Genomic DNA, 110,837 nt, shown 5'->3' with positions numbered 1-110,837 from the left:
CGTTCCTCGGCGCCCGCCGTCTGCGTTGCCAGCGCTGTCAAGCTGGCGACGGCCAGTGCTGCCGAAAGCAGCAGTGTTTTGCCGGGCAAGGCTCGCTTTAACGTCTTCCCCAAGCTGGACCCCTCCGCGATTTGAACCGCATCATACCACGCCCCGCGCAACGTATCGATCATGACCGTTTCATCGGGCTGCGCGCCTCGCCGTCGCGCCAGTCGCCGCTCGCCCACATGGCGTCGAGCGCCGAACGGTAGTCGGGGAAGCGAAACCCATAGCCGGCCGCCTTGATCGCCGCGTTGGCGACACGCTTGTTCTCGCCGTAGAAGGACCGCGCCATGGGCGAAAGTTGGGCGGTCTCGAACGGAATTTCGGGCGGCGGCTCGATGCCCATCAATCGGGCGGCATAGGCGACGACGTCCTGCGGCGGCGCCGGCAGGTCGTCGGTGACGTTGAAGATGCCGCCGCGATTGCCTTCGGCCAGATGCCAGAGCGCGCCGGCAATGTCGTCGCAATGGATGCGGTTGAACACCTGGCCCGGCTTGACCAGCCGCCGCGCAGTGCCGTTTTCCAGATTGACCAAGGCGTTGCGGCCTGGCCCATAAATGCCGGAAAGCCGCAGGATCGCCACCGGCCGGCCGGTGTCGTGGCCCAGTTTCAGCCAATCCTGCTCGGCGGCAACCCTCATCGCTGATCGCTTCGATACTGGCCGGCATTCGGCGGCCTCGTCCACCCAATTGCCGCCATGGTCGCCATAGACGCCGACGGTCGAGAGATAGGCGATCCATTCGAGCTCCGGCATGTTGGCCGTGATCACCTCGCGAGCCGCACCCAGCACCGGGTCGCCGGCCTCGTCCGGCGCGACCGAGACGACGAGATGGGTTGTCTTCCCAAGCGCATCGCCGATTTCGGAGGTCAGCGTGCCATCGAAACGCAGCGGCACGATACCGGCTTGCCGCAGCGCCGCGAATTTTTCCAGCGACCGTGTTGTACCGAAGATCGCTGTGTCGGCATCCTTGTTGGCGCGGGCAAAGGCCTTGCCCGAATAACCGGCGCCGAAGATGAAAATCTGCTGTTTGGTCATGTATGTGCCTCGATCGGCTTTGGCAGGGCCAGAAGCCATTCGCCTCTCACCGCCTCGTCATCTTCTGCTTGCAATGCGGCCGCTGCACGCTCGGCAAACTCCCGACTCGGCACCAGCCGCAACAGCGCCCATACCGCAGCTCCGCGAACCAGGGGCGAGGCGTCGTCGAGCAGCGCGCGGACGGCGCCGGCCAGCGAGAAGTCCTGGGAATTGCCGGCGGCGATCAGCACGTTGCGGATAAAACGGGCGCGGCCGATGCGCTTGACCGGCGAGCCCGAAAAAAGCACGCGGAAGGCAGCGTCGTCGAGGCGCAGCAGCTCGGCGATCGGCGGTTCGCGCAAGTCCGCGCGGGCGGCAAGCTTTGCCTCCGAAGCGGCTTGGGCGAACTTGTTCCACGGGCAGGCGGCCAGGCAGTCGTCGCAGCCATAGATGCGATTGCCGATCTTTTCCCGGAACTCATGCGGGATCGGTCCTTTGTTCTCGATGGTGAGGTATGAAATGCAGCGCCGCGCATCGAGCCGGTAAGGCGCCGGAAAGGCATCCGTCGGGCAAACGTCGAGGCAGGCCCGGCAGGAGCCGCAATGGTCGTCCTCAGGCGCGTCCGGCACCAGTTCGGCCGTCGTGAAGATGGTGCCGAGGAACAGCCAGGAGCCATGCGTTCGGCTGACCAGGTTGGTGTGCTTGCCTTGCCAGCCGAGGCCGGCCGCCTCGGCCAGCGGCTTTTCCATCACCGGCGCGGTGTCGACAAACACTTTCACGTCCCCGCCGGCGCGCGCCACGATCTTGCCGGCGATCTCCTTCAGCCGGCCTTTCATCACGTCATGATAGTCGCGGTTCTGCGCATAGGCCGAGATCGCGCCGCGGTCGCGCTTTGCCAGGATGTCGCGTGGGTCGTGGTCGGGGCCGTAATTCATCGCCAGCACGATGATCGAGCGGACCTCTGGCCAAAGCGTCGTCGGTTTGCCTCGCCGCTCGAGCGTTTCGGCAATCCAGCCCATCGAGCCGTGAAAGCCGTCGGCAACGAATTCGGCCAGCCGTTCCGGCGCCTGCGGAATCGCATCGGGCGTGGTGACGGCAACGGCGTCGAAGCCGGCATTCCGCGCCTCGCGGTCGATCAGCGCGCGCAGCTTTGCCGTATCAGAAATCGAGGTCCGCATAATGTGACACCGGCGACAGGCCACGCACCCGGTCGGACAGAAGCGGCCGGAACGAAGGCCGTGATTTCACCCTTGTATACCATTCGCGCGCGGCGCTGTGTTCGCGCCAGTCGATCTCGCCGAGATAGTCGAGCACCGACAGTGCTGCCGCCGCCGCGAGATCGGCATAGGTGACCTTGTTGCCGGCCAGCCAATGACGGGTGCCGGCCAGCCAGTTGGTGTATTTCATGTGCTGGCGGATATTGGCGCGGGCGGCGCGGATCGCCGCCGAATCGGGCGATCCGCCGCCTGCCGTTTCCGGCATGACCGGCTTCAGAACGCGTTCGCGCACCAGATGCCGGGTAACCTCGCTTTCCGCCTTGTTGAGGTACCAGTCGGTCAGCCGGCGGATTTCGGCGCGCTCCATCGGATCCTCGGCGAATAGCCGCTTGTCGCGCTTGAGTACGCCGCGCGTCTCGTCGAGATATTCGGCAATGACCATCGCGCCGACGATCGGCACGTCGCCTTCGGCGAGCAGGATCGGCAGCGTGCCGGCCGGGTTCAGCGCCAGGAACTCCTTGCGCCGCGTCCACGGCTTCTCCTCGATCAGCGCCAGTTCCTCGCCATACTCACCAAAGGCGAGGCGGACGAAGCGGCAGCTGGCGAACATCGGATGGTGGAAAAGCGTCAGCATGGTCCCGCGATAATAGAGCGCACTGGCAAATCGCCGGCTGCGCCGGTAAGTCTTGGCCGCCCGATTCAGCGGGCTGTCAGGGTGCTGCGACCTATAGGGGGAGTTCCGCGCCGTGACAAGCAAGCCCTTTTCTCAAGCCCTCACTCCAACGCCGAGGTTGCCATGGAAAGCCAGACCGTCGTCGAAGCGCTGCTGCTCGGCCTGCTCGAGGGCCTGACCGAGTTCATTCCGGTATCTTCGACCGGTCACATCCTTCTCGCCGGCCATTTCCTCGGCTTTCATTCGACCGGCAAGGCCTTCGAGATCCTGATCCAGCTCGGCGCCATATTGGCGATCCTCAGCGTCTACTTCCGCCGTCTCTGGAAGATGCTGCTCGAGCTACCCTACGATCGGCTGACGCGGCATTTCGTCCTTGGCATTCTCATCGCATTCCTGCCGGCGGCCATTATCGGCGCACTGGCGCATGACTTCATCAAGACGGTGCTGTTCGAATCGCCGCGGCTGATCTGCATCATGCTGATCATCGGCGGTGTCATCCTGCTGCTGGTCGATCGCATGAAGCCGAAGCCGTATTACCACGATGTCGAGCGGTTCCCGACCAGGCTTTATCTGCAGATCGGGCTGTTCCAGTGCTTGTCGCTGATCCCCGGCACGTCGCGCTCGGGTTCGACCATCGTCGGCGCGCTGCTGCTCGGGGTCGACAAACGGGCGGCGGCGGAATTCTCCTTCTTCCTCGCCATACCGACGATGGTCGGCGCCTTCGCCTTCGACCTGTTCAAGAATCGCAATGTGCTGAGCAGCGCCGACCTGCCCATCATCACCGTCGGTTTCGTCGCCGCCTTCGTCACGGCATTGATCGTCGTGCGCTTCCTGCTCGACTACGTCTCGCGCCACGGCTATGCGCTGTTCGGCTGGTGGCGGCTGGTCGTCGGCATCGTCGGGCTGGCGGGGCTGGCAATCTGGGGGTGAGCCGGCGCGGATAGCGCAATCCCAGCCGGAACTCTATTCTTGCCCGAAGCCGAGCCATACGATCTTGTGGACGTTTGGTTGGCAGGGGGAATGCATGAGCGAAGTTCTTGACGCCCTCGTTATTGGCGCCGGTCCGGCGGGACTCGGCGTCAGTTACTTCTTGAAACGGCAGGACCGCGACCACCGCGTGCTCGATCGAGGCCGGATCGGCGAGACGTGGCGAACGCAGCGGTGGAACTCGTTTCGACTGAATTCGCCGACCATTCGCTCCATCTTACCCGGTGATTCCTACGAGGGGCCCGAGCCGTGGGGCGCGATAAGCCACCACGAATTTGTCGCGTATCTCGAAGGCTATGCCGAGCGGCACCGCCTGCCGGTAAGCACCCAAACTCCGGTGCAAGAGCTGACGAGAGACGACGGGATCTTTCGCATCACCACGACGGACGGGGCATTTCTGGCGCGCAACGTGGTGATCGCCACCGGCGACCAGAATCGGCAGGTCCGGCCAGCAGGGTCGGCGGATTTGCCAACCGCAATTGGCCAAGTCGATTCCTCGGCTTATCGCAACCCGGCCGAGTTCGAGAGTGGCGCGGTGCTGGTGGTCGGCAGCGGCCAGTCGGGCGGCCAGATCGCCGAGGATCTGGCGTTGGCAGGACGTGTGGTCTTTTTGGCGACCAGCCGCAACGGCCGTTGGGTGCGGCGCTACCGCGGGGGCAACATACTTAAATGGCTGACGCTGTCCGGTTTTCTCGACGTTCCGCGCAAGGAACTCGTCCTCCCTTCCGGCAAGCTGCAGGCCCGCGCGCTGGTCGGCGCGACGCACACGATCAGTTTGCAATCGCTGAGTGCGCAAGGCGTGGTGCTGCTCGGCCGCTTCAGGGGAGTGGAGAATGGCAGCCTCGTCTTCGGCGACGAGCTCGACGACCACATGCGATTTGCCGACGAGGTCTCCGCGAATACCAAGCGCCTGGTCGACGGGTACATCGAGCGCGCCGGCCTCGATGCGCCACTGGCCGAGGATGATCCGGCCGAGACGGTTGACCCGCGCTTGCCCGATCCTCCGATCCGCTCCCTCGACTGGACGGCGAGCGGCATCAGATCAGTGATCTGGTGCACGGGCTTCACCGGCGATTTCTCATGGGTCCGGCTCCCCGGCGCCCTCGATGCAGCCGGCCAGCCCGTCCACGAGGATGGCGTCGGCGCTGTTCCAGGTCTCTTTTTCGCCGGCCTCGATTTCGGATCGACGCGGAAGTCGGGCACCATACCGGCCATTCCAGAGGAGGCGGCCGCCGTCGTGGAGCGACTTGTCCAAGCGGGAGCCGACTTGCCACGGAACGGCGTCTAAACGAACCGTCGAACGCGGGTTCTTGAACGTGCAAGAACATGACAGCTCTGGCGCGATCAAGACGACGCACGCTGCCTTTTGTCGAAGCGCACCGACAATTTTCCGTAGTCCATTGGTGCGACAGCCAGAAATCGCGGGCACCTTCGATACGGCGCTCCGATTCGCGGCCGACTGCATCCATTGCCTCCATCAGCGTGCGGCGGCCTTGACCTTGGCTGGTCGTCGTCGTGCTGAGAGCACTGGCCATATGGGACGAGCCGGCGCAGTCGTTCGGAATGGTCGACCTGGAGACGCCAAAGGAGGTGCGTCAAGGCGCACGATCGGTCAGCGCGCTCGCGCCTTCCTCCGCGGCGCAATGTGCGCAGCAGTAGATGATGTCATCCTGTTCGACGCCATGTCCGATGATCCGGCATCCGCAATGCGGACATATCGGAGCAAGTTTCTGGACCGCGCATTCGAAGCTGTCGAATGTGTAGGTCTCGTCGGCAATCGTCACGTTGAAAGCCTTGTCGTAGTCATTCCCGCATTGATCGCATCTGGCCATAGTTCTTCTCCTTCTTTCACTGGCTTCAAGCTCGACCAACCTGTCGCGCGGCGATAGGTTCCCGCCAGGATCAGGGGGCCGTCCTAAGCCGGAGACGAGAGCGAGCCTACGCGACGGCGCTGTTCGATCGCACGGATCACCTCGTCGATATCCCGCGGCTCGATGTCGAGTTCCTTCAGGCCAGGCGCGTCGATTGCTGCCACATTGTCCTGACGCATAAGATCGATCTGGTTGCGCGTTATGGGGGCAGCCGGGAGGAGTTCCGCGACGCCAGCCAAGGCGTTCCATACCGCAAACGGCACCGGCATCAGCTTGACGTGCGTATCGAGCTGTCGGGCGATCTCCCGAAGCAGTTCCTTATAGGTATAGATACGCGGGCCACCGAATTCGAATATGGATGAACCCTGGGTTCGCCCGTCGATCAGCCGGCTCACTGCTTCTGCGACGTCTGCCACATAGACCGGCTGAAGCCGTGTGCCACCATCGCCGAACAGCGGATAGACCAGCAGGAGGCGTATCATCCTCACAATGGTCGTGAGGAAAGCGTCGTCAGGTCCTGTCATGACGGCGGGACGCACAATGAAAGCGCCGGGAAATGCGCTTTCCACGGCACCTTCTCCGCGCCCACGCGCCCTTATGTAATTCGAATCCGATTGAGGATCGGAGCCGATCCCTGAAATCTGGACGAACTGGTCGATCTCGCGGTCGCGCGACGCGGCAGCGAGATCGGCCGCGGCTTTCACATGCACGCGTTCAAAGGTCTGGACGCCCTGCTCGACGTAAAGACTGACGGCATTCACGACCGCCTGTGATCCGGTAATGGCCGACCCGATCGAGGACGCATCCAATATATCCGCCTCGACTGCTTCGGGCATCCTTGTAACCGAGGAAAAGACCAGGGCCACGCGAGCCGGATGGCGAGATGCGGCGCGCACCGTGAAACCTCTTTCCAGGAGCCGCTTCACGATCCTGCGCCCGAGAAAGCCAGTTCCGCCGAACACGGTGACGATCCGTTCCGGGTTGAGATCGTCGGGATCCATTTGCCTCGCCATCCCTTTGTCCTCGCATAGCTGCCACGCGGACTGCCCTGGCCGGCATTTGAACCAGCCCGTCGAACATCAGGACGATTGGGGAACAACGCAGGAACGCTTTTGTTCCAGTCAGCGCTGGGCGGATGCTTGACAGATCGGCAAACCATGATCTGAACCGCAGGCGCAGCAAAACGGCCCCACGTCGAGAATGGCCTAGTTTCGCCCGTAAAACACATTCTCGACATGCACCGGCCAGCGCCACGGCAGCACCGCCACCATGTCGAAGCGCACCGATAATTTTCCGTAGTCGGATTGGCGCGACAGCCAGAAATCGGCGGCGCCTTCGATGCGGTGCTCCGATTCGCGACCGACGGCTTCCATTGCCTCCATCAGCGTGCGGCGCGCCTTGACCTCGACGATCAGCACCAGATCGCCACGCCGCGCGATCAGGTCGATCTCGCCGAACCTGGTGCGGTGGCGGCGGGCAAGAATTCGGTAGCCTTTCAGCATCAGCGCCGCCGCCGCCAGCCATTCGCCGTGATGGCCGCGCCGGTAGGCCTTTTGCCGGCTGGCGCTCGGCCGTTCAGCCATCGCCGTCTCCGCCGGTCCCGTCTCTTCCGGCATTCTTGAGGTCGAGCAGCCGACGATAGAGCGTCTGCTTCTGGCCACCCGTCATCTTGGCGGCTTCCGCCGCTGCCTTGGAGGCCGGCATCTCGGCGGCGAGCGAAAGCAGCAGCCGGTCGATGTCTTCAGGCTCATCAGCGACAACATCCGCCAAGCCGACGCAGATGACGATTTCGCCTTTCGGCGTATCAGCTGCGGCGTAATGGCTGGCGAGCGACTGCAGTGTGCCGGTCCGCATCTCCTCGAAGGTCTTGGTCAGCTCGCGGCCGATGGCCGCCTTGCGGGCACCGCCCAGCACCTCGACCATGGCACTGAGCGTCTCGGCCAGCCGGCGCGGCGATTCGAAGAAGATCAACGTTGCCGGCACCGCCTTCAGCGCTTCCAGCCGCGTCAGCCGCTGCCCGGTCTTCACCGGCAGGAAGCCGGCAAACAGAAACGCGTCCGAGGGCAGGCCGGATGCCGTCAAAGCGGCAAGTGCTGCTGATGGGCCGGGGATCGGCACGACACGAATGCCGCGTTCCAGCGCCTCACCGACCAGCCGGTAGCCGGGGTCGGAGATGAGCGGCGTGCAGGCATCCGAGATCAGCGCTACGCTTTGGCCGGCCAGCAGCGCCGCGATCAGCTTCGGTCCGGCCTCGCCGGCATTGTGCTCGTGGTAGGCGGTGGTGCGGCGGCGGATGCCGTAGCGGTCGAGCAGCACGCGGCTGACACGTGTGTCCTCGCAAGCGACGATATCGGCGGCGGCGAGCGTTTCCAGCGCGCGCAGCGTGATGTCGGCGAGATTGCCGATAGGCGTCGCCACCAGGTAGAGCGCCGGCTCGAGCGGCCGGGCGGCGATTTCGGTCTGCCCGACCACATAACTGCGTTTGGCCGATTCGCCGGTCACCTGCACAACTCCGTTCGACCCTGTTTGGCACGGCTCACGCTTGGTTGCAAAAGCCTGGGTTGCAAAGGCCCTGGTTCCAAAAGGGATGCCGACGTGAACCGGCCGCCATGCCTTCGCCACAGTAGGGAACGAAACCGTTGCCGGCGAATTTTACCCCTGATCTCGGGAGGAGCAGGATGAACAGCCTGACGATACAGGACGTCTTCGAACCCTACTATGCCGGCCGCAAACGCTTCGCCGCGCCATGCGACAAGAGCCTGCCTGCCGAAGCCGCAGATGGCAGAGCCAAGAAGCCGCTTGCACGCCAGCGATCGGCAGAGAGCAAGCCCGCAAACGAAACCGACCGCACGATGGAGCACTGACCGGACGATGCCCAATCGCTTCGACATTTTCATCACCCGCCTCGAAACAAAAAGCGCCCGCGATGGCGCAGCGTCACATTCCACAGACGACCAGCACCATGCCTCACGCGACAAAAGCGAGATCAAGCCGGCCCGTTCCGGAGAGACCAGCGAAAAAGATCGCGCCAAACACCGCCACAAGCACGAGGCTTGACCCCGCAAACCTTAGCGATCGGTCGAGACAGTTCTCGAAGCGCGGTTGCGAATGCTCCGCGATGTATCATTCAACCCAGATACTTCGAGACACGCGCCTCCAGCAGGCCCACCAGAGCCGGGTCCATGAATGCATAGTCGTCGGGAATATCGAGGCAGATTACTCGAGCCTTTTTCAGGCTTGTCTTGAATTTCTGCTGCAGTTTGGCGCGGTGCGTTTTTTCCATCACGAAGATGATGTCGGCCCAGGCGACGAGTTCATGCGTCAACGGTATGTCGGCATCGTGATTAGTGCCGGCCGAAGCGACCTCGATGTCCCGCCGCTTGGAAAACACCTGCTCCGCCGTCGGGCTGCGCAAGCGATTCTGGCTGCAGATGAAGAGAACGTTCTTCAACGTGCTATCTGGCCAAATCCGCCACGACCGCATCGAGCACGATCATGCCGGCCGGCGTGGCGCGCAGGCGGGCATTGCCGATCGGCGCCACCAGGCCTTCGTCCTGCAGCACCGACAGCCGTGCCGTCGACAGGCCGCGCCCTGAAAATGCCTCGTAGCGGGAAAGGTCGATGCCTTCCGCCAGCCTCAGCCCCATCAGCAGGAACTCGTCGGCCTCTTCCGACCGCGTCAGGACCTCGCCGCCGGTAACGCCATGACCCTTGGCCTCGACCAGATTGGCCCAGGTCTCCGGCATTTTCTCGGCGATCGTCACCACGCGGCGGCCATTTTCGACGAACCGGCCATGCGCGCCGGGACCGACGCCGACATATTCGCCATAACGCCAATAGGTGAGATTGTGCCGGCTTTCGGCGCCGGGCCTGGCGTGGTTGGAAATCTCGTAGGCCGGCAGTCCGCGCGCGGTGGTGATCTCCTGTGTCAACGCGTAGAGATCGGCGGCAAGCTCATTGTCTGGAATGATGAATTTCCTTGCCGCATGCAGTGCATGGAACGGCGTGCCTTCCTCGATGGTCAGCTGATAGAGCGACAGATGGTCTGCGGCGTGGCCGATCGCCTGCTCGAGCTCCGCCTGCCACGCTTCCGGCGTCTGACCGGGCCGCGCGTAGATCAGGTCGAACGACAGCCGTGGGAATATCTCGCGCGCCAGGCCGATCGCATGCAGGGCCTCATCGACATTGTGCAAACGGCCGAGGAAGCGCAGATCCTTGTCGTTCAGTGCCTGCACGCCAAGCGACACCCGGTTGACGCCGGCCGCGCGATAGCCGCGAAAGCGCTCGGCCTCGACCGAGGAGGGATTGGCCTCCAGCGTCACCTCGATGCCATCAGGCACCGTCCAGTTCTTCGCCACTGCATCCAGCACCGCCGCCACGGTCTGCGGTTTCATCAGCGATGGCGTGCCGCCGCCAAGAAAGATACTGGTCACCTCGCGCGGCCCGGTGCGGCCGCGCATCGTCGCCAGCTCGGTCTCGAAGGCGCGGGCAAAACGCTCCTGGTCGACCGGCTGGTGGCGGACATGGCTGTTGAAGTCGCAATAGGGGCATTTGGCCGCGCAGAATGGCCAGTGGACATAGACGCCGAAACCGGGGCTGCGGTCGAGCAGCATGGTCATGCGCCGGCCAATCGGGCTTGCGCGAATTTCTGGAAGGCGCGGGCACGGTGCGACAATGCGGTTGGCTGGCCGGGCTTCCAGCCATGCTTTTCCTCCGCGCTCATCTCGCCGAAGGTCTTTTCGAACCCGTAGGGCAAGAACACCGGATCGTAGCCGAAGCCTAGCTCGCCGCGCGGCGGCCATACCAGCGTGCCCTCGACCTCACCGCGAAAATATTCCGCCTGGCCATCGGGGAAGGCCAGGCAGATGACCGCGACAAAGCGGCCCTTGCGCTGGGCAGGCGTGATCGCGCCAACTTCTTGCAAGGCCACTTCCGTGCGCTGCATGGCCATGCCGAAGTCGCGGGAGCCGTCCGGCGTCTCGGCCCAGTTGGCGGTGTAGACGCCGGGTGCGCCGTCGAGCGCATCGACACACAGGCCGGAATCGTCCGACAGCGCCGGCAATCCAGTGGCCTTGGCGGCAGCCAAGGCTTTTATGAGGGCGTTCTCCTCGAAAGTGGTGCCGGTCTCGTCCGGTTCCGGCAGGCCGTATTCCTTTGCGGACTTCGCTTCAATGCCGAATGGCGCCATCAGATCGGCGAATTCCCGCAATTTACCGGCGTTATGGCTGGCGACGACGATCTTATGCCCGTCAAGCGAATGAACAGTTGGCGAATGCATCAGATGCCCCAGATTCTTGGCTCGGCGAATTCGATCGAATTGCCCGACGGGTCGCGAATATAGATCGAGCGGCCGCCCTGCGGCCATTCGAACTCGCTTTCGATGGCAATTTTCTTCGCCTCAAGATGCGCTTTCCAGCGTGGGATTTCATCCGCGCTTGCGGCGAAGCAAAGATGGCCCTGGCCGACCGCGCCATGCGGCGGTACTTTGAGCTTGGCGTCGGCCGGCGGCGGCACTTTGGTCGCCTCGGCATTGAACATAAGCAGCACGCTGTCGCCGCAGCGGAAGAAGAGATGCCTGCCATCGACCTTGCCGAGCAGATCGAGCCCGAGCACGCCCGAATAGAACCGTTCCGCGGCAGCAAGGTCCGTCACGTAGAGTGCTGATTCCAGGATTGCAGAAGGGGTCACAGGATCGCCAATCTCATCAATATTGACCGCAGCTAAGCCACCGCCATTTGCTGCAAGCTGACCAGGCGCTGAATACCTTTCTTGGCGAGCCCCATCAGCGCCGCGAACTGCTCTTCCGAGAACGGCTCGCCCTCGGCCGTGCCTTGGATCTCGACGATGCCGCCCTTGCCGGTCATGACGAAATTGGCGTCGGTACTGGCCGAGGAATCCTCGATATAGTCGAGGTCGATGACCGGCTGGCCATCATGGATGCCGCAGGAGATCGCCGCAACGTGATCCTTCAGCACCTTGCCCAGGCTCGCCATCTGGCGGGTTTCCATCCAGCGCAGGCAGTCGTAGAGCGCCACCCAGCCGCCGGTGATCGAAGCGGTGCGCGTGCCGCCGTCGGCCTGGATCACGTCGCAGTCGACGGTGATCTGCTGCTCGCCGAGCGCCTGCAGATCGACCACGGCGCGCAGGGAGCGGCCGATCAGCCGCTGGATTTCCAGCGTGCGGCCGCCTTGTTTGCCGGCCGAAGCCTCGCGGCGCATGCGCTCGCCGGTCGAACGCGGCAGCATGCCGTATTCCGCCGTCACCCAGCCCTTGCCGGAGTTGCGCATCCAGCCCGGCACCTTTTCCTCCAGGCTGGCCGTACACAGCACATGCGTGTCGCCGAACTTCACCAGGCACGAGCCTTCCGCATGCTTGGAGACGCCGCGCTCGAAGGAGATGGGGCGCATTTCGTCGAATTGGCGTTTGGAAGGGCGCATTCAGGCTTCTTTCTTTCTTCGGAATCTTGGCCGGGGAATCTTGGCCGGCTTGTAGCCGCACGGGGCGTGAGGCGCAAAGGAAAATGGACCGGTTGCGCCGACACCGCGGAAGTCTATATCTTCGGGGCGGAGGTTTTTGGCTCGAAATGACAAAGGCAGTCGATCCCGGTTTGCAGTCGCACGTGCTCCCGTCGCACGCGCTGCAATCGCCCGCGCTTCAATCGCTCGACATGCGTTCGCGCGACATCTTCCGGCGCATCGTCGATTCCTATTTGAGGGATGGCGAGCCGGTCGGTTCGCGCAGCCTGTCGCGCATCCTGCCGTCGTCGCTGTCGCCGGCCACCATCCGCAACGTGATGAGCGACCTTGAGCATCTCGGCCTGATCTATGCGCCGCACATTTCGGCTGGCCGGTTGCCGACCCAGGCAGGCCTGCGCTTCTTCGTCGATGCTTTCATGGAACTTGGTGACCTCTCCGACGAGGAGCGCCGTACCATCGAGGCCCAGGTGCGCGCCTCCGGCTCGGGCGCGACGCTGGAGCATATGCTGACCGAGGCCAGCCAGATGCTGTCCGGCATGTCGCGCGGCGCCGGCCTCGTGCTCGCCGCCAAGAATGAGGTGGCGCTTAAGCACATCGAATTCATCCAGCTCGAGCCGACCAAGGCGCTGGCCGTGCTGGTCTCGCAGAACGGCGACGTCGAAAATCGCGTCATCGATCTGCCCGCCGGCATCACCATCTCGCAATTGCACGAAGCCTCCAACTTCCTCAACGCCCATATCCGCGGCCGCACCCTGGCCGAGGCGCGGGTCGAGATCGCCCGCATCAAGGAAGAGACCAGGGCAGCCCTCGACACGCTGTCGCACGATCTGGTCGAGAAGGGCCTGGCGGTCTGGGCAGGCGCTGAAAGCGGCGTGCCTGGGCGGCTTATCGTGCGCGGCCGCGCCAATCTCCTGGAAAACGTCACTGCCCAGGCCGACATAGAATTGCTGCGGCATCTGTTTGAGGATCTGGAGACGCAGGATGGGCTGATCCAGCTTCTCGACCTCGCCGAGGCAGGCCCAGGCGTGCGCATATTCATCGGTTCGGAAAACAAGCTGTTTTCGCTGTCTGGCTCCTCGCTGGTGGTGGCACCCTATCGCGACAAGGACGCGCGCGTCGTCGGTGCGCTCGGCGTCATCGGGCCGACGCGGCTGAATTATGCGCGCATAGTACCGATGGTCGACTATACCGCGCAGCTGATTTCGCGCATGCTGAGCTAGGAGCCGCCGCGGGCCTGCCGCAAGGAGGAGAAAAGAATGGCGCTGGAATCGTTCAAGGCCCAGATCAGTCTGCTGCTCGAAGAAATGATCAACCAGCCAGAGGATCAGCACGAGGTGCAAGAGCAGTTGCGCGAGAAGCTGCAAGAGATGCGGGCGATGGGTCTGCCGCTGCCGGCCGATCTGGTCGCGCTGGAAAAGCGCCTCGACGACGACTTTTACGCCTCTGGCAACTGAACGGGTTCGGCTTCAAATCCTCGTGTGCTGGACGGCCGCTTGGAACGATCAATACCTGATGCCGTTTGCCCTGTTCGAGGCGAATCCCGGAGGACGTTGATGATCCGATCTGGCGGCTTTGCGGCCGTTGCCGCTGCCCTCCTTGTTGCGACACCGGCAGCCGCCCAGCAGGCGGACCAGAATGTGCTCAAAGGCGAAGCCGCGTTTGGCGATTGGCACGCCGACAGGCCTGGCGTCCGACGCCTGATTGGGCCGCGAGACATGCCGGCAGCCGACCCCGCCCAATCCGCTTCGAACGGCGCCGGCGTGGCGGAACGGCCCGAACGCGCCAAGCCAGAATTGCCGTCGGGCTTTTCGGCTGAAATGATCGCATCCGGCATCGTCAATCCACGTGTCGTGCGCGTCGCTCCGAATGGCGACCTGTTTGTTGCCAACAGCCATGCCGACCAAATACGCGTCTATCGTCTCGCCGAGGGCAGCGCCAAGCCCATCGAGAAAGCGATCTTCGCCAAGGGGCTCAATTATCCCTACGGCATCGCCTTCTATCCGCCAGGAGACAAACCGCAATGGGTTTATGTCGCGAACAGCGACAGCATCGTCCGCTTCCCCTATCGCGATGGCGACCTGAAGACATCCGGCAAACCAGAAACCATTGTCGCCCAAATCCCGTCGGGTGGTCACACGACCCGCGACATCGCCTTCTCGCAGGACGGCAAAACGCTTTATTTGTCGGTTGGCTCCGCCTCGAACGTCGCCGAGGATATAGGTAAGGAGCCGGATAGCGGCCTCGACGCCTGGGCCAAATCAAAGCCGCTCGGGGCGGCCTGGGGCTCCGAGGACGGCCGTGCCGATGTGCTCGCCTTTGACCCGGATGGGAAAAATCCCCGAACTGTCGCCACCGGCCTGCGCAACTGTACGGGCATGACCGTGCAGCCCGCCACCGGCGCATTGTGGTGCGTCGTCAATGAGCGCGACGAACTCGGCGACAATGTGCCGTTCGAATTTGCAACAGCGGTCAAGGACGGCGGATTCTATGGTTGGCCTTGGTACTACATCGGCAATAACGAGGATCCGCGCCATCAGGGCGAGCGGCCAGACCTCGCCGGCAAGGCCACTGTCCCCGATGTATTGATGCAGGCGCATTCGGCGCCGATGAATATAGCCTTCTACGACGGCAAGAACTTCCCGGCGGATTATCAGGGTGACGCCTTCGTCGCCATGCATGGTTCGTGGAACCGTGGCGCCAGGACCGGCTACAAGGTGGTGAGGCTCAAATTCAGGGATGGCAAGCCGACAGGCGAATATGAGGACTTCATGACCGGCTTCGTCATCTCGAACGACGCCGTCTGGGGCCGACCGGTCGGTGTCGCGATGGCCAAGGACGGCTCGCTGATCGTCACCGAGGACGGCAACGGCACCATCTGGCGCATTACCTACGAAGACGGCCGCTCCTGAACGGCGGTGTCGCCTGCTGCGCTGGCGCAATCGAATTCGGCCCGAGGGAATTCACCCAACTTCAACATTGTGCGACAAGCGCCAATCATGACACTCACCGGGTTCCTCGCCTATAGCGCCGCCCTCGGCATCGCCGCAGCCATCCCCGGCCCAGGCGTCACCGCGCTTGTCGCGCGTGCGCTGGGTTCCGGCTTCCGCTCGTCGCTGGCCATGTCGTTCGGGCTGATGCTCGGCGACCTGACCTATTTGACTGCCGTGGTGCTCGGCCTGGCTTTCGTCGCACAGACTTTCGGCATGGTCTTCCTGGCCATCAAATGGCTGGGCGTCGCCTACCTCGCCTTTCTTGGCTGGCGTTTCTGGACGAGCGGCATCACGCCCGAGACGGTGGAGGCCAAGAAAGGCAAGGGCGGCTTGACATCCAGCTTTATAGCCGGCCTCGCCGTCACGCTCGGCAATCCGAAGACGATGATCTTCTATCTTGCCATCACCCCGACCATCGTCGATCTGAAGACGATCACGCTGGCCGATTACGGCATTCTTGTCGCGCTCACCATCGTCGTCCTGCTCGTCGTGCTGGTGCCCTATCTGGCGCTGGCGGCCAAGGCGCGCTGGTTCCTGAAGTCGCCGCGGGCGCTGAGGGCACTCAACCGCACCGCCGCCGGCTTCATGGTCGGTGCGGCGGCGGCAATTGCTGCCCGCCAATAAATCTCTTTCGCCAATCCGCCCAAGGATTGCCACGCCTTGCAAGGGCGGGGGTACTCAGCACGAACTTCACTCGGATATTTTTCGATCGACAGCCTATCTTGCGCGGCGGATGGCTCTATCCTAGGCCCCGCCCGACTCTTGCCGCTTGACCTCTGGGAGGAAATCAATGAACAAGCCCGCCACCCCCGCACACGTGCCCGGCCGCGGCCGCATCTACAATTCGATCACCGAGACGATCGGCGACACGCCGCTGGTGCGGCTTGATAAATTCGCCAGGGAGAAGGGCGTCGTCGCCAATCTGCTGGCCAAGCTCGAATTCTTCAACCCGATCGCCTCGGTCAAGGACCGCATCGGCGTGTCGATGATCGAGGCATTGGAGGCTTCGGGCAGGATTACGCCCGGCAAGACCACCCTGATCGAGCCGACCTCGGGCAATACCGGCATCGCGCTCGCCTTTGCCGCCGCTGCCAAGGGCTACAAGCTGATCCTGACCATGCCGGAAACCATGTCGGTCGAACGCCGCAAGATGCTGGCTCTGCTCGGTGCCGAACTGGTGCTGACCGAAGGGCCGAAAGGCATGAAGGGCGCCATCGCCAAGGCGGACGAGCTGGCGGCAACGCTGCCCGACGCTGTCATTCCGCAGCAATTCGAAAACCCGGCCAATCCGGAAATCCATCGCCGCACCACGGCCGAGGAAATCTGGAACGACACCCATGGCGAAGTCGATATCTTCGTTGCCGGCATCGGGACCGGCGGCACCATCACCGGCGTCGGCCAGGTGCTGAAGAAGCGTAAGCCCTCGGTGCATGTCGTCGCCGTCGAACCGGAAGCCTCGCCGGTGCTGTCGGGCGGCCAGCCAGGCCCGCACAAGATCCAGGGCATTGGCGCCGGCTTCGCGCCAAAAATCCTCGACACGACGATCTATGACGAAATCGTCAAGGTCTCGAACGAGGATTCGGTTGCCAATGCACGGCTCGTCGCTCGGCTCGAAGGTGTGCCGGTCGGCATCTCGTCGGGTGCCGCCCTGCAAGCGGCGATCGTCGTCGGCTCGCGGGCCGAGAACAAGGGCAAGAACCTCGTCGTCGTCATCCCCTCTTTCGCCGAGCGCTATCTCTCGACGATCCTGTTCGAGGGATTGGGCGCTTAGACACGAGCGTTTTTGACCGGTCAGTAGCGATCCTTCGCGATGCCCTCCGACATCAAATACTCTGTATCACGCGTCGGCGTGGACCGCTGAAAAACCACCTGTGGCGGGCGTCGTTCGCTTGAGCGGCGGGTCCCTTCCGTATCAAATCGTCGCTGCCCGGCAGGTGGAGGACTTCATGTACAAGCTCTATACGCGTGCCAATACCGGCGGCTTTGTCATCGAGGCGGCGCTCGCTTTGGCGGGCGTGCCTTTCGACCAGATCGACGTTCCGAAGGGCCGACCCGACCAGGCCTTTTTAGATATCAGCCCCTTGAACCAGGTGCCGGTCCTGATCTTGCCGGACGGACGCTCGATGACCGAATCGGCGGCGATCTGCATCCTGCTGGCCGAGCGCCACCCGGAAGCAGGACTGGCGCCCGCAGCAAGTTCGGCTGACCGTGCCGACTTCCTGCGCTGGATGTTTTTCATGTCCTCCGTCATCTATTCGGCTGACCTGCGGTTCTTCTACGCTCATCGCTACACGACCGATCCCCGCGGCGTGGACGCTGTCAAACGGGCGGCGGTCTCGGAAATGGATCGCAGCTTCGCCATTCTCGATGCCGCCCTCGCAGGCCAGGACTGGCTGGCCGGCGACCAACTCTCGCTGGCCGACATCTATCTCGTCATGTTGGTGGCCTGGCATCCGGAGGTCGCGAAGGTTCCAACCGCTTGGCCGAATATCGGACGCCTGTGGGCCAATTTGCGGGAACATCGAGTGATAAAGAGGCTGAATGCTTCCCACGACATGTGGCCGGCCTAAGCACTCCGCCTTGTCTCAGTGTCTTTCCGCGTGGCCGAGCCATGCCCGTCGTTCCTGCAGGAACCGGCGCACGGCCGGATCGCGTTCGAGGCCGATAGCCCGGTCATAGGCCTCGCTCGCTTGCGGAACTTTGCCGAGTCTGGCCAGCAGGCCCGCGCGGGCGGCCCAGTAAGGTTGATAGTCATACAGGCGCTTGTCGCCGCTGAGTTGATCAAGCGCGCCCAATCCTTCTGAAGCACCTTCGGCCTCGGCAATCGCCACCGCACGGTTGATCGACACCACCGGCGAGCCGGCAATCACCGACAGCGCGTCGTAGAGCTCCTTGATCGCGACCCAGTCGGTACAACCGGTCAGCCGCCGTGTCGTATGGGCGGATTGCACGGCGGCCTCGAGCTGGTAGCGGCCGACAACACCCTCGGCGGCCGCGCGCCCGAGCAGCGCCTCCGCTTCATCGATCAGGGTGTCGTCCCACAATGCAAGATCCTGCTCGGCCAGCGGCACATAGTCACCCGCCGCATTGCGCCGGGCTGCACGCCGCGCCTCGGCGAACAGCATCAGCGCCAGCAGGCCGAGTGCTTCCGGCTCATCCGGCATCAGCGAGGCGATCAGACGGCCGAGCCAGATGCCTTCGGTCGCGAGATTGCGGCGCCGCGTTTCGGTGCCGGCCGGGTCGGACCAACCTTCGGCAAACGCCGCGTAGATCGCTTCCAGAACGGTGCCCAGCCGCTCGCCGAGCTCGGCCCGCTCCGGCACGCGGAACGGAATGCCTGTCTCGCGAATTCGCGTCTTGGCGCGCACCAGGCGCTGGCTCATCGTGGCTGGCGAGACAAGAAAAGCCGAGGCGATGGTCGCTGCGTCGAAGCCCAGGACCGTCTGCAGGATCAGCGGTGCTCGCACGCCGGCCTCAATCGCGGGATGGGCGCAGGCAAACATGAGCCTGAGCCGCTCGTCCGGCAGGTCTTCCTCGGCCATGCGCGCCTCCATCTCCTCGGCGATGAGTCTGAGGTGGTCGCGGCCCGCCTCGCGTGTCAGCCGCCGTCTGACCGCGTCGACGCGGCGCTTGCGTGCCACCGCCAGCAGCCAGGCTTCCGGCTTGTCGGGCACGCCCGCCTGTGGCCAACGCTCGAGCGCCGCTGCAAAGGCATCGGCCAATGCGTCCTCTGCAGCGGCCACGTCGCGCGTGCGTGCGGCGAGATAGGCGACCAGCTTGCCGTAGCTTTGCCGGGCGGCCGCTGCCGCCGCCGCCCGCGCAGTATCGGGCAATTCCGGCATCACATGGTGAGTTCCCAGATCGGCCGCACCTCTACCGTGCCGGTGCTGGCGCCCGGGCAGCGCGCCGCCCAGGCAATGGCGGCGTCGACGTCCTCCGCTTCGATCATATAGAAGCCGGCAAGCTGCTCCTTGGTGTCGGCATAGGGGCCGTCGAGCACGTTGGTCTTGCCATTGGCCATCCGCACCGAGGTAGCGGATTGCGTCGGCTTCAGCCGGTCGCCGGCGAGCCAGGCGCCGGATTTCTTCAACGCTTCGGTGTAGGCGACGTACGCGCTCGACATCTGTGTCACCGCATCTGCTGGCGCGGCTGCCATCCCCGCTTCGTTTCCATAGATCAAAAGCATGTATCGCATGGTCTTCTCCCGTTTCTCGAAGGCCGCATCGTTGCGAGCCGGACTTATGTCGCGCGGCCCTGCCGGATTTCGACAAGCGCTGGAAAAATCTTTCTGCCGCGATACGACCTCGCGCAAGCGCCAACGTGTTGCGGCACTGCTTAGCCGTTCGTCTAATCGCTGCTATTGCGGGTTGGCATTTCCCGCCCGCTGTCTAAACTCGCTTCGCTTCATGCCGCCGAGGAGGGAACGGCGACGAATTTTCAGGGAGGAAATCGCATGCTCAATTTCAGGACGAAATTTGTTGCAGCCGGCGTGCTGGCGCTGTCGCTTGGCCTTGGCGCGGTATCGGTCAAGGCACAGGAATTCATCAACGTGCTGACCGGCGGCACTTCCGGCGTCTACTATCCGCTCGGCGTCGCGCTGTCGGAAATCTACGGCAAGGGCATCGAAGGCGCGCGCACCCAGGTGCAGGCGACGAAAGCGTCGGTCGAAAACCTCAACCTGCTGCAGCAGGGCAAGGGCGAGATCGCCTTTGCGCTCGGCGATTCCGTGAAGCTGGCCGCCGAAGGCAATACCGAAGCAGGCTTCCCAGGCAAGCTCGACAAGCTGCGCGGCATTGCCGCCATCTATCCCAATTACATCCAGATCGTCGCCAGCAAGGAATCCGGCATCAAGACGCTCGCCGATCTCAAGGGCAAGAGCCTTTCGGTCGGCGCGCCGGCCTCAGGCACCGAGCTCAACGCCCGCACGATATTTGCCGCTGCCGGGCTGAAATACGAAGACCTCGGGCGGATCGAATATCTGCCCTTCGCCGAATCGGTGGAGCTGATCAAGAACCGCCAGCTCGACGCCACGCTGCAGTCGGCTGGCCTTGGGGTCGCGTCGATCCGTGACCTCGCCACCTCAGTGCCGGTAAACATCGTTGCCGTGCCGGCGGAGGACGTCGCCAAGATCGGCTCGCCCTACCTTTCCGTGGTCATCCCCAAGGGCACCTACGAGGGCCAGACCGAGGATGTTGCGACCGCCGCCGTCGGCAATTTCCTGATCACCAGCGCCGATGTCTCCGACGAGACCGCCTACCAGATGACGAAACTGCTGTTCGAGCATCTCGACCAGCTCACCGCTGCCCACGCCGCCGCCAAGGCGATCGACCCGGCCAAGGCGCTCGACGGCATGCCGGTGCCGCTGCATCCAGGCGCCGAGAGGTATTACAAGGAAAAGGGATTGGTGAAGTAAGGAGCCATCCCTCCCCCTTGAGGAGAAGGTGAACAGCTGCCGAAGGCGAATGGACGGGTGGGGTCGGTTGCGGCCGCGCACTGCCGCACCGACCCCACCCGCCTCGCTTCGCTCGGCACCCTCCCCTCGAGGAGGGGACCGCCCCGCCAGGAACCCCGCTAATGACCGTAACCCCGACCGTTCTTTCCCCCACAGCGGAAGCTCCTGTCGAAGGATTGCCGCCTGGCTTCGGCGAAGGCATCGCCGGCAAGGCGGTTTTTTTTATCGCCATCGCCTTCTCCATCTTCCAAATCTACATCGCCGCCTATGGCAGCCTGCCGAGCCAGGTCATACGCGCCATGCATGTCGGCTTCCTGCTGCTGCTCGGCTTTGCCCTAATCGCCAATCTGCGCGCCAAAAGCGTCCCGGCGAAAGCAGTGTTCTGGGCGCTCGGCCTGCTTGGTTTCGCTACCGGTCTGTACAATTGGGTGTTCTATGCCGACCTCATCCGCCGCTCCGGCTTTCTCACCACGCCTGACCTGATCGTCGGCGCGGTGCTGGTCGTGCTGGTCTTCGAGGCGGCGCGGCGGTTAATGGGGCTGCCGCTCGCCGTCATTGCCTTCATCTTTCTCGCCTACGCATTTGCCGGCAATCATCTGCCGCCGCCGTTCATCCATCGCGGTTATGATTTCGCCCAGCTCGTCGACACCTTCGCCTATGGCACCGAAGGCATCTACGGCACGCCGATCTATGTCTCGGCCGCCTACATCTTCATCTTCGTCGTTTTCGCCGCCTTTCTTGAGCGCGCCGGCATGATCGCGCTGTTCAACGATTTTGCGCTTGGCCTGGTCGGCTCATGGCGCGGCGGCCCGGCGCAAGTCTGCGTGCTGTCCTCGGCGCTGATGGGCACCATTTCCGGCTCCGGCGTCGCCAATGTGGTGGCCAGCGGCCAGTTCACCATCCCGCTGATGAAGCGCTTCGGTTTCCGCTCGGCTTTCGCCGGCGCCGTCGAGGCGACCTCGTCGATGGGCGGCCAGATCATGCCGCCGGTGATGGGAGCGGTTGCCTTTATCATGGCCGAGACCCTGAACATCCCCTATGCTGCGGTGGTCAAGGCGGCGATCATTCCGGCGCTGCTCTATTTCGGCGCCTGTTTCTGGCAGGTGCACCTGGAAGCCGGCAAGGCCGGCCTGCACGGCATGGCCAAGGCTGACCTGCCCAATCCGTGGGATGCGGTGAGACAACATTGGCCGCTGGTACTGCCTCTCGCAGCACTGATCTACCTGCTGTTTGCCGGCTACACACCGGTGTTCGCCGGCACCATGGGCCTGGCGTTGACCATTGTGCTTATCCTCGGCACGCCGCTGGCAGCATCGATCGGGCCGCTCGCCTTCCGCATCGTCTTCTGGCTGGCGCTCGGGCTTGCCGCGGCTTCCTTCATGAAATTCGGCGTCAACATCCTCAGCCTGGTCATCGCCGTGCTGGTCGCCGCCTGCCTCACCTTCAAGGGCGGGCGCGAGACGCTGCGCATATGCGTGGATTCCCTTGCCGAAGGAGCAAAGAACGCGCTGCCGGTCGGCATTGCCTGCGCCATTGTCGGCATCGTCATCGGCACGTTGACGCTTACCGGCATCGCCTCGACCTTCATCGGCTGGATCATCTCGATCGGCGAGAACAATCTGTTCCTGTCGCTGCTTTTGACCATGCTCACCTGCCTGGTGCTCGGCATGGGCATACCGACCATTCCCAACTACATCATCACTTCGTCGCTGGCCGGGCCAGCGCTGCTGTCGCTCGGCGTGCCGTTGGTGGTCAGCCATATGTTCGTCTTCTATTTCGGCATCATGGCCGATCTCACCCCGCCTGTGGCGCTGGCCGCCTTCGCCGCCGCGCCCATGGCCAAGGAAAGCGGCCTCAAGATCGGCATCCAGGCCACCAAGCTTGCCATTGCCGGCTTCGTTGTGCCGTTCATGGCGGTCTATACCCCGGCGCTGATGCTGCAGGACCCCGGCCCGATCGCCGCCCAGTTCGGCTATCCCGTCGAGGTCGCCTATATCGTCATCAAAGCCTGCATGGGTATCGTCCTGTGGGGCGCCGCGGCCGTCGGATTTCTCGCCCGGCGCATGGCCTGGTGGGAACGCCTCGTCGCCTTCGCCGCCGGCGTGCTGCTGGTTGCGGCGCTGCCGCTCACCGACGAGGCGGGCTGGGCGCTGTCCCTTGCCTGGATCGGCTGGCACTGCTGGCGCGCGCGGCAGGCTTCGCTGGCTAATTCAGCATGAGCCTCTGCATCGTCGCGGCCGGCAAGACGGTGACGCTCGCGGTTGCTGCCTTCACGCTCTCCTGGGTGCATTCGGTGGAGAAGACCCAGTGGCAGGAAGACTGGAAGGTGCTGCCGTCCGGCCTGCAGCTGGTCGAGGCCCGCATCAAGGGATCGGGCGCCGGGATGGAGCCGCCGCAAGGCTCGGTGCTGAGAAACGGCTGGTGGGTCTATGCGCCCAACGTCAGGCCACAGCGGCGCCTCGCGCTCGCCGCCTCGGGCGCCACGGGTCAGGGCTGGACGCTGTGCACGGCGCAGGACTGTCGCGAACTGGCCAAGCTGGCAGGCGGCACGATCTCGCTGGAGCCGTGCGGGCCGGAGGGCTCCAGCCAGCCGCGGTAGCGGGCGATCATGCCGGCAAGCGGATGCGAGATCTCGACATGGAAGCGGAAGCGGCCATCCTTCACCGTTTCGTAGGAAGTCGAGCGTGGACCGAGCCACATCGGAAGCGGCAGGCCAAAAAAACTCCAGCGGCGCAACACCAGCGCCAGCCGGCCGTCTTCGGCAACCAGCGCCATCGCGAAGGTCAGCGGGCCGAAGCGTTCGCACAGCAAGCGCTGCGATCGACCCCGGCCTGCGGACTGTAGGCTCGAAAAACTGTGCTTGCCGAATGTCCGGGTCCAGGTCTCGCTGTCCTTGTCGGTGTCGAAGCGGACATGAACCGGGATGTCCTCGCTTGCCCCGGGGAAGCCGACCGTCCAGGCCATTAGCCGGCCAAGAACATTGCGCCCGCGTTCGACGCGCGCGCGGCCTGCGGCCGTGATCGTACGGTCATGCATTGACCGAATTGCCTCGGGAAGGCCTTGCCAGGCGGCACCGAGCAGCTCGGCATAAAGCGGCTTGTCCTCGTCCGCCGCCCCGTTCCTGAAGCCGGTGTAGATTGTCCGCCCGGCGAACAGGGCTTCATAATCCCGGAGCTCCAAATCGCGCACCCCCGCCCGTGCGCCCGGCGCGGGCTGATGTCCGGCCAGCGCTTTGCGGGCCAGTGCTTCGACCGCCATCGACGGGATCAGCGGCCCGTCATTGCCCTCGGCCAAGAGATGCCACGAGCGCTTGACGATGGCGCCCGCCCGGTCCGATCCCTCCACCTCGACGAACATGCCGCCGCGATGCTCGCCCCAGCGCAGCCGGTTCGTTGCCTGATGCATCAGCGGCGCCAGTGACGAAAGCGAACCGATCAATCCGGCGCGCACCAGCCAGGCGAGGCCGATCAGGGCGCGGTGCAGCACCTCGGGTACCGGCCCGGCTCCCATCCAGATGGTCCTCGCCTCCGGCCAAAGCGCGGCCAAGGCGCGCAGGTCCGGAACGTCGACCAGAGAAAACAGCGCGTTTCGAAGCGGCAGCCGGCCCGGCGGCGCGATAGTGTAGCGCAGCTGCTCGGTAAACGGACGGCCTTGTTCGGGACGGCCATTGCGAACAAGCCGCACCGGCCGACCGGCATAACCGGCGATAGCCCGGATGACGTTCCCGCCGACGCCGGCAAAGGGCGAAGGCGCGATGCCGCCGCGAATGCCGTCGACCCGCGTCAGGTCCGAAGACAGGCGACGCACCACCGCCGCCGTCAGCACCGGAAAGCTCGAGACGCCGGACAGCACGAAGACGCCGGCGTTTCGCGCCGCCTCGTCGAACGCAGAGACACCGGCGACGAAATCCGAGCCGTCGGCTAGATCGAGATAGTTGATGCGCCGGGCGATGCAGGCCTCGATCAGGCGATAGCGTCCCTCGCCATAGGCCTGGAACGGACCGCTCGCGTCGACTACAATATCAGGCTCAAATGCAGCGAGTTGCGCGACGAGATCGCCGTCACAGTCGAACAGTGCCGGCACCAGCTGGGCTGCTGTCGGGGCGCTTCTTGCAATACGCGTCAGCCTTGGCGAGCGAGCGCCCGGCGACAAAGAGGATCAGATGCGGCTCGCCCTCCAAAAGCTCGACGGTGCGACCGCCAAAGGTGCCATAGCCGCCGACGACAAGAACCTTCATCCGCAGTTCCCCCAAAATGCCCCGCCCGCTCCCGGCCACGGCAACGAACCTAGCCGATCAATCTTGCCCTCACCTCGGCGGAAGGGATTTCGCAATTGTCCTTCTTGCCGAACAGGGCGTAGCGGTTCTTTGCGATGCGGTCGTAGAGCCAGTCGCGAAGCGGGCGCGGCAACAGCAGCAGGATCCGCGCCGCCCGCCACGGCCAGCCGAGTTCGGCCATGACGGCAACGAAACTGTCCAGGCGGGTGAAAGCCGCGCCGTCGACGATGACGAGATTGGTCTCGTAGCGATCCGTCCGCAGCCCGTATTTCTTGAACAGCATCTCGCCGAAGGGCGACTGCGCCGTTACGAAATGGAAGCGGCCCTTGCGGTCGAGCTTCACCACCATGCGCACAAAGCCCGAGCACAACACGCAAATACCGTCGAACACGATCAACGGGCGACTTGATTCGAATTCTGGCGGCTCAGGAGAATGGTTCGGCTTGACGATCACGTGACGCCCGGCAGCTGGTGTCAGGCGACACTAGGCCTGCCGGCGGCTGGATCAAAGCCCGGAATGCTAGAGGCCTGGTGTTGTCGCACGCCGTCTGTCGGTCAGCGCAGGGCGCTCGGCGCGATAGGTCGTTGACCGATTGTCGGCGTCGGGCCGGCAGATACGGCTGTCGTGACGGCTCTCCATGCTCATCATCAGCGCACGCTGATCCCAAGCGTGTTGCCACGGCGCGCGCAGGCGGGGCCTGGGCCGCGCATATAATAGCGCTCAGGCCGATAGGTCGGCGCGACGAATTCGCGGATGGCGGCGGCATAGCCGGCGATTTGATTCCAAAAGCTCATTTTACTCGGTCCCTGTCCCGTTTCGGATGTCCCTTCCGAATTGCGGGGATCATAGCGTCCAGGCGTGAATAGTCGGTGAACGCGATGTTAATCTCTGGTCGAAAATGCCTTTGTTCATGGCTGGAATGCGGCTGATTCGCGGTGTTTCCATGCAGTCCGTCGGCATTTCGTCCAGTGTGACTTTTGCATCACATATGTTTCGCCTGAATGTCGCAGAGGCGCGGTTTTGTTTCAGGTTTTGCCGGACCGCGAAATTTCCGTGCACGCGGCCGGAAAACCAGGAACCGGCCCGTCAGCCGCACGTTGATTTCCCAGTGCCGGGACGAACCGGCTCCGCAGGCTGTGGTGCTCGGGTGGGCCGCAGCCAAAAAATCCGAAACTGCAAGAGCAATGGAAAGGCAAAGGCCATGGGTTTCTTTTCGAAGGATATCAAAACCCTCGACGACCTCTTCGTGCACACGCTGCGCGACATCTATTACGCTGAAAAACAGATCGAGAAATCGCTGCCGAAGATGATCGACAAGGCGAGTGATCCGCAGCTGAAAGCGGGCTTTGAGAAACATCTCGCTCAGACCAAGGGTCATATCCAGCGTGTCGAGCAGGTGTTCGAACTGCACGGCGTGAAGGCCAAGCAGGTCGACTGCCCGGCCATCGACGGCATTCTCGAAGAAGCCGACGACGTCAGCGGCGACATCGCCGACAAGGAGGTCCTCGACGCTGCGCTGATCGCCTCCGCCCAGGCGGTCGAGCATTATGAGATGACCCGTTACGGCACCCTGATTGCTTGGGCCAAGCAACTGGGCCGCAGCGACTGCGCCAATGTGTTGGCCAACAACCTCAAGGAGGAGCAGGCAACCGACCGCAAGCTTACCGAAATAGCGGAAAGCAAGGTCAACCTGCAAGCCGCCGAGTAGGGCAGTGAGCGAGAACAAGGCAAGGCTGGGTTGAAAGCTCGGACTTGCCTTTTGCGCCGCCGGAACCGGAACGGACTTTGCCCGTTCTCGGTTGAACATTGTCGCGCAGGGAGTTTGTCATGGCGCCGCGCCCGGCCTGGAGAGGGTATCTCAAGCTTTCGCTGGTCACTTGCGCCGTCGAACTGACCAATGTCGTCACCCAGGCCGAGAAAGTCTCGTTCCGCGTGCTCAACCGCAAGACCGGCAATACCGTCAAGCGCGTCTATGTCGATTCGGCAAGCGGCAAGCCGCTCGATGAAGGCGACGAGATCAAGGGCTACGAGATCGGCGACGGCGACTTCGTCCAAATCGAGGAGGAGGAGATCGAAGCCGTGCAGATCGAATCCTCGCATACGATGAGCCTCGATGGTTTCATCGAAAAATCCTCGATCCAGCAGATCTATCTCGATGCGCCCTATTATGTGACGCCTGCGGACGAGGTCTCGGAAGAGGCCTTCGCCGTCATCCGCGACGCCATGGCCGCCAAGAAGACGGCGGGGCTAGCCCGCATTGTGCTCTATCGCCGCGAACGCCCGGTGGTCATTGAGCCGTTGGGCAAGGGTCTGCTGCTGACGACCCTGCGCTATGGCGATACGGTTCGCAGGCCCGAGATGGTGTTCGGCGACATCAAGCCGGTGAAGACCGACGCCGAGATGATCAGGCTGGCCGAACACATTGTCGATGAGAAACAGGCGAAGTTCGATCCTTCCGAATTCGAGGACAAATACGAAAACGCCCTGATCGAGCTGGTCCGCGCCAAGAAGGCCGGCAAGAAGGCACCGAAGACCAAGGCGGAACCACGGCCCTCCAACGTCGTCAACCTCTTCGATGCGCTGAAGAAGAGCCTTTCGTCGGAAGCCGGTGCGCCGGCAAAGACCGGACGCCCGGCAAAAGGCGCCAAGTCCAAAGCCGCCCGGCGCAAATCTGCTTAGGATCCGCCCATGGCCAGCCTCGAGCAGTATCACGCCAAGCGCAATTTCAAGAAGACGGCCGAACCAGCCGGCAAGGTTTCGCGCGGCAAGAAAGCCGTGCCGGGTGGCATCTTCGTTATCCACAAGCATGCCGCCACCAGGCTTCACTACGACCTTCGTCTCGAGCACGGCGGCGTGCTGTGGAGCTGGGCGGTGACGCGAGGCCCGAGCCTCGACCCGCACGAAAAGCGGCTCGCCGTGCATGTCGAGGACCACCCGATCGACTATGCGCCGTTTGAAGGCACCATCCCGAAGGACCAATATGGCGGCGGCTCGGTCATTGTCTGGGATGAGGGAACTTGGGTCCCCGATGGCGACCCGGCAAAGGCGATGAAGAAAGGCCATATCAGTTTCGAACTGCATGGCCACAAATTGCATGGCGCATGGCATCTGGTGCGGCTGAAGCCGCGTCCGGGCGAAAAGCGTGACAACTGGTTGCTGATCAAATCCGACGATGCCGCCGCGCGTCCGGGCGAGGACATTTTGCAGGAGGCGCCGCAATCGGTGAAATCCGGCCTGACCATTGAGGAGGTCGGCGAAGGCAAGACCGCCCACGGCAAGAAGCCAAGGGTCTGGCAGTCCGACAGGCCGGCTACCGGCAAGAAGGCAGTCGCGGCAAGGCGGCTCGAATTCATCGAACCGGCGCTCGCAACGCTGGAGCGGGACGCGCCGCCCGGCAAGGACTGGCTGCATGAGGTGAAGTTCGACGGCTATCGCATGCAGTCGCAGCTTGCCGGCACCGAGGTGCGGCTTTTGACACGCGCCGGCCTCGACTGGACCGACAAATTCGGTGGCGCAATTGTCGCGGCACTTGGCGGCCTGAAATGTACCGATGCGATCATCGACGGCGAAATCGTCGTGCTGGCGGATAACGGCGTCTCGTCATTCTCGCTGCTGCAGCAAGATCTGTCGGCGGGCCGCACGGATCGTTTCATCTACTACGTTTTCGACCTGTTGCGTCTCAACGGTGAGGATATCCGTTCCGAGCCGCTGGTCGAGCGCAAGGAAAGGCTGCGCACTTTGCTCGCCGGACAGGCCGAGGATCAGGCCGTGCGCTTCAGCGACCACTTTGCCGAGCCCGGCAAGATCATGCTGGAGCATGCTTGCCGGCTGGGGCTCGAAGGCGTCGTCTCCAAGCGTGCCGATGCGCCCTACCGCAGCGGTCGTGTTCCCTCGTGGGTGAAGTCGAAATGCACGGCGCGCCAGGAATTCGTCATCGGCGGCTATATGCCGTCGGACAAGACCGGGCGCGGCCTGCGCTCGCTGCTGGTCGGCTATCACGAGGGCGGCAAGCTGCGCTATGCCGGCCGCGTCGGCACCGGCTTCACGGCCAAAAGCACCAACGAGTTGAAGAAGAGGCTTGATGCGCTAAAGACGACGTCCTCGCCCTTCGACAGGGCGGTGCCAAGGGGCAAGGGGCTGGTCTGGGTCAAGCCCGAACTTGTCGGCGAGGTGGAGTTTCGCAGTTGGACGTCGGACCGTATAATACGCCACGCGTCGTTCCAGGGACTGCGCGAGGACAAGCCGGCGGAGGAAGTCGTGCAGGAGAAACCGAAAGCACACTCAGCGCCGGCAGAGCAGCCCAAGGCAAAGCCCGCCAAACCCGCCGGGACGGCGAAAACGTCGGTTACGCTGTCTCGCCCGGACAAGCTTCTGTGGCCGCAGGAGAAGGTATCGAAGCAGGATCTGGTCGATCATTATGCACTGGTCTGGCCGCGCATGAAGCAATTCATCATCAACCGGCCGCTCAGCCTTGTGCGGGCGCCGAACGGCGTCGGCGGCCCACGCTTTTTCCAGAAGCATGCCTCAGCGGGCATGAGTGAAAAAATAGCCGTGATGAAGGATCCGACGGACGGCGAGGAAATCCTGTTCGTCCGCGATTTCGACGGCGTCGCGGCGCTGGTGCAACTGGGCGTCGTCGAGATCCACATCTGGGGCTCGACCACCAACGAGCTGGAAAAACCCGACCAGATCATCTTCGATCTCGATCCGGACGAGGGCGTCGACGTGAAGGCGGTGCGTGCCGCGGCGCTCGATATCCGCGGCCGGCTCGACGAACTGTCCCTGCCGAATTTCGTCAAGACCTCGGGCGGCAAGGGCTATCATGTCGTCGTGCCGCTGAAGCCGTCGGCGGATTGGGACGAGGTCAAAGGCTTCGCCCATGAGTTCGCCCGAGCGCTCGAACAGGCCGCGCCCGACCGCTACACGGCGACGCTGTCGAAGAGGGCGCGCACCGGCAAGATTTTCGTCGATTATCTGCGCAACGGCCGCGGCGCCACCACGGTTGCGCCTTATTCGTCGCGCGCCAAAAAAGGCGCCACGATATCGATGCCAGTGACCTGGGCGGAAATCGAGGCCGGATTGCCGCCGAACGCCTTTCCGATCGGCGACAAGACGACGCTGAAGCGGCTCGGGCAAGCCGATCCCTGGGCGGATTTTTTCAAGCAGGCCAAGCCGCTCAAGCGCGGCTAATGCATGTCGCGCAAAAATGTGCAGCGGTTTGCGACAACGACATGCTTCAAAACAAAAAGATACAGCGGTTCGGCGTTTCCGTGAAACGACGAACCGCTCTAGCGCATTGAAGCGAGCCGTCAGGCGAGAAACGTCGTCTCGAAGGCCTGCTTGCCTACCGGTGAAAAGATCACGGCACGGCTGTCCTTCTCGCGCCGCGCCCATTTCTCGGCGAGGATCTTGTCGAGAATGGCGGCGCCCAGCGTGCCGGCGAGGTGCGAACGCCGCACGCTCCAGTCGAGGCAGGCGCGGCACACCGGTCGCCGCGCTTTGGTATGGATGTCGATGCCGATCGCGGCGAAATGCGAGGCGGCCGACGGCCCAAGCTGGATCACCTTGTCGTCGCGCAGGAGCACTTGTCGAGCCACAAGACGGTCCAGCATCGCCACCGCCCGCTCGCCGGCGAGGTGATCGTAGCAGACCCGCGCCACGCGCATGGCCGCGTCGCGAGGGCCGGGTCGCACCCTCTGCGGTCCGACCGCAGCGGCAACGCCGGTGATGGCTTCGATCATTCCCGCCACCTGCGGGCCTGCGAGGCCGTAATAGCGGTGCCGCCCCTGGCTCGCCAGTGTCAGCAGCCCGCCTTCCATCAGCTTCGACAGATGCGAGCTCGCTGTCGGAAGCGACACCCCGGCTTCGAGTGCCAGTTCGCTCGCCGTCAGTGCCGTGCCGCCCATCAGTGCGGACAGCATGTTTGCCCGCGCCGGATCGCCCACCAGGCTGGCAATTCGGGCTATGTCAGGTCCTTCGCGCATAGTTCGTTCCTCATCGAAGCATCCTCGTCAGATAAAGCATTAGTCTCGATGCAAATCAAGGAGACAACGATGCCTGCAAGGACCATTCTCAGCGCCGCGCCTGCTCGCCGGCCGTTCCCGTTCATTGTCTTGCGCCGCTTGCGGCTGCGGCTCCTGAAGCGGATGGTACGACCGTCATTTGCAGCGTCTCGACCTCGCCGAGATCGACGATCATCTGCTGCGTGACCTTGGCCTGACACCTGAAGACGTCCGCCGCGAATGCGCGAAATCGTTCTGGCAGGCATGATCAGCGAGGGATTTGCCTAGCATATCGACCTTCGGAACGTTTCGATCCGGCTCGAACTGTGACCGCAAGAAAACATCCACCGCCAAGGAGGCGAAAATGACCATCACCTGCTTCATCCGCTACGAGATCGATCCGTTCGGCAAGGCGGCGTTCGAGGAATATGCACGCAATTGGGGCCAGGCGATCCCGCGCTGCGGCGCCGATCTGATCGGCTATTTCGCGCCGCACGAAGGCTCGGCCAACACGGCTTATGCCGCCTACAACATCGACAGTCTTGCGGCCTACGAAGCCTACCGCGCCCGGCTCGCCGCCGATCCCGCCGGCAAGGCGAACTACGAGTTCGCCCGACGGGAAAAATTCATTCTGAAGGAGGACCGCATCTTCCTCAAGCTGGCCTCCGGGCCGCATGCTCCTTTGGTGAAGCCATGATCGCCGTCATCTTCGAGGTCGAGCCGGCGGCGGGCAAGCGCGATGCCTATCTCGGCATCGCCGCCGACCTGCGCCCACTGCTCGACGGCATCGACGGTTTCCTGTCGATCGAGCGCTTCCAGAGCCTTGCCGATCCGAACCGCATCCTGTCGCTGTCCTTCTGGCGCGACGAGGACGCGGTGAAGGCCTGGCGCAACACGCAGGAACATCGGCAGGCGCAGAAGGCCGGGCGCGGCGGTATCTTTGCGGACTATCGTTTGCGCATCGCCCATGTCGTGCGCGATTACGGCCTGACCGAACGCGCCGAGGCGCCTCAGGACAGCCAGGCGGTAAATGGTTAAGGACTGTTAGGCATTCCCGATCAGCACCCCTGCCGCAAACACCAGCGCGCCACCCAGCACCACCTGGAAGGCGGCGCGCCAGAATGGCGTCTGCATGTAGCGGTTCTGCACGAAGGCGATCGCCCACAGCTCGAAGAAAACCACCACGGCGGCGACAATGGTCGCCGTCCAAAAAAGCGGGATTAGATAGGGCAGCGCATGGCCGAGCCCGCCCAGCGTCGTCATGACGCCGACGGTCAGCCCGCGTTTTGCCGGCGAGCCGCGGCCCGATAATTTGCCGTCGTCGGAAGCCACCTCGGTGAAACCCATCGAGATGCCAGCGCCGATCGAGGCGGCAAGCCCGACCAGAAAGGTCTGGAACGTATCATGCGTGGCAAAGGCGGCGGCAAAGATCGGCGCCAGCGTCGACACCGAGCCATCCATCAGCCCGGCCAGCCCCGGTTGGACATAGGTCAGGATGAACTGGCGCTGCTCGGCTGCCGTTTCTTCGTCCTTGACCGCGCCCGGCACATGCTTTTGCTCCAGCCGCTGCGCCAGTGTCTCGTGGCCCTGTTCTGCGATCGCCAGGTCGTCGAGCAGCTTTCGCGTCGACGCATCGCCTGTGCGTTTGGCCGCCTCGATATAGAACAGGTAGGCCTGCCGCTCCATGGCCTCGGCTTGGCTGCGCACATGATCGATGCCGAGCGGCCTCACCAGCCAGTCCGGCTTGCGTTCGTAATAGCCCTTCACATGTTCGCGCCGGATCAGCGGTATGCGCTCGCCGAAACGCTTGCGGTAAAGCTCGATCAGCGAATCGCGATGGCCGTCCTCCTCCTCCGCCATCTCCTCGAACACCTTGGCCGATTGCGGAAAGCTCTCCGCCAGCCCGTCGGCATAGGCGCGATAGATGCGCCCGTCATCCTCCTCGGAGGAGATGGCGAGCGCCAGGATCTCCTGTTCCGAGAGCGATTCAAAGGGACGGCGGCCGAAGCCGAAAACGCGGGAAAGCATGAGAAATTCACCCTAGTTTAGAATAGTTCTAAACTATGACCTCGCACGTCGCCGGTCAATCGTGTGCGCTCCACTCATGCTCAAAAGGTACAGGCTTCAAAATCCCGAACACATCGCCGTTGCTATCGGCAAACGTTCACTTATATAACCGAATCTCAACTAAGAGAAAGGAACGCCGCAGATGCCGGAAAAACAGCAGCTGTTTGATCCCAAACCGGTTCTCGACCTTATCGCTAATATCGAGGCGGATCTGCAGCGCCTGAAAGGCCTGGTCGAGCAGCAGGTCGAAAAATTTGATCCCGCCAATCCGCACAACAAGGCTCCCGACGGCAAGTTGACCGAGGAGGGCGTCGAGTGCTGCTATCGGCTGTTCGACGAGGGCAAGTCGCGCTATTCGGTCGCCCAGCAGATGAAGATCTCCTTCGCCGCCGCCACCCACCGCTTCAACACCTGGCGCAAGATGGGCGGCCCCAAACGGCAAAAGACGCTGTTGGGGTGAGGAGCGGCAGGCTATGCCGCTCAATCGACAACGATTTGTCGACTGAAGCGACGAATGCATGGCAGAGGGCCGAGGAGGCGGTGGGGACAGTCACGCCCCACTCTCCTGCCTCCAAGGACGAATTGTAACGGTCACATTTTTTCATTGGTGCGCCGCCTCCCTTTCCGTGCAGCATAGGCGGTCTCATCTCTTGCAGGACCCTAGCCATGACCACCCCTCCCGGCATCGCCGATATTCACAGCGCAGCAGCGCGATTGTCCGGACTGATCGTCGAAACGCCGCTGATCGAATCGCCGGAGTTGAACAATCGCTTCGGCGCCAGGATACTGTTCAAGCCCGAGACGTTGCAGCGCACCGGCTCGTTCAAGTTCCGCGGTGCATACAACAAGCTCTCCTCGCTCTCGGCGGAAGAACGCGCCCGCGGCGTCGTCGCCTTCTCGTCGGGTAATCACGCGCAAGGCGTTGCCGCCGCAGCGGGGATGTTCGGCGTCAAGGCCGTCATCGCCATGCCCGCCGATGCGCCGGCGATGAAAGTCGGCAATGTCAGGAAGATGGGCGCGGAAGTGATCACCTTCGACCGGGTCCGCGACGATCGCACTGCCGTCGTCCGTTCTTACGTGGAAAAGGGCATGGTCCTGGTGCCGCCCTACGACGATCCGGCCATCATCGCCGGCCAGGGCACGATCGGCCTCGAATTGATGCGCCAAGCAAGAGCGCTTGGCGTCAGCCTCGATGCGGTAGTGGTTCCCTGCGGCGGCGGCGGGTTGAGCAGCGGCATTTCGATCGCGGTCAAGGACGCCTCGCCGGGCACCGCCGTCTGGGCCGTGGAACCCGAGCATTTCGACGACACACGCCGTTCGCTGATCAAAGGCGCCAGGGTGTCGAACGCGCCCGGCCACACCTCGATCTGCGATGCCCTTCTCGTCGCCGAGCCCGGCGCGATCACTTTCGAGATCAACCGCAGGAATCTCGCCGGCGCCATCGCCGTTTCCGACAGCGCGGTGACACAGGCGATGCGCGACGCTATGGCTTGTCTGAAGCTGGTGGTCGAACCTGGCGGTTGCGTCGGCTTGGCCGCGCTGTCGTCAGGCGAAATCGACCTTGCCGGCAAATGCATTGCCGTGGTGCTCTCCGGTGGCAATGTCGATCTCAGCACCTATGCCGAGATCATTGCTGCCGGCTAGGATAGCAACCAGTTCCAGCTCATGTGCCGATTCGAGGTGCTCAAGCGTCCCTTGCACCCGGTCGAACCGGTACCCTTCAAAGACTGAGATCAATGAAACTGTTCTTCAGCCGCAATACCAATCCTCGCCTCGCCGTCGCCGTGGCACGGTATCTCAACGCCAAGGTCGAGTTTGAATTCGCCTCTCCCTTCGCTCCGGGCCAGGCCGAGCGATTTCGGCCGCTCAATCCAAATCTTTCATTGCCCATCCTTATAGGTTCAGGAAAAAGCCTCTGGGAGGCCGACGCCATAGCCTGTCGGCTTTCGCGCGATATGCATTCGGATTTCTGGCGCGCTGGCGACGACGAGCCCGAGATGATCCGATGGCTGAGTTGGGGGAAAGAGAACTTCGCAAGAGCCTGCGATGTCGTGCATTTCGAACGCGGGACCAAACAGCGCTATGGGCTCGGCCCGATAGATCAGGCGCGGGTTGAGGAGGGCCTTAGCGACTTCCGGACGGCCGCTGCCATACTTGATGCCGAGCTTTCCCAGCGAGAATGGCTGGTCGGCGCTTCGGTTTCCTATGCCGACTTTCGAATGGCGACGTTTCTGCCCTTCAACGATGTCGCCCGATTGCCGCTCGATGACTATCCCTCTGTCAGTCGCTGGTATCTTCAACTCGAAGAAATCGACGCCTGGCGCGATCCCTTCGAAGGGCTCAATGCGCCTGAATTGACACCGGTCCCGGGCCAGGCCAAGTCCGTGTGAATCTCGATCATTTGCACAAGCGGATCGAGTTCGACCCTAATCCAGCGTCCGGCGGAACCGCACCAGCGCAATACCGGCGAACAGCGCCACGAACACCACCAGCCAGCCGATTTCCGTTGCCACCGCCGGCAGTTCGGCGCCCTTCAGCATCACCGCGCGGATGATGCGCAGGAAGTGCGTCAGCGGCAGCACCTCGCCAAAGACCTGCGCCCAGTCCGGCATGCCGCGATAGGGGAACATGAAGCCGGACAGCATGATCGACGGCAAGAAGAAGAAGAAAGTGAGCTGCAGGGCCTGCATTTGCGTGCGGGCGATCGTCGAGATCGTGTAGCCGAGCAGCACCAGCGCCAAGACGAAGATAAGGACCGCCGTCAACAGCAGCGACATCGATCCGGTGAAGGGGATGGCAAACAGAAGCTTCGAGGCTGCCAGCACCACCAGCACCTGCACGGCGCCGACCGCCAGATAGGGCAGCACCTTGCCCAGCATGATCTCGAGCGGGCTTGACGGCATCGCCAGAAGGTTCTCCATCGTGCCGCGCTCGGTCTCGCGCGTCAGCGCGATCGAGGTCATCATCACCATCGTCATCTGCAGGATGACGCCGAGCAGGCCGGGCACGATGTTGTATTGCGAGACGGCTTCCGGATTGTAGCGCCGGTGCACCACCACCTGGAGCTGGCCCCGGGCAGCCTCGGCCGCCGTTTCCTGCATGCCGCGTGCCCTGAGCAGCGCCTGGTTGGCGACGGTGCCGAGCGTCGAGATGGCGCCGCTGGCGACGGCCGGATCGGTCGCATCCGCCTCGATCAGAATCTGCGGGCTGTCGCCGCGCTCGACCCGCCGGGCAAAATCGGCGGGAATGGTGACGACGAAGGCGACGTCGCCGCGCGCCATCAGGAATTCGGCTTCGGCGGCACTTTGCGCGACGTGGTCGAAGCGGTAATAGCCGGTGGTCTGCAGCGCCGAAACCATGGCTCGTGTGTAAGGATCGCTGCTCATCGCCACCAGCGCTGCCGGCAGGCTCTTCGGATCGTTGTTGATGGCATAGCCGAACAGCACCAGCTGCATCAACGGCACGCCGAGCATCATGGCGAAGGTGATGCGGTCGCGCCGCATCTGGATGAACTCCTTGATCAGCAGCGCGCCTAGCCTGGCGAACGAAAAGATGCTGTTTGTCCCATTTTTCATCCCATGTTATCCTTCGAACCGGACATGAACTGGATGAACACATCCTCCAGGCTGGTCTCGCCGGGCGTCACCGTAACGCCCTCGTGCTCTTTCTCGACATCGGCGAGCGCTGCCTGAAGTGCCGTCCTGTCGGAGCCGACGACATGCAGCGTCGCGCCGAACGGCGCCACCTGGTCGACGCCGGGGCGGCCATGAAGTGCGGCAGCGACCTGATCGAGCCGCGGCCCTTGCAGGACGAAGGTGGTCAGCCCGGCATTCCTCACCACGTCCTCGACCGTGCCGGCGGCCAGCATCTTGCCGTAGGAGATGTAGCTGATGCGATGGCAGCGCTCGGCCTCATCCATGTAATGGGTGGAGACCAGCACGGTCAGGCCGCCGCTCGCCAGCCGGTGGATCTCGTCCCAGAATTCGCGTCGCGCTTTCGGGTCGACGCCCGCCGTCGGTTCATCGAGCAGCAGCAGTTTCGGCTTGTGCATGATGCAGGCGGCCAGCGCCAGCCGCTGCTTCCAGCCGCCGGACAGGGTACCGGCCAACTGGTTCCTGCGCGATGTCAGGCCGAGCGCCTCAAGCGTCTTAGCCACGTGCTCGTCGAGCGGCTTCAGCCGGTACAGCCGAGCCACGAATTCGAGATTCTCGCCGATCGTCAGATCTTCGTACAACGAGAATCTCTGCGTCATGTAGCCGACTTCGCGTTTGATCCGCAGGCTGTCGGTGCGGATGTCGAAGCCCAGAACCGTGCCTTCGCCCTCATCCGGCGTCAGCAAGCCGCACATGATGCGGATGGTCGTCGTCTTGCCCGAGCCGTTCGGCCCGAGGAAGCCGACGATCTCGCCCTCGGCCACAGCCATAGTCACATGGTCGACGACGGTCTTGTCGCCGAAGCGCTTGACCAGGCCGTGCACGTCGATGACGTTCATTTTCTGATGTCCGCCACATCGACGTCGACGATCTGCCCGGGCTGCAAGGCGCTGGCGTCGCCCTCCGGCCGCGCTTCGACCAGATAGACCAGCTTTTGCCGGGTCTCGAGCGAGTAGATCACCGGCGGCGTGAACTCCGGATCGGGCGACACATAGCTGACGCGTGCCTTCACGCCCGACCCGCAGCCGTCGCAATGGACGTTGAGCAGCGTGCCGACGTTGACCGACGAGAACGCGCTTTCCGGCACATAGACGCTGAGCTTCACCGCGCCGTCCGGCAGTATCGAGATAACCGGTGCCGTCGGCCCGGCCGTATCGCCGGGATTGCGGATGACGTCGTTGACCCGGCCGGGCGAAGGCGCCGTCAGCACGCGCTTCGACAGCCGCCACTGCGCTTGCTCCAGCGCCGATTGCGCCTGCCTGACCTGATTGTCGGCGGCCTTGATAGTCTCGGGCCGTGCCGGCAGCCCGCCGACCGCGAGATTGGCCTCCGCCTGGCCGACCTGCGCGTTGGCCGTCTCGAGAGCCGCGGAAGCCGTGTCGTAGTCGGCCTGCGTGCCGGTGCCGCGTTTGAACAAATCGCTGGCGCGGGTGTATCTGCGTTTGGAGTCGGCGGCTTGTGCTTTGGCCATGTCGACCTCGGCCTTGAGCACCGCGATCTCTTCCGGCCGCTTGCCGACCTGCAGGTCGGCAAGTTGCGCCTGGGCCTGCGCAAGCGCCGCCTCGGCTTGTGCGATGGCGATCTTGGCGTCGGCGTTTTCCAGCGTCACCACCGGCGTGCCGGGCGCGACGCGGTCGCCTCGCTTGACCGCAATCGTCTCGACCTGCGCCACCTCGATCGGCGCGAGCAGCACATAATCGCCCTCGACGTAGCCGACGGCGAGCGGTGCTGCCGGCGCGCAGGCGCTGAAAAGCTGGGCGGCAAGCGGCAAAGAACAGAGCAGGCTCATGATCCACGATCCTTCCGGACAGCCAAATCGCGCCGAGCTAAAATCGCGCTGAGATTGTCGGTTATTGTTGCCGCGATCTTGCCGGCCTCGTCGTCGCCGATCTCGCGCCAGCCCATCCGGCGCATAACTGCCTCGCGGCCGATGCGGAAATAGACGACCTGGCCGATCAGCGTGAATACGGTGAGTTTAGTGCGCTCGCTCTCGGCCGGCTCGCCCGTCGCCTGTTCCCAGATCAGGCAGAGTCGGTGATGCGCCGGTTCGAACACGCCATCATAGATACGGTCGAGCGCGGCGGTTGGATGAGACAGCTCACGCAGGACGAACTGTACAATCTCGCCGGCTTCCGGCCTTGCCGCGATGAAGGCGACCATCCGCTCCAGTGCGACGGCCAAATGTGCCCGCGCGGCCTCGTCGTCCGCCAATGCCGCGGCCGGCGCTTGCAGATTGCCGATCGCCTGGCCGGCAACGGTCTGGATGGCGTCGACGATGTAGTCGGCCGCCGCGTTGCGGAGCCCTTCCTTGCCGCCGAAATGATAGGCGATCGAGCCGATATTGGCCTTGGCCTCAGCCGCGATCTGGCGCGTTGACGTGCCGTCGAAACCCTGGCGTCCGAACAGCTTCAGCGCCGCGCGCACGAGTGCCGTCCGCGTCATATCCGCGGCGGTCTTGGGCGCCTCATGAGGAAGGCCGCTGGCGCTGGGCGATTTGATCATGGCCAACAATTTAATCAATCGAATGATTAAAGTCAAGTGCGGTCAAGCGGCTTGCCAACTCTGGCCGTGCGCGCTTTAGTGCCTGGCCATGGGCAAGGAAATCGAGCGTAAGTTCCTGGTCTCAGGTGAGGAATGGCGGGCAATGGTCGAGGCGGACATTCATATCCGTCAATTCTATCTAGTCGCCGAACCCAGCCGCACGGTGCGTGTGCGCATCAGCAACGATGCGGCCGCCAAGCTGACGCTCAAGTTCGGCAGCCAGGCACGCGAGCGCGATGAATTCGAATATCCGGTACCTTTGGCGGAGGCGCAGGAGATGCAGGCCTTTGCCATCGGACATGTCATCGAGAAGACACGCCACCATGTTAGACACCGCGGCTATCGCTACGAAGTCGATGTCTTCGGCGGGACGCTTGCGGGGTTGGTGATCGCCGAGCTCGAGACGCCGGATGATGTACAGGACGAAATGCTGCCACATTGGCTCGGCCGTGAAGTCACCGGCGAGCCGAGATTTTACAACGCGTCGCTCGCCCTTGGGGGGATTCCGGAGATCGTCGCATGAGCTTTCGTATCGATCCGCGCATGTCGCTGACCGGAGAGGTCAGGCGCATCTTCGCCGAGGAGATCGGCAAGGCGCTTGTCCATCTGGACGCCGCGCGTGACAGGCCCGAACAGGGGCTGCACAAATGCCGCAAACGGCTGAAGAACGTCCGCGCCTTGCTGCGCCTTGTCCGTTCCGGAGACGAAACATTCTGCGTGACGGAGAATCAGTGCTACCGCCAGGTGGCGGCCCTGCTTGCCGGCCCGCGCGAGGCGACCGCACTGGTGGAAACAATCGACCGGCTGGCGGCAAGCTTTCCCGAGCAAAGTGCCGGCGATGGCCTCGGTGCCGTGCGTGACAGGCTCGTCGCGCGCCAGCATGAACTGCATGGCGGAGCAGGCCTCGATGCTGCGATAGGCGCGGCGATTTCCGCTTGCGAGAAAGGTGTCGCCCGGATCGACAAGCTCGCTCTGCCCGACCAGCCGGAGCAGGCTGCCGACGTGCTCGCCGAAGGCGCGCGCACCACTTTGCGCCGCGCCAGGAAAGCGCTGGATAAGGCGGCTTCGCGCGGCCAAGCCGATGACTTTCACGATCTGCGCAAGGCGGCCAAGACGCATGGCATGCACCTGTCGCTGCTTGGCAGGCTGTGGCCGACGCCGATCAAGACGCGGCGCAAGGCCGTCGACGAATTGGGCGAGCGGCTTGGCGAGCTCCACGATGTGTTCGTCATGCGCGCGCTTATAGATGCCGAGGACCAACCGCTCGGCCCCCCTGAGGAGACGCGGTTGCTTGCCAAGCTGCTGAAGCGCTCGGAAAAGGGCCTGAAAAAGACCTGCCTCGCCGAGGCGGCCGAGCTTTTCGGCGACAGTCCGAAGCGCTCGACGAGGAAGCTCGCCCGCAAGGTGCGCGAAGATCTCACAGCGGCACCGCAGCACGAAGACGCCGGCGCGCCTGGCGTGGGCTGATCATGGTCTAATTTGCCGCCCTGTGGTAATCGCCGTCTGGCATGACCGAGCCCGGCGACACGCTTCTGACCGACTTGGCCGCTGGCTTGCAGGCCGGCTGCAGGAGGAATCGTCCGGCTACGAGCCTTACACGCCGTCGGATGCCGAAACGCTGCGCCGCACGCTTGAGCCCGGCGACATCCTGCTCATCGAAGGTAACCAGAAGATCTCGGCGGCGATCAAATACCTCACCCGGTCGACCTGGTCGCATGCCGCCTTCTATGTCGGCGATGCATTACCGGAGCCGGAGGACGGATCGGAGCGGCGGCGCCTGATCGAGGTCACGCTCGGCGATGGCTGCATCGCCGTGCCGCTGTCGCGCTATCGCAGCTACAACACCCGCATCTGCCGTGCGAGTGGCCTGGCTCCGGATGACCGCGAAGCGGTCGTCGCGTTCATGATCGGCAGGCTCGGTCTCAGATACGATCTCAAGAACATATTCGACATGCTGCGCTACTTCTTGCCGCCGGTGCCGGTGCGCTGGCGCCGCCGCATGCTGGCTTTCGGTTCCGGCGACCCGACGCGCGCCATCTGCTCGTCGCTGATGCCGAGGCCTATGGCCTGATCCGCTACCCGATCCTGCCGGAGATTACCCGGGCGCCTGGCCGTGCCTCGGCCCAGTCGAGCTATTCGCGCAGGGAAATCCTGCACATCCGCCATCACTCGCTCTACACGCCGCGCGATTTCGACCTGTCGCCCTATTTCCGTATCGTCAAGCCGACGCTGGAATACGGCTTCGACTACCGGCAGATGGTCTGGGATGACAAGCCCAGGATTGCCGATGCCGAGACAAGGGCTCAGGGTGGCGGCTAGGCCGGTAGCTTTGCGGCGGCCCGGCCGGGTGTCCGCGCGCCTGCGTCGCGCGGATGCGGCCCGATCGGCATGATCACCGGGAACGGCGTTGCGCCGAACGCGAACGTCCATTTGTAACCGACCAGCCCGTCTTCGGGCGTCGTGTGCTGATCGTGATGGGCAAGCAATTTGGCGCGCTCCGCCAATTCCTCAGCCTCGCGCTTGATCATTTCCGCCGTTTCCGGCCGCATCCGCCTGGAGAAGCTGACGAACGTCGCCTCGCGCTCAAGATGGGTAATGGCCCAGCCGATAAAAGTCTTGTTGGTCATCTCGAACAGCGGCCGCAATGGCCCGTCGAAATTCCACTGGATCGGCGCCTCGACCAGCAGCCTCGCCGACAGGCCGCGACCGAGCGCGATAAGGCCGAGTTCCTCGAGGTCGCGCAAATAGAGGAACATCGAAGCCTCGCTCAATCCTTGTGAGCGCATGATGCCTTCCGGCGTGAATTTCTCGGAAAGCATGACAAAGACGAACAGCAGTGCCGGCCGCCCGGCGAGCTTGCGCTCGATCTCCGGCGCGATCTGGTTGGCGGGTCCTGGTCCTCTGTTCATAGAGCCGAGCACGTTCTCCAACTCTACGCCGGCGGCAATGCAGATCTCCATCAGCCGGTCGAGCTTGCAGTTGCGCTCGTGGAAGATGCGCTTCACCGTAGGCTCGGAAACACCCATCCGCTCGGCAAGGACGCGATAGGTGATGCCCTTTGCCTTAAGCGTCCGCTTCAGCGCTTCGAAGATCAGGCCGTTCATGGGATGCACCTCTTTTGCACGATTTGGTATCAGCCTTCGGTACTAGTCCTGATAGATCTTCCCGAAAAGTATCGAAAGGCTTAGCTCTCCGCCAGTCCATTACAGGAGACTAGCCATGAAGAGCCTCTTCACCTCGATACTTCTCGCCTTGGTCGGCATCGCGGCCGCGCCGGCAGTTCAGGCCGCTGAACTCTGGCGCACCGGCGGCCTCGAGCAGCCTGAATCGGCGCTGTTCGACGCCGCCGGCCAGCGCGTTATCGTCTCGAACATCGTCGGCAATCCCGGCGAAGCCGACGGCAACGGCTATCTGTCGATCCTGTCGATGGACGGCAAGCTAGTCACGCAACGCTGGACCGACGGCATGGACGCGCCCAAGGGCATGGCGATTGTCGGCGGCAAACTCTACGTCGCCGACCTCACCCATGTGCGCGTCGTCGATCTCGCAAGCGGCAAGCTAACATCGACGATCGACGTGCCGAACGCGGTCTTCCTCAACGACGTGACCGCCGACGCGTCCGGCAAGATCTACGTCACGGATATGCTTGCCGATACGATCTATCGCATCGACGGCGACCGGCCCGAACTGTTCGTCAGGGATGCGGCGCTTGCTTCGCCGAATGGTATCTTCGCCGATGGCGGCCGGCTGATCGTCGCTTCGTGGGGCAAGGGCATCAAGCCCGACTTCAGCACCGCGGAGCCGGGCGGCCTGCTCTCGGTCGATCTTGCTACCAAGGCCGTTTCGCCACTGGCTGGCGCGGAAAAGTTTGCCAACCTCGATGGCGTCGTCGCCATCGGCGGCAGCATCTACGCCACTGCCTATATGACCGGCACGCTCTACCGCTACAAAGCCGGCGGTACGCCGCAAGTGGTTGCGACGTTCAAACCGGGCAGCGCCGACATCGGCACCGACGGCAGGTCGACAATCTTCGTGCCGCTGATGAACGAGGGCGAGGTCTCAGCGTTGGGCCTCGACTAAGCCGGCAGTTGCCGGCTCAGGCGGCGGGCGCGGCTTTCCTCAGCTGCGCCCGCGCATCCGTGATCGAGGCGGCATAAGTCACCAGCGGCCGCTTGACACCGTGGTTGATCAGCATGCGGCGTATCCTGCGGTGAAGCGCCTGATATAATGAAGCGAACGCCGGCGCGGCTCGCCTTGTGGGCCGCACCCTCGATGACATTGGCTGCCGTCGAATCGAAGAACGGCACCGCCGAACAGTCGAGGATGAAGTTCCGGCGCTGGCGCGGTCGGCGACGTCTTCCTGCACCAAGGATTGATGGTCTGCCTCCAAACATGCAGCACTCTTTGCCAGCCGATGCGCAGTCATGCTACAAACCTCGGCATCGTTTGGCGGGACATCCACTGCGATCCCGAATGCACAGGCACGACTTCAAAAGGATGAGCGGGTGAAGATATCCAAAGCGTTGGCGACCTCGACAGCCTTGCTGTCGATGGTTTTCCTGCTGGCAGGCTGCGGTCATGGCCTGATCAATAGGCTGATTTGAGTCAGGTGCCGTCGGCCCGCCCAAGCCATCGCTGCAGGAACCGTGCCGCAAGCCAGCACAGCATCGCCCAGGCAAAGCCGGCGCACCAGCCGGCCAATACGTCGGACGGCCAGTGGACGCCGAGATAGATGCGGCTGATGCCGACCACCACCGTCGTCAGCACCGCCAGCCCGAGTACATAGATCTTCGTTGTCCGCCCGGGCAAAAACCGCGCCGCCATGCTGCCCAGCGTCAAATATGTCACCGCCGACAGCATGGCGTGGCCGCTCGGAAACGAAAGCGATGCCACATCGGCGAGATGCGAGACCAGATCAGGGCGCGGTCGGTCGATATCGAATTTCAGCACGCTTGACAGGAGCTGGCCGCCCGCTACCGCGACGAACATGAGAAGCGCCGCGCCTGGCCTGCGGATAAGGAGCAGATAGACGATCATTGCTGCCGTGATCAGCACCAGTACGCTGGCGCTGCCGAGGCTGGTGATATCGCGCATCGCCCCTTCCAGCCACGCCGGTCCGATCGGATTGTCGGGCTGCCCGGCCTCGCGGAAGGCAAGCAGGATTTCGGTGTCGAAGGCATGCGGCGTGGTGGCCCGCGCCAGCTCCATCAGCTCCTCGAACCCCCACAGCCCGCCGGCAATGACCAGCCCGGCCAGCAGAACCGGGAACTCCAGCCAGTTGCGCAGTCTGCTTGCAATCTTCTTCATCGGCCCGATCGCAGTTACAGCCTTTGCAGATAGGGCCCGAGCGTGATCAGCGCCACAGCTGCGATGGCAAGCACGATGCCGGTTGCCTGTAAGGCATTGACGCGCTCGCCGAAGAAGACCAGCGCCACCACATTCACCGACACCAGCTGGATCACCGCCGACAGGCTGAACGACACCGACATGCCGAATTCACGGATCAGCCTCAGCATGATCAGATTGCCCAGCGAATAGAGCGCCAACGTCAGCACAATCTTGCCGAGGCTCGGCGCCAGCCCCCACTGTTTTGCGGCCATCGCCGCCAGCAGGAAGATCACCGTCGAAACGCAGAGCTGCCCAAGTCCCCAGAAACTCACTTTTGTTCCTCCCGATGCGGTCCCTACGCGCCTGCCGCAGCTCTTGTTTCCGAAGCGCCGGTCGCGGTCAAGCGGGGCCGATGTTGGATACGAAATCGCAGGCGGCAATTAGCCGGCATGTCATCAAACTGTGACCTGCCGGCGATACCGGATTGGCCAGGCAACACGCTCCAGCAATCCATCCAGCCAGAGGCAGGCCCAATGACCGAACATCGCTCCCCTGACGCCCATTTTCGCACCAGCCTGCTCGAGGAAAACGATGGGCCAGGAGCCAATCCCACCGACAACCGCACCATGGGTGAGATCATCGCCGCGCGGTTCTCGCGCCGCGGCTTCCTCAAGGGCTCGCTTGCCGTCTCGGCCATAGCCGCTACCGTCAGCCCGCTGGCGCTGATCACCGCCGACAATGCCCGCGCCGCCGAAGGCTCCGCCTTCGCTTTTGACGAGCTCGAGGCCGGCATCGACGACAAGCATCACATCGCACCCGGCTATGACGCCGATGTACTGCTGCGCTGGGGCGATCCGCTGTTCGCCGATTCGCCGGAATTCGATCCGACAAAACAGTCGGCGGAAGCCCAGGCCAGACAATTCGGCTACAACAACGACTATGTCGGTTATATCCCGATCGACGGCTCGGCCGAGCACGGCCTGCTGGTCGTCAATCACGAATACACCAATCCGCACCTGATGTTTCCGGGCCTCGTCACCATCATCGATGGCAAAGCCAAGCAAGCACCCCTCAGCAAGGAGCAAGTGGATGTCGAGATGGCCGCGCATGGCGGCACTATCGTCGAGATACGCAAGGTATCAGGCAAATGGCAGGTCGTTCGCGACGGCAAGCTCAACCGCCGCATCACCTCCAACACCGAGATCGCGCTCTCCGGCCCGGTCGCCGGCCACGACCGCGTCAAGACCAGCGCCGATCCGACCGGCACGAAGGTCATCGGCACCATCAACAATTGCGCCGGCGGCGTCACGCCGTGGGGCACCTATGTCATGGCCGAGGAGAACATCCACGGCTATTTCTCGGGCGAGCTGCCGCAGGGCCACAAGGAGGCGGCCAATTACAAGCGCCTCGGCATTCCCGAAGGTGCCTATGAATGGGCAGCGCATTACGGCCGTTTCGACATCGGCAAGGAGCCTAACGAGCCGAACCGCTTCGGCTGGATCGTCGAGGTCGACGTCCTGGATCCGACTTCGGTGCCGAGGAAGCGCACCGCGATGGGGCGCTTCAAGCATGAGGGCGCCGAATCGATCGTCGCCCAGGATGGCCGTGTCGTCTTCTATCTCGGCGACGACGAGCGCTTCGACTATGTCTATAAGTTCGTCACCACAGGCAAGTTCAATCCGGACAACCGCGCCGCGAACATGGATTTGCTCGACGACGGCACCTTGCATGTCGCCAAGTTTGCCGACGACGGTTCGGTCGAATGGCTGCCGATCGTCTTCGGCCAAGGGCCGCTGACGGCGGAGAACGGCTTTGCCAGCCAGGCCGACGTGCTGATCGAGACGCGCCGCGCCGCCGACCTGCTCGGCGCCACCAAGATGGACCGCCCGGAAGACATCCAGCCCAATGCCGCCAACGGCAAGGTCTATGTCATGCTGACCAACAATTCGAAGCGCGAGGCCGACCAGGTCGACGCTGCCAATCCGCGTGCCGAAAATGCCTTTGGCCACATCATCGAGATCGTCGAGGACGGCGGTGATTTCACCGCGACAAAGGGCAGGTGGGAAATCCTGCTGAAATGCGGCGATCCCGCTGTGACCGACGTCGGCGCCACCTTCTCGACCGCAACCACCGCCAATGGCTGGTTCGGCATGCCGGACAATTGCACGGTAGATTCGGCTGGTCGCCTCTGGGTCGCCACCGACGGCCAAGGCCCGAAAGCCACCGGCCGCACCGATGGTCTGTGGGCTGTCGATACGGAGGGGACGGCACGGGCGACATCAAAGCTGTTCTTCCGCGTGCCGATCGGCGCCGAAATGTGCGGTCCCCTGTTTGCGCCGGACGACCAGACCGCCTTCGTTGCCGTCCAGCATCCGGGCGACGGCGGCGAGGACTGGGAGGCTTTCGGCCGTCCGTCCTACTATGAGGATTTGTCGACGCGCTGGCCCGACTTCAAGCCGGACATGCCGGTGCGCCCGGCGGTCGTTGCCATCACCAGGCAAGGCGGCGGCAAGATCGCGGTCTGACACGCAGCAAGGTCTTGCAGTCTCAAGGAAGGATTTCGGCCATACGAAATCCTTCCTTCCGATACGGGATGCATCCATGCTGCGCATCATGCGCCGACTAATCATTCGGTGCGCTGAACCACGGCCACATTCATTGTGCTTCGCAACCTGAAGCCAATGGACTCGTATAACGCTATGGCCGCGGCGTTGCTGGCATAGGCGTGGAGATAGGGAACTTCGCCGCGCGCCACTATCCGGTTTGCCACGAATAGGGACAGCAGCTTTCCTAGGCCACCGCCGCGAAATTCCGGATGTGAGCACACCCCGCTGAGTTCGGTATAGCCAGGTTGCTTCATGCGCTCGCCGGCCATTGCCGCAAGCCTGCCCTCGATTTTCACACCCCAAAAATCGCCCAGGCTCAAGGCTTCGAGCGTGAATGGGCCAGGCTTGGTGAGCAATGCCAGGGCGAGCATCTCAGCAGCATCGTCTCGGGTCAGACGTTGCACGCGCGGGTCGGAGACGATCTGCAATGGCTGCTCGGCGATCATCTGAACCCCGGCTGCGGTCGAAGTCGCGAAAAGCCCCGTGGGCAGAGCAATCGCGTCCGCTTGAAGCAGGATCACACTCTCGCCCGGGGAGACAAGGTTTTCGAGCGCCCGCAGGCTTTCCGGGTCGTCCGCGCCAGTGGCGGCGAAAGGGACGATCGACGGCCGATATCGCATGGCGAGGTTGTCACCCTCCGCGAAGGCCCGATGTCGCGTCTGAAGCGCGCTCCAGATAGGGCGGTCGAGCAGATGTCTCATTGCGCGGCACCCTCAGGCTTATTTACACGACGGTCGGGAGGGGCAGCGGCGAGGCCGTCCTCGATGGCAGCCAGCTGCTCAAGAAGCGGCCCCGAAAAACCTGCGCACAAATCCGCGACCACGTTCTCGATGCAAGGCCAGACGTCGCGCTTTGCGACATCGACCAGCCGCCGGCCGTCCCGAGTAAGCGAGACGATCCTGCGCCGCTGGTCATCGGTCGACGGACTGACCTCGAGCAGTCCCAATCCGGCCAGAAGCGAGACGCTTCGCGTCACACCCGGCTGCGCGATGCCAAGGGATTGCGCCAGTTCCCCGACCGACAGCGGACCCAGCCTGTCGAGCGCGGCCAGCAGCGGGTATTGGCTCGCCTGAACCGGGACATCCAGCCTGTCGAGCAGGCGCTGCGCCTCCGCTTGCAGTTGCTCGCCTATACGCTTCAGCCTGCTGCCCAGGCACAGGAAGCCAAGCGATCGTATGACGTCTTCCATAGGTCGATTCATCCCATGAACATCGATAACATGATATATAACAATGCATGAAAAGCAAGATCGAGGCATTCAAGCGCGGGTTCCAGGCATCGGGCGTATGTCGCCTTCGGCAAGGAAAGGTCGATCGATAAGGCTGCTTCGCCTGGACGAGGCCCGTTCGATCAGTTGCGCAGCCGGTAGCCGGTCCTGAAGATCCAGGCGACGATCGCTATGCAGATGAGCAGGAAGACCACCGTCATGCCGAGGCTGACGCCGACCGAAACGTCGGACTTGCCGTAGAAGCTCCAGCGGAACCCACTGACCAGGTAGACCACCGGGTTGAACAGCGTCACCGTGCGCCAGATGCCGGGCAGCATGTTGATCGAATAGAAGCTGCCGCCGAGGAAGGTCAGCGGCGTGATGATCAGCAGCGGCACCAGCTGCAGCTGCTCGAAGCTCTTCGCCCAGATGCCGATGATAAAGCCGAACAGGCTGAAGGTCACCGCCGTCAGCACCAGGAAGGCGAGCATCCAGAACGGATGCTCGATCGTCAGCGGCACGAACAGCGCGGCCGTCGCCAGGATGATCAGGCCAAGCACGATCGACTTTGTCGCCGCGCCCCCGACATAGGCGATGACGATCTCCAGATAGGACACCGGCGCGGACAGCAATTCGTAGATCGAGCCGACGAATTTCGGAAAATAGATGGCGAAGGAGGCGTTGGAGATCGATTGCGTCAGCAGCGACAGCATGATCAGCCCCGGTACGATGAAGGCGCCGTAGCTGATGCCGTCGATCTCGGTGATGCGCGAGCCGATGGCCGAACCGAAGACGACGAAATAGAGCGACGTCGAAATGACCGGCGAAACGATGCTCTGCAGCACAGTGCGAAGGGCGCGCGCCATCTCCACCCGATAGATCGCCCATACCGCATGAAGATTCATGGCCGCGCGCGGGTTCATGCCGGTTTCCTCACCAGATTGACGAAGATCTCCTCGAGCGAGCTGTTTTCCGTATCGATGTCGCGGAACTGGATGCCGGCCGCCTCGAGCTCGCGGATCAGCGAGGCGACGCCCGGCCGTTCGCTCTGGTTGTCATAAGTATAGGTCAGCTGTCCGCCATCCCGCGAAAGCTCCAGCGCGTAGTGCGAAAAAGCATCGGGAACGGTGGCCAGGGGACTGCGCAGTTCCAGCACAAGCCGTTTGCGGCCAAGCTTGCGCATCAGCTCGGCCTTGTCCTCCACCAGCACGATCTCGCCGCGGTTGATGACGCCGACGCGGTCGGCCATCGCCTCGGCTTCTTCGATGTAATGCGTGGTCAGGATGATGGTGACGCCGTCTTCGCGCAGCCGGCGCACCATCGCCCACATGTCCTGGCGCAGCTCGACATCGACGCCTGCCGTCGGTTCGTCGAGGAACAGGATGCGCGGCTCGTGCGACAGCGCCTTGGCAATCATCAGCCGGCGCTTCATGCCGCCGGACAGCGTGATCGCCTTGGCGTCCTTCTTGTCCCAGAGCGACAGGTCGCGCAGCACCTTTTCGACGAACGCCCTGTCCGCCGGCTTGCCGAACAGGCCGCGGCTGTAGTTAACCGTCGCCCACACGCTCTCGAAGGCGTCGATGGTCAGTTCCTGCGGCACCAGCCCGATCAGACTGCGCGCGGCGCGGTAGTCGCGGTTGATGTCATGGCCGTCGACGGTGACGGAACCCGACGAGCGGTTGACGATGCCGCAGACGATCGAGATCAGCGTTGTCTTGCCGGCGCCATTCGGCCCGAGCAGCGCAAAGATCTCGCCGCGCACGATGTCGAGATTGATCTCCTTCAGCGCCTTGAAGCCGGTGGCGTAGGTCTTGGTGACGCCGGAAATCGAGATGATCGGCTGCATGGCTGAAAACGACTGCTTGAAACAGAGTTGTTGATTTAATCCGCTGAATGTCGGTTCGCAAATCCGGATGTCAATGGCGCTCCTGACAGTTCTGGACATCGAGGTTCGCCGGAATAGGCAACACCTGCCCGGTCGTCCAGCCAAATTCCACGCAAAAGCAGATTAACCGCACTGCGGCGTTCCGCCTCGCGGCGGGACGCCGCTTTGACCGTCCGGTGCATCAAGCCTATCCTTCAACAAACAAGCAGCAGCCGGAGCCGCCATGGACCCGCTCATTCTGTCGCGCATACAGTTCGGCGCGAACATCTCGTTCCACATCCTGTTCCCGGCGATCACCATCGCGCTCGGCTGGGTGCTGCTGTTCTTCAAGCTCCGCTACAACGCGACAAACGATTCCGCCTGGATGCGCGCTTATTTCACCTGGGTTAAGGTATTCGCGCTGTCCTTCGCCATGGGCGTGGTTTCCGGCGTCACCATGAGTTTTCAGTTCGGCACCAACTGGCCGGGCTATATGGAGACGGTCGGCAACATTGCCGGCCCGCTGCTGGCCTACGAAATCTTGACCGCCTTCTTCCTCGAGGCGGCGTTCCTCGGCATCATGCTGTTCGGCTTCCGCCGTGTCTCGAACCGCGTCCATACACTGGCGACGGTGCTGGTGGCCGGCGGCACCACCTTGTCCGCCTTCTGGATCATCGCACTCAATTCGTGGATGCAGACGCCGGCCGGTTTCGAGATGCGCGATGGTGTTGCGCACGCCACCGACTGGTGGGCCGTTGTCTTCAATCCGTCCATGCCCTACCGGCTCGTCCATATGATGCTTGCTTCGGGCCTGACCGTCTCGTTCCTGGTCGCCGGCCTGTCGGCGCTGCGCTATCTCTACGGCGATCGCTCGGAATCAATGTGGAAGGCGCTGCGCACCGGCGTCTTCACCGCCGCGATCCTGATCCCGATCCAGATCTTTGCCGGCGACCAGCACGGCCTCAACACGCTGGAACACCAGCCGCAGAAGATCGCCGCGATGGAGGCCAACTGGAACACCGGTCCCAACGTGCCGCTGGTGCTGTTTGCGCTTCCAGATGAAGCGGCCAAGGAGAACAGGTTCGAGCTCACCATTCCCGACGGCGCCAGCCTCATCCTCAGGCACAGCGCCGGCGGCATCGTACCGGGGCTGAACGATTATACCGGCAACCATCCCCCGGTATTTCCGGTGTTCTGGGGCTTTCGCATCATGGTCGGCACCGGCCTCCTGATGCTCGCCGTCTCCTGGTCGGCGGCCTTCTTCCTCAAGCGCCGCCACGGCCTGCCCAAGCCGCTGGCGCTTGTCATGGTGCCGATGGCGCTGTCCGGCTGGCTGGCGACGCTGGCCGGCTGGTACACCACCGAGATCGGCCGCCAGCCCTGGCTGGTCACCGGCGTGCTGCGTACCGCCGATGCTGTCGGGCCGGTCGCCGGCAGCCATGTCGCACTGTCGCTCGCGGTCTATCTCATCCTCTACGTGCTGCTCTTGATCGCCTATCTCGGCGTGTTGGTGCATCTGGCATTGAAGGCGGCGAAGGATGGTGACACCTCGCCGCTGCCGGGCGTCATGAACAGGCCGCTGTCGCAGCCGGTTGCGCAACCGGGAGAAACATCATGAGCTTCGACTGGCCGACCCTGCTGCCTCTGATCTTCGCCGGCCTGATGGGCCTCGCCATCCTGATCTACGTCATCCTCGACGGCTTCGATCTCGGCATCGGCATCCTGTTCGCCGCAGCCGAAGACACCGAGCAGGATACGATGATCGCCGCCATCGGCCCGTTCTGGGACGCCAACGAGACCTGGCTGGTGCTGGCGGTCGGCTTGCTGCTGGTCGCCTTCCCATTGGCGCACGGCACCATTCTGACGGCGCTCTACATTCCGGTCTTCGTGCTGCTGGTGGGCTTGATCCTGCGCGGCGTCGCATTTGATTTCCGCGCCAAGGTGCCTGCCGGCAGGAAGCACCGCTGGAACCGCATCTTTTTCCTCGGCTCGGTCATCGCGTCGCTGGCGCAAGGTTATATGCTCGGCGTCTATGTGCTTGGCCTCGACGTCGGCCCTGGCGGCGTCGCTTTCGGCGCGCTGGTGGCGCTCTGCCTTGCCGCGGCCTACGTGGCGATGGGAGCGGCCTGGGTCATCTACAAGACGGAAGGCGATCTGCAGAAGAAGGCGGTGCTGTGGCTGCGCACGGCGTTGGTGCTGACCGCGCTCGGCATGGTCGCGGTATCGCTGGCCACGCCCTTTGCCAGCGCGCGCATCTTCGACAAATGGTTCGTCTGGCCGGCCATGCTCTATTTGTCGCCGCTGCCGACCCTGTCGGCAGTGCTGTTCCTATGGCTGTGGCGCCAGACCTTCCATCTGCCGAAGCCCGACGACCGCCACGCGCTGCTCCCGTTCCTGACATTGGCCGCGATCTTCACGCTCGGCTTTGCCGGCCTCGCCTGGTCGTTCTACCCCTTCGTGGTGCCCGACCGGCTGACCATCTGGCAGGCTGCTTCGGCACCCGAAAGCCTGGCCGTCATCCTGGTCGGGACGGTCGTCGTGCTGCCGATCATCATCTTCTATTCGTTCTTTGCCTACCGGGTGTTCGCCGGCAAGGCGACGGATCTGACCTATGACTGACCGGCATCGCCGTCGCAGCCTGAAACAGAATATTCATCTTCAAGCGGAATAACCTTCTCTGGCCGGCCCAGCAGAATCGCCGGCAAGAAGAAGGGCAACAGAATGAACCCCTTTTCTGCGGCAGGACAGGATCGGCTGCTGCTTTTGCTGATCCGGACGGTCGCGCTGATCGGCGCACTCGCGCTTGCCGGCCTGCTGCCGGCCATGCCGCAGGCGCATGCCCAGGACGCGGCCAACTGGACGGGCGTGTGGGACACGAAGTGGCGCGGCGGCGGCGCCCAGATCAAGTTCGAGCAGACGGGCACTGACGTAAAGGGCGTGTACCCGCTTTATAACGGCCGTATCGAGGCCAAGGCCGAAGGCGACAAGCTTGTCGGCCACTGGTTCGAAGGCGACCGCCAGGGCGCCTTCACCTTCGTCCAATCGCCTGACGGCGGCAGCTTCATGGGCCGCTTCGATGCCGCCACCGCCGAATGGTGGACAGGTGTGCGCGTCAGCGCCGTCGAGGACGTCCGTGTCGACCAGTCGAGCCCGATGAGCACCATGCGCTCGTTCCTGCAGACGATGAACGAGAGCGGCGCCGACAATGTGCCGCGCGCCACCGGTGGCGGCATGGGTCTTGCCGGTCTGGCAGCGGGTCTCGTCGACGTCACCGAGGCCGACCGCGGCGGCCTCAACATGCCCGATTACACCAAGCTTCTGTTCACCGTCATCGACAACGCGACGTTCCGTCTGTGGAGCCTGCCGCATGATGCGATTTCCGGAGACGAGGTGACGGCGACGCTGCCGCAATACGGCACCAGGATCTCCTTCGACGTCACTTTTCGTCGCAAGAATGGCGACTGGTTCATCGTCGGGCCGCCACTTGCCCAGCTCCAGGCCAAGCTCGCCGAATTCCAGGAAGCGCGCGGGGAAGCCGTCGACATGGTCGATGATCCGAGCAGGCTCGCCTCGCCGCGCGACACGTTCAAGGTGCTGTTGAGCGGCCTCACCGAGGCCGGCGATCCGGCACAGGCGGCGCTCGACCTGCGCAACTACAGTCAGGCGGTGCGTGGCGACGAGGCGTTCCTGCTCGAGCGCTATCTCAAAAAGGTCATCGACCGCATCGGCTACGTCTATTGGCAGGAGATCCCCGACGATCCGAAGAGCAACACCCCCTTCGTCTATTTCGAGCATCCCGCCGGCAACATCGTCATCGGCCCGGTCGAGACTGAGAAGGGCAAGATCTGGCAGTTCACGCCCGAGACGCTCGCCCACATCCGCGCGCTCTACGCCGATGTCGAAGACGTGCCGGTGGCGCCGGAATTCGCCGCCTTCGCCAGCACCGACCCGTTCTTCATCGCCGTGGCCTCGCCCGCGAGATCAGCCCCGGCCTGCTCACCCGCGCCGGCCCGATGGAGCGCTGGCAATGGTCGATGCTCGGCCTTGCCGCACTGGCCGGCATCGTCTTCGGCTTCATCGCCAATGCGCTGATTTCCTTGTTTGTGCGAAGGACGGACAGCCCGGCCTTCTTCCGCATTGTCGAATGGGCGGTGCGCTCGATCGTGCTTGGCTTCTTCCTGCTGTTGACGCTGCGCCCGCTCGGTCTGCCGCAAGTGGTCGCCGCCCCGGTCAAGGCAATCGCCTGGAGCCTGGTCGTGATCGGCGCCGTGCCGGTGGTCTGGCACCTGATCGGCAAGGTCGCCGACCATTACCGTGGACTGTGGCAGGTGCCCGGCTATCACGACACGCTGATTTCGCTGTCCACCGGCGTGGCGCGCGTCGCCGTGCTGGTCGTCGCCTTCCTGCTGCTGGCCGAAGTGCTCGCCATCCCCTACGAAGGCGTCATTGCCGGTCTCGGCATCGGCGGTCTGGCGGTGGCGCTGGCGGCGCAGCCGACGCTGCAGAACTTCCTCTCCGGCCTGACGCTCTATGCCGACCGGCCGGTCAGCGTCGGCGACTTCTGCAAGTTCGGCGACCAGTCCGGCACGATCGAGCATATCGGCATGCGCTCCACCCGCATCCGGTCGCTCGACCGCACGATCATCTCGGTGCCAAACTCGGATTTCGCCGGCATGCAGATCGAGAACTACGCCCATCGCGACCGCACCAGGTTCGCGACGACGCTGCAGCTGCGCTACGAAACGACGCCCGATCAGCTACGTTACGTCCTGGCCGAGCTGCGCAAGCTGCTGATTGCCCATCCGCGCGTCATCGATGAGCCGTGCCGCGTGCGCTTTGCCGGCTTCGGCGCCTATTCGCTCGATATCGACGTGTTCACTTATATCAAAACCGCCGACGTGGCCGATTTTCAAGCCATCCGCGAGGACATCCTGTTGTCCATGATCAACATCATGGATGATGCCGGCGCGCAGTTCGCCTTCCCTTCGTCACTGGAATACAGAGCCACCGACCTTCCGGTCGACGACGAAAAACGCATCGCCGCGGAGAAAAGGGTCAGCGATTGGCGCGAGACGCAAAATCTGCCTTTCCCCGACTTCAGCCAGATCGACAAATTCGCGTTCAACAACACACTTGCCTACCCGCCTGAGGGCTCGGCGCATTATCGCGAGACGGAGCCCGACCCGGACTCGGCCGAGGCAAAGGCGACGCTGGAGAAGGTGCGCTGGAGCCTGCCCTGGAAAAAGGGGGAGTAGTGCGAAGCGCGGAAACTGCTGATCTCCCCCCTCGAGGGGGAGATGTCGCTGAAAGCGACAGAGGGGGTCGCCGCGCGTGGAGTGCCAACTTCGTCTTCCTCGATATGCCGGACCGCGTCGCGCAACCGAACCGACCCCCTCTGGCCTGCCGGCCATCTCCCCCTCAAGGGGGGAGATCAGCAGGCCCCCCGCAAAACTCAGCTCTTGTTGGCGGCCAGCACCAGCACCGGCTTTTCGCTGTAGAGGTTGGGGAACAGCCGCTTCAGATTCTCGACCTTGGGCAAATCGTTGTAGACGATATAGGGATAGGTCGGGTTGAGCGTCAGAAAGTCCTGGTGATAGTCCTCGGCCGGATAGAAGGATTTGCCGATCTCCAGCGTCGTCACGATCGGCTTGGGAAACACCTTGGCCTTGTCGAGCTGGGCGATGTAGCTTTCGGCGATCTTTTTCTGTGCGTCGTTTTCGGCAAAGATCGTCGAACGGTACTGGGTGCCGCTGTCCGGGCCCTGGTAGTTCAGTTGCGTCGGGTTGTGCGCCACCGAGAAATACACCTGCAGCAGCTGGCCGTAGGTCACCTCGGACGGCTCGTAGGTGATCTCGACGGATTCGGCATGGCCCGTCCGGCTGGTGCCGACCATTTCATAGATGGCCGTGTCCTTGTCGCCGCCGGTATAGCCGGAAACGGCGCTGGTGACGCCCTTGACGTGCTGGAACACGCCTTGCACACCCCAGAAGCAGCCGCCGGCGAAGACCGCCTTTTCGGTGCCGGCGGTGGCCTTCTCGTCCAATGCCGGCGGCGGGATCACCACCGCGTCTTCGGCCGAGACTGCCGGCGTCTGCCAGAGCACGGCCGCGGCGGCCGTGAGGATGAGCGCGGCAAGTGCTGCTTTTGCGAAAATCGACGATCGTTTCAGGGCTCCGGTCATGTCTGATCTCCCATGATGCTGGTGTGGATTATACGACGGATAGGTCCGCCGGGCTCTCACATTGCTGTGCGCATCGCCTATTTGGCCGGAGCCATGGCATCGCAGGCCTTGGTCGCTTCGGCTTTCTTCATGGCGTCCGTCTCGGCGGCGGCCTTGGCCATGCAGTCGGCCTTCATCGGATCTGTCGCCTTCATCGCGGTCGTGGCCATCGCGTCAGCCGCCATGGCGCCGGCCGGCTTCATTGCGTCCGTTGCCGGTTTCATGGCGTTTGTTGCCATGGCGTTCGCCGGCTTCATCGCATCTTCGGCCCGCGCCGCGCCTCCTGCGAACAGCGCCGTCGAGCAAAGTGCGAAGGCGAGTGCCGCCAGGGTCGGGCGATTGGTCAAATGATTGGTCATGATGATCTCCTAGGGTTTGGCAGGGGTTGACGGCATGCAGCGGCGCCGCTGCGGCGTTGCGCAAATTTCGGAACGGGTTCTAATTCGCTGCGGCAGCGAGGATCGGCCCGCCGCCCGGCACCTGCACCAGCACCGCTGTGCTGAGGCCGCCCGTCGCCGCCGGCAGCGGCAGTGCGGTGGCGTCGCCGGTCCAACTGCCCAGCCTGGTCAGCGAATGCACGACATTGGCGTGCGGCAGCGTGCGGCCGGTGTTTTCTCCGCGCGCCACCGGCACCTCGACGACGCCCTTGCCGTAACGCACCAGCCAGACATCGGCCCTGCCGCCGGGCACCGGACCGGCGCCGATGCTGACCTTTCCGCCGGCGAGCGACAACGAAGGTCCGTCAGCGTGGCCGCCGCTCGAAATCAGCTGCTCGATCTCGCCCGGCCTGGCGCCGACGGCATCGGCCCTGCCGTTGACCACCACTTGCGGCGTGAACGGGCCGGAACGGCCGAGCGACGGTTCATAGCGGACCTGGCGCTGCGTGAATTCTTCTTTGCCGAATGTGTCCTTCCAGCCGAGATAGTCCCAGTAGGTGACGTTGAAGGACAGCGCCAGCACGCCGGGCCGGTCCTTGACCTTGATCAGATTGGCGTTGGCCGGCGGACAGGACGAGCAGCCCTGGCTGGTGAACAGCTCTACGACGGTCAGCGTCTGGCCGGCGGCCGCGCTGGTTGCCGACAGCACAGTCGCGGAAAACAGTGCCGCGGCGAGCCCCATCAGGGCTGTGCTGCGTTTCGATCCGGTCATCGCTGTTCTCCTGTGCGGTTCCATGTCCACACTTCGCCGCCGACACACGGTTCGTTACAGCATCACCGCTTCGTGATCGTTCGCAGCTCTCCCTTCTCCCCTTGTGGGAGAAGGTGGATCGGCGCGAAGCGCCGAGACGGTTGAGGGGTGCTGCAAGAAATGAGGCGTTGGCGTTCCCTGGAACACCCCTCATCCGACCGAGCTTCGCTCGGCCACCTTCTCCCACAGTGGGCGAAGGGAAGACGGTCGCTCGCAACCAACACGCCACCTGGTGTGACCGGGCGGCGGTGTGATGGACGGGCAGCCTAAGCGGGCCGATATGCCCTCGCATTCAGCTGCGGCGGCCTATTGTGTCAACAGCGTTTCCAATGCCCGCTGATTGAAGGCGCACTTGCCGGTTACTGTGTAGAAAAAGTCCGCGTTGGAATCGGTGATGGTCGGAGATGTCGGCACCGACGATCCCCCGTCTTCCCACGCTTGTGTGCTGGTCTGGCCGCACGGCACCAGCATAAAGATATCGACCGTTTGGCCACTGGCGATCTCGACGCCGTTCGCGTAGAGGCGGTTCGATGTTGCCGGATCGTTCGATTTGAGCACCGTTGGATTGCCTGACGGGACATCCATCTGCAGATATAGCTGGTCCATCTGGCTGACGTCGATCACCGCGCCGGCACCGGTCGCGGGATACATTGTGTTGACACAGGTGGTCGCGTATTTCCTGCCGTATGAGTCGGTCTGGACGATCGTGGTGCTAGGCAAGCCGTAGAAGCTGAGCACCGTGGTGGTCGTACACACCTGCTGCTGGACCATAGTGATCGTCGCTCCGTTGATGGTGGAGACGGTCGCCGTGCCATAGCCTTTCGGATCGCCATAACCGTTGTATGTGTAGGTGATCTTCATCAGCTTGTTGGCCACCGTGTCCCCGAATTTGGTGCCGTAGAGCGTCATTGTCTTGCCCCACCAGCCCGAGACCTTGGTCACCTTGAACGTGGCTTGCACCAATGCCGGCCGCTTTGTCACTGCCGACGCAACGCCGACCTGCACGGTGTTGATCCTGGCGATCTGCATGAAATTCGTCGGCATGGCAAAGCCGGCCGAAGCCTTGATGCTGGCGGCGCCGTCGGTGGCGACGACGAAGCTGTCGAGCTTGACCGTGCCTTGCCCGCCATTGGCCAGGTATGCCTCCTGCAGTTTTACCTGGCGGTCCGCCAGTGAGGTGTCCGTCGAAAGCGTCGTGATCGACAGCGACGCTGCATCGAGGGCGTTCTGCATCGATGCCCTGGTTGAAACCGCAGAGGTATAGTCGATGGAAAAACCCAATGCGGCAACCATCGGGATAAGCAAGATGGCGAGCAATGGCGCGAACGAGCCGCTCACCGATTTGAGAAATTTGCGTGCTGACAACGGCATTCCGATCCCCCCGAAACGGCGATGGCCAGTGGCTATCACGCCGGGCGCGAACTATGCTCTAATCTCATGGATCAAAGTTTAACGACTTTGCCGCCCCGCCGCCGCACCCGCGCCCCGCCGCTTGCCGATGTAGCGTGCCCCTGCTAAAGCGCGCCGCATGACCACGCCGATCAAAAACATCCGCAACTTCTCCATCGTTGCCCATATCGACCATGGCAAATCCACGCTTGCCGACCGGCTGATCCAGTCGACCGGCGGGCTGGAGCTGCGCGACATGAAGGAGCAGGTGCTGGACTCGATGGACATCGAGCGCGAGCGCGGCATCACCATCAAGGCGCAGACGGTGCGGCTGAAATACCACGCCAACAATGGCGAGGACTATATCCTCAACCTGATCGACACGCCCGGCCATGTCGACTTCGCCTATGAAGTGTCGCGCTCGCTCGCCGCCTGCGAAGGTTCGCTGCTGGTCGTCGACGCCTCGCAAGGCGTCGAGGCGCAGACGCTGGCCAATGTCTACCAGGCGATCGACAACAACCACGAGATCGTCGTGGTGCTGAACAAGGTCGACCTGCCCGCCGCCGAGCCCGAGCGCATCCGCGAACAGGTCGAGGAGGTGATCGGCATCGACGCCTCCAACGCCGTGCTGATCTCGGCCAAGACCGGGCTCGGCATTCCCGATGTGCTGGAGGCGATCGTCAACGATTTGCCGCCGCCGCGCGAGGGCGACATCGCGGCCCCGCTGAAGGCGATGCTGGTCGACTCCTGGTACGATGCCTATCTCGGCGTCATCGTGCTGGTCCGCATCATCGACGGCGTGCTGAAGAAGGGCCAGACCATCCGCATGATGGGTACCGGCGCCAGGTACCTGGTCGAGCGCACCGGCGTCTTTACGCCCGCCCGCATCAATGTCGACGAGCTCGGCCCCGGCGAGTTCGGTTTCTTCACCGGCTCGATCAAGGAGGTTGCCGACACTCGCGTCGGCGACACCATCACCGAGGACAAGCGGCCGACGGCACAGGCCCTGCCCGGCTTCAAGCCGGCACAGCCGGTGGTGTTCTGCGGCCTGTTCCCGGTCGACGCCGCCGACTTCGAGGATCTGCGCGCCGCCGTCGGCAAGCTGCGCCTCAACGACGCCTCCTTCTCCTTTGAAATGGAAACCAGTGCCGCACTCGGCTTCGGCTATCGCTGCGGCTTCCTCGGCCTTTTGCATCTGGAGATCATCCAGGAGCGGCTGGAGCGCGAATTCAATCTCGACCTTATCGCCACCGCACCTAGCGTCGTCTACCGCCTGCTGTTGAACGACGGCACTGTCAAGGAACTGCACAACCCGGCCGACATGCCCGACGTGGTCAAGATCCAGGCCATCGAGGAGCCGTGGATCCGCGCCACCATCCTCACCCCGGACGACTATCTCGGCGGCATCCTGAAACTCTGCCAGGATAGACGCGGCATCCAGGCGGACCTGTCCTATGTCGGCAAGCGCGCCATGCTGATCTATGACCTACCGCTCAACGAAGTGGTCTTCGACTTCTACGACCGGCTGAAGTCGATCTCCAAGGGCTACGCCTCCTTCGACTATCACCTCACCAACTATCGCGAGGGCGACCTGGTCAAGATGTCGATCCTGGTCAACGAAGAGCCGGTCGATGCGCTGTCGATGCTGGTCCACCGTACGGCGGCGGAAAAGCGCGGCCGGCAGATGTGCGAGAAGCTGAAGGAGCTGATCCCGCATCATCTGTTCAAGATCCCGATCCAGGCGGCGATCGGCGGCAAGGTCATCGCCCGCGAGACCATCTCGGCGCTGCGCAAGGACGTCACCGCCAAATGCTACGGCGGCGACGTCTCACGCAAGCGCAAGCTGCTCGACAAGCAGAAAGAGGGCAAGAAGCGGATGCGGCAATTCGGCAAGGTGGATATTCCGCAGGAGGCTTTTATTCAGGCCTTGAAGATGGGCGATTGATCTATCTATTGTGATGACATCGGAGGGGGATGTCATGAAAATAGAAGAGCTTGTTGCAGCACTTGGGAATAATCGCTCGCTTTTTCACTTCACCGACGGGCGAAATCTGCCGTCGGTATCACAACACGGCCTCCTTTCTCTCCGGGAACTTCGCCGGCAGGGAATAAAAATCGAAGCTCCGGGAGGAAATGATTGGAGTCAGGATTCGGCTACGCGGAGAGGGCTCGACCAATACGTCAACCTAGGTCTACGCGATCGGCATCCAATGGAATACGTGGCGACCAAAGAAGGGCGTGTCAAAGATGCCAAATACCTTCAGGTTAAACTAGAAGTTTTGATGAGCCCAGGGATAAGATTTACGGCAGATGTTTCGAACAAGGCTGGCGTACCATTGCTCACCTGGGAGGAGGCCCAGAATGCCTTTGACTGGGAGATTTTGTATACGCACACTGACTGGAAGGACCCTGCAATTCAGCAGAGGCTACGCCAAGCTTCAAAGTATGAAGTCCTCGTGCCCGACAATGTACCTATCCACCTGTTAAAAAACATCTGATGGCCACGCGCCCCATATTTATTCCGACCACAAACGGCACTCAACTGTTTGAGACTAGAAATTTTGAATTTCAATGGCACCCTGGCTTTGCCGAAAGCCAGAAGCGGAAGAACATCCACGCCCTCCATGGGGCGGCAGCCACTGCGGGGCTTCGAAGGATCCTAGAGATCTCGACAAAATCTGAGGAGGAGGTAGGACGACGGCTAAGCGCGTTTAGCTTAAAGTACCAACTGGGTGAAAAGATCATCCCCATGGAGTCATTATATCAGGGGAGCAAGGTTTTTACCGGCGGCGGCCCCTATCATGACATCTATCTTAAAACGCCTATAGAGGCCAAACGCGATCCGCGACTGAGGACATCTGGCAGCATCGTGCGGTTTAAAATCGAGACAGAAGAATATCCTTCGTCACCATCGAACGCGTTCTACGATTGGATATATATCCGCTGCCTATATCAACATGAAGAATTCCTTTTGAGAAATCTTTCATCCGTCGACGGATTCTCAGATATAGAGTTCAATCCCGACCGGTCAATAAATTGCCAAGCCAGAGCGCTCGCGGTGCTAATGTCTTTGGCTACAAGAAATCGTCTAAAAGAGGCAGCAGGGGATTTCGAGTTTTTCCGATCGGAGATCATCCATACATTCTCTACACTGTGAACCGAGCCGATCTTAAGCACTACTCCGCAGCCTGTGGAATGAAGTCAGGATAAATTTCATTAAGATAATGGACAGCCTCGTCATCAGTAATGGCGATATTTAGCTTGTCTCGAACAAATTGATGCCGACCGATGCAATCGTGTAACAACTGGCGCCATGTCTTAATCCACACTTTGCCGTTGCCTTCTTTGAAAATGTGAGCGCATCCTGGTGCTCGGTCATTTGAATTGACAAGCGGATCGAGATCATCCGCAACATCAGTGCCGACTAACCAGAAGGACCATTCGACATTTGTCTTGCGATATCTCGTGTCCCTCATTATCGCGCCTGCGTACTTCAGCAATTGCCCAAAATCATTATAACCCAGGGATTTGCTTGCTCGCTTCAATTCGACAATAAGGTGATGGTCATCATCACGGCCGCTCCGCTTGTTTGACTGGCAAAGCAGCAGGTCAATCCGCGCGTTCTTTCCACCAGAAACCAATACGGGTTCCAGTATGCGGGTATCTATCTTTAGTTGCCTTAGATGCTCACGTAGTGCGTTCGTCAACGAAGATTCCGATTGACCTAACGTGAATTGTTCACCGAACAGCCAAGGGTTACGCTCTACGATCTGATGAATATGCTGGCGTTCCTTCATCGTCGATCTAGTCTCTTCAGAGCAGACAAGGGACCTCAGACCTATGGCGGTGCTAATGCGGTGTTCGACAAAAGAGACGGCGTCCAAAATATCCGATAGCTTGGTCTTGTCGAGCAGCATAGAAAACTGCTTCTGTTTTTCTTTAGAGAGATTGAGCACCTCTGACAGGAGCCGAGAAATCTCCTGCGGTCGTTCCTCAATCGCCTCCCGTAGCAGCCGAAAAGACAGGGCTTTGGTCATACGGCTTTGGTCGTCGAAGCCTTTCACATGATCGTTGATCGTTACAGCGCACATGTTGAATATTCGTTTAGCTTGTTTTGTAACTGGCGATATTTCGTTGTCTCTGAATGGATAGACGTCCTCGTTTTTCCATTTTTGAATTAAAGAGGAGGCTTTTTCTTTTTCCCGTTTTCGGAAATAAATCGAGAGATGCTCGCGAGCCTCCTTAACTAACTTGACTAGACCTTCTTCCATATCCATATCGGCCAAAGAGCCGGTCTGGAGTTCGCCAAAGTGAGGGCTTTTAAGATATGCACCGAAGTCGAACCCTGGAGCCCTGACCTCTGGCGCACGTTCCGATAATGTAAAGCCAGTTTCATCGCACAGATACAATGCCCGCCCCAAGGGCATGTTCCACTCGATGATCTCGAGCTCGGCGTAAACCTTCTTTCCACCTGAGAGCGTAAAGGGTCCTAAGTGGGTCTCACTCGATCTGTTGACAATTTTTGTTACATCTATTGACTGGTCGTCGTATACGACTGAAACAGCTCTATATTTATTTAGATATGGCGCGAACACCCGAGCAAGGTCGTCAGCCCGGCCTCTCGTAAAAAAACTCTCAACTCGTGAGAAAATATTATCGACGGAAACCGTTGTGCCGGTCGATTGTTGTGTCGATATGTCAACGTCGCTTACTTGAAATTGTCCAAGGGCATCATGGTTCGCTACGATGTTGTAGCTTTTATAGTCGTTTCCATCTTTATAAGTTGTGTTCTAACTGACAATCTCGCCCAAGGATAGGGCTCTAAAGCGACCTTCGCCATTCCTGCCTTGTAACAGCCGTTGCTTTTCGTGTGAGCGTGTAGCCTTAAGTTTCCAAGAGTTTCCGAGCTGGGAGAATAGGTGCTGAGTTGCTGTGTAGGGTATTCCAGATCCGTCATCGGTGAAGATCACACGCTGGACCGTTCCAAGCGCGTTTCGTTTGATAACAATTTTTATTGAGTTCGCATCCGCATCGAATGCGTTTGAGACGATTTCTGCAACAGCCCTTATCGGAGTGCCTGAGACCAGACGCTTCCAAAAATCTTGCTGAGCCTTGACCTCGATTGTTTCAGACACGGCGTTTATCCAAAGCGCGATACAAGTGTGCTTCAATCTTAGCTAGAATGGCAGGAAGTGCTATTCATTTCCTTATAGGCCTTGTACTTCTCAACGGCACTCGTGCCGGCCATTTCCCGTGCGGTTGGGTTGTGCGGAAAATTGACGGCGCGATACGTTCGCATCAAGGCGCGTGGCTTTATGAACTTCGAACGCCCTGAGCTTGCGAAGCGCCGGTCAACGCGCTCCCCTAGTTGCAGCGGCCGCCATTGGAGAACGCCCTATCCTGAAGTATCCTTAAGCTTGGAAAGGGAGGTCTAAATGCGTCCCGCCAATCCTGCTATCTTCGACACCATCGCCGCGATCGGCCTCGCCATCGGCGGCGCTCTGGGCCTCGCCGGCACCTTTGTCGGGAGCGCCGAACTTCGCGAAACGCTCTGGACGATCGACGGCGTGGCGCTCGTGGTGGCGACCGCGCTGTTGACGATGAAATATCAGCGCCAGGGCAATGACTGCGTGGCGGCTGGATTTTTGACCTTTCTCGCCGGCGAAAGCCTGCTGCTCTCCGGCGATGCGGCGGGGCTTGAGGCCAGCGTGCCCTCCTATGTCGGCGGTATCGCGCTTTGGGCGGCGGCGCTGGTCATGGTCAGCGCGCCGAAAACCTTCGCGCTGTGGATGCGGCTTACCGCTGTCGTGGCGGCTGTGCTGTTCGTCGTGTCGGCGGGCCTGATCCTGTGGGGCGCGCCTTTGCTGCCGACCTCGGCGCCGCTGCCCGCTGCCGGATATCCCTTCCTGGTGCTCACATTCATCGGCTGGATCTGGACGCTGCTGAAGCCCGATCGTTGAGCCCGGTCGGACCGCCCCTCTCCGGCCGCTTCGCGGCCACCTCTCTCCCACCTTGTGGGGGCGAGGAACCCAGGTCTTGTGAGGCTGCGGCGATTGGCATTTCCTCGCCCCACGGAGTGGGGAGAGGTGGTTTGCGAAGCAAATCGGAGAGGGGTCTTGCTTGGCAACGCTGCGCCTTTCGCGCTGCAAATACCGCAATCGCCTCTTCCACCCGTTTAGCCGCCATGCCATGTTCCCTTCGCGGCCGGGCAGGCCGTTTCATTCCGGGGGGAATTGCAATGTCATCCTATGCTTTCGCGCGCCGCGTTGCCGCTGCGCTCTTCTTCGCCGCGCTGTTTGCGCCCGTCGCGCATGCCGGCGATGTCACCTTCGAGATCAAGAACAGCCATCCGAACGCCATGCGCGTCGAGCTCTACAGCCAGGACCGCGATCATGTCTGGCCGGGCAACAATCAGGATTACTATCTCAACGATGGCGAGACCAAGTCGATCCCGCTGTCCTGCAGTGACGGCGAATCGATCTGCTACGGCGCCTGGGTCGACGGCGACGAGAATACCTATTGGGGCGTCGGCCCCGGCAATACGGAAAAGTGCGACGATTGCTGCTACACCTGCAGTGGCGGCGAGACCGAGGAAATCGATCTGGTTCCGTGAGTTGCCCGTCTCCCTCTTGTTGGGGGGCAATCGCGTATGGGCAAGTGCCCCCTCACCCGGATTGCCAACCGAATTGCGAAGGCGGGGCAATCCGACCTCTCCCCGAGGGGAGAGGAGGTCGCCTGCGCTGCGCCAGGCTCTTCTCCCCGGCGGGAAGACCGCCCACGAGTCTTGCCTCCGCAAGCCCGAGGGCAGGCTCCGCGGCCGGGGAACTTCATAGGCGATTGCTCCATCCTTACGGGGGAGAAGCCAGCGCAAAGCGGGCAGACAGGGAGCGGGCTGTCCCGCCAACGTCGGCCGGCAACACCGGAATTCAAAGCTGAAACAAAAAACCCGCCTCGGCAGGCGGGTCGTTGGAGCCAATTGGCACCATACCCAAATTAGTAGCATAGCTGCCGGCACAAAGCAAGAACAAAATGTGGCGCGGTGAGCAAAAAATGCGAATCCCTCCCCGCCGCACCCGAGGTCGGCCCTCACGATGGGGAGAATGCTACCTTGACGTCGTCCTGACCGTGGCCATAGCGTAGTCCGGCAGGAGACCCCATCCATGGCAGTGGTCGAAGGCGAAAAAATCGATATCGGCTTTTCCGGGCGCCGCTGCATCCATTCGCGCAATTGCGTGCTTGGCGATCCCCATGTCTTCGTGCCCAATGCCCCCGGCCAGTGGATCCACCCCGAGGCGGCCAGCGTCGAGAAGATCGTGGCGCTCGCCGAAGCCTGCCCGTCCGGCGCCATCACCTATGTCCGCAAGGATGGCGGGCCGCAGGAACAGCCGCCGGTGGTCAACACCGTGCGCATAAGGGAAAACGGTCCGCTTGCCGTCCATGCCGAGATCGTGTTGGGCGGCGAAACGTTTTACCGCGCCACGCTCTGCCGCTGCGGCGCCTCGGAAAACAAGCCGTTCTGCGATGGTAGCCACACCAAATCGGGCTTCACCGCCACCGGCGAGCCGGCGCTGAAGGACACGCCGGCGCTGGAGGTGCGGAATGGCCCGCTGACCGTCACACCGACGACCAACGGCCCGCTCAAGCTCGAAGGCAATATCGAAATCGTCACCGGCACCGGCCACACGGTCGACCGCACGCAACGCACCTTCCTCTGCCGCTGCGGCCACTCCGTCAACAAGCCGTTCTGCGATGGCTCGCACAAGCGCGTGGGGTTTGTGGGGTAGGCGGCGGCGCTATCTCCCTCCTTGAGGGGGAGATGTCGCCGAAGGCGACAGAGGGGGTCGGTACGTCCTGACGCCAACGCCATCGCGGCCAGAGAATGCCGGCGCTCCACGCGAGACGACCCCCTCTGGCCTGCCGGCCATCTCCCCCTCGAGGGGGGAGATTACGCTGCCTTGGCCCAGCGCTCGTGCCTTTATCGCCCGGCCCGTATCGGCTAAGGGGCGGGGCAAGAGAATTCTCCGGACCCGCCAATGACCGCCAAGACCAAATCGCCACCCCTGTTCCTCGGCATCGACACCGGCGGCACATATACCGACGCCGTGCTGTGGTCGGAAGCCGGCGGCCCTAACGGCAAAGTGCTGGCAAAGGCCAAGGCGCTGACGACACGGCACGACCTGGCGGTCGGCATCTCCGGCGCGGTCGATGCGGTGCTGCAAAAGGCCGGCACCGACCCGGCAGCGATCAAACTGGTGTCTATGTCGACGACGCTAGCCACCAATGCGCTGGTCGAGGGCCAGGGCGGCCGCGTGGCGCTGGTGATGATCGGCTTTGCCGAGGGCGACCTTGCCCGCGACGGGCTGAAGGCGGCGCTCGGCACCGACCCGGTGGTGTTCTGCCCCGGCGGCCACGATGTCCATGGCAATGCGGCAAAGCTCGATCTTTCCGGGCTGGAGGCAGCTTTGCCGGAACTGGAAAAGTCGGTGTCCGGCTTTGCCGTCTGCGCCTATTTCGCCACCCGCAACCCGGCGCATGAGCTAAGCGCGCGGAACCTGATCCGCGACAGGACCGGCCTGCCGGTCACCGCCAGCCACGAACTGTCGGCCAAGCTCGGCGGCCCGCGCCGGGCGCTGACGACATTGCTCAACGCCAGGCTGATCTCGATGATCGACCGGCTGGTCGCGGCAACCGAAGGTTTTTTGGCCGCGCGCAACATCGCCGCCCCGCTGATGGTGGTGCGCGGCGACGGCGCTTTGGTCTCGGCCGCCTTTGCCCGCCAGCGGCCGATCGAGACCATCCTGTCCGGCCCGGCTGCCAGCCTCGTCGGTGCCCGCCACATGACCGGCCTCGACGATGCCGTGGTCTCCGATATCGGCGGCACCACCACCGACGTCGCCGTGCTCGACAAGGGCCGGCCGCGGCTCGATCCGGAAGGCGCCACCGTCGGCGGTTTCCGCACCATGGTCGAGGCCGTCGCCATGCGCACTTTTGGGCTCGGCGGCGATTCCGAGGTGGCGCTGGAGGATGGCGCGCTCAGCCCGAAGATCCTGCTCGGCCCGCGCCGCCTGGTGCCGCTGGCGCTGGCCGGCTTGATGCATGGCGAGGCCGTCACATCAGAACTGGAACGCCAGCTGCGCGCGCCTAATCCCGGCCGCATGGATGGCCGCCTCGCGGTGCGCACCGGCGTGCCGGAGCGGCTTGCGGCCGGACTGACCGGCGCCGAAGCCAAGCTTTACGAGCTGATTGGTGCCGTGCCGCAGGCTCTCGACAGATTGCTGACCTCGAACGCCCAGAACGCCACCTTGAACCGGCTGGTGTCGCGCGGGCTGGTGCATGTCGCCGGCTTCACGCCGTCGGACGCCGCGCATGTGCTGGGCAGGCAGGCCAATTGGGATGCGGCCGCGGCGCGTCTGGGTGCCGAGCTGTTCGCGCGCAGGCGCGACGGCCGCGGCCAGTTCATCGCCGCCTCGCCGGAGGCGATCTCGGAACGGGTGCTGACCGCGCTGACCCGCCTGTCGGCCGAAGTCATCCTCGAGACCGCCTTCGCCGAGGACGGGCTGGATGGCGCGGCGACCGTCGCCCATGCCCTGGTCCAGCGCGCCGTCGACGCGCATCCCGGCATCGCCCGCTTGAGCGTCGCCCTCGACCGTCCGGTCATCGGCCTCGGCGCCTCGGCGCCGCTGCATTATGCCGGCCTGGCCGAGCTGGTCGGCAATGAATGCGTGGTGCCGCAGGATACCGACGTCGCCAACGCGCTTGGCGCCGTCGTCGGCCAGGTCCGGGTGTCGGCGGAGGCGCGGGTCAGCCAGCCCAAGGAAGGGCTGTTCCGCGTTGCCTCAGGTGAAAGCGTGCGCGATTTCAACGACGAAGCAGCGGCGATCGCCGCGGCGGAGAAAGATGTGCGCGCGATTGCCGCCGGGCGGGCTAAGGACGCCGGCACCGACAGCGCCGAGATCGAAATCGCCAGCGAGTTCCGCGTCTCCACCGTAGAGGGCCAGCGCATGTTCATCGAGGCGCATGTCGTGGCGGTGGCGTCGGGACGGCCAAGGATTGCGGTGTGAGCGCGTAATCTCCCCCCCTCGAGGGGGAAGCGCGACGCGATTTGGTGCAAAGAAGAGGTTGCACTCCACGCGAGGCGACCCCCTCTGGCCTGCCGGCCATCTCCCCCCACAAGGGGCCCTCAAGGGGGAGATCGGCAGCGAAAACGCCCTACCTTCACCCTAAGCTGAATTGACCCTGCCACCGTGACATGCCAAAGGCCCGGCCTAGCCGTTCGCCTTGGAGAAGCCCTGATGACCGATCGCGTCGAGATCGCCGGATTGCGGATTGCCCGCGAGCTTCATGATTTCGTCGTGAACGAAGCGCTGCCGGGCACCGGCATCGAGGCGGAGGCATTCTGGAACGGTTTTTCGGCCATCGTCCATGATCTCTCGCCAAAAAATCGGGCGCTGCTCGAAAAGCGCGATGCCATGCAGGACAAGCTCGACCGCTGGTATCGCGACAATGGCGCGCCCGTCGACATGGAGGCCTACACGAGCTTCCTCCGCGAGATCGGCTATCTGCTGCCCGAGGGGCCGGCCTTCAGCGTGACGACCGAAAATGTCGACCCGGAAATCGCTTCGGTCGCCGGGCCGCAGCTGGTGGTGCCGGTGATGAACGCGCGTTATGCGCTGAATGCCGCCAATGCGCGCTGGGGCTCGCTGTACGATGCGCTCTACGGAACCGACGCCATCCCGGAGACGGACGGCGCCGAGCGAGGCAACAAATTCAATCCGGCGCGCGGCGCCAAGGTCGTCGCCTGGGTGAAAAGCTTCTTCGACGAGGCGGTGCCGCTCACCACAGGCAAATGGGCCGGCGTCAACGGGCTTTCGGTCGCCAATGGCATGTTGCGGCTGGGCGAGGGTGCCGGCGCCACCACGCTTGCCGACCTCAGACAGTTTGCCGGCTATCGCGGCGATGCCGCCGACCCCGAAGCCGTGCTGCTCACCAAGAACGGCCTGCACATTGAAATCGTTGTCGACCACAACAACCAGATCGGCCGCACCGATCCGGCCGGCATTGCCGATGTCGTGCTGGAATCGGCACTGACCACCATCCAGGACTGTGAGGATTCGGTGGCGGCCGTCGATGCCGAAGATAAGGTGCTGGTCTACCGCAACTGGCTCGGCCTGATGAAGGGCGACTTGGCGGAGGAGATCACCAAGGCCGGCAAGAGCTTTGTCCGCAGGCTCAACCCAGACCGCGCCTATACCGCGCCCGATGGCGGCACGCTGACCTTGCCCGGCCGCTCGCTGATGCTGGTCAGGAATGTCGGCCACCTCATGACCAATCCGGCGATATCAGACCGCGACGGCAACGAGGTGCCGGAAGGCATCATGGATGCGGCGCTGACGGCGCTGATCGCGCTGCATGACATCGGCGTGAACGGGCGCCGCGCCAATTCTCGCGCCGGCTCGATGTACATCGTAAAACCCAAGATGCACGGGCCCGACGAAGTTGCCTTCGCCGTCGAGATTTTCGACCGCGTCGAAGCGCTGCTCGGTATGGCCAAAAACACCATCAAGATGGGCATCATGGACGAGGAGCGGCGCACCACCGTCAACCTCAAGCAGGCGATCCGCGCCGCGAAAGAACGCGTCGTCTTCATCAACACCGGCTTCCTCGATCGCACCGGCGACGAGATCCACACCTCGATGGAGGCCGGCCCGATGATCCGCAAGGGCGACATGAAGCAGGCCGCCTGGATTGCCGCCTACGAAGCCTGGAACGTCGACATCGGGCTGGAATGTGGGTTGGCCGGCCACGCCCAGATAGGCAAGGGCATGTGGGCGATGCCCGACCTGATGGCGGCGATGCTGGCCGAGAAAATCGTGCATCCCAAGGCCGGCGCCAATACCGCCTGGGTGCCGTCGCCGACGGCGGCGACACTGCACGCCACGCACTACCACAAGGTCGATGTCCATGCCGTCCAGGCGGCGCTGAAGAACCGGCCGAAGGCGAAGCTCGACGACATCCTGTCGGTGCCGGTAGCAAGGCGGCCGAACTGGTCGCCTGAAGACATCCAGAAGGAACTCGACAACAATGCGCAAGGCATTCTGGGTTATGTCGTGCGCTGGATCGACCAGGGCGTCGGCTGTTCGAAAGTGCCGGATATAAACGACGTCGGTCTGATGGAGGACCGCGCCACGCTGCGCATCTCCTCGCAGCACATCGCCAACTGGCTGCATCACGGCGTCTGCACGCCCGAGCAGGTCATGGAGACGATGAAACGCATGGCGGCGATCGTCGACCGCCAGAACCAAGGCGATCCGCTCTACCGGCCGATGGCGCCGGATTTCGACAAGTCCATCGCCTTCCTCGCCGCCTGCGACCTGGTCTTCAAAGGCCGCGTGCAACCCAACGGCTACACCGAGCCAGTGCTGCACGCGCGGCGGCTGGAGCTGAAGGCGCGGGATAACGGCTGAACCGAAAGCACGATGCACGCAGGCCAAGGGTAAGCGCCGGCGTCCCCCTCCCCCTTGAGGGGAGGGTGGCCCGAAGGGCCGGGTGGGGTCGCCAATGCAGTGCGCCAACCCAATTCTGACGGTGCGCCCTAGGAGGAGCATCGCAACGCTCCGCACCTCGGCCGGTTTCGAAATGCGACAGGCCGAGCGTCTCACCGGCGACCCCACCCGGCCGCTTCGCGGCCACCCTCCCCTCGAGGGGGAGGGAAAAACGCTACGCCGCTTGTGCCATCCGTTCCGAGCTCATGCGGTAGGAAATCGCTTCGGCCAGATGGATGCGGCCGACCGTCTCGCTGGCCTCGAGATCGGCCAGGGTCCGCGCCACCTTCAGGACGCGGTGATAGGCCCGCGCGGAAAAGCCAAGCTTTTCGCTGGCGTCCCTGAGCAGAGACAGGCCGGCGGCATCGGGCATGGCGATCTCCTCGATGACTGACGGCGAGCAATGGGCGTTGGTGGTGGCGGTCGCGCCGAGCCGCTCGAAGCGCTCGCGCTGGATCGTACGGGCGCGGGCAACACGTAGTGCGACGGCGGCACTTTTCTCCGCCCGGTCCGGCCGGATCAGATCGCTGGCCGAGACCGCCGGCACCTCGATCCTGAGATCGATGCGATCGAGCAGCGGGCCGGAAATGCGCGCCTGGTAGTCGGTGCGGCAGCGATCGCCGCGTAGACAGCGATAGCCCGGCTCGCCGGCCATGCCGCAACGGCACGGGTTCATCGCCGCGACCAGTTGGATACGCGCCGGATAGGTGACGCGATGATTGGCGCGCGCGATCATGCAGTCGCCGGTCTCGAGCGGCTGGCGCAGTGCATCGAGCGCCTGCGGCGAGAATTCGGGGAACTCGTCGAGGAACAGCACGCCGTGATGGGCAAGCGAGGCCTCGCCCGGCCGCACGCGCAGACCGCCGCCGACCATCGCCGCCATCGAGGCCGAATGATGTGGCGCGCGGAACGGCCGCCGGTCGGTGAGTTTTCCTTCGCCGAGTTCGCCGGCCACCGAGGCGATCATCGAGACTTCGAGCAATTCCCTGGGCGCCAGCGGCGGCAGGATCGACGGCAGCCGCTGCGCCAGCATCGACTTTCCCGACCCCGGCGGTCCGACCATCAGAAGATTGTGGCCGCCGGCCGCCGCCACCTCCAGCGCCCGCTTGGCGGTCTCCTGGCCCTTGATGTCGGCAAGATCGGGCAGGTCGCGCGCCGAGGCATGGATGCCGGCTTCCGGCCGCGACAGAACCTGCGTGCCGCGAAAATGATTGGCGATGGCGATCAGGCTGCGCGGCGCCAATATGTCGAAATCCTTGCCGGCCCAGGCCGCTTCCGGCCCGCAGGCGAACGGGCAGATCAAGCCCTTGCCTTCGGCATTGGCGCCGATCGCCGCCGGCAGCGCGCCGGCCACCGCCGCGATGGTGCCGTCGAGCGACAATTCGCCAAGCACGACATAGCCGGCCAGCATGTCGCCCGGAATGGCGCCGAGCGCCGCCATCAGCCCGAGCGCGATCGGCAGATCGTAATGGCTGCCTTCCTTGGGCAGGTCAGCGGGTGCCAGATTGACGGTGACCTTCTTCGACGGCATCGACAGGCCGGATGCATGCAGCGCTGCCTGCACCCGCTCGCGGCTTTCGGCTACAGCCTTGTCGGCCAGCCCGACGATGTGCATGTTGACCTTGCCCGGCGCGATCATCACCTGCACGTCGACCGGCACGGCCTCGATGCCCTGGAAAGCAACCGTGCGAACCCGCGCCACCATGTCTTCACCCCGGATGCAGGCTTTTGCCCCAAGCCTTTGCGATCATGCCGCGAACGGCGTCACCGGAGACAACCACAGATTTCCGGCGAAGGCAAGAACATTTGGGGAACAGCTGAGCGCCACGGCTGCAATGGTCCGGAACGCGGCCGCTTCCAGAAGCAATGTACGCTAGTTGCGCTTCTCCTCGACGGCATCCCAAAATAGGCTGGCGATGTCGGCGCCGCCGAAGCGCTGCACTTCGCGTATGCCGGTCGGTGAGGTCACGTTGATCTCGGTCATGTAGTCGCCGATGACGTCGATGCCGACAAGGATGAAGCCGCGCTCCTTCAGCGCGGGGCCGATGCGGGCACAGATCTCGCGTTCGCGCGCCGTCAGCTCGGTCTTTTCGGCGCGGCCGCCGACATGCATGTTGGAGCGGGAATCATGCTCGGCCGGTACCCGGTTGATGGCGCCGACAGGCTCGCCGTCAACCAGGATGATGCGCTTGTCGCCAGCCCGCACCTCCTTGAGGTAGCGCTGCACGATGTAGGGTTCGCGGAACAACTGGTCGAACATTTCGAGCAGCGAGGCGAGGTTGCGGTCGGCCTCGTGCAGGTGGAAGATGCCGGCGCCGCCATTGCCGTAGAGCGGTTTGACGATGATATCGCCGAACTCCTTGCGGAAGGCTGCGACCTCGAGAGGGTCCTTGGTGATCAGCGTGTCCGGCATCAGGTCGGGAAATTCGGTGACGAAGATCTTTTCCGGGCTGTTGCGCACCCAGGCCGGGTCGTTGACCACCAGCGTCTTCGGATGGATGCGCTCGAGAATATGCGTGGTGGTGATGTAGTTCATGTCGAAGGGCGGATCCTGCCGCAAAAGGATGACGTCCATCTCCGAAAGATCGGTGCGGACTTCTTCGCCCAGCGAATAATGATTGCCCTTCTCGTCGCGGACCTGCATCGCCTCGATACGGGCAAACACCTTGCCGTCGCGCAGCGACAGCCGGTCGGGCGTGTAGTGGAACAATTGGTGGCCGCGCCGCTGCGCCTCCAGCGACAGTGCAAACGACGTGTCGCCGGCTACCGACACGGTGGAGATGTGGTCCATCTGGACGGCGACTTTCAGGGGCATGGCAGCTCTCCGGCGCACTTGGAGCGATCCACTTGGACGCACAAAGTACGCTCCAACATTTCTTGAATCCATGCATCGTGCTTTCCGAAAATCGATTCCGATTTTCGGGCCGATGCATTGACGACAGCGATATAAGGAAATCGGCGGCTTCTGCCAATCGGCCAAGGTCACGATGAGGCTACGCTTCGCTTGGCGCAGATCCCAACGCGATGTGCGTTCAGCGGTCGAAGACCAGCTTGGAATAGCCGAGGAAGGACAGCGCCATGGCAACCAGCGAGGCGACCGCAAGGGCGACGAGCGGCGACACCATCGGCAGCGTGAACAGCATGGCGCAATAGACGAGATAATTGACGAGGCTGGTGGCAATGCCGACGCCGCCATAGCGTGCGCCCTCTTGCGCGACGCCGCGGCTGGAAGGCGAGAAGGTCAGATGGCGGTTGATCAGCCAGGTGACGGACAGGGCAAAACCGATCGAGATGATGCGAGCCGCCAAGGGGCCAAGCGGCGCTATCGCCAACACCAGCCAAAGCGCCGCCGCGTCGGCGACGAAGCCGATGCCGCCGGCGACAATGAAGCGGGCGAGGCGTCCCATTTAGGGCTCTAAGCCGCCCGCGGGGTCTTGCGCGGTCCGGTCTTCAAAGTCGCGAGCGCAATTGCGCGTTCGCGTTCGACGCGGCCGGAAGGCATCGACAGATAGAAGATGCGCTTCTGCTCGGCTCGGCCGCGCGACACCGAATCGAGGATCACCCCGGTCACCGCCGCCAGCATCGACAGCAGCAGCAGGCCGACCGACAGAACCCAGGTCGGCATGCGCGGCACAAGCCCGGTTTCGGCGAACTCGATCAGCACCGGCGCCATCAGAAACAGGCTTGATGCCAGGAAGAACACCGAAAAAGCGCCGAAGAAACGCAGCGGCTGCGTCTCCTTCATCAGCATGGCGAACATCCACAGGATCTTCGCGCCGTCGCGAAAGGTCGACAGCTTCGACGAGGAGCCTTCCGGCCGGCGGCCATAGTCGAGTCCGATCTCGCTGACCGGCAATTTGAGCTGCGAGGCGTGCACCGACATTTCGGTCTCGATCTCGAAACCGCCGGAAACGGCGGGAAAACTCTTGACGAAGCGCCTGGTGAAGGCGCGGTAACCCGAGAAGATATCGGTAAAGTCCGAACCGAACAAACGTTTGTAGAGGCTGTTGAAGATGCGGTTGCCGAAGGCGTGGCCTGTCCTGCCGGCGTCGTTGGCGACGCCGCGCCTGGTGCCCACCACCATGTCGGAGCGCTCGGTCAGCAGCGTGTTGATCAGTTGCGGCGCGTCCTCCGGCGCATAGGTGCCGTCGCCGTCGGCCATCAGGTAGATGTCGGCCTCGATGTCGGCGAACATGCGGCGCACGACATTGCCTTTGCCCTGGCGCGGCTCGCGCACCACGATGGCGCCGGCGGCGCGGGCTCGGAGCGCGGTCAGGTCGCGCGAATTGTTGTCGTAGACATAGATCGCGGCGGCAGGCAGCGTTTCGCGAAAGCGCCGCACCACTTCGCCGATCGTCAGCTCCTCATTGTAGCAAGGCAGGAGCACGGCGATGCTCGGCTCATGGCGCATTTCTTGTGGCATTTTCGTCTCCGGATGCCCTGTGAGGCCCCTGACCGCTCAAGCGCCGGCCTCGCTCGGGCGGCTTTACTATTTATTGAAGCTGTTAAGGCTAGGTTTAAACCGCCCCGTATTCCTTCCAAAGGTCCCGATATGAGCACAGCCGACGATGGCGCCTCCATTTGGAGGTCCGATATCGCGCTGGCGCTGCTTGCCACGGTGCTGGCGCTTGCCGTCAATGCCTTTGCCGGCTTCCCGGCACTGACCAATGCCGGCGGCGACAACGACAATCTGCTGCGCCTCGTCGAAGTTCGCGACATGCTGGCCAGCCAGGGCTGGTTCGATCTCCACCAGTACAGGATGGGCCTGGAAGGCGGTTTCGTCATGCATTGGTCGCGGCTGGTCGATGCGCCGATCGCCGCTATCATCATGGCCGTATCGGCCCTGACCGGCAGCGCGGCCTTTGCCGAGAATGTTGCGCAAGTGCTGTGGCCGGCGCTGCTCTTCTGCCTGACCGTATTTTTCACGGCTCGCGCCGCGCGCAGCTTTGCCGGTGACAGCGCCGTGCTGCCCGCTGTCGTGATCGGCGCTGCCGCACTGTATTTCCTCGGCATTTTTTCGCCTGGCGCGCTCGATCACCACAATGTCCAGCTGATGCTGAGCATGGCCAGCCTGAGCCTGTTGCTTGAAGCGCCAACGCGTAGGCCGGCGGCATTGCTCTCCGGCCTGTGCGCCGGATTGATGCTGGCCGTCGGCATGGAGACCGCGCCTTATGTGGCCACCATCGGCGCCTCTGTTGCCATGCTGTTCGCCCTCGGCGCCAATGGCGAGAGGCTGATCGCCAGGGATTTCGGCCTCGGCTTTGCCGGCGCGTCCGCTCTCGTCTTTGTCGCCACCATTGCGCCGTCCGCCTGGGGTCAGGCGCAATGCGACGCCTTCTCGACCGTGCAGTTCGTCGTCGCGGGGATTGCCGGAACCGGCCTTGCGGCGATAGCGTCGGTCGAGCCCGCCGGCCGCACGCGCCAACGGCGCATCGCCTCGCTTGGCCTGCTTGCCCTGCTATTGGCCTCTGTCATCGTCTTTTTGTTCCCACAATGCCTGGCAGCGCCCTATGCCAACCTCGATCCGCGCCTCAAGGAGCTATGGCTTGATCACATCGACGAGGCGCAGTCGCTGTTCAAGCTGCTCGCTGAAGATCCGGCCGGGGTGGTGGCGCGCTATGCCACGCCGCTCATCGCGCTCGCGCTGATGGCGCTTCGCCTTGGCCGTGGCGGCTGGCGGCGGCAGGACAGCCTTGTCGGCGCGCTGCTTGTCGTGGCCTTCATCGTCAGTGCCTGGCAGGTGCGCGGTTCGACATTCTCGATCGCCTTCGCTGTCATCCCGCTTGCCGCCTGGATTGCCAAATGGCGTCAACGGGCCGAGGCCAGCCCGTCGCGTGGCGTGGCGCTGCGCATGGCCGCCGTCTGGCTGGTTTCGGTGAATGCCGTCTGGACTGGGGCTGCCGCGGCAACCTCGGTCGCCTTCGAGGACAGCAATACCGCCGCCGATAATGGCGACGGCGCCGATGTCGCTTGCCAGCGCATGGCCTCCTTTGCGGCGCTTGGCCGCCTGCCAGGCACCACCGTACTGGCAATTTCCAATCTCGGATCGCCTATCCTGGCCTATTCCGGACATCACGTCTTCGCAGGGCCTTATCATCGCAACGTCGCCGGCAACCTGCTGGCGCTCGATGCCTTCCTTGGGTCCGATGCCGATGCCAGGACGGTCGTGGCGGATCATCAAGTCGGCCTCGTCGCGCTGTGCCCCGGCAGCGCCGAAAGCAAGCTCCTCGCAGCCAAGGCGCCGGCAGGCTTTCTTGCCGGGCTGATGCGCGGCAGCGTGCCGGAATGGCTTGAGCCGGTTGCCGGGACCAGCGGAGCCGCCGTCGAATTGTACCGCGTCCGGCCGGACAGCTGATCGATCGGCGGCCATGCGGCCTTTTGTCGGACATAAGTCCCGACAATCCACGCTTTCGCCCTTGCCCGCCCGACATGGCTGGATAGGATGCGCGCCGGCCAGACCGCGATCATTGGACCGGGAGAGAATTCATGATGCCATCGGCGCGCTTTGCCGATCTCGAAGGCGCTTCGGTGCTGATCACCGGCGGCGGCTCCGGCATTGGCGCTGCCTTGACAGAAGGCTTTGTCCGCCAGGGGGCAAACGTCGCCTTCATCGATATCGCCGACCGTCCGAGCCTGGCGCTGGCCGATCGGTTAGAGAAGGAGCTGGGCCGGCGGCCGCTCTATCTCAAGACCGACATACGCGACATCGAGGCGTTGCGGCTGTCGGCGGGCAAAGCTGCAGAGGCGCATGGCGACGTGACCGTGCTGGTCAACAATGCCGCGCAGGATGACCGTCATGCCGTGGAAGACGTCACGGTGGAGTTCTGGGACAACAATCATGCCATCAACCTGCGCCCGCATTTCTTCAGCGCACAGGCGGTGGCGCCGGGCATGAAGCGGGCCGGCGGCGGATCGATCATCAACTTCACCTCAACCTCGTTTCTCATCAACCATCCCGATATGCCGGCCTATACCGCCGCCAAGGCCGGCATCGTCGGCCTCACCAAGGGTCTTGCCGGCAAGCTCGGCATCGACGGCATCCGCGTCAACGCGATCGCGCCCGGCTGGGTGATCACCGAGCGGCAGAGAAAGCTCTGGGTCACCGAAGAAGCGCTCGCCGCTCATGTCGCCAAACAGTGCATCAAAGAGGTGATGCAGCCGGAAGACATTGTCGGCACTGTGCTGTTCCTGGCGTCGGATGCCTCACGCATGCTGACCGCGCAGATGCTGATCGTCGATGGGGGGTTCCTGTGATCTCATCGAGCAAGGCAGCTTCCGTCGCGGCCGTCGACTGGGGCACCACCCGTATGAGGGTCTGGCTGCTCGACGGCGCCGGCAAGGTTCTCGCCGAGCGGCGCGGCGATGACGGGCTGATCACCGCCCAGGCTAAAGGATTTTCGTCCATTCTCGAAGGGCATCTGGCTGCCCTGGGCGCAGCCGAGGCGCTGCCGGTCATCATTTGCGGCATGGCCGGTTCGCGCCAGGGCTGGCTGGAGGCGCCCTATGTCAGCGTGCCGGCGCCGATCGGCGCTATTCTCGCCGGCGCTGCCCGCATCCCCGGCCAGCGCCGCGACATCCGCATCGTGCCCGGCCTTGCCCAGCGTCTGGCCGACGCCCCGGACGTCATGCGCGGCGAGGAAACGCAGCTCGCCGGCGCCGGTTTGCCGGCAAAGGGGCGCCACCTCGTCTGCATGCCCGGCACGCATTCGAAATGGGTGCTGGTCGAGGACGGTGCCGTTGCCGGTTTCGGCACCTGGCCGACCGGCGAGCTGTTTTCGGTGCTGGCCGCGCACTCGATCCTGCGCCATTCGCTGGGCGAGCCGCCGAAGCCGGTTGCCGCCGAAAATCCATTTTTCCGGGAGTGGTGCCTGAAGGCGTTGGCCGAAGGCGGTGACATCGGTTCAGGACTGTTCTCGATCCGCGCCGCCAGCCTGCTGCAGGATCTGAAGCCCGAGGATGCCGCCGCGTGCCTGTCCGGCCTGCTGATCGGCGGCGAGATCGCTTCGGCAAATCGCCGTTATGGGGCGAGTGCCGTGCCCGTCGTGCTGATCGCGTCGGGCGCACTTGGCACGCTCTATGCCGACGCGCTCGGCCTTGCCGGGCTCGCGGTCAGGGTGGTCGACGCTGACGAGGCGGTGCGTGCCGGTCTTGCCGAAGCCGCGCGCGAAAATGGCATGATCGCCGGAAATGGAGTTGCCGCATGACAGAGACCGCACCTTTTCCAAAGCTCGAGCGGGGTCTGGTCGCCATCCTGCGTGGCCTCAAGCCAAGCGAGGCGGTGGCGATCGGCCAGGCGATCTTCGGCGCCGGTATCGAAGCGATCGAGGTGCCGCTCAACTCGCCCGATCCTTACGCCTCCATCGCCAGCATTGTCGGAGCGCTTCCTCCAACAGCCTTGGTCGGTGCCGGCACGGTGCTCAGCGCCGCCGATGTCGACGGCCTGCACAAGGCCGGCGGGCGGCTGCTGGTCAGCCCCAATATCGATGCCGAGGTCATGGGCCGTGCCATGCACTACGGCATGGTGACGATGCCCGGCGTGTTCACGCCGACCGAGGCATTTCAAGCAATCCGGCTCGGCGCCTCGGCACTGAAATTCTTCCCGGCGAGCGTGCTTGGCGCGGCAGGCATTTCGGCGATGCGCGCGGTGCTGCCGGCCAGTGTGCTGGTCGGCGCGGTCGGCGGCGTTTCGGATAAGGATTTTGCCGGCTACAAGGCAGCCGGCGTCAGCGTCTTCGGTCTTGGCTCCAGCCTGTTCAAGCCGGGCATGAGCGTCGACGAAGTGGCAGCGCGAGCGAAAGCCGCAGTTCAGGCCTGGGACGCGGCGTTTGGAGTGGCATGATGAGCGAGACCATTGTTTCGGTTTTTTCCGACCATGTCTGCCAACTCGGGGAGGGACCAAGCTATGACCCTGCCACCGACACGCTCTACTGGTTCGACATCGTCAATGGCCAGCTCCTGGAAAAGCTCCTGTCCGGCGGTGCAGTCAAGGTCCACGAGCTCGGCCAGATGGCCAGCGCCGTCGCCATCGTCGACGACCGGCGCCAGTTGATCGCCACCGAGACCGGCCTGCATGTCCGCGACGTCGCGACCGGCAAGCTGACGTTGCATACGCCGATCGAGGCCGACAATGCGGTCACCCGCTCGAACGATTCACGCGTTCACCCTTGCGGCGCGCTGTGGGTCGGCACAATGGGCAAGGGCGAGGAGAAGGGTGCCGGTTCGATCTACTGGTTCTTCAAGGGCGAGCTGCGCCGGCTTTATGCCGACATTACTGTGCCCAACTCGATCTGCTTTTCCGAGGATGGGACCATTGCCTATTACACCGACACCAGCACCGGCCTGTTGGTGCGCGTCGGCTGCGATCCGGCGACCGGACTGCCGGTTGGCGAACCGAAGGTCTTCGTCGACCACCGTTCGGCCAAGGGCTATATCGATGGTTCGGTGCTCGACCGTGACGGCATATTGTGGAACGCCTGCTGGGGCGGCAGCGTCGTCGAAGCCTATGGACCCGACGGCAAGCTCGTCCGTTCGGTGGCGATGCCGGCGACGCAGCCTTCCTGTCCGGCTTTCGTCGGCAGGAATGCCGACCGGCTGGCGGTCACCTCCGCCTGGTCGGGCAAGAGCGAGAAGCAGCGCCTGCTCGACCCGCAAGCCGGCATGACATTCATGCTCGACATTCCAGTCAATGGTCGCTTCGAGCCGCGTGTGCTGATTGGCTGACCATGATCCCGAAAAGTGGGAACCGGTTTTCGGAAAAGATCATGGTCAAACAGGAAGATGGCGCCGTTGCTGTCGTGCAGGCATTCGGCTGACGTCGGTTCCGCGAAAGCCGAATGCATTCGCCGTGCGATGCTAGAACGGTTCATCGTTTCGCGGGAACGCTGAACCGCTCTATCTCTTTGTTTTGACGCAATTCCGGACGGAAAACCGTTTCACACTTTTCCTGGAATTGCTCTAGCAATCGTGCTGCCCGGGAAATCGTTCGATCATGTCAAGCCGCAAGCCGAAGCTGATCCTTGTCTACGAGCCGGAAAAGGCCTGCTTCGATCGGCTGGTTGCCGATAACCACGTGCCGAAGCGTGCCGCCGAAATTGCCTCCTATCTGGCGCAATCGACCGACTTCGCTGCTGAATTCGACGCACTTGCCGCCGCTTGCCAAAAGCGCGGCCTGTCATTCGCACCGCTGGCGCTCGACGATGCCGCAAGCGTTCTCGGCGGCGAGGACCCGAAGACCACGCTTGTCTGGACGCTGACCGACGGCATTGCCTATTTCCGTGGCGGCGCCGCACCAGCTCTGGCACGGCTGAATGGCCTGAAGGCGATCGGCGCCGACGATGCGTCGTTCGCGCTCTGTCAGGACAAGTTCCGGTCCGGCGCCGTGCTCGGCGCGCTTGGCCTGCCGGTGCCGCGGGCTGGCCTTGCCCGTGACGGCGCCTGGCTGGTCGCGCCGCCGGCTTCGCCCGCCGGCTGGTTCGTCAAGCCGAACCGGCTCGGCGCCAAGATCGGCATCTGGCCGGATTCGCACTGCCACGATCTCGGCCACGCGCTGGAGCTTAGCCGGCGCGTCTTCGCCGCCTATCGCGACGATGTCATCGTCCAGCCCTATGTCGCCGGCCGCAACGCGCGCGCCAGTTTTCTCGGATTGAGGCCGGATACCGGCGTCGAGGCGCTGGGCATCGCCTTTGTCGATTCGGGCGGCGACTTCCAGACAATGCAGGACAGCCTGGCGCTTTACGGCGATGCCGGCGCAGCGGCGAAAGCTGCGGGAAAATATACCGAGCCGGTGCTGCTGCCGGTCGCCGGCAGCCAGCCTGAAGCCGATGCAAGAATCCGTCGCATCGCCGAACGCCTGATGGTCGGGCTTGGCCTGCGGGATGTGTTTTCCATCGATTTCCGGGTCGAAGCCGACGACAGCATCCACCCCATCGAGTTCGAGGTCTGCCCCGGCCTGCCCTGCTTCGATTTCCGCGATTACTGTCGCCAGCAATGGGGCTTGAGCCTCGCCGATGCGATGGCGGAGGCAGCGGCGAACCGGCTTCTCGCCTAAATCCCCTCGACCAGCACGATTTCGCCCTCGGCCACCTTCTGGCGGATCGCGACGGCGCGCTGGTATTCGGGCGAGTGGTAGCAGTCATGCGCCGCCGCAAGCGACGGAAACTCGATGATCACGTTGCGGTCGCGGCCCGGCCCCTCGGCCTTCTCATGCGCGCCGCCGCGCGCCAGGAACTTGGCGCCGAAGCGGTCGAAGGCCGGTTTGGCAGCTGCGACATAGTCCTTGTAGCCTTCCGCATCGCGCACGTCGACGCGAGCGATCCAGTATCCCTTGGGCATGGCTTTTCTCCGGGTTAATTCCTGGCGTCAGGCCGAGCGCATTTCATCGAGGATCGCTTCCGCCGCCGCCCGCCTGTCGGCCGCGCCGACGATCGGCCGGCCGACGACGAGATGGCTGGAGCCGTTGCGGATCGCCTGCGCCGGCGTCACCACCCGCTTCTGGTCGCCATGGTCGCTGCCCTTCGGCCGGATTCCCGGCGTCACGACCGCCAGGTCGGGGCCGACGATGCGGCGCACCGCCTCAGCTTCCTCGGCCGAGCAGACGATGCCGCCCATGCCGGCATGCAGCGCCTGCTCGGAGCGCCTCAGCACCAGTGTATGCGGATCATACTCATAGCCGGCGTCGATCACGTCCTGCTCGTCCATCGAGGTCAGCACGGTGACCCCGAGCAGGCAAAGGTCGCTGCCCCTGGCAGCCTCGACCGCCGCCTTCATCGTCTTCGGATAGGCATGGATGGTCAGCATGCTCATGCCCATCCTGGCGATGTTTTCGACGCCCTTGGCCACCGTGTTGTCGATGTCGAGCAGCTTCATGTCGAGAAAGATCCTGGTGCCGCCGCTGGCCAGCTCGCGGGCGAAGTCGAGCCCGCCGGCAAAGGCGAGCTGGTAACCGATCTTGTAGAAGGAGACGATCCCGTCGAGCTCGCGCACCGCTTTCTCGGCTTCCTTCAGCGTCGGCAGGTCGAGGCCGACGATCAGCCTTTCCTGCATCGTGTCGGCATGCGGGGCGTCCGGGATCATGCCTCGATCCGCGTCGACAGCATGCGCGAGGTTTCGATCAGCGTTCGGCATAGGTGCTCCATCGATTGGCGTAGTCTCTCGTCCCTGAACTTGCCCTCGTCGTCGAAGGCGTTGCCGCCCTCCGGCACCGAACATTCCGGTGTCACCACCTCCATCCGGCAGCGTACCAGAACGGCGCGCAGATGGTTGATGCAGCGTATCCCGCCGAAGGGTCCGTTGGAAGACGAGCAGAGGCCGGCGACCTTGCCGGCAAGCGGCCTGAACGTCCGGCCGCCATCCTTGCGCAGCTGGCTCACCCAGTCGATGCTGTTCTTGAGCAGCGGCGGAATGGAGCCGTTATATTCGGGCGTCGCGATCAGCAGCCCGTCATGGGCGGCGATCATCCGGCCGAGCTTGACGGCGTTTTCGGGAATGCCTTCGTCCTTTTCCAAATCCTGGTCGAGGATCGGCAGCGGATAGTCGGCGAGCGAGATGCGGGTCACCTCGGCGCCCTGCATGGCAAGTTCCTTCTGTGCCACGTCGGCGGTCCTGCCGCTATAGGCGCCGCTGCGCACCGAACCGGCGACGACGAGAATTTTCGGGATCACAGCCATGGGTCTGCCTTGTCACCCGATGGGTATAAGACAAGTGCTATTCAAACCCAACGCTTCAATTCATGCGGCCCCGCGTCGGTAGATCCAAAGCTGCGTCGGCGGAATGTTGCGGATGACGAAATGGAAATGCTCGACCGTATAGTCGCCGCGGCCCGGCGGGATCGGCGACAGCGGCCCGTAAGTCAGCTGCACGATCGGCCGGCCCGCCGGGATACGGTCGAGCAGCCTCTCGACATAGGCGATGCGCTGGGCGACAGGGAAATTGAGCAGCGGCACGCCCGATATCACAGAATCGAAGATCAGGTCGCGCTTATCGCCAAGCGTCGCGTCGAGATTGAAGGCGTCGCCCTCGATGACGTTGACGCCTGGATAAAGCTGGCGCAGATGGCGCACGAAATCAGTGGAATATTCGACCGCGTAGAGATTCTCAGGCTTTATGCCCTGGGCGAGGATGGCGCGTGTGATGACGCCTGTACCGGGCCCGACCTCGAGCACCGGCAGGCCGGATGTCGGATCGACGATCGAGGCCATCTTGCCTGCGGTGATGGAACTGGTCGGGACGATCGAACCGACCGCCTTCGGCTTGTCGATCCAGCCCTTGAAGAACTTCAGCTCGTCGTCGAACTTTTCCGCCAGCGTCTTTCGCAGTCCGGGACTACGCGTCATTGAAAGTCCTCCTCAACGCTCCCTCGCATGCTACTTAGCAGTTACGAGGTGCAAGACAACGCGAATCCCCGGATAAGGTGTTGATGACGCTCGGGAAGCGTTCTCCAGGGATCAGCTTCAGTGCTCGCCGAACGTTTCGAAAAAGTCTTTCATGCGGGCGAAAAATCCGCTCGACTGAGGCGAATTGTCCTTTGAGGAAAGCTGCTCGAATTCCTCCAGCAATTCGCGCTGACGGCGCGAAAGGTTCTGCGGCGTCTCAACCACCGTCTGGATGTAGAGGTCGCCGATATTGGGCTGGCGCAGCACAGGCATGCCCTTGCCCTTGAGGCGGAACTGGCGACCGTTCTGGGTGCCTTCCGGCACCTTCACCTTCGTCTGGGTACCGTCCAGTGTCGTCACCTCGAACGAGCCGCCAAGCGCTGCCGTCGTCATCGAGATCGGCACCTTGCAATAAAGATCGGCCCCGTCGCGCTGGAAGAATTCGTGCGGCTTGACCGCGAGGAAGATGTAGAGATCGCCCGACGGGCCGCCGCGCAGGCCGGCCTCGCCCTCATTGGCCAGCCGGATGCGGGTGCCATCCTCGATGCCGGCAGGGATGTTTACCGACAGCGAGCGCTCCTCGGTGACACGGCCCTGGCCGGCGCATTTCGGGCACGGATCCTTGATGGTCTGGCCGCGCCCCTGGCATTGCGGGCAGGTGCGCTCGATCGAGAAGAAGCCTTGCGTGGCGCGCACCTTGCCGTGGCCGTTGCACATCGAGCAGGTGACGGGCTGGGTGCCAGGCTTGGCGCCGCTGCCCGAGCATTCCGAGCAGGAAATCGAGGCTGGCACCCGAATCTGCGCGGTCTTGCCGGAAAATGCCTCTTCCAGCGTAATTTCCATATTGTAGCGCAGGTCGGCGCCGCGCTCGCGGCCGCCGGACGAGCGGCGCTGGCGCCCGCCCATCATGTCGCCGAAAATGTCTTCGAAAATGTCGGCGAAGCCGCCGGCGCCAAAGCCTTGCGCCCCGCCATTCATACCGCCGTGCTCGAAGGCGGCGTGGCCGAATCGATCATAGGCGGCGCGCTTCTGCGGGTCCTTCAGTGTCTCGTAGGCTTCGTTGATTTCCTTGAACTTGTGCTCGCAGGCATGGTCGCCTGGATTGCGGTCGGGATGGAACTGCATGGCGAGCTTGCGAAAAGCGCTCTTGAGCTCCTTCTCGTCGGCGCCCTTTTGCACGCCTAGCGTTTCGTAAAAATCAGCTTTCATGTTTTCCCGCAGTCCGGATAGTCAACGTCTTGAAGCATCGTTGCGTCGTTTGCCGGCACGCTGTTCCGATTTAGGTGTGATGGAGCCGCGATGCCAGTGTCTACGAGGCTTTGTCCGCATTTTTTCGGGCAGCTCAGCGTTTTTCCGGCAAAGGGTTGCAAAAAAGCCCGGCTGTGCGCCGGGCTTTTTCCCTTACCTGTACCGTCAGGCGGTTCAGGCCGACTTCTTCTTCTCGTCGTCTTCGTCGATTTCCTCGAAGTCGGCATCGACGACGTCACTGTCCTTGGCGGCATCAGCCTTGGCGTCGGCCTCGGCGGCTTCCTTCTGCGAAGCCTCGTACATGGCCTGGCCGAGCTTCATCGAGACTTCGGCGAGCGTCTGCGTCTTGGCCTCGATCTCGGTCACATCGTCGCCTTCGGCAGCGGTCTTCAGCGCCGCGATCGCATCGGCAATCGCCGTGCGGTCGGCCTCGGAAACCTTCTCGCCGTATTCCTTCAGAGATTTCTCCGAGGAATGCACCAGCGCCTCGGCCTGGTTGCGGGCCTCGACCAGCGCGCGCCGCTTCTTGTCGGCTTCGGCATTGGCCTCGGCGTCCTTGACCATCTTCTCGATGTCGGCGTCCGAAAGGCCGCCGGACGCCTGGATGCGGATCTGGTGCTCCTTGCCGGTGCCCTTGTCCTTGGCCGAGACGTTGACGATGCCGTTGGCGTCGATGTCGAAGGTGACCTCGATCTGCGGCACGCCGCGCGGCGCAGGCGGGATGCCGACCAGATCGAACTGGCCGAGCGCCTTGTTGTCGGCGGCCATTTCACGCTCGCCCTGGAAGACGCGGATGGTCACCGCCGACTGCGAATCCTCGGCGGTGGAGAACACCTGGCTCTTCTTTGTCGGAATCGTCGTGTTGCGTTCGATCAGCCGCGTGAACACGCCGCCCAGCGTCTCGATGCCGAGCGACAACGGCGTCACGTCGAGCAGCAGCACGTCCTTGACGTCGCCCTGCAGCACGCCGGCCTGGATAGCGGCGCCCAACGCGACGACCTCATCCGGGTTGACGCCCTTGTGCGGCTCCTTGCCGAAGAACTGCTTCACGATCTCCTGGATCTTGGGCATACGGGTCATGCCGCCGACCAGGACGACTTCGTCGATTTCGCCGGCCTTCAGGCCGGCATCCTTGAGCGCCGCCTTGCAAGGATCGATCGTGCGCTGGACGAGATCCTCGACCAGGCTCTCGAACTTCGCCCGCGTCAGCTTCAGCGTCAGGTGCTTGGGGCCGGTGGCATCGGCGGTGATGAAGGGCAGGTTGATCTCGGTCTGCGTGGTGGACGACAGCTCGATCTTGGCCTTTTCAGCCGCTTCCTTGAGGCGCTGAAGGGCGAGCTTGTCGTTCCGCAGGTCGATGCCCTGTTCCTTCTTGAACTCGGCCGCCAGATATTCGACCAGACGCATGTCGAAATCCTCGCCGCCGAGGAAGGTGTCGCCATTGGTCGACTTCACCTCGAACACGCCGTCGCCGATTTCGAGCACCGAAATATCGAACGTGCCGCCGCCAAGGTCATAGACGGCAATCGTCTTGCCTTCCTTCTTGTCCAGTCCATAGGCAAGCGCGGCCGCCGTTGGCTCGTTGATGATGCGCAGCACTTCGAGGCCGGCGATCTTGCCGGCATCCTTGGTCGCCTGGCGCTGGGCGTCGTTGAAATAGGCCGGAACGGTGATGACCGCCTTCTCGACCTTCTCGCCGAGATAGGCCTCCGCCGTTTCCTTCATCTTCTGCAGGATCATCGCCGAGATCTGGCTAGGCGACTGCTTCTTGCCGCCGGCCTCGACCCAGGCGTCGCCATTGTCGCCCTTGACGATCTTGTAGGGGACAAGCTTCTTGTCCTTCTCCGTCACCGGATCGTCGTAGCGGCGGCCGATCAGGCGCTTGACCGCGAAAATGGTGTTCTCAGGATTGGTGACCGCCTGGCGCTTGGCCGGCTGGCCGACAAGGCGCTCGCCGTCGCTGTTGATGGCGACGATGGAAGGAGTCGTGCGCGCGCCTTCCGCATTCTCGATGACCTTGGATTCCTTGCCGTCCATGATGGCGACACAGGAATTGGTTGTTCCCAGATCGATACCGATTACTTTTGCCATTTCTCTAATCTCTCCGCTAAGCAGGCTCTCAGGACCCGTACAGGCGTTCCGACGAAAGCCCCTGTTCACAAGAAATTCCGCTCCGGCAACCGGCATTCGGCGCTGGACGGCTTGGCGCGTATATAAGAACAGGCTGCGTGGCGCGCAAGCATTCTGCGCAAGGCGTTCACCATTCATCGCGGTTGATCGGATTCGGGACCGGCAGGCCCGTATTTTCCGGCGGTGATCCAGCCAGCCCGGCCCCCGGCCCATGAACCTTTCCGCCTCGCCCCGCGACTGACGCTCAGGTGCCGCGTGGTGCGGCCCGGAAAGGAAAGCCCCATGACCACAGATCCAGAGGCTCCATGGTCTCCGGGAACAGCAGGAGCTCAGCGCGACCATCGCCTTCGGGACCGGGTCGATGCGCTGGGCTTTTCGCTGGTTCCGTTGACCCTGCGCGGACGCAGGCGTACCGTGACGTTGAGGAAAGCAGACAATTCGATCAGGGATGAACGTGCCGGAACGCCGCGCCCTGCCCTGATTTGCGCGCCGGGACCGGATGTTTCTCCCATGACCTGTGGGGGGAGATCCATGTCTTGCGACCACGGCGCATTCGTGCGCTCTCGTGCCGGCCGTTTGCGCCGCGCCATCCAGGCTGCCAGCGGATTGTCGATCTTGGCGCTCGCCGCTGGGCTCTGGCTCGGTGGCTCGGCCCAGGCTCAGGAAACTCAGATCATCTATCCCGGCTCGATGGCAGTGACCGGATTCTCCGGCACCATCATTCCCAATTTCGAGGAAGGCCTGCCGCCGGGCGTCGATCCCGTCGACGAAACCTTTATCGACACGGCGCGCGCGACCTTGCGCATCTTCGACGTCTCAAGGCTGGGCGGGCCGGCGTCTGGCCAATTGGTCTTCACCCCGCCACCGTTCGAGGTCACGGCCGGGCAAATCGGCCAGGTGTTCGGCATCACCTACGACGACGGCGTGCGCGACGGCGTTCCATCGGCCGTTCCAAACCTCTATGCCGGCGCCACGTCGCTGCACGGCATCCGCATAGTCACGCCAGACGGCGACGCCGACGGCCGGCCGGAGCGGCAGCGCCGCGGCACGGCTGACGCGGTCTTCATGGACGGCCAGTTCGGCACCGAAAACGGCGGCGGCCCCGGAACGATCTGGAAGATCGACGGCATCACCGGCGCCGTCTCGAAATTCGCCGATATCGACGCCAATAGCGGTCCCGGCATCGGCGACGTCACTTTCGACAATATCCACCGCCAGTTCTTCGCCAGCGATCTCGACACCGGCCTCATCCACCGCATCGACGCCAATGGCGCGCTGCTCGACACGTTCGACCACGGCATAGCCGGCCGCCCGGCGCACGGGCTTGCCGCCCTTGCCGACGACGGCTCGGTGATTGACATCCAGGGTGCTGCCTTCGACAGCGAGGACCCCGACAGCTGGGGCTACACGCAGGACGAGCGCCGCGTCTGGTCGGTCGCCTATCGTGGCGGCCGGCTCTATTATTCGGTCGGTGATAAGGCGGAGATCTGGTCGGTGGGCGTTGCCGGCGACGGCAGTTTCGCCGGCGACCCGCGCTGGGAACTGACGGTCAAGGCCGACAAGGATTACGCGGTCACCGACATCGCCTTCGACAACGAGGGCTTCATGTACCTGGCCCAGCGCGGCCCGGTGGAGAACCGCTACGACTACAGCCAGTTCGCCGATTCCGGCAAGGGTGAGGTCATCCGCTACTGGCGCGAAAATCCGGACGATCCGGCGACGGAATCGGCCTGGGTGGAAGTGCCGCAGGAATATGCGGTCGGCTTCCCGCAAGACAACCGACAGTCGGCCGGCGGCCTCGACCTGCAATATGGCTACGATGCCGAAGGCAATCTCGATACCGGCGTCTGCACCGACACGCTGGTCGATACCGGCGACAAGTTGCGCGACAACCCGGAGCTTGCCGAACAACTCGCAGCCGGCGGGCCGCTCGCCGTGCACGGCGTGCAAATCACGCCGACGGCACTGGTCAAGCCGGTCAACATGCCGCCTTTCGGCTCGTGGTTCGTCGACTTCGACAATTATTTCGAAGACCCGGAAGTCGAAGGCCATGTCGGCGACGTCGAGGTCTGGCGCCCCTGCGAAGGCCGTGCCGGCTATTACGAGCAGGTGCCGGGCGGCTATCTGCCACCGTTCTATCCGCCGGACTTTCCGCCCCCCGGCAATCTGCCTCCTTGCCTCGATATCGAGGATGTCAGGTATTTCTGCACGCCCTCCGGCCTCGAGGCCGATCTCTATCTCCATGACCATGCCGGCTTTGGCGGCGATTCGATCAAGGCTCTGTCCAGGACGCCTGGCGTTGGGGTGACTTCACCTCTGTCGCATGCGCCCGGCGCGCCATACACGATCGGCATCACCGGCCATTACCCTGGCGATATGGTCGATGTCGGGCTCTGCTTCTACAGGCAGTCCGATAGCGACAAGGGTGGCTACTACCCTTGCTGCAAGATGACCTTGCGGCTCAGAACCCCAGCCGTCAGCTGCGAGCCGTGAGGAGGGGAAGATGAGCAATCTCGCATTTTTCCCGCCTGCGACAAGCAGCCCATCAACCGGCAAACAATCATTCGTCATGGAGACCATCATGAAACCCCTGTCACTCGCCAGGCGCGGCGTGCGCTGGCTGATGGCGGCCGGTATCGCGGTCGCCATGCTGAGTCCGCTGCAAGGCTTCGCTGAAGACCTTGCTCCGGCCAAGACCAAGCCTGCCGATGCGGGCATCTACACTGCCGTTCCAGATCCCAGGCTCGATTTCGACAATCCTCGCATCGTCAATCCGGAGCCGGGCCGGATCGTGCCCTTCTTCACCAAGAAAGGCACCCAGAGAGGCTGCGACTATGTCGTATACTCGCTGAGCTTTGGCTTGCGGGGCAATCCGCAGGGTTTTGCCAGCCCGGACCTCGCCGCCATGCTGAAAAAGGTCAGGCTCGATTTCAGGGACCAGCTCCCGCACGGCCTGCGCATCGTCGGCGTGCATGTGACCGGCGACGGCACCTATGCGTCCGGCGGACAGCTGCCCGGTGCTGCGATCAGCAGTTCGGCTGGCCCGGACGATACCGCGACGGTGTCCGATTTCCGGATTTCCGCCAGCGATCTCGACGGCATCGGCGCTGCGAACGAGCGCGTCATCACGTTCCAGATCACCGCCAAGATCGACCATGCGGCGTTTCCGTCGCCGACGATCGTTCACAACCAGGGCGTGGTTAAGGTGAGCCGCGAACGCGGCGCCGGCATCGAAATCCCGTCGCAGGATCCGGGCAAGCCGGACGACGGCAATTATCTCACGGGTGCAAAGACGTCGATCAAGATCGACGTCACCAGGTGCAACCCGCCGCCTCCACCTCCCGGCAAGGAATGCTTCAAGGTGGAGCGCGGCACGGTCGATTGCGTGCCCGGCGGCGGCGCCTTCATCTACCACATGCCGGTCGGCCCAGAGATGGCCGGCAAATGGGTGCAGCTTTCGACGACGACACCCGGCATCACCATCATTCCCGACACGCAATTGGTGCCGGCCGGCGGCGGTGTGCTCAATTGGAAGATCGTCGGCGCTTCACTCGGCGACGTCATCCACATCATCGTCACCGGTATCGAAACCTATGCCGGCCCGAGGGAGGGCTGGGGCCTGTGCTGTACGCAGACCATCGATATCGTCATCCCACGTGATCAGCGCTGCCCGCCGAAGGACAAGGAACCGGATCTGAAAGTCGAAAAGCGCGCCGACGTGCAACGTTGCACCATGGGCGGCGGCTGCGACTTCACCATCAGGGTCACCAATGTCGGCGATGCACCCTACCACGGCAAGATCGTGCTCGACGAAGTCACCCTGCCGGCCGGCTCCACCCTCGATTCAGGGCCGAACCCGCCTTGGGTCTGCGCGCCTGGAACCACCCCGATGATTTGCACTCATCCGGTGACCACGCTCAATCCGGGTGCCTCTGTCGACCTCAAGCTCGGCTTCAAGCCGGCCGCAGGCTGGCGAGGCAGCGTCTTGCGCAACTGCGCCACTTACAATTACGGCGCCAGCGGCAAGCCGCTTTTCGGCAGCCAGCAAAACGATCGCGGCTGTGCTTCGATCCCGGTCTGCCGGCGTGGCGATCGTGACCGCGACTGCCGGCCGCCGGTGGAGAAGAAGGTCGACCTGATCCTGAAGAAGCGCGCCCGCACCGAATTCTGTTCGGCCGATGGCGTCTGCACCTTCGTGGTCGACATAATCAACAATGGCAGCGTCCCCTATAATGGGCCGCTGACGCTCGTCGATACCTATCCGGGCGGCGCGCCGGCATCCTCGACCTTCGGCCCGACGCCGCCATGGACATGCGGACCGAACGGCTCCGGCCAGTTCCGCTGCGACAATGCCGGCATCGTGCTGTTGCCTGGCGCCTCGACGCCGATCTTCGTCAGGGCGGTGATGCCGGCCGACTACCGGCCCGACAGTGTCGAGAACTGCGCCGAGGTGAAAGCTATTCCCGGTGAGAACGACATCACCAACAACAGGGCCTGCGCCAAGGAACGCATCCGTCATCCGAATGGCGGCCAGCCGGCCCTGCGCATCACCAAGGTGTGCAATGGTTCGCTGGCCGGTGCTGCGGTCGTTTCCTGCCGCATTACCGTCATCAGCCTCGGCACCACTGCCCCGACCGGTCCGGTACGGGTCAACGATGCCGCGACGCTGATAGCCAGCGGAGCGCCGGTCCAGATCCAGACCGTCACCCCAGACGGCGCGGAATGGACTTGCGGACCGGTTCCGGCCAATGCGCTGTCGTGCCAGATTCCCGGCGCCGTCATGACGCCTGGAACCAGCCGCCATTTCGACGTGATGGTTGCCGCGAACGGCGAATTCGAGAACTGCGCACGCGGCTCCTACGGCCCGGCTCCGGGAGACGACATCGTCTATCCGATCGGCCAGGTCTGCGCCAAGGGCGGCGGCGCCTCGACCATCCGCGTCGAGAAGACCGGCGCCGCCGAGTGCAAGCCCGGCCAGCCCTGCTCGTTCGAGATCACCATCACAAACGATGGGGCGAGCGCTTTCTCCGGCCCGGTTCGCGTCGGCGATGCCATCGGCGTCGAAGGCCTCGGCCGGCTGGAGGGCGTTGCGATCACCTCGATCGATCCGCCCTTCGGCTGCTCGCCGGAGCCGGCAACCTTGCCTGTGTCCTGCATCGCCCAACTGACGCTCGGCGCCGGGGAAAGCCACGTGCACAAAGTGACCGTGGTCATACCCGACGACGGCCGTCTGGCCAATCTGCAGGGCACTGTAAACGGCCAGAACTGCGTCGGCGTGCTCTCTCCGAACACGCCGGTGCAAGGCGGTGGCGACGTGTTGTCCCGCGGTGCGGCCAACGTGCAGGGTGATCGCGGCAAGGCCTATGCCTGCCATCCCTTCACCATCAGGAATGAGATGAAGAAGGAATGCTCGGCAGGCTTCGTCATGAACGACGTCGGCAACTGCGTCTGCCCGCCCGGCACGACCTTCCGCAATGGCCAATGCTCGTCCGGGAGCGGCACGGTCATCGTGCCGAAGCCAAAACCTTGCGTTCTGCTCAAAGGCCAGATCCGTACCGAAGACGGACGCTGCGTCTGTCCGCGCGGAACCGAGCTGGAGAACGGCGCTTGCGTGGGCAGCAAGCCGCAGCCCGAGCAGTGCACCATCCGTGGCCAGATCCACGACGCTGCCGGCGATTGCGTCTGCCCGCGGGGCACCGAAGTCAGAGGCAATGCCTGCCGGCCAATCCAGCCAAGGCCCGAGCAGTGCACCATCCGTGGCCAGATCCACGACGCCGCTGGCGATTGCGTCTGCCCGCGGGGTACGGAAGTCAGGGGCAATGCCTGCCGGCCAATCCAGCCGAAGCCGGAGCAGTGCACCATTCGTGGTCAGATCCACAATGCCGCTGGCGATTGCGTCTGCCCGCGGGGCACGGAAGTGCAAGGCAATGCCTGCAGGCGCAAGAAGCCTGTTGTGGTGGAGTGCCCGATACCTGGTCAGATCCACAACAAGCGTGGCGTTTGCGTCTGCCCGCGTGGGACAGAGCTGCGCGACGGCGCCTGCCGCAAACCACGGTTGGAATGCGCACCGGGCGCGCGGCCGATCAATGGCCAGTGCCAGCCGATCCGCAAACCGAGCCTGCTGCTGAATCCAAAGGTTCTTCAGCAGGTCGTGCCAAGGCGCAAGCCGCAGCTCGAGCAATAGGATCGCGCGCGGAACTTCAAACGGTGATGGTTCGATCAAGAAAACCCCGCCGGAGCGATCCGGCGGGGTTTTTCTTTGGCTGGCAGATGAAAGAGCAGCGAAAACCTGAAGCCGTGGCATCAGCGGAAGGACAAACCGGCTTCCACTTTCCGGACTCGACTCATGGTCTAGGCAGGCGATACAGAGGGTCCGTAAACCGAGGCGTTCGGGAAGACCGCGTCATGAGCAAAAAAACCCTGATCGCGCCATCGGTGCTGGCTTCCGATTTCTCGAAGCTCGGCGACGAGGTCGAGGCGGTGGCGGCCGCCGGCGCCGACTGGATCCATCTCGACGTCATGGATGGGCATTTCGTCCCCAACATCACCTTCGGGCCGCCGGTGATCAAGGCGATCCGCAACCGCACCAAGGCCTTCTTCGACTGCCATCTGATGATCGCCCCCGCCGACCCCTATCTGGCCGCCTTCGCCGAGGCCGGGTGCGACGGCATCACGGTGCACGCCGAAGCCGGGCCGCATCTCGACCGCTCGCTGCAGACGATCAAAAACCTTGGCAAGAAGGCCGGTGTGTCGCTCAACCCGGCGACACCGGAGACGATGATCGAATACGTGCTCGACCGGCTCGATCTTATCCTGATCATGACGGTTAATCCGGGCTTCGGCGGCCAGGCCTTCATTCCGGCGATCGTAGACAAGGTGAAGCGGGTGAAGGCGCTGATCGGTGACAGGCCGATCCGGATCGAGATCGACGGCGGCATTTCGCCGGAAACTGCGCCCCTGGTCACCGCCGCCGGCGCCAGCGTGCTGGTCGCCGGTGCGGCCATTTTCAAGGGCGGCAGCGTCGCAGCCTATCGGGCAAACATCGAGGCAATCAGGGCAGCGGCGGACAAGGCGGCCGGCTGACCGCCGCCGTTCGGCCGGAGACAGCCGCTCGGGGGGACTTGTGAGCAACCATCTGTTCGATGCTTTCCGTGCCCGGATGCCCACGCCCGGACGCCTTTTGATGGAGGCAGAGGACGGGCGCTCGATCAGCTATGGCGAAATGCTGGCGCGCTCCGCTCAACTGGCACATGTGGTGTCGCAGCTGGGCGTCGAAGCCGGCGACCGCGTCGCCGTTCAGGTCGAGAAGAGCCCGGAGGCCATTTTCCTCTATCTCGCCTGTCTGCGTGCCGGCGCGATCTTCCTGCCGCTCAACACCGCCTATACGCTGACCGAGCTCGACTATTTCTTCAGGGATGCCGAGCCGCGACTGATCGTCTGCGACCCGGCGCGAGTGACCGAGATCGGCGCTTTGGCGCAGGCCTCGGGCGCTGCGGTCGCGACACTCGGCAGCAAGGGCGAGGGTTCGTTGACCGATCGCGCCTCTGAGGCGGCCGTGGACTTCCACGACGTGGCGCGCGGACCGGACGACCTTGCTGCGATCCTCTACACCTCCGGCACCACCGGCCGTTCGAAAGGCGCCATGCTCAGCCACGAAAACCTCGCCTCGAATGCGCGGGTGCTGGTCGACCTCTGGCGCTTCACTGCCGCAGACGTGCTGATTCACGCGCTGCCGGTTTTCCACACGCATGGCCTTTTCGTCGCCACCAATGTCGTCCTGATGGCCGGCGCCTCGATGCTGTTCGAAACCAAATTCGACCCGGCCCGCATCGTCTCGCTGCTGCCGCGCGCCACCGTGCTGATGGGCGTGCCGACATTCTACGTCCGCCTGCTGCAGCAGGACGGTTTGAACCGGCAAGCGGCGAAAAACATCCGCCTGTTCATTTCCGGCTCGGCGCCGCTTTTGGCCGAGACGCACAGAGCCTGGCGAGAGCGCACCGGCCACGCTATCCTCGAGCGCTACGGCATGACCGAGACCAACATGAACACGTCGAATCCATACGAGGAAGAGCGGCGAGCCGGCACGGTTGGCTTCCCCTTGCCCGGCGTCTCCCTGCGCATCGCCGATCCCGATGGCGGCGAAACACTTGCCCGGGGCGAGGTCGGCATGATCGAGGTCAAGGGCCCGAACGTCTTTTGCGGCTACTGGCGCATGCCGGAAAAGACAAGGGCCGAATTCCGTGACGATGGTTTCTTCATAACCGGCGATCTCGGGCTGATCGATGCCGACGGCTATGTCCACATCGTTGGCCGCGGCAAGGACCTGATCATTTCCGGCGGCTACAATATCTATCCAAAGGAAGTCGAGAGCGAGATGGACGCGCTGCCTGGCGTCGCCGAAAGCGCTGTCATCGGCGTTGCCCATCCGGATTTCGGCGAAGGCGTCACCGCTGTCGTGGTGAGGGCGCCGGGCTCGACCATCAGCGCCGCAGGGATCGTCGAGGCCATCGCCGGGCGCCTCGCCAGGTATAAGCATCCGAAACGGGTGATCTTCGTCGACGAACTGCCGCGCAACACGATGGGCAAGGTGCAGAAGAACCTGCTGCGCGAAGCCTACAAGGACCTCTATACGTCCAAAGCCGGCTAACCCTAACGAGCAGGGCTGCCTGCAAAAACCTTGGCACCATCGATCCAGACGCTTTTAATGTCCAGATCGTCCGACAGCGAAACGATGTTGGCCGCGGTACCGTCGGCGAAGCGCCCGAACCGGTGCGACTGGCCGACCGCCTGCGCCGGATAGAGGGAGGCCATGCGCAAGGCTTCGTCGAGGTCGAGGCCGACGACGCGGTGCATGAAGCGCACCGCGGAAATCATGTCGAGATCCGCGCCCGCCAGCGTGCCGTCGGCAAGTGTCAGCCTGCCATCCTTGCGGTGGATGGTGCGGCCGTTCAGCGTGAACGAGGTCATGTCGGTGCCGATCGTCGCCATGGCATCGGTAACGAGCAGGATCTTGCCCGGCCCCTGCTTGGCGCGCAAGGCGATGGCCATGGTGGCCGGATCGACATGGATACCGTCGGCGATGATCCCGGCATAGAATGTGCCGGTATCGATTGCGGCGCCCGCTAGCCCTGGCTCGCGATTGCCGATCTGGCTCATCGCATTGAACAGATGGGTGACCACCGTTGCGCCGGCCTCGGCAAAGGCGCGAGCCGTGGCATAGCCGGTATCGGAATGGCCGATGCTGACGACAATGCCGGCCTTGCTAAGCGCCGACACCTGGCTGGGCTCGACGGATTCGGGCGCCACCGTCGTCAGCAGCACGGGCAGGTTTTTCCGTGCGGCGATCAGCATCGTCTGGTCGGAGTCTAGCATTGGCCGGATCAAAGCCGGGTCATGTGCGCCCTTGCGGGCGATCGACAGATGCGGCCCTTCGAGGTGCAGGCCCAGGAACCCCGGCACCTTCCTCCGTGCCGCCTCGGCTCCGGCCGCAACCGCCGCGGCGGTGATCTCGGACGTGTCGGTGATCAGCGTCGGCAACAGCGCCGCCGTGCCGAAGGGTGCGTGCGCCCGGCAGATGGTCTCGATCGAGGCGACATCGGGATGGTCGTTGAGCATGACGCCGCCGCCGCCATTGACCTGCAGATCGACGAAGCCAGGCGCCAGCATGCCGCCGCCGGTCTCGATACGCGCAACATTGGATGGAATGGCGCCGGCGGCAACAATGGCCTCGACGAGGCCGTCGCGCACGACAAGCGCCGCATTGTCGTGCCAGTCGTCGCCATCGAAAATCCGGGCGCCAGTCAGGGCAAAACGGTCGCTCATAGGGTTTCCGTTACCTTGCGCAGATTGGGCGGCGTGTCGGGGTCGAGGCCGCGATGGCGGGCAAAAGCCTCGACGAAACCATAGAACGACACGATCAGCGTCAGCGGGTCGGTCAGCGGATGACCGGTTGCGACATGCGGCAGGCGCTGAGCGCTCTTTGCCTTGTTCGACGTCACAAAGACGGCAGCGCCCTTGCCGGCCAGGCTGTCGGCGGCATCGGCCACCGATGGCTCGGACGCATCGCGAGCAGCCAGAGCCAGCACCGGGAAACCGGGACCGACCAGCGCCAGCGGGCCGTGCATGACCTCGGCGGCACTATAGGCTTCCGCATGCATGGCGCAGGTTTCCTTGAATTTCAGCGCCGCCTCGTTGGCGATCGCCGCCGACGGACCACGGCCGAGAATGAACAGCGATTTCGGCGTCTCGAGTGCCCCAGCCAGCGCCATCCAGTCGCAGGCGATCGCCTTGCGAAAATGCTCCGGCAAGCGCGCGAGCGCCACCAGGAGTTTGTCGTCGCCGGTGCAATGCGCCATCAAGGCGAGTCCTGCGACGGCTGAATTGACGAAGGTCTTCGTCGCCGCGACGCTGCGCTCCGGTCCGGCCAGGATGTCGATCGCGTAGTCCGAAGCCCGCGCCAGCGGCGAATCGGCGGTGTTGGTGATGGCGACGGTCAGCGAACCGCCGGTCCTCGCCGCTTGCGCCATTGCAACGATGTCCGGGCTCTTGCCGGACTGCGAGATCGCCAGGCAGGCCGAGCCGCCCAGCTTCAGCTTGGCGCCATAGATCGAGGCGATGGACGGGCCGACCGATGCAACCGCCAGCCCGGCGGTCAACTCCACGGCATATTTCATGAAGGTTGCGGCATGGTCGGACGAGCCGCGCGCCACGGTGACGACGAAATTCGGATCGCGCTCGCGAATGCCGCGTCCAGCTTCCGTCAGCACCGCGGCCGAGCCATCGAGCAGGCGGGCGGTGGCCTCCGGGATCTCCTCGATCTCGCGCCGCATATGGGTCATTGTTGCGGTCATGGCCGGCCCTCTTCGCCCGGCCCGCTCAGCCGGAGTTCGGCGACAAAATCATAGGCGTCGCCCCTGTAGATGGAGCGGGTAAACTCGATCACCTTGCCGCTCGCCAGATAGGAGATACGCTCGATGTGCAGGCCGGCAATGCCCGGCGGTACTTCCAGCAGATGTGCGTCGCCATCGCCGAGATTGGTGGCGGAAATGCGCTGCACCGCCCGCACCGGCCTGTTGCCAGTTTTTTCCAACGCGGCGTAGAGCGACGAACCAATCGCCGCCGGATCGGGCAGCACGCTTGTCGATAGCGAGGCGCGCTCGATCGCCAGCGGCGTGTCGTTGGCGATACGAAGGCGCGCCACGCGCGCAACCAATTCGTTCGATGCCAGGCCGAGCACCATCATCTCGTCGGGCGACGGCGGATAGAGGCCGCGGTCGAGCCAAGCCGAACGCACCGCCATGCCGCGCCGCGCCATGTCTTCGGTAAACGAGGTCAGCATCGACAGCGACTGCTCGACGCGCTCCATACGTGGCGCAACGAAGGTACCGGAACCATGGCGCTGGACGAGGATGCCGCCCTTGACCAGGTCCTGCACCGCCTTGCGCACGGTGACGCGCGAAATGTCGGCCTTGCTAGCGATGTCGCGCTCGGAAGGCAGCGCATCGCCAGGTCCGATCAGCCCGCGTTTGACCGCATCCTCGATGCTCTTCCTGAGCTGCAGATAGAGCGGCGCGCCACCCTGCGACGATTGTTTCAGCGCCGCGAATATCTGGTCGGCGGCCTCACTCATCGAGCTGCCTCCGCCGTGTTTGCGAAAATCCGAACCGCCATCTGAACCGCGCCGCCCAGCGCGTCGTCGAGCGGCGGTTTCAGCAGCGCCCGGTAGCGGGCCGACAGGCGCGGCGCATAAAGCGGCGCCAGCCCGCCGAGCAGGCAGAGCGGATCGTCGCCGCCGAGGTCGAGCACGCCAAGCGCTGCCTCGACATCGGCGACCGCCTTGTCGAGGATCCAGATAGCGACGGCGTCGCCTTTTTCGGCATGTTCGAACACCTTGGGCGCGAAGCCGCCGAAATCGCCGGGCTTGGCATTGGTGGTGAATTCGACCACATCCTCGGGATTGTTGCGGAAAATGGCGAGCATGGTCTGCGTCAGCGGCGATCCCTGGCGGATGCCGTCATAGGCGAGCAGCGTCTGCTCGAGCAGGTCGCGGCCGATGCGGGCGCCGCTGCCCTGGTCGCCGACCTGAAAACCCCAGCCACCGATGGCGCGCGACTTGCCTCGTCTGCGCGCCATATAAGCGGTGCCGGTGCCGAGTATGGCCATGGCGCCGTCGCCTGAGCCAACCGCGCCTTCCAGCGCGATCTCGGCATCGGTCTCGACGCGGCTGATGCGGAACGGCAGGATCGCTTCGAGCTGCTGCCTGTACGTGCCGACATTGGCGCCGGCAAGACCGAGAACGGCCGGAGTTTGCGGGATCAGTGCGGGATCCCTGCCCGCGGCGACAAAGGCCTGCTGCGCTGCGTCGACGATGTTCGTCCTGGCGCCGGTGAGATCGGTTCGGATGTTGGCGGCACCGCTTTTGGCGCGGCCGAGGACGCTGCCGTCGGCCGTTGCAAGGGCCGCCCTGCAGCTGGTGCCGCCGCCATCGATGCCGAGCACGAATTTCACGCGATTTCTCCTCCGGGCGGATAATACCAATAAAATACCAATAGCCAAGGATTAATTTCCGTTTTCAAAAAAGTTAAGGCGTAGTTTGTTTGAAAATCAGCCAATTTCGTTCGCAAGCCTGCACCGCCGCAAGATTTCATTAATGCGTGTGGACAAGTGGTATTTTTTTGGTATGGTTTTCTCAATTGGAGGAAAGCGGATGGCCGAAACGCGCACCGAAGCGCTTCACCAGAATGCCGAGGGACTGGATATCCAGGCCCCGGAAGCCGTCCTTTCCTCTTTGGCCAACGCACAGATCGAGGCCGCCAAGGCCGTGCACGGCGCCATTCCTGCCATTGCCGCGGCAGCCGAAATCATCGCAAGCAGACTGAAAAGCGGCGGCAAGCTCGCCTATGCCGCTGCCGGCAGTTCGGGCCTGATGGCACTGGCCGATGCGCTTGAGCTGCCGGGCACTTTCGGCATCCAGCGCGACCGCATCGCCATCCTGATCGCCGGCGGCGACGAGGCCTTCAAGACACTGGCCGGCGGGCCGGAGGACGACACCGAGGAAGCTTCGGCAGCAGTTGCCGCCGCCCGCATCGGCAAGGGCGACTGCCTGATCGCCGTCTCGGCCAGCGGCTCGACACCTTATGCAGTCAGGGCGATCGAGGACGCCAGGCGCCGCGGTGCGGCGACCATTGCCGTCGCCAACAACAGGGATGCGCCGCTGTTGCGGCTGGCCGACATCGCCATCCTGCTCGAAACGCCGCCGGAGCTGATTGCCGGCTCAACGCGCATGGGCGCAGGCACCGCCCAGAAGATCGCGCTCAACATGCTGTCGACGCTCGCCGCCATCCATCTCGGCCATGTCCATGACGGCTACATGGTCAACCTCATGGCCGACAACATCAAGCTGCGCGACCGCGCGGCACGCATCGTTGCCGCCGTAAGCGGGCGCGACAAGGACGAGGCGGCGCGCCTGCTCGAAAGGAGCGGCGGAGTCGTCAAGACCGCTATTCTGCTCGCCGCCGGCGCCGCCAGCGCCGATGCAGCCGAGAAGATATTGGAAGGGACCGGCCACAAGCTGCGGCCGGCCCTTTCCGCGATCGAGGGGAGCAAGGGGCGCAATGCCTCTGTTCTCATCAAAACCGAACCTGAAAAAGGTCAACAGGGAGACTGAGCATGACAACGAAGCTACTGACGGCACTTCTTCTCGGCACCAGCATTCTCGGCTCCGCCGGGGCGGCTTATGCCGACGACGTAACGCTCAACATCGAAAGCTGGCGCGGCGACGACCTTGCCATCTGGAAGGACAAGCTGATCCCGGCCTTCGAAGCCAAGAACCCGGGCATCAAGGTGGTGTTCGCGCCGTCGGCGCCAACCGAATATGACGCCGCCCTCGGCGCCAAGCTCGCCGCCGGCTCGGCGGGCGACCTGATCACCTGCCGCCCGTTCGACAAGTCGCTGGAACTCTTCAAGAAGGGCAACCTCGCCGATTTGTCGGCGCTGCCGGGCATGGAGAACTTCTCCCCGGTGGCCAAGTCGGCCTGGCAGACCGACGACGGCAAGGCGACATTCTGCGTGCCGATGGCCTCGGTCATCCATGGCTTCATCTACAACAAGGACGCCTTCGACAAGCTCGGCATCAAGGTGCCGGAGACGCGCGACGAATTCTTCGCCGCGCTCGACAAGATCAAGGCCGACGGCACCTACATCCCGATGGCGATGGGCACCAAGGACCTCTGGGAAGCCGCGACCATGGGCTACCAGAACATCGGCCCGAACTACTGGAAGGGCGAGGAAGGCCGCGCCGCACTGATCAAGGGCGAGCAGAAGCTGACCGACCCTCAGTGGGTCGCACCTTATACCGAGCTTGCCAAGTGGAAGCCCTATCTTGGCGACGGTTTCGAGGCGCAGACCTATCCGGACAGCCAGAACCTGTTCACGCTCGGCCGCGCCGCCATCTACCCGGCCGGCTCGTGGGAGATCGGCCTGTTCAACACGCAGGCGCAGTTCAAGATGGGCGCCTTCCCGCCGCCGGTGCAGAAGGCCGGCGACACCTGTTACATCTCCGACCACACCGACATCGGCATGGGCCTCAATGCGGCGTCCAAGAACGCCGACGCGGCCAAGATCTTCCTGTCCTGGGTCGCCTCGCCTGATTTTGCCACCATCTATGCCAACGCGCTGCCGGGCTTCTTCAGCCTGAACAACACGCCGGTGAAGATGGAAGACCCGCTGGCGCAGGAATTCGTCTCCTGGCGCGACAAGTGCAAGTCGACGATCCGCTCGACTTACCAGATCCTGGGCCGCGGTACGCCGAACCTCGAAAACGAGACATGGGTTGAATCGGCCAACGTCATCAACGGCACCGACACGCCGGAAGCTGCCGCCAAGAAGCTGCAGGACGGCCTCGACAGCTGGTACAAGCCGGCGAAGTAAGAGTGCGGCGAAGCGTTGTCTCCCCCCCGAGGGGGGAGATGTCGCCGAAGGCGACAGAGGGGGTCGGTCGAGGCAGGATGCGGCTTGATCGCTGCTGGAAAGCACGGTCGAACGACGATGGCGCGCTGCCTCTGCCGACTCCACCCGCCTCGCTTTGCGAGGCACCCTCCCCTCGAGGGGAGGGAGGCGCCGCGCCCTTTGACGGCAATTGCAAGAACCTGATCGGCGGGACCGAACTCATGGCCGCAACACCGAAAAGACCGTTCCGCTGGCACATCGGCGTCTTTCTGGCGCCGGCAGTGCTGGTCTATACGGCGATCATGATCCTGCCGCTGGCCGGCACGCTGCAGCTCTCCTTGTTCCGCAACATAGACCAGTCCCAAGTCTTCGTGGGACTGGCAAACTTCCGCACGCTGTTCGGCGATCCTAACTGGTCGGTGGGCTTCTGGAATGCTCTCCGGAACAATGTCTGGTTCTTTATCATCCACATGCTGGTGCAGAATCCGATCGGCGTCCTTTTGGCGGCGCTGCTGTCGAGCCCGCGGCTGAGATTCTCCGCCTTCTACCGAACGGCGATCTTCGTGCCGACGATCCTGTCCTTCGTCATTGTCGGCTTCGCCTGGAAGCTGATCCTGTCGCCGCTGTGGGGCGTGGCGCCGCATCTGCTCGATCTGGTCGGCCTCAAGAGCCTGTTCACGCCCTGGTTGGGCAAGGAGCAGTACGCGCTGACCACACTCAGCCTGATCTCGGTCTGGCAGTTCGTCGGCATCCCGATGATGCTGATCTATGCGGCGCTCTTATCCATCCCCGAAGAGGTGATCGAGGCGGCTGAATGCGACGGCATCACCGGCATGTCGCAGTTCTGGAAGATCAAGCTGCCGCTGATCCTGCCGTCGATAGGCATCATCTCGATCCTGACCTTCGTCGGTAATTTCAACGCGTTCGACCTGATCTACACCGCGCAAGGGGCGCTGGCCGGGCCGAACTATTCAACCGATATCCTCGGCACCTTCCTCTACCGCGCCTTCTTCGGCTTCCAGTTGCAGATCGGTGATCCCAACATGGGCGCGGCAATCGCCACGATGATGTTCCTGATCATCCTGGGCGGCGTCTGCGTCTACCTGTTCCTCGTGCAGACGCGCCTGCGTCGCTACCAGTTCTGAGGCGCCACATGAGCACGGCAACCCGCTCGCTGCCCCGCACCATTGGCGCGCATGCGATCCTTCTGACCTACACGGCGATCGCGCTGTTTCCGGTAATCATCGTCATCGTCAACTCATTCAAGTCGCGCGCCGCCATCTTCGGTGCGCCGCTGGCGCCGCCGACGCCGAAAACCTTCGATCTAATCGGCTACACGACGGTGATCGGCCAGGGCGATTTCATCCACTATTTCCAGAACAGCCTTGTCGTCACCGTCGCCTCGCTGTTCTTCGTGCTTTTGTTCGGCGCCATGGCGGCTTTCTCGCTGTCGGAATACCGCTTCCGCGGCAATTCGCTGATGGGGCTCTATCTGGCGCTCGGCATCATGATCCCGATCCGCCTTGCCACCGTCGCCATCCTGCAATTGATGGTGGCGAGCGGGCTAGTCAACACGCTGACGGCGCTGATCCTGGTCTATACCGCGCAAGGCCTGCCGCTTGCCGTCTTCATCCTGTCGGAATTCATGAAGCAGGTCTCGGACGATCTGAAGAATGCGGGCAGGATCGACGGCCTGTCCGAATACACCATCTTTTTCCGGCTGGTGCTGCCGCTGGTGCGCCCATCGATGGCGACCGTCGCTGTCTTCACCATGATCCCGATCTGGAACGATCTGTGGTTCCCGCTGATCCTGGCGCCGTCGGAGGAGACCAAGACGGTGACGCTCGGCGCCCAGCTGTTTCTCGGCCAGTTCGTCACCAACTGGAACGCCATCCTGGCGGCGCTGTCGCTGGCAATCATGCCGGTACTGATCCTCTACGTCATCTTCTCGCGGCAGCTGATCCGCGGCATCACTTCGGGGGCGGTCAAGTGAGTGAGGGTCGGGACGCGATCATTCGAGGCCTCACCGAGTCGGCAATCCGCCACAGATTCCGCGGCGTTCGCCAAACAAACTATTATCGCGAATGGCCGGAAACGGTCTGTCTGCTTAACCTTCAGAAGTCTGCCTGGGGACCGCAGTTCTATCTCAATGCAGCAGTCTGGCTGACTCGGTTCGGGATCGAGCGTCGACCGAAGGAATACAACTGTCATATCATCTGGCGTGTCAACTCCCTGATGGTTAGCGAGCAATCCAAGGCATTCACCGAGGCGCTGGATCTGGATCGTCCGTTGCCGGACGACCGGAGGTCTTCTCTGATCAAAGAGGGGGGTCGATACATACGGGTTCGGACTTCTGGCACGTTGTGAAAGCGAAAAGGCTGCTCTGCAGATCGCCAGTGAGTATGGATCGAGTATTAGGATGGACCTGAAAGCCCGCGCTCTACAAAAGGCAAACTGAAATGGACCAACCTCTTCGCGTTGTCATCGCCGGCCTCGGCAACATGGGGCGCAGCCATGCGCTGGCGTATCACACCAATCCGGGATTCCAGATCGCCGCGCTGGTCAACCGCTCCGATGTGCCGCTGCCGGAAGGGCTTTCGAGCTACGGCATCAGGCGCTCCTTCGACGAGGCGCTGCGTGACGAACGGCCCGACGTCGCCTGCATCGCCACCTATTCCGACAGCCATGCTGACTATGCCGTCAAGGCGTTCGAGGCCGGCTGCCACGTCTTCCTCGAAAAGCCGCTGGCAACCACCGTCGCGGATGCAGAGCGCGTGGTCGCGGCAGCCAAGGCCAACGGCAAGAAACTGGTGATCGGCTACATCCTGCGCCATCACCCGTCCTGGATCCGGCTGATCGCCGAGGCACGCAAGCTCGGCGGCCCTTACGTGTTCCGCATGAACCTCAACCAGCAATCCTCCGGCCATAGCTGGGAGACGCACAAGCAGTTGATGCAGACGACATCGCCGATCGTCGATTGCGGCGTGCATTATCTCGACGTGATGCTGCAGATCACCGACGCCAGACCAGTCGAGGTGCGCGGCATGGGGCTACGGCTGAGCGACGAGATCGCGCCGTCGATGTACAATTACGGTCATCTGCAGGTGCTGTTCGACGACGGTTCGGTCGGCTGGTACGAGGCCGGCTGGGGGCCGATGATTTCGGAGACGGCTTTCTTCGTGAAAGACGTGATTTCGCCCAATGGCTGCGTGTCGATCGTCATGAAGGAGGGTGTCAGGTCCGACGACATCGACACCCACACCAAGACCTCGACCATCCGCCTGCACAGTGCGGCGACCGGAGCCGACGGCAAATTCGCCAAACCGGACGAGATGCTGTCGATGCAAGGCGAGCCCGGCCATCAGGACCTCTGCGACCTGGAACAGGCGTTTGTGCTGAAGGCGATCCGCGAGGATCTGGACTTGACCCGTCACATGGACGACGCGGTGAAGTCGCTCGCCGTCTGCCTTGCCGCAGACGAGAGCGTGCGCAGCGGCCTCGCCGTGAAACTCTAGAACAGGGACGACGCCGTGGGCTCGCTGAACATCGAGAACGTAAAAAAGGCCTTTGGGCCGGTCGAGGTGCTGAAGGGCATCAACCTCGAGGTGACCGATGGCGAGTTCGTCGTCTTCGTCGGTCCATCCGGCTGCGGAAAGTCGACACTGCTGAGGGTCATCGCCGGGCTGGAGGACTCGACCTCGGGCCGCGTGGTCATCGACGGGGCGGACGTCTCCGCCACCCCGCCGGCCAAACGCGGCATCGCCATGGTGTTCCAGACGTATGCGCTCTATCCGCATCTGACGGTGAAGAACAATATGGGCCTCGGCCTCAAGCAGGCGGGCACACCGGCGGCCGAGATCGACCGCAGCATCGGCATCGCCTCCTCGATGCTGTCGCTGGAGCCCTACCTCTCGAGGCGGCCGGCCGAGCTCTCCGGCGGCCAGCGCCAGCGCGTCGCCATCGGCCGCGCCGTGGTGCGTGAGCCCAAGCTGTTTCTGTTCGACGAGCCGCTGTCGAACCTCGACGCCGCACTGCGCGTCAACACCAGGCTGGAGATCGCGCAATTGCATCGCCGGCTGAAGGCCACGATGATCTATGTCACCCACGACCAGGTCGAGGCGATGACGCTGGCCGACAAGATCGTGGTCCTTAATGCGGGCAGGATCGAGCAGATCGGCGGACCGATGGAGCTTTACAATTCGCCGGCAAATGAATTCGTCGCCGGCTTCATCGGCTCACCGAAGATGAACTTCGTCGACGGCGCCAGGCTTGGCGAAACGGCAAAGACCATCGGCGTCCGTCCCGAACATCTGACCGTCGATCCCAAGTCCGGCGCCTGGAAAGGCACGGTCGTCCATGCCGAGCACCTTGGCGCCGACACCAACCTCTATCTCGACTGCGAGAAGGCCGGCTTGATCACAGTGCGCATTTTTGGCGTCTATAACGCCGAACCTGGTGCCACGCTCTACGCGACGCCGGATCCGGCGAAGACATACCGGTTTGGAGCCGACGGGAAGGTGCTGAAATAGCTGGTGCCGACTCCCCTTCTCCCCTGTGGGAGAAGCTGGCCGAGCGAAGCTCGGTCGGATGAGGGGTGTTGGAAGGATCGCTGCCCTGAAAGCGTAAGTGCCTAAAATCCCCTGATGTTTTCACGCCTCGTTTCTTCCAGCACCCCTCATCCGTCTCGGCGCTGCGCGCCGATCCACCTTCTCCCACAAGGGGAGAAGGAAGAACGCCCTACGCATCCGCCTTGAACGTCTGCTTCTGGATGCCCAGCCCCTCGATACCGAGCTCGACCACATCGCCGGGCTTCAGGAAGACCGGCGGCTTCATGCCGAGGCCGACGCCGGGCGGCGTGCCGGTCGAGATGATGTCGCCCGGGTGCAGCGACATGAACTGGCTGAGATAGGAGACGAGATAAGCGACGCCGAAGACCATGGTCTTGGTCGAGCCGTTCTGCATCGTCTTGCCGTTGACCGTCAGCCACATCGGGATGTTCTGCGGGTCCTTGACCTCGTCCTTGGTCACCAGCCACGGGCCGATCGGCCCGAACGTGTCGCAGGACTTGCCCTTGGTCCACTGGCCCTGGCGCTCGGCCTGGAAGGCGCGCTCGGAGACGTCGTGCGCGACGCAATAGCCGGCGACATAATCCAGCGCCTCGGCCTCGGTGACATACTTTGCAGTCTTGCCGATCACCACGCCGAGCTCGACCTCCCAGTCGGTCTTCACCGAGCCGCGCGGGATCAGCACGTCGTCATTCGGCCCGACAATAGCCGAGCTTGCCTTCATGAAGATGATCGGCTCCGGCGGCACGGTGGCACCGGTTTCGGCGGCGTGGTCGGAATAGTTGAGACCGATGCAGATGAATTTGCCGGTGCCGGCGACGCAGGCGCCGATCCGCGGCTTGCCGGAAACCGCCGGCAGCGTCTTCGGGTCGAGCTTCGACAATGTCTCGAGCGATGCCGGGTCAAGCGCCTTGCCGGCAATGTCGGTGACATGGGCGGAGAGGTCGCGGATCGTTCCATCGGCATCGAGCAGGCCGGGGCGTTCGCTCCCCGCCTCGCCATAGCGCAGCAGTTTCATGCAGTTTTCTCCCAGTTGCGACCAGAGGCCGTTTGCAAACTCGCTCCGCTGCGGCGAATGGCGTGGGTTTCGAGAACCGGAGCGGAGCGTACTTAAAGTACGTGAGCACCGGAAGCGCAGAAAGCCGCGTCAGGCGCCCGGCGGAGTAGGGTTTTCAAATGGCCTCTTAGATCGACCAGCCACCGTCGATATTATAAGCCTGCCCCGACGTATAGGTGGCGCCGGCCAGATAGACGGCGAGATCGGCGATTTCCTCGGGCGTGCCGAGCCGGCCCATCGGCTGGCGGGCGATGAAGGCGGCGCGAGCTGCTTCGTAGTCGCCCTGCGCATGCATGCGGTCCTGCAGCGACGGGCTTTCGACCGTGCCCGGACAGATCGCATTGCAGCGTATGCCCTTGCCGACATAGTCGGCGGCGACCGACTTGGTCAGGCCGATGACGGCTGCCTTGGTCAGGCCATAGACGAAGCGGTTCGGCACGCCCTTGGTCGAACTGGCCAGCGATGCCATGTTGATGATCGAGCCGTCGCCGCGCTCCAGCATGCCGGGCAGCACGGCGCGGATGGTGCGGATCATCGAGCGGACATTGAGATCATAGGCAAAGTCGAGATCGCCGTCCTTCATCTCGAGGATCGAGCCGGAATGGACGAAGCCGGCGCAATTGAACAGCACGTCGACGGCGCCGATCTCGGCAAAAGCGGCGTTCACCGCCTCGTCGTTCAGCACGTCGAGCTTGCGGGTCTTGATACCGGGCGTCTTGCCGAGGTCGGCGAGCACCACCTCGTTGATATCGGTGGCATGGACGACGGCGCCGGCCTTGGCGAACGCCAGCGCGCTCGCCCGGCCGATGCCTTGCGCCGCCGCCGTGACGACAACGATTTTGCCTGTCAGATCCGCCATGCTTTTCTCCTCGCCCGTCTGTGGTCGTTCGGCTTTTACCGGCGCAAGGCCGGGGCGCAATGTGCCAGCCGGGCACTACCATCCCGCCTGTTTCGATATTCGCCTGCCAGCCAAATGTTTTTTCTCGGTAAAGAACATTTGTTGGCCCGTCAAGCCCGGACGTCCCTCCGGGACACTCAGTCGCCGTAGGGCACCCAGACGTTCTTGACCTCGATCGCTCGGCGCAGCAAGGCATCGCCGGCTGCTTCGTTCGACGCCCAGTCGAGGCTGTGGCCGTTGCCGGTCCAGACGCGTTTGAGATTGCCGATGGACTCGGCCTCGGCCTTGGCGCAAGTCTCGGCATCGGCGAACACCCAGAGCCCGTCGACATCGTCATGCTTGGCCAATACGCCGGCAAGCTCGGCGCTACTGCCGGTGACGATATTGATGGCGCCTGCCGGAACGTCGGAATATTCGACGACCTGGTAGAGGTCGGTGGCAAGCAGCGGGTATTTTTCGGACGGCACGGCGACCACGGTGTTGCCCATGGCGAGCGCCGGCGCCACCAGCGAGATCAAGCCAAGCAAAGGTGCGTTGTCCGACGCGACAATACCGACGACCCCGACCGGTTCGTGCAGTGCCAGCGTGACGGCGCGGGCCGGCGGCTGGTGGACGCGACCCTCGAATTTGTCGGCCAAGCCGGCATAGAGGAACAGCCGCTCGATCGACAGTTCGACCTCTTCACGCGCCGCCTTGGCGGTCGCGCCGGTAAGTTGGGTGAGGCGCACAGCAAACTCGTCGGCGCGGCCCGAAAGGTTTTCGGCCAGGTAATAGAGCACCTGGCTGCGGTTGTAGGCGGTCGCCTCCGGCCAGGCCTTGCAGGCGCGCGCGGCCGCGACGGCGTCGCGGATATCCTTGCGGTTGCCGAGACCAACCTCGCCGGCAAGCTTGCCCTTGGCGGTGGCGACGGCGAAGGAATAATTGCCGTCCGGCCGGACCTGCTTGCCGCCGATGAACAGCTTTGCCGTGCGGTCGATGGCGTCGCCTTCGGCCTGCTCGACAGGTTGCGCCGAAGA

General features: G+C 63.3%; 109 protein-coding genes and 3 pseudogenes (2 of these 112 cut by a window edge). 55 read left to right on the top strand and 57 right to left on the bottom strand.

Annotated features, from left to right (window positions below; genetic code table 11):
• The 4 genes in view from mepA to NKI58_RS11920 are tightly spaced (at most 56 nt apart) and all read right to left on the bottom strand, a layout consistent with a single transcriptional unit that may run on beyond the window.
• On the bottom strand, window positions 1-113 hold the 5' end (the start) of the coding sequence (gene mepA / locus NKI58_RS11935) for a penicillin-insensitive murein endopeptidase (RefSeq protein WP_502897052.1). The gene continues 979 nt to the left of window position 1, outside the view; only the first 113 of its 1,092 coding nucleotides appear in the window; the start codon lies at window positions 111-113; its stop codon lies beyond the left edge, outside the window.
• Between the two features lie 56 nt (window positions 114-169).
• Window positions 170-1,078 (bottom strand): SDR family oxidoreductase, encoded by a 909-nt coding sequence (locus NKI58_RS11930; protein ID WP_352825472.1) that lies wholly within the window; start codon window positions 1,076-1,078, stop codon window positions 170-172.
• Window positions 1,075-2,235 (bottom strand): tRNA epoxyqueuosine(34) reductase QueG, encoded by a 1,161-nt coding sequence (gene queG / locus NKI58_RS11925; RefSeq protein ID WP_352853226.1) that lies wholly within the window; start codon window positions 2,233-2,235, stop codon window positions 1,075-1,077. Before queG ends, NKI58_RS11930 begins: the two co-directional genes overlap by 4 nt.
• On the bottom strand, window positions 2,216-2,908 hold the full coding sequence (locus NKI58_RS11920) for a glutathione S-transferase family protein (protein WP_352476844.1): 693 nt from the start codon (window positions 2,906-2,908) through the stop codon (window positions 2,216-2,218). The genes queG and NKI58_RS11920 overlap by 20 nt, the downstream gene beginning before the upstream one ends.
• A gap of 162 nt (window positions 2,909-3,070) precedes the next feature.
• On the opposite strand from NKI58_RS11920, the gene NKI58_RS11915 reads away from it, so the two are divergent.
• Together NKI58_RS11915 and NKI58_RS11910 are read left to right on the top strand one after the other, a co-directional pair.
• Window positions 3,071-3,877, top strand: a complete 807-nt coding sequence (locus NKI58_RS11915) for an undecaprenyl-diphosphate phosphatase (RefSeq protein ID WP_352575348.1) — start codon at window positions 3,071-3,073, stop codon at window positions 3,875-3,877.
• 94 nt (window positions 3,878-3,971) lie between these two features.
• Entirely contained in the window at window positions 3,972-5,222 is a 1,251-nt protein-coding gene (locus tag NKI58_RS11910) for a flavin-containing monooxygenase (protein ID WP_352575346.1), read from the top strand.
• An 80-nt stretch (window positions 5,223-5,302) separates the two neighbouring features.
• Here the strand turns inward: NKI58_RS11910 and NKI58_RS35520 are convergent.
• The 5 genes and pseudogenes from NKI58_RS35520 to rsmI form a co-directional block, all read right to left on the bottom strand.
• A pseudogene (locus NKI58_RS35520) lies at window positions 5,303-5,430 on the bottom strand (YraN family protein); the annotation flags it as partial.
• A 99-nt stretch (window positions 5,431-5,529) separates the two neighbouring features.
• The gene (locus NKI58_RS11905; protein WP_352787846.1) at window positions 5,530-5,766 is read right to left on the bottom strand and encodes a metallothionein; all 237 of its coding nucleotides are present in this window, start codon (window positions 5,764-5,766) and stop codon (window positions 5,530-5,532) included.
• Between the two features lie 83 nt (window positions 5,767-5,849).
• Window positions 5,850-6,818: a complex I NDUFA9 subunit family protein gene (locus tag NKI58_RS11900; RefSeq protein ID WP_352787849.1), complete on the bottom strand. Its 969-nt coding sequence runs from the start codon at window positions 6,816-6,818 to the stop codon at window positions 5,850-5,852.
• Between the two features lie 192 nt (window positions 6,819-7,010).
• The gene (locus tag NKI58_RS11895; protein WP_023678973.1) at window positions 7,011-7,388 is read right to left on the bottom strand and encodes a YraN family protein; all 378 of its coding nucleotides are present in this window, start codon (window positions 7,386-7,388) and stop codon (window positions 7,011-7,013) included.
• Window positions 7,381-8,307, bottom strand: a complete 927-nt coding sequence (gene rsmI, locus NKI58_RS11890; RefSeq protein WP_352853224.1) for a 16S rRNA (cytidine(1402)-2'-O)-methyltransferase — start codon at window positions 8,305-8,307, stop codon at window positions 7,381-7,383. The genes NKI58_RS11895 and rsmI overlap by 8 nt, the downstream gene beginning before the upstream one ends.
• Window positions 8,308-8,483: 176 nt before the next feature.
• Here rsmI and NKI58_RS11885 point away from each other — a divergent pair, with 176 nt between their 5' ends.
• The gene (locus NKI58_RS11885) at window positions 8,484-8,669 is read left to right on the top strand and encodes a hypothetical protein (RefSeq protein WP_023678975.1); all 186 of its coding nucleotides are present in this window, start codon (window positions 8,484-8,486) and stop codon (window positions 8,667-8,669) included.
• 263 nt (window positions 8,670-8,932) lie between these two features.
• On the opposite strand, the gene NKI58_RS11880 is transcribed toward NKI58_RS11885, so the two are convergent.
• The 5 genes from NKI58_RS11880 to rph are packed head-to-tail and all read right to left on the bottom strand — an operon-like array spanning window position 8,933 to window position 12,242.
• Window positions 8,933-9,256 carry a low molecular weight protein tyrosine phosphatase family protein gene (locus NKI58_RS11880; RefSeq protein WP_023678977.1) on the bottom strand — a complete coding sequence of 108 codons (324 nt, stop codon included), beginning with the start codon at window positions 9,254-9,256 and terminating at the stop codon, window positions 8,933-8,935.
• 4 nt (window positions 9,257-9,260) lie between these two features.
• Window positions 9,261-10,424 (bottom strand): radical SAM family heme chaperone HemW, encoded by a 1,164-nt coding sequence (hemW, locus tag NKI58_RS11875; RefSeq protein ID WP_352702152.1) that lies wholly within the window; start codon window positions 10,422-10,424, stop codon window positions 9,261-9,263.
• A complete protein-coding gene (rdgB, locus tag NKI58_RS11870) occupies window positions 10,421-11,083 on the bottom strand; it encodes an RdgB/HAM1 family non-canonical purine NTP pyrophosphatase (RefSeq protein ID WP_352570199.1) in 663 nt (220 codons plus the stop codon). The genes hemW and rdgB overlap by 4 nt, the downstream gene beginning before the upstream one ends.
• Window positions 11,083-11,493, bottom strand: coding sequence for a VOC family protein (locus NKI58_RS11865; RefSeq protein WP_023678980.1), 411 nt, complete (start codon window positions 11,491-11,493; stop codon window positions 11,083-11,085). Before NKI58_RS11865 ends, rdgB begins: the two co-directional genes overlap by 1 nt.
• 32 nt (window positions 11,494-11,525) lie before the next feature.
• A complete protein-coding gene (gene rph, locus NKI58_RS11860; protein ID WP_352697382.1) occupies window positions 11,526-12,242 on the bottom strand; it encodes a ribonuclease PH in 717 nt (238 codons plus the stop codon).
• Window positions 12,243-12,388: 146 nt separating this feature from the next.
• On the opposite strand from rph, the gene hrcA reads away from it, so the two are divergent.
• The 6 genes from hrcA to NKI58_RS11830 all read left to right on the top strand — a co-directional run bounded on the left by hrcA (window position 12,389) and on the right by NKI58_RS11830 (window position 17,841).
• Window positions 12,389-13,501 carry a heat-inducible transcriptional repressor HrcA gene (gene hrcA / locus NKI58_RS11855; RefSeq protein ID WP_502897051.1) on the top strand — a complete coding sequence of 371 codons (1,113 nt, stop codon included), beginning with the start codon at window positions 12,389-12,391 and terminating at the stop codon, window positions 13,499-13,501.
• A gap of 36 nt (window positions 13,502-13,537) precedes the next feature.
• Window positions 13,538-13,735 carry a hypothetical protein gene (locus NKI58_RS11850; RefSeq protein ID WP_023678983.1) on the top strand — a complete coding sequence of 66 codons (198 nt, stop codon included), beginning with the start codon at window positions 13,538-13,540 and terminating at the stop codon, window positions 13,733-13,735.
• A 99-nt stretch (window positions 13,736-13,834) separates the two neighbouring features.
• Window positions 13,835-15,190 (top strand): PQQ-dependent sugar dehydrogenase, encoded by a 1,356-nt coding sequence (locus NKI58_RS11845; RefSeq protein WP_023678984.1) that lies wholly within the window; start codon window positions 13,835-13,837, stop codon window positions 15,188-15,190.
• A gap of 87 nt (window positions 15,191-15,277) precedes the next feature.
• A complete protein-coding gene (locus NKI58_RS11840; protein WP_352570203.1) occupies window positions 15,278-15,895 on the top strand; it encodes a LysE family translocator in 618 nt (205 codons plus the stop codon).
• A 166-nt stretch (window positions 15,896-16,061) separates the two neighbouring features.
• Window positions 16,062-17,042 carry a cysteine synthase A gene (gene cysK, locus NKI58_RS11835; RefSeq protein WP_023678986.1) on the top strand — a complete coding sequence of 327 codons (981 nt, stop codon included), beginning with the start codon at window positions 16,062-16,064 and terminating at the stop codon, window positions 17,040-17,042.
• A 175-nt stretch (window positions 17,043-17,217) separates the two neighbouring features.
• Window positions 17,218-17,841 carry a glutathione S-transferase family protein gene (locus NKI58_RS11830; RefSeq protein ID WP_352787859.1) on the top strand — a complete coding sequence of 208 codons (624 nt, stop codon included), beginning with the start codon at window positions 17,218-17,220 and terminating at the stop codon, window positions 17,839-17,841.
• Window positions 17,842-17,856: 15 nt separating this feature from the next.
• Here NKI58_RS11830 and NKI58_RS11825 read toward each other — a convergent pair whose 3' ends face one another.
• Window positions 17,857-19,113, bottom strand: a complete 1,257-nt coding sequence (locus tag NKI58_RS11825) for an RNA polymerase sigma factor (protein ID WP_352787861.1) — start codon at window positions 19,111-19,113, stop codon at window positions 17,857-17,859.
• A complete protein-coding gene (locus NKI58_RS11820; protein WP_023718846.1) occupies window positions 19,113-19,466 on the bottom strand; it encodes a YciI family protein in 354 nt (117 codons plus the stop codon). Before NKI58_RS11820 ends, NKI58_RS11825 begins: the two co-directional genes overlap by 1 nt.
• A gap of 258 nt (window positions 19,467-19,724) precedes the next feature.
• Here NKI58_RS11820 and NKI58_RS11815 point away from each other — a divergent pair, with 258 nt between their 5' ends.
• From NKI58_RS11815 to NKI58_RS11805, 3 genes are all read left to right on the top strand, one after another.
• Window positions 19,725-20,684, top strand: coding sequence for a TAXI family TRAP transporter solute-binding subunit (locus NKI58_RS11815; protein ID WP_352457892.1), 960 nt, complete (start codon window positions 19,725-19,727; stop codon window positions 20,682-20,684).
• Between the two features lie 161 nt (window positions 20,685-20,845).
• Window positions 20,846-22,942: a TRAP transporter permease gene (locus NKI58_RS11810; protein ID WP_352755716.1), complete on the top strand. Its 2,097-nt coding sequence runs from the start codon at window positions 20,846-20,848 to the stop codon at window positions 22,940-22,942.
• Window positions 22,939-23,322 (top strand): DUF1850 domain-containing protein, encoded by a 384-nt coding sequence (locus NKI58_RS11805; protein WP_352620838.1) that lies wholly within the window; start codon window positions 22,939-22,941, stop codon window positions 23,320-23,322. Before NKI58_RS11810 ends, NKI58_RS11805 begins: the two co-directional genes overlap by 4 nt.
• Here the strand turns inward: NKI58_RS11805 and NKI58_RS11800 are convergent.
• The 4 genes from NKI58_RS11800 to NKI58_RS11785 form a co-directional block, all read right to left on the bottom strand.
• Window positions 23,211-24,806 carry a saccharopine dehydrogenase family protein gene (locus NKI58_RS11800; protein ID WP_352853222.1) on the bottom strand — a complete coding sequence of 532 codons (1,596 nt, stop codon included), beginning with the start codon at window positions 24,804-24,806 and terminating at the stop codon, window positions 23,211-23,213. The genes NKI58_RS11805 and NKI58_RS11800 overlap by 112 nt on opposite strands.
• The gene (locus NKI58_RS11795) at window positions 24,784-24,960 is read right to left on the bottom strand and encodes a hypothetical protein (RefSeq protein WP_352853220.1); all 177 of its coding nucleotides are present in this window, start codon (window positions 24,958-24,960) and stop codon (window positions 24,784-24,786) included. Before NKI58_RS11795 ends, NKI58_RS11800 begins: the two co-directional genes overlap by 23 nt.
• Window positions 24,961-25,009: 49 nt before the next feature.
• Complete coding sequence (locus NKI58_RS11790; RefSeq protein ID WP_245274773.1) at window positions 25,010-25,390, bottom strand: thiol-disulfide oxidoreductase DCC family protein; 381 nt, start codon at window positions 25,388-25,390, stop codon at window positions 25,010-25,012.
• Window positions 25,391-25,647: 257 nt separating this feature from the next.
• Entirely contained in the window at window positions 25,648-25,794 is a 147-nt protein-coding gene (locus NKI58_RS11785) for a hypothetical protein (protein WP_023678994.1), read from the bottom strand.
• 407 nt (window positions 25,795-26,201) lie between these two features.
• Here NKI58_RS11785 and NKI58_RS11780 point away from each other — a divergent pair, with 407 nt between their 5' ends.
• The 3 genes from NKI58_RS11780 to ligD all read left to right on the top strand — a co-directional run bounded on the left by NKI58_RS11780 (window position 26,202) and on the right by ligD (window position 30,190).
• On the top strand, window positions 26,202-26,708 hold the full coding sequence (locus NKI58_RS11780) for a YciE/YciF ferroxidase family protein (protein WP_352473615.1): 507 nt from the start codon (window positions 26,202-26,204) through the stop codon (window positions 26,706-26,708).
• A gap of 119 nt (window positions 26,709-26,827) precedes the next feature.
• Window positions 26,828-27,679: a non-homologous end joining protein Ku gene (ku, locus tag NKI58_RS11775; RefSeq protein WP_352619954.1), complete on the top strand. Its 852-nt coding sequence runs from the start codon at window positions 26,828-26,830 to the stop codon at window positions 27,677-27,679.
• A gap of 9 nt (window positions 27,680-27,688) precedes the next feature.
• Window positions 27,689-30,190, top strand: a complete 2,502-nt coding sequence (gene ligD, locus NKI58_RS11770) for a DNA ligase D (RefSeq protein WP_352787033.1) — start codon at window positions 27,689-27,691, stop codon at window positions 30,188-30,190.
• 119 nt (window positions 30,191-30,309) lie between these two features.
• On the opposite strand, the gene NKI58_RS11765 is transcribed toward ligD, so the two are convergent.
• Window positions 30,310-30,984: an ArsR/SmtB family transcription factor gene (locus tag NKI58_RS11765; RefSeq protein WP_023678998.1), complete on the bottom strand. Its 675-nt coding sequence runs from the start codon at window positions 30,982-30,984 to the stop codon at window positions 30,310-30,312.
• Between the two features lie 178 nt (window positions 30,985-31,162).
• On the opposite strand from NKI58_RS11765, the gene NKI58_RS11760 reads away from it, so the two are divergent.
• From NKI58_RS11760 to NKI58_RS11750, 3 genes are all read left to right on the top strand, one after another.
• Window positions 31,163-31,270 carry a DUF1127 domain-containing protein gene (locus NKI58_RS11760; RefSeq protein ID WP_352787034.1) on the top strand — a complete coding sequence of 36 codons (108 nt, stop codon included), beginning with the start codon at window positions 31,163-31,165 and terminating at the stop codon, window positions 31,268-31,270.
• Window positions 31,271-31,366: 96 nt separating this feature from the next.
• Entirely contained in the window at window positions 31,367-31,699 is a 333-nt protein-coding gene (locus tag NKI58_RS11755) for an NIPSNAP family protein (RefSeq protein ID WP_352575317.1), read from the top strand.
• Complete coding sequence (locus NKI58_RS11750) at window positions 31,696-32,040, top strand: antibiotic biosynthesis monooxygenase family protein (RefSeq protein WP_352575316.1); 345 nt, start codon at window positions 31,696-31,698, stop codon at window positions 32,038-32,040. Before NKI58_RS11755 ends, NKI58_RS11750 begins: the two co-directional genes overlap by 4 nt.
• Window positions 32,041-32,046: 6 nt before the next feature.
• On the opposite strand, the gene mbfA is transcribed toward NKI58_RS11750, so the two are convergent.
• Window positions 32,047-33,030 (bottom strand): iron exporter MbfA, encoded by a 984-nt coding sequence (mbfA, locus tag NKI58_RS11745; protein ID WP_352451856.1) that lies wholly within the window; start codon window positions 33,028-33,030, stop codon window positions 32,047-32,049.
• Window positions 33,031-33,211: 181 nt separating this feature from the next.
• Here mbfA and NKI58_RS11740 point away from each other — a divergent pair, with 181 nt between their 5' ends.
• The 3 genes from NKI58_RS11740 (at window position 33,212) to NKI58_RS11730 (ending at window position 35,459) form a co-directional block, all read left to right on the top strand.
• Window positions 33,212-33,529, top strand: coding sequence for a hypothetical protein (locus NKI58_RS11740; RefSeq protein WP_023679003.1), 318 nt, complete (start codon window positions 33,212-33,214; stop codon window positions 33,527-33,529).
• Between the two features lie 206 nt (window positions 33,530-33,735).
• Window positions 33,736-34,713, top strand: a complete 978-nt coding sequence (locus tag NKI58_RS11735) for a threonine ammonia-lyase (RefSeq protein WP_352787035.1) — start codon at window positions 33,736-33,738, stop codon at window positions 34,711-34,713.
• A 92-nt stretch (window positions 34,714-34,805) separates the two neighbouring features.
• A complete protein-coding gene (locus NKI58_RS11730) occupies window positions 34,806-35,459 on the top strand; it encodes a glutathione S-transferase family protein (RefSeq protein ID WP_352787036.1) in 654 nt (217 codons plus the stop codon).
• A 36-nt stretch (window positions 35,460-35,495) separates the two neighbouring features.
• Here the strand turns inward: NKI58_RS11730 and NKI58_RS11725 are convergent, their stop codons facing one another.
• From NKI58_RS11725 to NKI58_RS11710, 4 genes are read right to left on the bottom strand one after another with little or no spacing between them, the layout of a single operon-like run.
• A complete protein-coding gene (locus NKI58_RS11725) occupies window positions 35,496-36,644 on the bottom strand; it encodes an ABC transporter permease (protein WP_352787037.1) in 1,149 nt (382 codons plus the stop codon).
• Window positions 36,641-37,561, bottom strand: a complete 921-nt coding sequence (locus NKI58_RS11720) for an ABC transporter ATP-binding protein (protein ID WP_352787038.1) — start codon at window positions 37,559-37,561, stop codon at window positions 36,641-36,643. Before NKI58_RS11720 ends, NKI58_RS11725 begins: the two co-directional genes overlap by 4 nt.
• A complete protein-coding gene (locus NKI58_RS11715) occupies window positions 37,558-38,511 on the bottom strand; it encodes an HlyD family secretion protein (RefSeq protein ID WP_352787039.1) in 954 nt (317 codons plus the stop codon). Before NKI58_RS11715 ends, NKI58_RS11720 begins: the two co-directional genes overlap by 4 nt.
• Window positions 38,508-39,224: a CerR family C-terminal domain-containing protein gene (locus NKI58_RS11710; protein WP_352825231.1), complete on the bottom strand. Its 717-nt coding sequence runs from the start codon at window positions 39,222-39,224 to the stop codon at window positions 38,508-38,510. Before NKI58_RS11710 ends, NKI58_RS11715 begins: the two co-directional genes overlap by 4 nt.
• 88 nt (window positions 39,225-39,312) lie before the next feature.
• Here NKI58_RS11710 and NKI58_RS11705 point away from each other — a divergent pair, with 88 nt between their 5' ends.
• The 3 genes and pseudogenes from NKI58_RS11705 (at window position 39,313) to NKI58_RS11695 (ending at window position 41,582) form a co-directional block, all read left to right on the top strand.
• Window positions 39,313-39,786 carry a CYTH domain-containing protein gene (locus NKI58_RS11705; RefSeq protein WP_023679010.1) on the top strand — a complete coding sequence of 158 codons (474 nt, stop codon included), beginning with the start codon at window positions 39,313-39,315 and terminating at the stop codon, window positions 39,784-39,786.
• Window positions 39,783-40,730: a CHAD domain-containing protein gene (locus NKI58_RS11700; protein ID WP_352787041.1), complete on the top strand. Its 948-nt coding sequence runs from the start codon at window positions 39,783-39,785 to the stop codon at window positions 40,728-40,730. Before NKI58_RS11705 ends, NKI58_RS11700 begins: the two co-directional genes overlap by 4 nt.
• A gap of 41 nt (window positions 40,731-40,771) precedes the next feature.
• Window positions 40,772-41,582, top strand: a pseudogene (locus NKI58_RS11695) (C40 family peptidase).
• Here the strand turns inward: NKI58_RS11695 and NKI58_RS11690 are convergent.
• The gene (locus NKI58_RS11690; RefSeq protein ID WP_352724840.1) at window positions 41,579-42,367 is read right to left on the bottom strand and encodes a helix-turn-helix domain-containing protein; all 789 of its coding nucleotides are present in this window, start codon (window positions 42,365-42,367) and stop codon (window positions 41,579-41,581) included. The pseudogene NKI58_RS11695 and the gene NKI58_RS11690 overlap by 4 nt on opposite strands.
• A 115-nt stretch (window positions 42,368-42,482) precedes the next feature.
• On the opposite strand from NKI58_RS11690, the gene NKI58_RS11685 reads away from it, so the two are divergent.
• Complete coding sequence (locus NKI58_RS11685) at window positions 42,483-43,343, top strand: SMP-30/gluconolactonase/LRE family protein (protein ID WP_352787042.1); 861 nt, start codon at window positions 42,483-42,485, stop codon at window positions 43,341-43,343.
• A gap of 16 nt (window positions 43,344-43,359) precedes the next feature.
• On the opposite strand, the pseudogene NKI58_RS11680 reads toward NKI58_RS11685, so the two are convergent.
• The 3 genes and pseudogenes from NKI58_RS11680 to NKI58_RS11670 all read right to left on the bottom strand — a co-directional run.
• Window positions 43,360-43,609 (bottom strand): annotated as a pseudogene (locus tag NKI58_RS11680) (sodium-independent anion transporter); the annotation flags it as partial.
• A 259-nt stretch (window positions 43,610-43,868) separates the two neighbouring features.
• The gene (locus NKI58_RS11675) at window positions 43,869-44,570 is read right to left on the bottom strand and encodes a phosphatase PAP2 family protein (protein ID WP_352571569.1); all 702 of its coding nucleotides are present in this window, start codon (window positions 44,568-44,570) and stop codon (window positions 43,869-43,871) included.
• A gap of 14 nt (window positions 44,571-44,584) precedes the next feature.
• The gene (locus tag NKI58_RS11670; protein WP_023679017.1) at window positions 44,585-44,923 is read right to left on the bottom strand and encodes a hypothetical protein; all 339 of its coding nucleotides are present in this window, start codon (window positions 44,921-44,923) and stop codon (window positions 44,585-44,587) included.
• Between the two features lie 201 nt (window positions 44,924-45,124).
• On the opposite strand from NKI58_RS11670, the gene NKI58_RS11665 reads away from it, so the two are divergent.
• Window positions 45,125-47,116 (top strand): PhoX family protein, encoded by a 1,992-nt coding sequence (locus NKI58_RS11665; protein WP_352787044.1) that lies wholly within the window; start codon window positions 45,125-45,127, stop codon window positions 47,114-47,116.
• Between the two features lie 101 nt (window positions 47,117-47,217).
• Here NKI58_RS11665 and NKI58_RS11660 read toward each other — a convergent pair whose 3' ends face one another.
• The 4 genes from NKI58_RS11660 to NKI58_RS11645 form a co-directional block, all read right to left on the bottom strand.
• Entirely contained in the window at window positions 47,218-47,898 is a 681-nt protein-coding gene (locus NKI58_RS11660) for a GNAT family N-acetyltransferase (protein ID WP_352826798.1), read from the bottom strand.
• Entirely contained in the window at window positions 47,895-48,386 is a 492-nt protein-coding gene (locus NKI58_RS11655) for a MarR family winged helix-turn-helix transcriptional regulator (protein ID WP_352575302.1), read from the bottom strand. The genes NKI58_RS11660 and NKI58_RS11655 overlap by 4 nt, the downstream gene beginning before the upstream one ends.
• A gap of 161 nt (window positions 48,387-48,547) precedes the next feature.
• Window positions 48,548-49,309, bottom strand: a complete 762-nt coding sequence (locus NKI58_RS11650) for an ABC transporter permease (protein WP_352575448.1) — start codon at window positions 49,307-49,309, stop codon at window positions 48,548-48,550.
• 14 nt (window positions 49,310-49,323) lie between these two features.
• Window positions 49,324-50,250: an ABC transporter ATP-binding protein gene (locus NKI58_RS11645; RefSeq protein ID WP_352787049.1), complete on the bottom strand. Its 927-nt coding sequence runs from the start codon at window positions 50,248-50,250 to the stop codon at window positions 49,324-49,326.
• 262 nt (window positions 50,251-50,512) lie between these two features.
• Here NKI58_RS11645 and NKI58_RS11640 point away from each other — a divergent pair, with 262 nt between their 5' ends.
• The 4 genes from NKI58_RS11640 (at window position 50,513) to NKI58_RS11625 (ending at window position 55,523) form a co-directional block, all read left to right on the top strand.
• Window positions 50,513-51,886 carry a cytochrome ubiquinol oxidase subunit I gene (locus NKI58_RS11640; RefSeq protein WP_352787050.1) on the top strand — a complete coding sequence of 458 codons (1,374 nt, stop codon included), beginning with the start codon at window positions 50,513-50,515 and terminating at the stop codon, window positions 51,884-51,886.
• Window positions 51,883-52,887 carry a cytochrome d ubiquinol oxidase subunit II gene (locus tag NKI58_RS11635; RefSeq protein ID WP_352787052.1) on the top strand — a complete coding sequence of 335 codons (1,005 nt, stop codon included), beginning with the start codon at window positions 51,883-51,885 and terminating at the stop codon, window positions 52,885-52,887. Before NKI58_RS11640 ends, NKI58_RS11635 begins: the two co-directional genes overlap by 4 nt.
• 102 nt (window positions 52,888-52,989) lie before the next feature.
• Complete coding sequence (locus NKI58_RS11630) at window positions 52,990-54,360, top strand: hypothetical protein (protein ID WP_352853218.1); 1,371 nt, start codon at window positions 52,990-52,992, stop codon at window positions 54,358-54,360.
• Window positions 54,303-55,523 (top strand): mechanosensitive ion channel family protein, encoded by a 1,221-nt coding sequence (locus tag NKI58_RS11625; protein WP_352853216.1) that lies wholly within the window; start codon window positions 54,303-54,305, stop codon window positions 55,521-55,523. Before NKI58_RS11630 ends, NKI58_RS11625 begins: the two co-directional genes overlap by 58 nt.
• A 197-nt stretch (window positions 55,524-55,720) precedes the next feature.
• Here the strand turns inward: NKI58_RS11625 and msrA are convergent, their stop codons facing one another.
• The 4 genes from msrA to NKI58_RS11605 all read right to left on the bottom strand — a co-directional run bounded on the left by msrA (window position 55,721) and on the right by NKI58_RS11605 (window position 59,047).
• The gene (gene msrA / locus NKI58_RS11620) at window positions 55,721-56,449 is read right to left on the bottom strand and encodes a peptide-methionine (S)-S-oxide reductase MsrA (RefSeq protein ID WP_352591685.1); all 729 of its coding nucleotides are present in this window, start codon (window positions 56,447-56,449) and stop codon (window positions 55,721-55,723) included.
• Window positions 56,450-56,526: 77 nt separating this feature from the next.
• The gene (locus tag NKI58_RS11615) at window positions 56,527-56,847 is read right to left on the bottom strand and encodes a hypothetical protein (RefSeq protein ID WP_352853213.1); all 321 of its coding nucleotides are present in this window, start codon (window positions 56,845-56,847) and stop codon (window positions 56,527-56,529) included.
• Between the two features lie 79 nt (window positions 56,848-56,926).
• Window positions 56,927-57,637, bottom strand: a complete 711-nt coding sequence (locus NKI58_RS11610; protein WP_352571560.1) for a DUF1223 domain-containing protein — start codon at window positions 57,635-57,637, stop codon at window positions 56,927-56,929.
• 345 nt (window positions 57,638-57,982) lie between these two features.
• Window positions 57,983-59,047 (bottom strand): TadE/TadG family type IV pilus assembly protein, encoded by a 1,065-nt coding sequence (locus NKI58_RS11605; protein WP_352787057.1) that lies wholly within the window; start codon window positions 59,045-59,047, stop codon window positions 57,983-57,985.
• Window positions 59,048-59,204: 157 nt separating this feature from the next.
• On the opposite strand from NKI58_RS11605, the gene lepA reads away from it, so the two are divergent.
• The 3 genes from lepA to NKI58_RS11590 are packed head-to-tail and all read left to right on the top strand — an operon-like array spanning window position 59,205 to window position 62,222.
• Entirely contained in the window at window positions 59,205-61,010 is a 1,806-nt protein-coding gene (gene lepA / locus NKI58_RS11600; protein ID WP_352571558.1) for a translation elongation factor 4, read from the top strand.
• A 34-nt stretch (window positions 61,011-61,044) separates the two neighbouring features.
• The gene (locus NKI58_RS11595) at window positions 61,045-61,563 is read left to right on the top strand and encodes a DarT ssDNA thymidine ADP-ribosyltransferase family protein (protein WP_352787059.1); all 519 of its coding nucleotides are present in this window, start codon (window positions 61,045-61,047) and stop codon (window positions 61,561-61,563) included.
• Complete coding sequence (locus tag NKI58_RS11590) at window positions 61,563-62,222, top strand: DarT1-associated NADAR antitoxin family protein (protein WP_352787061.1); 660 nt, start codon at window positions 61,563-61,565, stop codon at window positions 62,220-62,222. The genes NKI58_RS11595 and NKI58_RS11590 overlap by 1 nt, the downstream gene beginning before the upstream one ends.
• A 19-nt stretch (window positions 62,223-62,241) precedes the next feature.
• Here the strand turns inward: NKI58_RS11590 and NKI58_RS11585 are convergent, their stop codons facing one another.
• Window positions 62,242-63,486, bottom strand: coding sequence for a PDDEXK family nuclease (locus NKI58_RS11585; RefSeq protein WP_352853211.1), 1,245 nt, complete (start codon window positions 63,484-63,486; stop codon window positions 62,242-62,244).
• 369 nt (window positions 63,487-63,855) lie between these two features.
• A complete protein-coding gene (locus NKI58_RS11580; protein WP_352787065.1) occupies window positions 63,856-64,200 on the bottom strand; it encodes an ATP-binding protein in 345 nt (114 codons plus the stop codon).
• A gap of 300 nt (window positions 64,201-64,500) precedes the next feature.
• Here NKI58_RS11580 and NKI58_RS11575 point away from each other — a divergent pair, with 300 nt between their 5' ends.
• The 5 genes from NKI58_RS11575 to NKI58_RS11555 all read left to right on the top strand — a co-directional run bounded on the left by NKI58_RS11575 (window position 64,501) and on the right by NKI58_RS11555 (window position 71,529).
• Window positions 64,501-65,025 (top strand): hypothetical protein, encoded by a 525-nt coding sequence (locus NKI58_RS11575; RefSeq protein WP_352787067.1) that lies wholly within the window; start codon window positions 64,501-64,503, stop codon window positions 65,023-65,025.
• Between the two features lie 278 nt (window positions 65,026-65,303).
• Window positions 65,304-65,678: a hypothetical protein gene (locus NKI58_RS11570; protein WP_352787068.1), complete on the top strand. Its 375-nt coding sequence runs from the start codon at window positions 65,304-65,306 to the stop codon at window positions 65,676-65,678.
• A gap of 547 nt (window positions 65,679-66,225) precedes the next feature.
• Window positions 66,226-66,849 (top strand): CDGSH iron-sulfur domain-containing protein, encoded by a 624-nt coding sequence (locus tag NKI58_RS11565; protein WP_352787070.1) that lies wholly within the window; start codon window positions 66,226-66,228, stop codon window positions 66,847-66,849.
• Window positions 66,850-67,098: 249 nt separating this feature from the next.
• A complete protein-coding gene (locus NKI58_RS11560) occupies window positions 67,099-69,126 on the top strand; it encodes a hydantoinase/oxoprolinase N-terminal domain-containing protein (RefSeq protein ID WP_352787072.1) in 2,028 nt (675 codons plus the stop codon).
• Window positions 69,127-69,357: 231 nt separating this feature from the next.
• Window positions 69,358-71,529: a malate synthase G gene (locus NKI58_RS11555; RefSeq protein WP_352787074.1), complete on the top strand. Its 2,172-nt coding sequence runs from the start codon at window positions 69,358-69,360 to the stop codon at window positions 71,527-71,529.
• 253 nt (window positions 71,530-71,782) lie between these two features.
• Here NKI58_RS11555 and NKI58_RS11550 read toward each other — a convergent pair whose 3' ends face one another.
• The 4 genes from NKI58_RS11550 to NKI58_RS11535 all read right to left on the bottom strand — a co-directional run bounded on the left by NKI58_RS11550 (window position 71,783) and on the right by NKI58_RS11535 (window position 76,030).
• On the bottom strand, window positions 71,783-73,312 hold the full coding sequence (locus tag NKI58_RS11550) for a YifB family Mg chelatase-like AAA ATPase (RefSeq protein ID WP_352636259.1): 1,530 nt from the start codon (window positions 73,310-73,312) through the stop codon (window positions 71,783-71,785).
• Window positions 73,313-73,480: 168 nt separating this feature from the next.
• Window positions 73,481-74,422, bottom strand: coding sequence for a glutathione synthase (gene gshB, locus NKI58_RS11545; RefSeq protein WP_023679866.1), 942 nt, complete (start codon window positions 74,420-74,422; stop codon window positions 73,481-73,483).
• A gap of 217 nt (window positions 74,423-74,639) precedes the next feature.
• A complete protein-coding gene (locus NKI58_RS11540) occupies window positions 74,640-75,014 on the bottom strand; it encodes a GtrA family protein (RefSeq protein ID WP_352787077.1) in 375 nt (124 codons plus the stop codon).
• 8 nt (window positions 75,015-75,022) lie between these two features.
• Complete coding sequence (locus NKI58_RS11535; protein WP_352787078.1) at window positions 75,023-76,030, bottom strand: glycosyltransferase; 1,008 nt, start codon at window positions 76,028-76,030, stop codon at window positions 75,023-75,025.
• Between the two features lie 129 nt (window positions 76,031-76,159).
• On the opposite strand from NKI58_RS11535, the gene NKI58_RS11530 reads away from it, so the two are divergent.
• From NKI58_RS11530 to NKI58_RS11505, 6 genes are all read left to right on the top strand, one after another.
• Window positions 76,160-77,962, top strand: coding sequence for a GtrA family protein (locus NKI58_RS11530; RefSeq protein WP_352787080.1), 1,803 nt, complete (start codon window positions 76,160-76,162; stop codon window positions 77,960-77,962).
• 131 nt (window positions 77,963-78,093) lie between these two features.
• On the top strand, window positions 78,094-78,861 hold the full coding sequence (locus NKI58_RS11525) for an SDR family NAD(P)-dependent oxidoreductase (RefSeq protein WP_352571548.1): 768 nt from the start codon (window positions 78,094-78,096) through the stop codon (window positions 78,859-78,861).
• The gene (locus NKI58_RS11520; RefSeq protein WP_502897012.1) at window positions 78,861-79,811 is read left to right on the top strand and encodes a 2-dehydro-3-deoxygalactonokinase; all 951 of its coding nucleotides are present in this window, start codon (window positions 78,861-78,863) and stop codon (window positions 79,809-79,811) included. The genes NKI58_RS11525 and NKI58_RS11520 overlap by 1 nt, the downstream gene beginning before the upstream one ends.
• Window positions 79,808-80,446, top strand: coding sequence for a 2-dehydro-3-deoxy-6-phosphogalactonate aldolase (locus tag NKI58_RS11515; RefSeq protein ID WP_023679860.1), 639 nt, complete (start codon window positions 79,808-79,810; stop codon window positions 80,444-80,446). Before NKI58_RS11520 ends, NKI58_RS11515 begins: the two co-directional genes overlap by 4 nt.
• The gene (locus NKI58_RS11510) at window positions 80,446-81,327 is read left to right on the top strand and encodes an SMP-30/gluconolactonase/LRE family protein (protein WP_352787083.1); all 882 of its coding nucleotides are present in this window, start codon (window positions 80,446-80,448) and stop codon (window positions 81,325-81,327) included. The genes NKI58_RS11515 and NKI58_RS11510 overlap by 1 nt, the downstream gene beginning before the upstream one ends.
• A gap of 268 nt (window positions 81,328-81,595) precedes the next feature.
• Window positions 81,596-82,654, top strand: coding sequence for a D-alanine--D-alanine ligase family protein (locus NKI58_RS11505; protein WP_352787085.1), 1,059 nt, complete (start codon window positions 81,596-81,598; stop codon window positions 82,652-82,654).
• On the opposite strand, the gene NKI58_RS11500 is transcribed toward NKI58_RS11505, so the two are convergent.
• The 6 genes from NKI58_RS11500 to dnaK form a co-directional block, all read right to left on the bottom strand.
• Entirely contained in the window at window positions 82,651-82,938 is a 288-nt protein-coding gene (locus tag NKI58_RS11500) for a DUF1330 domain-containing protein (RefSeq protein WP_023679856.1), read from the bottom strand. The genes NKI58_RS11505 and NKI58_RS11500 overlap by 4 nt on opposite strands.
• 27 nt (window positions 82,939-82,965) lie before the next feature.
• On the bottom strand, window positions 82,966-83,679 hold the full coding sequence (pyrF, locus tag NKI58_RS11495) for an orotidine-5'-phosphate decarboxylase (protein ID WP_352787087.1): 714 nt from the start codon (window positions 83,677-83,679) through the stop codon (window positions 82,966-82,968).
• On the bottom strand, window positions 83,676-84,272 hold the full coding sequence (locus tag NKI58_RS11490; protein WP_352702057.1) for an NADPH-dependent FMN reductase: 597 nt from the start codon (window positions 84,270-84,272) through the stop codon (window positions 83,676-83,678). The genes pyrF and NKI58_RS11490 overlap by 4 nt, the downstream gene beginning before the upstream one ends.
• Before the next feature lie 60 nt (window positions 84,273-84,332).
• A complete protein-coding gene (pmtA, locus tag NKI58_RS11485) occupies window positions 84,333-84,938 on the bottom strand; it encodes a phospholipid N-methyltransferase PmtA (protein ID WP_352787090.1) in 606 nt (201 codons plus the stop codon).
• A gap of 117 nt (window positions 84,939-85,055) precedes the next feature.
• Window positions 85,056-86,186: a molecular chaperone DnaJ gene (gene dnaJ / locus NKI58_RS11480; protein ID WP_023679852.1), complete on the bottom strand. Its 1,131-nt coding sequence runs from the start codon at window positions 86,184-86,186 to the stop codon at window positions 85,056-85,058.
• 213 nt (window positions 86,187-86,399) lie between these two features.
• Window positions 86,400-88,316, bottom strand: coding sequence for a molecular chaperone DnaK (dnaK, locus tag NKI58_RS11475; RefSeq protein WP_023679851.1), 1,917 nt, complete (start codon window positions 88,314-88,316; stop codon window positions 86,400-86,402).
• 570 nt (window positions 88,317-88,886) lie between these two features.
• Between dnaK and NKI58_RS11470 the strand changes: the two genes are divergently transcribed.
• The 4 genes from NKI58_RS11470 (at window position 88,887) to NKI58_RS11455 (ending at window position 97,002) form a co-directional block, all read left to right on the top strand.
• A complete protein-coding gene (locus NKI58_RS11470) occupies window positions 88,887-90,848 on the top strand; it encodes a hypothetical protein (protein ID WP_352787092.1) in 1,962 nt (653 codons plus the stop codon).
• Window positions 90,849-90,858: 10 nt separating this feature from the next.
• Window positions 90,859-94,539, top strand: a complete 3,681-nt coding sequence (locus NKI58_RS11465) for a DUF7929 domain-containing protein (RefSeq protein ID WP_352787094.1) — start codon at window positions 90,859-90,861, stop codon at window positions 94,537-94,539.
• Between the two features lie 221 nt (window positions 94,540-94,760).
• A complete protein-coding gene (gene rpe, locus NKI58_RS11460) occupies window positions 94,761-95,438 on the top strand; it encodes a ribulose-phosphate 3-epimerase (protein WP_352449613.1) in 678 nt (225 codons plus the stop codon).
• 40 nt (window positions 95,439-95,478) lie between these two features.
• Complete coding sequence (locus NKI58_RS11455) at window positions 95,479-97,002, top strand: malonate--CoA ligase (protein ID WP_352853209.1); 1,524 nt, start codon at window positions 95,479-95,481, stop codon at window positions 97,000-97,002.
• Window positions 97,003-97,004: 2 nt separating this feature from the next.
• Here NKI58_RS11455 and nagA read toward each other — a convergent pair whose 3' ends face one another.
• The 4 genes from nagA to NKI58_RS11435 are packed head-to-tail and all read right to left on the bottom strand — an operon-like array spanning window position 97,005 to window position 100,862.
• A complete protein-coding gene (gene nagA / locus NKI58_RS11450) occupies window positions 97,005-98,177 on the bottom strand; it encodes an N-acetylglucosamine-6-phosphate deacetylase (RefSeq protein WP_352787098.1) in 1,173 nt (390 codons plus the stop codon).
• Complete coding sequence (locus NKI58_RS11445; RefSeq protein WP_352617889.1) at window positions 98,174-99,205, bottom strand: SIS domain-containing protein; 1,032 nt, start codon at window positions 99,203-99,205, stop codon at window positions 98,174-98,176. Before NKI58_RS11445 ends, nagA begins: the two co-directional genes overlap by 4 nt.
• A complete protein-coding gene (locus NKI58_RS11440) occupies window positions 99,202-99,984 on the bottom strand; it encodes a GntR family transcriptional regulator (protein ID WP_352787100.1) in 783 nt (260 codons plus the stop codon). Before NKI58_RS11440 ends, NKI58_RS11445 begins: the two co-directional genes overlap by 4 nt.
• A complete protein-coding gene (locus NKI58_RS11435; protein WP_352588889.1) occupies window positions 99,981-100,862 on the bottom strand; it encodes a glucosamine kinase nucleotide-binding domain-containing protein in 882 nt (293 codons plus the stop codon). The genes NKI58_RS11440 and NKI58_RS11435 overlap by 4 nt, the downstream gene beginning before the upstream one ends.
• Window positions 100,863-101,061: 199 nt before the next feature.
• Here NKI58_RS11435 and NKI58_RS11430 point away from each other — a divergent pair, with 199 nt between their 5' ends.
• From NKI58_RS11430 to NKI58_RS11400, 7 genes are all read left to right on the top strand, one after another.
• Window positions 101,062-102,021, top strand: a complete 960-nt coding sequence (locus NKI58_RS11430; protein WP_352787101.1) for an N-acetylmuramic acid 6-phosphate etherase — start codon at window positions 101,062-101,064, stop codon at window positions 102,019-102,021.
• Between the two features lie 2 nt (window positions 102,022-102,023).
• Entirely contained in the window at window positions 102,024-103,283 is a 1,260-nt protein-coding gene (locus NKI58_RS11425; RefSeq protein WP_352787103.1) for an ABC transporter substrate-binding protein, read from the top strand.
• 239 nt (window positions 103,284-103,522) lie between these two features.
• Window positions 103,523-104,446: a carbohydrate ABC transporter permease gene (locus NKI58_RS11420; RefSeq protein ID WP_352575248.1), complete on the top strand. Its 924-nt coding sequence runs from the start codon at window positions 103,523-103,525 to the stop codon at window positions 104,444-104,446.
• Between the two features lie 8 nt (window positions 104,447-104,454).
• The gene (locus tag NKI58_RS11415) at window positions 104,455-105,294 is read left to right on the top strand and encodes a carbohydrate ABC transporter permease (RefSeq protein WP_023679838.1); all 840 of its coding nucleotides are present in this window, start codon (window positions 104,455-104,457) and stop codon (window positions 105,292-105,294) included.
• Window positions 105,291-105,668 (top strand): DUF4304 domain-containing protein, encoded by a 378-nt coding sequence (locus NKI58_RS11410; RefSeq protein WP_352620797.1) that lies wholly within the window; start codon window positions 105,291-105,293, stop codon window positions 105,666-105,668. The genes NKI58_RS11415 and NKI58_RS11410 overlap by 4 nt, the downstream gene beginning before the upstream one ends.
• 92 nt (window positions 105,669-105,760) lie before the next feature.
• Entirely contained in the window at window positions 105,761-106,816 is a 1,056-nt protein-coding gene (locus NKI58_RS11405; protein ID WP_023679836.1) for a Gfo/Idh/MocA family protein, read from the top strand.
• Window positions 106,817-106,831: 15 nt separating this feature from the next.
• A complete protein-coding gene (locus NKI58_RS11400) occupies window positions 106,832-107,830 on the top strand; it encodes an ABC transporter ATP-binding protein (RefSeq protein ID WP_352787106.1) in 999 nt (332 codons plus the stop codon).
• Window positions 107,831-108,038: 208 nt separating this feature from the next.
• On the opposite strand, the gene NKI58_RS11395 is transcribed toward NKI58_RS11400, so the two are convergent.
• The 3 genes from NKI58_RS11395 to NKI58_RS11385 all read right to left on the bottom strand — a co-directional run.
• Window positions 108,039-108,884 (bottom strand): fumarylacetoacetate hydrolase family protein, encoded by an 846-nt coding sequence (locus tag NKI58_RS11395; protein WP_352683866.1) that lies wholly within the window; start codon window positions 108,882-108,884, stop codon window positions 108,039-108,041.
• Window positions 108,885-109,050: 166 nt separating this feature from the next.
• Window positions 109,051-109,782: an SDR family oxidoreductase gene (locus NKI58_RS11390; protein ID WP_254815741.1), complete on the bottom strand. Its 732-nt coding sequence runs from the start codon at window positions 109,780-109,782 to the stop codon at window positions 109,051-109,053.
• Window positions 109,783-109,958: 176 nt separating this feature from the next.
• On the bottom strand, window positions 109,959-110,837 hold the 3' end of the coding sequence (locus tag NKI58_RS11385; RefSeq protein ID WP_352825218.1) for an aldehyde dehydrogenase family protein. Its footprint extends 1,494 nt past the window's final position; 879 of the gene's 2,373 nt are visible here — the last part of the coding sequence; the start codon falls outside the window, past its right edge; its stop codon occupies window positions 109,959-109,961.

It is taken from the genome of Mesorhizobium sp. M0522 (assembly GCF_040321085.1).
Classification (GTDB): Bacteria; Pseudomonadota; Alphaproteobacteria; order Rhizobiales; family Rhizobiaceae; genus Mesorhizobium.
The sequence above is the reverse complement of the archived record's forward strand: the minus strand, read 5'-3'. Positions and strand labels throughout refer to the sequence as shown.

What these genes read in the sequence shown, in the direction of transcription:
- NKI58_RS11930 (WP_352825472.1), bottom strand. Translation starts at nt 1,078, where the DNA reads ATGACCAAACAGCAGATTTTCATCTTCGGCGCCGGTTATTCGGGCAAG.
- queG (WP_352853226.1), bottom strand. Translation starts at nt 2,235, where the DNA reads ATGCGGACCTCGATTTCTGATACGGCAAAGCTGCGCGCGCTGATCGAC.
- NKI58_RS11920 (WP_352476844.1), bottom strand. Translation starts at nt 2,908, where the DNA reads ATGCTGACGCTTTTCCACCATCCGATGTTCGCCAGCTGCCGCTTCGTC.
- NKI58_RS11915 (WP_352575348.1), top strand. Translation starts at nt 3,071, where the DNA reads ATGGAAAGCCAGACCGTCGTCGAAGCGCTGCTGCTCGGCCTGCTCGAG.
- NKI58_RS11910 (WP_352575346.1), top strand. Translation starts at nt 3,972, where the DNA reads ATGAGCGAAGTTCTTGACGCCCTCGTTATTGGCGCCGGTCCGGCGGGA.
- NKI58_RS11905 (WP_352787846.1), bottom strand. Translation starts at nt 5,766, where the DNA reads ATGGCCAGATGCGATCAATGCGGGAATGACTACGACAAGGCTTTCAAC.
- NKI58_RS11900 (WP_352787849.1), bottom strand. Translation starts at nt 6,818, where the DNA reads ATGGCGAGGCAAATGGATCCCGACGATCTCAACCCGGAACGGATCGTC.
- NKI58_RS11895 (WP_023678973.1), bottom strand. Translation starts at nt 7,388, where the DNA reads ATGGCTGAACGGCCGAGCGCCAGCCGGCAAAAGGCCTACCGGCGCGGC.
- NKI58_RS11885 (WP_023678975.1), top strand. Translation starts at nt 8,484, where the DNA reads ATGAACAGCCTGACGATACAGGACGTCTTCGAACCCTACTATGCCGGC.
- hemW (WP_352702152.1), bottom strand. Translation starts at nt 10,424, where the DNA reads ATGACCATGCTGCTCGACCGCAGCCCCGGTTTCGGCGTCTATGTCCAC.
- rdgB (WP_352570199.1), bottom strand. Translation starts at nt 11,083, where the DNA reads ATGCATTCGCCAACTGTTCATTCGCTTGACGGGCATAAGATCGTCGTC.
- rph (WP_352697382.1), bottom strand. Translation starts at nt 12,242, where the DNA reads ATGCGCCCTTCCAAACGCCAATTCGACGAAATGCGCCCCATCTCCTTC.
- hrcA (WP_502897051.1), top strand. Translation starts at nt 12,389, where the DNA reads ATGACAAAGGCAGTCGATCCCGGTTTGCAGTCGCACGTGCTCCCGTCG.
- NKI58_RS11850 (WP_023678983.1), top strand. Translation starts at nt 13,538, where the DNA reads ATGGCGCTGGAATCGTTCAAGGCCCAGATCAGTCTGCTGCTCGAAGAA.
- NKI58_RS11845 (WP_023678984.1), top strand. Translation starts at nt 13,835, where the DNA reads ATGATCCGATCTGGCGGCTTTGCGGCCGTTGCCGCTGCCCTCCTTGTT.
- NKI58_RS11840 (WP_352570203.1), top strand. Translation starts at nt 15,278, where the DNA reads ATGACACTCACCGGGTTCCTCGCCTATAGCGCCGCCCTCGGCATCGCC.
- cysK (WP_023678986.1), top strand. Translation starts at nt 16,062, where the DNA reads ATGAACAAGCCCGCCACCCCCGCACACGTGCCCGGCCGCGGCCGCATC.
- NKI58_RS11830 (WP_352787859.1), top strand. Translation starts at nt 17,218, where the DNA reads ATGTACAAGCTCTATACGCGTGCCAATACCGGCGGCTTTGTCATCGAG.
- NKI58_RS11825 (WP_352787861.1), bottom strand. Translation starts at nt 19,113, where the DNA reads ATGCCGGAATTGCCCGATACTGCGCGGGCGGCGGCGGCAGCGGCCGCC.
- NKI58_RS11820 (WP_023718846.1), bottom strand. Translation starts at nt 19,466, where the DNA reads ATGCGATACATGCTTTTGATCTATGGAAACGAAGCGGGGATGGCAGCC.
- NKI58_RS11815 (WP_352457892.1), top strand. Translation starts at nt 19,725, where the DNA reads ATGCTCAATTTCAGGACGAAATTTGTTGCAGCCGGCGTGCTGGCGCTG.
- NKI58_RS11810 (WP_352755716.1), top strand. Translation starts at nt 20,846, where the DNA reads ATGACCGTAACCCCGACCGTTCTTTCCCCCACAGCGGAAGCTCCTGTC.
- NKI58_RS11805 (WP_352620838.1), top strand. Translation starts at nt 22,939, where the DNA reads ATGAGCCTCTGCATCGTCGCGGCCGGCAAGACGGTGACGCTCGCGGTT.
- NKI58_RS11795 (WP_352853220.1), bottom strand. Translation starts at nt 24,960, where the DNA reads ATGAAGGTTCTTGTCGTCGGCGGCTATGGCACCTTTGGCGGTCGCACC.
- NKI58_RS11785 (WP_023678994.1), bottom strand. Translation starts at nt 25,794, where the DNA reads ATGAGCTTTTGGAATCAAATCGCCGGCTATGCCGCCGCCATCCGCGAA.
- NKI58_RS11780 (WP_352473615.1), top strand. Translation starts at nt 26,202, where the DNA reads ATGGGTTTCTTTTCGAAGGATATCAAAACCCTCGACGACCTCTTCGTG.
- ku (WP_352619954.1), top strand. Translation starts at nt 26,828, where the DNA reads ATGGCGCCGCGCCCGGCCTGGAGAGGGTATCTCAAGCTTTCGCTGGTC.
- ligD (WP_352787033.1), top strand. Translation starts at nt 27,689, where the DNA reads ATGGCCAGCCTCGAGCAGTATCACGCCAAGCGCAATTTCAAGAAGACG.
- NKI58_RS11765 (WP_023678998.1), bottom strand. Translation starts at nt 30,984, where the DNA reads ATGCGCGAAGGACCTGACATAGCCCGAATTGCCAGCCTGGTGGGCGAT.
- NKI58_RS11755 (WP_352575317.1), top strand. Translation starts at nt 31,367, where the DNA reads ATGACCATCACCTGCTTCATCCGCTACGAGATCGATCCGTTCGGCAAG.
- NKI58_RS11750 (WP_352575316.1), top strand. Translation starts at nt 31,696, where the DNA reads ATGATCGCCGTCATCTTCGAGGTCGAGCCGGCGGCGGGCAAGCGCGAT.
- mbfA (WP_352451856.1), bottom strand. Translation starts at nt 33,030, where the DNA reads ATGCTTTCCCGCGTTTTCGGCTTCGGCCGCCGTCCCTTTGAATCGCTC.
- NKI58_RS11740 (WP_023679003.1), top strand. Translation starts at nt 33,212, where the DNA reads ATGCCGGAAAAACAGCAGCTGTTTGATCCCAAACCGGTTCTCGACCTT.
- NKI58_RS11735 (WP_352787035.1), top strand. Translation starts at nt 33,736, where the DNA reads ATGACCACCCCTCCCGGCATCGCCGATATTCACAGCGCAGCAGCGCGA.
- NKI58_RS11730 (WP_352787036.1), top strand. Translation starts at nt 34,806, where the DNA reads ATGAAACTGTTCTTCAGCCGCAATACCAATCCTCGCCTCGCCGTCGCC.
- NKI58_RS11725 (WP_352787037.1), bottom strand. Translation starts at nt 36,644, where the DNA reads ATGAAAAATGGGACAAACAGCATCTTTTCGTTCGCCAGGCTAGGCGCG.
- NKI58_RS11720 (WP_352787038.1), bottom strand. Translation starts at nt 37,561, where the DNA reads ATGAACGTCATCGACGTGCACGGCCTGGTCAAGCGCTTCGGCGACAAG.
- NKI58_RS11715 (WP_352787039.1), bottom strand. Translation starts at nt 38,511, where the DNA reads ATGAGCCTGCTCTGTTCTTTGCCGCTTGCCGCCCAGCTTTTCAGCGCC.
- NKI58_RS11710 (WP_352825231.1), bottom strand. Translation starts at nt 39,224, where the DNA reads ATGATCAAATCGCCCAGCGCCAGCGGCCTTCCTCATGAGGCGCCCAAG.
- NKI58_RS11705 (WP_023679010.1), top strand. Translation starts at nt 39,313, where the DNA reads ATGGGCAAGGAAATCGAGCGTAAGTTCCTGGTCTCAGGTGAGGAATGG.
- NKI58_RS11700 (WP_352787041.1), top strand. Translation starts at nt 39,783, where the DNA reads ATGAGCTTTCGTATCGATCCGCGCATGTCGCTGACCGGAGAGGTCAGG.
- NKI58_RS11690 (WP_352724840.1), bottom strand. Translation starts at nt 42,367, where the DNA reads ATGAACGGCCTGATCTTCGAAGCGCTGAAGCGGACGCTTAAGGCAAAG.
- NKI58_RS11685 (WP_352787042.1), top strand. Translation starts at nt 42,483, where the DNA reads ATGAAGAGCCTCTTCACCTCGATACTTCTCGCCTTGGTCGGCATCGCG.
- NKI58_RS11675 (WP_352571569.1), bottom strand. Translation starts at nt 44,570, where the DNA reads ATGAAGAAGATTGCAAGCAGACTGCGCAACTGGCTGGAGTTCCCGGTT.
- NKI58_RS11665 (WP_352787044.1), top strand. Translation starts at nt 45,125, where the DNA reads ATGACCGAACATCGCTCCCCTGACGCCCATTTTCGCACCAGCCTGCTC.
- NKI58_RS11660 (WP_352826798.1), bottom strand. Translation starts at nt 47,898, where the DNA reads ATGAGACATCTGCTCGACCGCCCTATCTGGAGCGCGCTTCAGACGCGA.
- NKI58_RS11655 (WP_352575302.1), bottom strand. Translation starts at nt 48,386, where the DNA reads ATGGAAGACGTCATACGATCGCTTGGCTTCCTGTGCCTGGGCAGCAGG.
- NKI58_RS11650 (WP_352575448.1), bottom strand. Translation starts at nt 49,309, where the DNA reads ATGAATCTTCATGCGGTATGGGCGATCTATCGGGTGGAGATGGCGCGC.
- NKI58_RS11645 (WP_352787049.1), bottom strand. Translation starts at nt 50,250, where the DNA reads ATGCAGCCGATCATCTCGATTTCCGGCGTCACCAAGACCTACGCCACC.
- NKI58_RS11640 (WP_352787050.1), top strand. Translation starts at nt 50,513, where the DNA reads ATGGACCCGCTCATTCTGTCGCGCATACAGTTCGGCGCGAACATCTCG.
- NKI58_RS11635 (WP_352787052.1), top strand. Translation starts at nt 51,883, where the DNA reads ATGAGCTTCGACTGGCCGACCCTGCTGCCTCTGATCTTCGCCGGCCTG.
- NKI58_RS11630 (WP_352853218.1), top strand. Translation starts at nt 52,990, where the DNA reads ATGAACCCCTTTTCTGCGGCAGGACAGGATCGGCTGCTGCTTTTGCTG.
- NKI58_RS11625 (WP_352853216.1), top strand. Translation starts at nt 54,303, where the DNA reads ATGCTCGGCCTTGCCGCACTGGCCGGCATCGTCTTCGGCTTCATCGCC.
- msrA (WP_352591685.1), bottom strand. Translation starts at nt 56,449, where the DNA reads ATGACCGGAGCCCTGAAACGATCGTCGATTTTCGCAAAAGCAGCACTT.
- NKI58_RS11615 (WP_352853213.1), bottom strand. Translation starts at nt 56,847, where the DNA reads ATGACCAATCATTTGACCAATCGCCCGACCCTGGCGGCACTCGCCTTC.
- NKI58_RS11610 (WP_352571560.1), bottom strand. Translation starts at nt 57,637, where the DNA reads ATGACCGGATCGAAACGCAGCACAGCCCTGATGGGGCTCGCCGCGGCA.
- NKI58_RS11605 (WP_352787057.1), bottom strand. Translation starts at nt 59,047, where the DNA reads ATGCCGTTGTCAGCACGCAAATTTCTCAAATCGGTGAGCGGCTCGTTC.
- lepA (WP_352571558.1), top strand. Translation starts at nt 59,205, where the DNA reads ATGACCACGCCGATCAAAAACATCCGCAACTTCTCCATCGTTGCCCAT.
- NKI58_RS11595 (WP_352787059.1), top strand. Translation starts at nt 61,045, where the DNA reads ATGAAAATAGAAGAGCTTGTTGCAGCACTTGGGAATAATCGCTCGCTT.
- NKI58_RS11590 (WP_352787061.1), top strand. Translation starts at nt 61,563, where the DNA reads ATGGCCACGCGCCCCATATTTATTCCGACCACAAACGGCACTCAACTG.
- NKI58_RS11575 (WP_352787067.1), top strand. Translation starts at nt 64,501, where the DNA reads ATGCGTCCCGCCAATCCTGCTATCTTCGACACCATCGCCGCGATCGGC.
- NKI58_RS11570 (WP_352787068.1), top strand. Translation starts at nt 65,304, where the DNA reads ATGTCATCCTATGCTTTCGCGCGCCGCGTTGCCGCTGCGCTCTTCTTC.
- NKI58_RS11565 (WP_352787070.1), top strand. Translation starts at nt 66,226, where the DNA reads ATGGCAGTGGTCGAAGGCGAAAAAATCGATATCGGCTTTTCCGGGCGC.
- NKI58_RS11560 (WP_352787072.1), top strand. Translation starts at nt 67,099, where the DNA reads ATGACCGCCAAGACCAAATCGCCACCCCTGTTCCTCGGCATCGACACC.
- NKI58_RS11555 (WP_352787074.1), top strand. Translation starts at nt 69,358, where the DNA reads ATGACCGATCGCGTCGAGATCGCCGGATTGCGGATTGCCCGCGAGCTT.
- NKI58_RS11550 (WP_352636259.1), bottom strand. Translation starts at nt 73,312, where the DNA reads ATGGTGGCGCGGGTTCGCACGGTTGCTTTCCAGGGCATCGAGGCCGTG.
- gshB (WP_023679866.1), bottom strand. Translation starts at nt 74,422, where the DNA reads ATGCCCCTGAAAGTCGCCGTCCAGATGGACCACATCTCCACCGTGTCG.
- NKI58_RS11540 (WP_352787077.1), bottom strand. Translation starts at nt 75,014, where the DNA reads ATGGGACGCCTCGCCCGCTTCATTGTCGCCGGCGGCATCGGCTTCGTC.
- NKI58_RS11535 (WP_352787078.1), bottom strand. Translation starts at nt 76,030, where the DNA reads ATGCCACAAGAAATGCGCCATGAGCCGAGCATCGCCGTGCTCCTGCCT.
- NKI58_RS11530 (WP_352787080.1), top strand. Translation starts at nt 76,160, where the DNA reads ATGAGCACAGCCGACGATGGCGCCTCCATTTGGAGGTCCGATATCGCG.
- NKI58_RS11525 (WP_352571548.1), top strand. Translation starts at nt 78,094, where the DNA reads ATGATGCCATCGGCGCGCTTTGCCGATCTCGAAGGCGCTTCGGTGCTG.
- NKI58_RS11515 (WP_023679860.1), top strand. Translation starts at nt 79,808, where the DNA reads ATGACAGAGACCGCACCTTTTCCAAAGCTCGAGCGGGGTCTGGTCGCC.
- NKI58_RS11510 (WP_352787083.1), top strand. Translation starts at nt 80,446, where the DNA reads ATGAGCGAGACCATTGTTTCGGTTTTTTCCGACCATGTCTGCCAACTC.
- NKI58_RS11505 (WP_352787085.1), top strand. Translation starts at nt 81,596, where the DNA reads ATGTCAAGCCGCAAGCCGAAGCTGATCCTTGTCTACGAGCCGGAAAAG.
- NKI58_RS11500 (WP_023679856.1), bottom strand. Translation starts at nt 82,938, where the DNA reads ATGCCCAAGGGATACTGGATCGCTCGCGTCGACGTGCGCGATGCGGAA.
- pyrF (WP_352787087.1), bottom strand. Translation starts at nt 83,679, where the DNA reads ATGATCCCGGACGCCCCGCATGCCGACACGATGCAGGAAAGGCTGATC.
- NKI58_RS11490 (WP_352702057.1), bottom strand. Translation starts at nt 84,272, where the DNA reads ATGGCTGTGATCCCGAAAATTCTCGTCGTCGCCGGTTCGGTGCGCAGC.
- pmtA (WP_352787090.1), bottom strand. Translation starts at nt 84,938, where the DNA reads ATGACGCGTAGTCCCGGACTGCGAAAGACGCTGGCGGAAAAGTTCGAC.
- dnaJ (WP_023679852.1), bottom strand. Translation starts at nt 86,186, where the DNA reads ATGAAAGCTGATTTTTACGAAACGCTAGGCGTGCAAAAGGGCGCCGAC.
- dnaK (WP_023679851.1), bottom strand. Translation starts at nt 88,316, where the DNA reads ATGGCAAAAGTAATCGGTATCGATCTGGGAACAACCAATTCCTGTGTC.
- NKI58_RS11470 (WP_352787092.1), top strand. Translation starts at nt 88,887, where the DNA reads ATGTCTTGCGACCACGGCGCATTCGTGCGCTCTCGTGCCGGCCGTTTG.
- NKI58_RS11465 (WP_352787094.1), top strand. Translation starts at nt 90,859, where the DNA reads ATGAGCAATCTCGCATTTTTCCCGCCTGCGACAAGCAGCCCATCAACC.
- rpe (WP_352449613.1), top strand. Translation starts at nt 94,761, where the DNA reads ATGAGCAAAAAAACCCTGATCGCGCCATCGGTGCTGGCTTCCGATTTC.
- nagA (WP_352787098.1), bottom strand. Translation starts at nt 98,177, where the DNA reads ATGAGCGACCGTTTTGCCCTGACTGGCGCCCGGATTTTCGATGGCGAC.
- NKI58_RS11445 (WP_352617889.1), bottom strand. Translation starts at nt 99,205, where the DNA reads ATGACCGCAACAATGACCCATATGCGGCGCGAGATCGAGGAGATCCCG.
- NKI58_RS11440 (WP_352787100.1), bottom strand. Translation starts at nt 99,984, where the DNA reads ATGAGTGAGGCCGCCGACCAGATATTCGCGGCGCTGAAACAATCGTCG.
- NKI58_RS11430 (WP_352787101.1), top strand. Translation starts at nt 101,062, where the DNA reads ATGGCCGAAACGCGCACCGAAGCGCTTCACCAGAATGCCGAGGGACTG.
- NKI58_RS11425 (WP_352787103.1), top strand. Translation starts at nt 102,024, where the DNA reads ATGACAACGAAGCTACTGACGGCACTTCTTCTCGGCACCAGCATTCTC.
- NKI58_RS11420 (WP_352575248.1), top strand. Translation starts at nt 103,523, where the DNA reads ATGGCCGCAACACCGAAAAGACCGTTCCGCTGGCACATCGGCGTCTTT.
- NKI58_RS11415 (WP_023679838.1), top strand. Translation starts at nt 104,455, where the DNA reads ATGAGCACGGCAACCCGCTCGCTGCCCCGCACCATTGGCGCGCATGCG.
- NKI58_RS11405 (WP_023679836.1), top strand. Translation starts at nt 105,761, where the DNA reads ATGGACCAACCTCTTCGCGTTGTCATCGCCGGCCTCGGCAACATGGGG.
- NKI58_RS11395 (WP_352683866.1), bottom strand. Translation starts at nt 108,884, where the DNA reads ATGAAACTGCTGCGCTATGGCGAGGCGGGGAGCGAACGCCCCGGCCTG.
- NKI58_RS11390 (WP_254815741.1), bottom strand. Translation starts at nt 109,782, where the DNA reads ATGGCGGATCTGACAGGCAAAATCGTTGTCGTCACGGCGGCGGCGCAA.